This is a genomic window from Kribbella sp. NPDC004875, assembly GCF_042873375.1.
Lineage (GTDB): Bacteria > Actinomycetota > Actinomycetes > Propionibacteriales > Kribbellaceae > Kribbella.
In genome coordinates this window covers 148,219-263,561 of record NZ_JBIALI010000002.1, presented here as the reverse complement: position 1 = coordinate 263,561, position 115,343 = coordinate 148,219, and the positions used below count along the sequence as shown (strand labels likewise).

Genomic DNA, 115,343 nt, shown 5'->3' with positions numbered 1-115,343 from the left:
ACGCCGTAGGCGTAGATGCCGTAGTCGAACCACTCCGTCGCGTTACCGATCGCCGAGGCGGCGATCGCTTTCTTCAGCACTCCGGGCGGCGGCTCCGTGTCGACTGAGGTCGCGGGCGGCCGGTCCTGCTGCTGTCCACCTCCGGGTGGCTGATCGCTCACTGGCGGCTGGGTCTCGGCGTCCACATTTCCTCCTGTGTCGGATACGGCCTCACCCGTGTGCCCACCCTCCACGTATTCAACACGCCGCGCGGGTCCGGTCGTAGTTTTGTTGACAATCCGAAGGTTAGCCATGTGCATTCGTGAACGGCAAGCGATGACTACCGGTGGATCAAGGTTTCTCGGCGAGGGCCGCCAGACCGGCGGTGATCACAGCAAGACCGAATTCGAAGCGTTCGTCGCCGTCGGCTCCGGAGGTCAGCGGCCCCGCGAGCGCCACCGTGAGCGGGAACCGATCGGCCGGCAACGAGGCGAAATGGCCCCGCAGACCGTCGATGAACCGCTCGAGGTCCTCGGGCGTCCAGTCGGCCACCCGCTGCACGTCCTCCTCGAACGCGATCGCGGTCACGTACAGCGGGATCAGGTCCACCGCCCACGCGGCCGCCTGATCCGGGAGCCCACCCGCCTTCAAGATGCCGAGCAGACACTCCGACGTCCGCAGCGCGGCCTCCCCCAGCGGTACGGCGCCGATCGCGGCGCGCGCCACTCCGGGTGTCGACCGCATCGCCCGCAACATCTCGCGCATGGCGTCCTTGAGTTGCTCCTGCCAGCGCTCAGGATCCGGCGGCGACGGCAGATTCATCGACTGCGCGACCCGGTCGACCAGCAGCTGGTCGAGCTCCCGCTTGTTCGCGACGTGCGCGTACAGCGACGCCGGACCGGTGCGCAGCTCCTGCGCGACCTTCCGCATCGAGACCGCCTCGTACCCCTGGTCGACCACCAGCCGCAGCGCGGTGTCCACGATCCGCTCACGGTTCAACGGCTCCCGGGCCGGGCGGACGGGTTTGGCGGGGCTGATCGGCCGCCACGGAGGTTGGCTCATACGAACACTGTACTTGATGCGAACACTGTTCGAGCGTAGAACAGTGTTCGTCAACGAACACCGTTCTGAATCGTCTCCCAGGGGGCCGCCATGACCGCAGTCGCAGAGAACTCACCCGAAACCACGACGGCCGCCCGCGGGACGCCGTACCGCTGGCGCTGGATCGTGCTGGCGACGATCCTGATCGCCGAGATCATGGACCTGGTCGACGCGACAATCGTGAACATCGCCGCGCCGTCCATCCGCGCCGAGTTGGGCGGCTCCGAGTCCGCCATGCAGTGGATGCTGGCCGGCTACACGCTGGCCTTCGCGATCGGCCTGATCACCTTCGGCCGGCTCGGCGACCTGGTCGGCCGCCGGCGGCTGTTCGTGATCGGCGCGCTCGGCTTCACCGTCGCGTCCGCGGTCTGCGGGTTCGCGACCAGCCCGGAACTGCTGATCGGCAGCCGGTTCGCGCAGGGCCTGCTCGGCGCGGTGATGATCCCGCAGGGCTTCGCGATCGTGAAGTCGATCTTCCCGTCGGAGGAGCTCGGCAAGGCGTTCGCGATGTTCGGCCCGGTGATGGGCCTGTCCGCGGTGGCCGGCCCGATCCTGGCCGGTGTGCTGATCGACGCGAACTGGTTCGGCGCCGGCTGGCGGACCATCTTCTTCATCAACGTCCCGATCGGCATCGCCGCCCTGGTCGGCGCGCTCCGGTTCATGCCCGAGGTGAAGACCGCCGGCGCCAACCGGCTGGACGCCGTCGGCGTGCTCCTGGTCAGCCTCGCGTCCGGCCTGCTGATCTACCCGCTGGTCCAGGGCCGCGAGCTCGGCTGGCCGCTGTGGTCGATCCTGATGCTGGTCGCCTCGGTTCCCGTGTTCGCGCTGTTCGGCCGGCGCGAACGCCGCTCCGGCAACCCGGTCATCGACCCGTCCCTGTTCCGCAACCGCGGGTACGTCGCCGGGCTCGGCGTGATCACCACGTTCTTCCTCGCGATGAACGGCTTCACGCTGGTGTTCAACCTGTTCACCCAGCTCGGCCTGCACTACAGCCCGCTGAAGGCCGGCCTCGCGATGGTGCCGTTCTCACTCGGAATCGCCATCGGCGCACCGGTGTCGGCCGCCGTACTCGCCCCGAAACTCGGCCGCAAGGCGCTGCAACTCGGCGTCGCGGTGATGACCGTCGCGATGGCCGGCGTCTGGTTCACCCTGCACACCTACGGCGACGCGACGACGATCTGGAACCTGGTCCCGGCGACGCTGGCCACGGGCATCGGCGCCGGCATGGTCTTCGCGCCGCTGTTCGACATCATCCTGGCCTCGATCGACGACCAGGCCGCCGGCTCCGCATCCGGCGTGCTGACCGCCATGCAGCAGTACGGCGGCGCGATCGGCGTCGCCGTGATCGGCACGGTGTTCTTCCAGTCGCTGCCCGGCCACGCCTTCCTGGGCGCGACCAAGACGTCGGTCCTGGTCGCGACCGGGCTCTTCGTGGTCAGCCTCGCCGTGACCTTCCTACTCCCGCAGCGGGCCCGGGAGGAGAGCATCAGCCACGGCTGACGAACCCCTCCTTCACCAACCAGTCCATGGCGACGTCGGCGGGCTCACGTCCGTCGACGTCGACCTGCGCGTTCAGCTCGATCAGCACCGGGTCGGTGAGCTTGTCCGAGACCGGCTGCAGCAGGTCCCGCAACTGCGGGTACTTGTCCAGCACCTTCTTGCTGATCACCGGAGCCACGTTGTACGCCGGGAAATACTTTTTGTCATCCTGGAGCACCTGCAGGTCGAGCGACTTGATCCGCCCGTCGGTGGTGAAGATCTCACCGAACCGGCAATCCCCGTTGCTCGTCGCGGCGTACACCGCACCCGTGTCCAGGGTCCGGATGTTGTTCCGCGGTACGCCGGTCCCCAGCGGGATCCCGTAGTGCTTCAGCATCGGCTCGAAGCCGTCGTTGCGGTTCGCGAACTCGGACTCGACGCAGAACGTGCGTTCCTTCACCGGCAGCGACGCGATCTGCGACAGCTTGGTGATGTGCGTCTTCTCGGACTCCTTGCGGGTCATCGCGAAGCCGTAGCTGTTGTTCATCGGCGCCGGCTTCAGCCAGACCAGCCCGTACTTGTCCAGGTCCTCCTTGGCGACCGCGTCGTACTGCTTCTGCTTGTCCGGGATGCCGGTGTCGTGGCCGAGGTACGAGATCCACGCCGTCCCGGTGTACTCCCAGGCCATCTGGATCTGGCCGCCGAGCATCGCCTGCCGGGACGTGTCGCTACCCGGCATGTTGGTCAGGTCCTGGACGTCCGCGCCGGCCGACCGCATCAGGATCGCGGCGATCTTGCCGAGGATCAGCTGCTCCTGGAAGCTCTTCGAGCCGATCGCGATGGTCAGCCCGTCGAGGCTCTTCACCGACTTCAGGTCACCCTGCAGCGCACCGGTCGGCACGAACCCGCCGCTCGTCCCCAGGCCACAGCCCGAGAGCAGCAGCGTGAGCGCGGCCGTTGTCGCTGTCAGGCCTGCTACCAGCCGCTTCATCCGAGTCCTCTCGGTCGGGTCACTTCTTCGAGTACTCGGCCCGCCCAGTCGATCAGCAGCGCCAGCGCGGCGACCAGGATGGCGCCGCTGATCAGCACCGGGTAACGCAGCAGGCGGATGCCGGTGGTGATCAGGCTGCCCAGTCCCCCGGCGTCGATGAAGGTGGCCAGCGTCGCCGTACCGACGACCAGGACGAGCGCGGTGCGGATGCCGGCCATGATCACCGGCACGGCGAGCGGCAGCTCGATCCGGCCGAGGACGGCGAAGTTGGACATGCCCATGCCGCGACCGGCCTCGACCAGTGTCCGGTCGACGCCCTGCAGGCCGACGATGGTGTTTCGCAGCACCGGCAGGATCGCGTACAGGCAGAGTGCGAAGATCGCGGTCCAGAAGCCGAAGCCGAGCCAGATCGCGAGCAGCACGATCAGGCCGATTACCGGCGCCGCCTGGCCCGCGTTCGCGATCGCGACAACGACCGGGGCGGCCCGCCGGGCGCGCGGCCGGGTGAGCATGATGCCGAGCGGCACGGCGACGAGCAGCACGATGATCGTCGCGACGGCGGTGAGTTCGAGGTGTTCGACGGTCAGCCGGCCGATCAGCTTCCATTCGAGCTGGCGCTGCTCGATCGAGTCGAGGTCGGCCTGCGAACGCCAGATCGCCCAGACCACGATGACGAGCGCGACGAACAACGGCTGGCCGATCAGCAGGCCCCACGACGGGCGCCGGGCCCGACTCGTCGCGAGACCGGCCGCGGCCGCCTTCGCGTCGGCGAGATTCTCTTTCGGTGTGGTGTCCGGTGACGGATCGAGCGTGGTCACTGCGCGACCTCCGCCTCCGGGTCGGTGCCGTTCGAGCCCTCCTGGATCCGCGCGAGCACCGACTGGAAGTCGACGACCCCCAGGTACTCGTCGCGGCGACCGGTGACGACCGCGCTGCCGTGGCTCGACATCAGCATCGTGTCGAGCGCGTCGTTCAGCGTCGCCCGCCGGTCGATCGTGACCAGGTCGGTGTCCTCGTGCGGCGCCGGGACCTTGTCGACCTCCGACAGATCCGTGGTCCACATCCAGTCCACCGGCCGCTTCCGCCGGTCGAGTACGACGACCGAATCGTCGCCCGCCTCGTTCGCGGCCCGCAGTACGGCCGGTGCCGGGTCGCCGATCTCCGCGACCGTCGGCTGGTTCAGCTCGATCTCGCTGACCCGGCTCAGGGTCAGCTGTTTGAGCGCGGCGCCGGCGCCGACGAAGTCCGCGACGAACCGGTTCGCCGGGTTCGCCAGGATCGCCTCGGGGGTGTCGTACTGCGCGATCTTCGCGCCCTCGGTGAGGATCAGGATCCGGTCACCGAGTTTCACCGCCTCGTCGAAGTCGTGGGTGACGCAGACGATCGTCTTGCGCAGCTCCTCCTGGATGCTGAGCAGCTCGTCCTGCAGCCGCTGCCGGGTGATCGGGTCGACCGCGCCGAACGGCTCGTCCATCAGGATCACCGGCGGGTCGGCCGCGAGCCCCCGGGCGACACCGACGCGCTGCTGCTGACCGCCGGAGAGCTCCCGCGGGTAGCGGCCGCGGTACCGGTCGGGGTCGAGGCCGACGAGTTCCAGCAGTTCGTCGACGCGTTCCGCCGTACGGCGTTTGTCCCAGCCGAGCAGGCCCGGCACCAGGGCGATGTTCTGCGTGACGGTCATGTGTGGGAACAGGCTGCCGCCCTGGATCACGTACCCGATCCGGCGGCGCAGGTCGTCGTCGTCCTGCTTGCTGATGTCCTCGCCGCCGATCCGGATGTTGCCGGAGGTCGGCTCGATCAGCCGGTTGATCATCTTCAGCGACGTGGTCTTGCCGCAACCGGACGGGCCGACGAACATCACGATCTCACCGGCCGGGATGTGCAGCGAGAGCCCCTCGACGGCGGGCTTCTTCTGGCCCGGGTACCGCTTGACGACGTTCGTCAGCTCGATGTCGACGCCGCTGATCTCCTCGGCAGGGCTGTCGGTGCCGCTCTCGGTCATGATGGTTTCAGACACGGATACCCCTCGAGGTGGTCAGGCGGCCGACGAGCAGCAGCAGTGCGTCCAGGACAAGTGCGAGCAGTACGACGCCGATCGTGCCGACCAACGCGGAGTTCAGAGCGTTCTTGCCACCGATCTGGGTCAGGCCGGTGAAGATGAAGCTGCCCAGGCCGGGCCCGAGCACATAGGCGGCGATGGCCGCGATCCCCATCGACATCTGGGCCGAGACCCGGACGCCGGCCAGGATCACCGGCCAGGCCAACGGCAGCTCGATCCGGAGCAACGTCCGGATCGCCCCCATCCCCATGCCGCGCGCCGACTCGATCAGCGTCGCGTCGACGCCGGCCAGGCCGACGACGGCGTTGCGCAGGATCGGCAGGCACGCATAGAAGGTGACGGCCACCACCGACGTCGCCGTACCGATGCCCGCCAACGGGATCATCAGGCCGAGCAACGCGAACGACGGGATGGTCAGACCTACCGCGCTGACGGCCCCGGCCAGTGATGCGATCCGCGGATTGCGGTGCACGACGACTGCCAGGCCGACCGCGATCACGGTGGCCAGCAGCACGCACTGGATGACCAGGCTCAGGTGCTGATAACTCTGATAGAGCAGCTGCGAGTGACGTTCAGTGATGTAATCCCACACACGGCAACCGGTACCCAACAAGCGTTGGATTCACACATTGGGACGGTTCCTTCCGAAGTCTGGACATGACAAAACCCCTGGTCACGGGCGTGACCAGGGGTTTTGTTCTGTCTAGATCAGATCAGTTGAACGAGTCGCCGCACGCGCACGAGCCGGTCGCGTTCGGGTTGTCGATCGTGAAGCCCTGCTTCTCGATGGTGTCGACGAAGTCGATCGACGCACCCTTCAGGTACGGCGCGCTCATCCGGTCCGTGACGACGCTCACGCCACCGAAGTCGGCCACCACGTCGCCGTCGAGCTGACGCTCGTCGAAGAACAGCTGGTACCGCAGTCCGGAGCAACCACCGGGCTGTACGGCGACCCGCAGCGCGAGGTCGTCGCGGCCTTCCTGGTCGAGCAGCGCCTTCACCTTGGCGGCGGCTCCGTCGGTGAGGAGAACACCAGTGGCTGCCGTCTGCTCGGTCTGCGCTTCAGTCATCCCTGACTCCAGTCATCTCTCAAGTGCCGCCGTACAGCTTCCGGGCGGCACGGAAGTCTCATGTCAACACGGGTCAACAGCTGGCGTCCCGCGCTCATTCCCATGGTCGCACACCAATTTCACAGATCAACCATCCCGTCAGGTACCGGACCGGTGCCGGACCAGTGCCGGACCAGTGCCGGACCGGGCCCACTCAGCGCGCCCAGGTCTTCGCGACCCGCTCCGCGACCGTCGCGAGCGAACCGCTCGGGTCCGCGAACGCCTGCTCCTCGCCGACCGCGTCCACCAGCGCGTACGCCGACTCGACGCCCATCGACCGCATCTCGCGGGAGCCGATCAGCACCTTCCCGGCGAGCACCACACACGGCCGCATCGCGTCGTTCGCCACCTTCGCGACGCCGGCGATCACCTTGCCGTCGCGGGATTGGAAGTCGAACGCTCCCTCGCCGCTCAGCACCAGATCCACCTGTGCGGCCTTCTGCTTCAGCCCGGTGAGCTCGGCGACCAGGTCGATCCCGGAGACCCGCTCGGCGCCGAGCAGCAGCAGCGCGTACCCAAGACCGCCCGCGGCGCCGGCACCCTTCTGGTCCGCGGTCTTCCGGTCGGCGAGCTCGGCGAAGTGCGTCAGCCAGCCGTCGACCTCGGGCTTCCGCTCGTCGGCGATGCCCTTCTGGGTGCCGAAGACATTGGTCGCGCCGCGCAGGCCGAGCATCGGGTTCTCAACGTCACTGGCCGCGACGAACTCGACACCGGCCACGCGTTCCCGAGCTGCAGTCAGATCGACCGCGGTCAGTCCGGCGAGCCCAGCGGCACCGGCGTCCAGCTCGCCCGACTCCCCCGTCGCCCCGAGCGCCGCGAGCAGACCCGCTCCCGCGTCGTTGGTCCCCGAACCACCGAGGCCGAGGATGATCCGCCGCGCACCGGCGTCCACGGCCGCCACGATCAGCTGACCGACGCCGTACGTCGTCGCGTCCTCGGGCCGGCGCTGCTTCGGCTCCACCAGGTGCAGCCCGCACGCCTGCGCGGTCTCGACGTACGCCGTCTCGCCCGCGAGCAGGACCGTCGCGGGAGTCTCCTCACCGAGCGGACCACGGACGGTGACGGACAGCAGCTTCCCGTCGACGACGGCCGACAGCACGTCGATGAACCCCGGGCCGCCGTCCGCCATCGGCGCCACCAGCACCTCCGCGTTCGGGTCGCGGCGCCGCCAGCCCGCCTCGATGGCCGCGGCCGCTTCGACAGCCGTCAACGTCCCGGCGAACTTGTCCGGCGCAATCAGAATCCGCATGCCGACATCCTCTCCCACCCAGGTCTGTTGACGTCGCCGAGTGCCGCCAGTTGGATCGTTGGGCATGAAGTCGATCCTCTTCGCACTCCGCGTGACCGACCTCGAACGCTCGCTGACGTTCTACAAGTCCGTCGGGTACGTCGACCTCGGCACGGTCCCGTTCGACGACGGCTCGAGCCTGGTGTGGCTCCGGCTGCCCGGCGAGGAGTCGGTGTCGCTCGAACTCGTGCACCGGCCCGCCGACGGCCCGGTCGAGATCGGCGGCTTCCAGCACTTCGCGATCGAGGTCGACTCACTGGCCGGCACCATCGCGCGGCTGACCGAATCCGGCCTGCACCCCGCGGACGCGGAACTGCCCGGCGGCCCCGACGGTCCGAAGACGTCCTGGCTCACCGACCCCGACGGCTACCGCATCGAACTCGTCGAATGGCCCCCCGGCGGCCCACCGAGCCCCGAGGACTCTTGATGCAGCGGCCGGCGCCCGCCGAAGGGCGCTGAGCGATGGTTGACCAAACACCCCGAGTCCCGGGCTATGCCCACCAAGAACACGGCCCCCGAATCGGCACTACCGCCCGCCTCCGCCCAGGAGCAGTCGCAGCAGTCATGCACGGCGACCGTCTCCTCCTCACCAAGCGCACCGACAACGGCGAATGGTGCCTCCCCGGCGGCGCGATCGAGCCCGGCGAACGACCGGCCGAAGCGGCCGAGCGCGAAACCTTCGAGGAGACCGGGCTGACCGTGCGCGCCACCGGGCTGATCGGCGTCTACTCCAACCCGGACGTTGTCGTCGTCTACCCCGACGGCGATCGCGTTCAGCTCCTCGGCATCGTCTTCCGCGCCGAGGTGGTCGCCGGCGAGGCGGGCTGCTCCGCGGAGGTGAGTGAGGTCGGGTGGTTCACGGCGGACGAGGCCGCGGCGCTGCCGGTGGTCGCCAGCCACCGCCCGCTCCTGACCGCCGTCTTCGCAGGCGGGCTGTACTTCGACGAGCCCATTGGTTAGCCGATGGCGGGTTATGTGATCGGTGGCGTGTTGTAGCACGTCAGTGGTGAAACAAACCGCCAGCAGGCTGGGCTTTGACAGGGCGCGGGGATAACCGCTATCTATTAGCTAACCGTTAGGGGGTCGGGTGCAGGACGCAGTGCTGGCGATGCTGGCGAAGGAGCCGTCGCACGGGTACCACCTGCGGGCGCGGCTGCAGCGGAGTCTCGGGCCGCTCGGGGAGTCGATGAATCCCGGGCAGATCTACGTCACGCTCGCGCGGCTGGAGAAAGCCGGACTGATCGTCTGCGAGCCCGCCGAGCACGCCGATCGGAAGGTGTACTCCCTCACCCCGGACGGGCAGCAGCGGGTCGCAACCTGGCTGAGCGACGTCGGCGGCCCGAAGCTCGAGCTGGCCGAGTTCCATCTCAAGCTCGTCGTCGCCGCGGCTGCCCGGCTCGCGGACCCGGTCGAACTCGTCGCCGCCCAGCGCCGCGAGCTGCTGCGGAGCCTGCGGGAAGCGCAGCAGGCAGTGCTCGCCGAGCCGGCCGACTCCGCCGCAGTGGTCCTGCTCGAAGGCGTCGTACTGCGTCTGCAGGCCGACCTCCGCTGGCTCGACGTCTGCGAACGCACGTGGACCAAGCCACTCGACGAATCCGAGGACGCATGAACGACACTCCCCTGATTCAGGTCCGCGGCCTGACCAAAGAACACGGCGCGGGCGCGAGCTGGGTCCGCGCCGTCGACGACCTCGACGTCGACGTACCCGAGGGTCAGACGCTCGCCGTGATGGGGCCGAGCGGCTGCGGGAAGTCGACGCTGCTGCATCTGCTGGGTGGTCTGGAGCGCCCCACGGACGGAGAGGTCTGGATAGCGGGCCGCCGTACCGACATCCTCAGCGAGCGTGCATTGGCGCATCTCCGCCGGCGCTCGATCGGCTTCGTCTTCCAGGCGTTCCACCTGGTCGACGAGCTGACAGCCGCGGAGAACGTCGAGCTGCCCGCTCTCCTCGCCGGCCGCTCACCTCGGGCCGCCCGACGGCGCGCCGAATCGCTCCTCGATCGGGTCGGACTGGCGGACCGCGCCCGCCATCTCCCCTCCGAGTTGTCCGGTGATCAGCGCGCACGTTGAGCGCCGAGACCGCGTGATCGGAGTCAGCGACGGATCAGGCGTCTGATCAGGAGCGCCAGGACGGCACCGATCAGGTACGGCGCCGCGCGGCGGGCCAGGACTGGGAGGACGGTACTCCCGAGATCGAGGGCGAGTGGCTCGGGCGAATCCTCAGACGGAGCGTCGGCGGCCGACTCGGCGGCCTGCGTCGGGCCGGCGGCACGGCCATCCGGGGACGCCGCCTCGGCGGCGGCTGTGTCGAGTTTTGTGGTGAGACACGCTGTGAACTGGTCCAGGAGCTTGTTCGAGACGTCCTGGATCAGGCCGCGCCCGAACTGCGCCGGTCGCCCGGTGATCGTCAGGTCGGTGTCGACGGTGACCTCCGTCGTACCGTCCGCCGTGCCGGTGAGGCGGGTCGTCACGCGCGCGCTCGCCGTACCGTTGCCGCGGCGGTCCTTGCCCTTGGCCTCGATCACCGCGTGATGATCCGCCTCGTCGCGTTCGACGAAGGTGCCGTTGCCGTTGTACTGCAGCGACACCGGCCCGAGTTTCACCTTGCACGCACCGGTGAACTCGTCACCCTCGTACGACTCCAGGGTGGCGCCGGGGAAACACGGCACCACCCGTTCGAGGTCGTTGAACGCGGCCCAGGTCTGCTCGACGGGCGCCGGTACGACGAACCTGTGCTCGAGCTTCACGCCGTACCTGCCGCCGCGAGGACTGCCCGTCGGGTGAGGACCGTCGCGAGGTGCCGCCGGTAGTCCGCATCACCGTCGGCGTCGCTGACCGGCGACGTCCCGTCCGCGGCCCGCGCCGCCGCGGCGCGCACCGCATCGGCGGTGGCCGGCTGCCCGACCAGCGCCTGCTCGACAGCGGTCGCCCGGACCGGCGTCGCACCCATGTTCCCGAGCCCGACGCGCGCCTCCGCGATGGTGTCGCCGTCCAGCCGGACGGCCGCCGCGACGGACACGATCGACCAGCCCTGCGCTACCCGGTTGAACTTCTCGTAGTGCGCGCCCCACCCGGTGTACTTGGGCACCCGTACTTCGATCAGCAGCTCGTCCTCCGCGAGCGCCGTACTGAACACGCCCTGGAAGAAGTCCGCCGCGGGCACGGTACGGCGTCCGTCGGCGCCGGCGATCACGAACGACGCGTCGAGGGCGACCGCGACCGCGGGCAGGTCGGCGGCCGGGTCGGCGTGCGCCAACGACCCACCGAACGTTCCCCGATGCCGGATCTGCGGATCGCCGACCGTTGCGGTGGCCAACGAAATCAGCCGCGCGTGTTCGCGCACCAGCGGGTCGTGCTGCACCACGCTGTGCGGCGTCATCGCGCCGATCACCAGCGCGTCGCCGTCGTCGCGGACACCGCGCAGTTCGCCGATCTTCCCGAGGTCGACGATCGACTCCGGCGCCGCCAGCCGCAACCGCAGCGCCGGCATCAGGCTCTGCCCGCCGGCCAGCACCTTCGCGTCGGAGTGCTCCCGCAGCAACGCCAGCGCCTCGTCGACGGTCTCCGGTCCGTAGTACTCGAACGCCGCCGGAATCATGACTTCGCTCCGTCCTGGATCGCCTTCCACACCCGGTACGGCGTACACGGCATCGGTACGTCGGTCACGCCGAGCGGCCGCAGCGCGTCGACGATCGCATTCACCACAGCCGGCGTCGACGCGATCGTCCCGGCCTCGCCGACCCCCTTCACGCCGAGCTGGTTCGTCGTCGCCGGCGTCTCTGTCCGCGCGGTCTCGAACCTCGGCAGATCAGGGGCCCCAGGCAACGTGTACTGGTCGAACGAGCCGGTGACCAGCGTCCCGCTCTCGTCGTGCACCGCTTCCTCGAAGAGCGCCTGCGCGATGCCCTGCGCGAGCCCGCCGTGCACCTGCCCCTCGACGATCAGCGGGTTCACCACGACGCCGACGTCGTCGACGCTCACGTACGAACGGATCGTCGTCGCCCCGGTCTCGGTGTCGACCTCGACCGCGCACAGGTGCGTGCCGTGCGGGAACGAGAAGTCGTCCGGGTCCAGGGTCGCGTCGGCGTCCAGGTGGCCCTCGGCCGATCCGTCGAGCTTGTGCCCCTGGAACACCGCGAACGCCAGCTCGGCCATCGTCATCCCGGCCTCGGTCCCGCGGACGCCGTACCGGCCGGCGGAGAACTCCAGGTCGTCCACGTTCGCCTCGAGCAGCTGCGCCGCGATCGGCTTCGCCTTCTCGATCACCTTGTCCGCGGCGGCCAGCACGGCCATCCCGCCGACCGCGAGCGACCGCGAGCCGTAGGTGTCCAGGCCGCGAACGGCGACCTGCGTGTCACCGTGCAGTACTTCGACATCCTCGAACGCGACGCCCAACCGGTCAGCGACCAACTGACTCCACGCCGTCTCGTGGCCCTGCCCGTGCGGACTCGTCCCGGTGACGACCTCGACCTTCCCGGTCGGCAGCATCCGGACCGCGGCGTGCTCCCAGCCGCCACCGACGTACCCCATCGAGCCCAGCCAGCGCGACGGCGCCAGCCCGCACATCTCGGTGTACGTCGACACGCCGATCCCGAGCTGCACCGGGTCACCGGACTCGCGCCGCTTGCGTTGCTCGGCGCGCAACTCGTCGTACCGGAAGAGCTCGCGCGCCTTCGCGGTCGCGGCCTCGTAGTTGCCGGAGTCGTACTGCAGACCCGCAACCGTCGAGAACGGGAACTCCTCGTGCTTGATCCAGTTCCGCTCGCGGATCTCCAGCGGGTCGATCCCGACCCGGGCGGCGAGCTCGTCCATCGAACGCTCGATCGCGTACGTCGCCTCCGGCCGGCCGGCGCCGCGGTACGCGTCGGTCCAGGTCGTGTTCGTGAAGACGTTCGTGATCCCGAGGTGGTACGCCGGGAACTTGTAGATCCCGTTGTACATGAAGGCCCCGAGCAGCGGGATCGCCGACGTCACCAGGCCGAGGTACGCACCCATGTTGACGATCAGCTCCACCTTCAGCCCGGTGACCGTGCCGTCGGCGTTCGCGGCCAGCGTGACGTGCTGCCACTGGTCCCGGCCGTGGTGCGCGGCCATCAACGACTCGGAGCGGGACTCGTTGTACTTACAGGGTTTGCCGGTCCGCCGGGCCGCGATGACCGTGAGCACCTCTTCGGGCGTGAACTGGAGCTTGCCGCCGAAACCACCGCCGACGTCCGGCGCGATCACCCGGATCTTGCTCTCCGGGATGCCGAGCACCAGCGCGATGAAGATCTTCACGAAGTGCGGTACCTGCGTCGACGTCCACACGGTCATCTGTTCGGTGGTCGGATCGACGACGATCGCCCGCGGCTCCATGAACGCCGGGATCAGCCGCTGCTGGCGGAAGTCCTCCTCGATCACGATGCCGCCGTCCCGGGCGGCGGCGATCGCGGCCTCGACGTCGCCGCCGGTGCCGGACGCGGCCGAGTCGTACGACCAGACCGCGGACACGTTCGTGCCGAGATCCGGATGCGCGAGCACCTCGTCCCGGGCCGCGGCGCGCAGCTCGAGCGCCGGCGGAAGCTCCTCGTAGTCCACGTCGACCAGGTCCGCCGCGTCGTTGGCCTCGGCCGCGGTCCGGGCCACGACCATCGCGACGATCTCACCGGCGAAGGCGACGTGGTCGACGGCCATCGACGGGTGGTTCGGCGCCTGCTGGTCGGAGACGACGGCCCAGGCGTTCGGCAGCCCGCCCTGCTCGTCGGCGATGTCGGCACCGGTGATCACGGCAACGACCCCCGTCGAGGCCTTCGCCGCGGCGGTGTCGATCGCGGTGATCCGGGCGTGCGCGAACGGGCTGCGCACCATCGCGATGTGCTGCATGCCGGGCAGCACGATGTTGTCGGTCCAGCGGGTCCGGCCGGTGATCAGCCGGGCGTCCTCCTTGCGCTTGCGCGGGGTGCCGATCTCGGCGGTAGGACGCTGCTCGGTGGCGGTCATTGCGCACCCCCACCCGCCGCCGCGGCGCGAACCGCCTTGACGATGTTCTGGTAGCCGGTGCAGCGGCAGAGATTGCCCTCGATGCCGAGCCGCACGTCCTCCTCGCTCGGATCCGGGTTGTCGGCCAGCAGATCGATCGACTGCATGATCATGCCCGGCGTGCAGAAACCGCACTGCAGCGCGTGGTTCTCGTGGAACGCCTGCTGCATCGGGTGCAGCTGACCGTTGGTCGCGAGCCCTTCGATCGTGGTGATCTCGTGACCGTCGGCCTGGACCGCGAGCAGCGAGCAGGACTTCACGCTGCGCCCGTCGAGGTGGACCGTGCAGGCACCACAGTTCCCGGTGTCGCAACCGATCACAGTGCCCGTCTTTCCCAGCTGCTCGCGCAGGTAGTGCACCAGCAGCGTGCGCGGCTCCACTTCGTCAGTGAAGCTGCTTCCGTCGACCATCACCGTGATCCGGCTCATCGCCCCGCCTCCCGATGTCAGCTATCGCCGTACGTTCGATCCTGCGCTCGTGTGACACCGACCACAAGAGTCGGCCTGTGGTGGATCAGTGATGGATCGGTCCGGCGGCACCCGACAGTCGTTGACCGGCGCCACCCCAGCGTTGCGCGATGATCTCCGCCGCGATGCTGACCGCGGTCTCCTCCGGCGTCCGCGCGCCGAGGTCGAGACCGATCGGACTCGCCAGCCGCGCGACCTCGGCCTCGCTCAGACCCGCCTCCCGCAAGCGTTTCAGCCGATCCTCGTGCGTCCGCCGCGACCCCATCGCTCCGATGTACGCGACCTGTGGCAACCGCAACGCCACCTCCAGCAGCGGTACGTCGAACTTCGGGTCGTGCGTCAGGACGCAGATCACGGTCCGGTCGTCGATCCGCCCCGCCGCGGCCTCGCCGCCCAGATAGCGGTGCGGCCAATCGACCACGACCTCGTCCGCGGAAGGGAATCGGGACGCCGTCGCGAACACCGCCCGCGCATCGCACACCGTCACGCGATAGCCGAGGAACGAGCCGAGTCGCGCAACCGCAGCTGCGAAATCGATCGCCCCGAACACCAGCAAACGCGGCACAGGTGCGTACGACGAGACGAAAACGCGCATGCCCTCACCACGCCGCTGGCCGTCCGGTCCGTACTCCAACGTCTCCGTGCGCCCGTTCGCCAGCAGGCCGCGTGCGTCGTCGAGGACCGCGTCGTCCACGCGTTCCGAACCGAGACCACCCGCCGTCGGTTCGCCCTCCGGCCGGACCACCAGTCGCATCCCGATCCTGGCCGGTTCCGGATGTGCCACCACGGTCGCCACCGCGACCGGCCGGCCCGCCGCGATGTCCGCCGCCACGTCACCGAGTTCCGGGAACGACGTACGGTCGACCTTCTCGACGAACACGTCGATGATTCCGCCGCAGGTCAGTCCGACCGCGAACGCCGACTCGTCGCTGACGCCGTACCGCTGCAGGACCGGTTGACCGGACTCCAGGATCTCCTCGCCGAGCTGGTACACCGCGCCCTCGACGCAGCCGCCCGACACGCTGCCGACCGCCTCCAGGCCGGGGCCGACCAGCATCACCGCGCCCGGCGGCCGGGGCGCCGATTGGAACGTCGCCACGACGGTGCCGACGGCAACCGACTCCCCCGCCTGCCACCAGGTCAGCAACCGATCGAGCACGTCACGCATCGGCGACCACCTCCAGAAGCTCACCGAAGCTGGCCAGGCTGTGGCCGGCGACGAGGTCGTCGAGATGCGGGAGCACGGCGACGATCCCGGCCTGCACCGGCTCGTACCCCGGTTTCCCGCGATGCGGGTTCAACCAGACGACGCGGTGCGCGAGCGCGGCCAGCCGCCGCATCTGCGCGCCGAGCAATCCAGCGTCGCCCCGCTCCCATCCGTCGCTGCACACCACCACCACGGCCCGCCGCGCGGTTCCGCGCTGGCCCCATCGATCCAGGAACACCTTGAGCACCTCCCCCAACCGCGTCCCACCCGACCAATCCGGTACGACGTCCCCCGCCGCCCGCACCGCGAACTCGGGATCACGTCGCCGCAACGCCGGCGTCACCCGGGTCAGACGCGTACCGATCGTGAAGACCTCGACCGAGCGTGGCGCCCGCTGCACCAACGTGTGCGCGAGCCGCAGCAGACTGTCGGCGTACGGGCCCATCGAGCCGGACACGTCGATGAGTACGACGACCCGCCGCGGCCGCACGCCGCGTCGCCGGTAGTGCACGGGGCCCGGTTCGCCGACCTGGCGGAGTTGGGCGCGCAGCGTGCGGCGGGGGTCGATCTCGCCACGGTGCGACGGGCGCCGGCGGTTCGCGCGGCGTACCGGGATCTTCGGGCGGAGGGTCGCGAACAGGCGCGCCAGGTCGGCGCGGTCGGTCGCGGAGAGTTCGGCGACATCGCGGTGTCTGAGGACTTCCGTCGTACTCGCGGAGACGTTCAGTGTGCGGTCGCCGGTCTCGCCCTCGGCGCCGTCGCCGAGCGCGGCCTGCGCGGACGCTTGCGGAGTACGGCGTGGTACGACGCCACCCGCGCGGTCGCCGATGAACCAGGCGGCGAAGACGTCGTCGTACCTCGCGGTGTCGTCCGGGCCGGTGCAGAGCGCGGCGCGACCGGCCCAGTAGACGTCGGTCGTCAGGGTGGGATCGAGCGCCGCGACCGCCTGCAGGAACAGATGTACGCGGTCAGCGGTGACCGCGAGACCGGCGTGCCGGAGAGCGGTGGCGAAACCGGCCAGTGCGACGTCGGGATCCGCTGTCATGGTCAGCTCGCCAGCAATCGGTCGAGGGATTCGCGGACCCGATCGGTGTCCTCGCGATACTTGAGGACGGCGCCGAGAGTAGCGGCCGCGGTCTCGACGTCGAGGATCTCGGTGCCGAGCGCACCGAGCGCGCGAGCCCAGTCGAGGGTCTCCGCGACCCCCGGCGGCTTCAGCAGGTCGAGCTCCCGCATCCGCTGCACCGAGCGCGCGACCTGCTCCGCCAGGCGCGCCGAGACCTCGGGCAACCGGGTGCGCACGATCTCCACCTCACGCGCCAGCCCAGGGTGGTCGATCCAGTGGTACAAGCAGCGGCGCTTGAGCGCGTCGTGCACCTCGCGGGTCCGGTTCGAGGTCAGCACGACGATCGGCGGCACCTCGGCGGTGATCGTGCCGAGCTCCGGGATCGTCGCCTCGTACGTCGACAGCACCTCCAGCAGGAACGCCTCGAACTCGTCGTCGGCCCGATCGATCTCGTCCACCAGCAGTACGGCGGGACTCTCGCGCAGCGCCCGCAGGACCGGCCGGGAGAGCAGGAAGCGCTCGTCGAACAGGCTCTTCTCCACTTCTTCGACGGCCGCGTCGGACGTGGTCGCCTCGACGGTCCGCAGGTGCAGGATCTGGCGCGGGAAGTCCCAGTCGTAGAGCGCCTGGGAGGCGTCGATGCCCTCGTAGCACTGCAGCCGGATCAGCTCCAGGTCGAGGGCTTCGGCGAGGGCCGCGGCGAGCGAGGTCTTGCCGGTGCCCGGTTCACCCTCGAGCAGGAGCGGGCGGCGCAGTGCGAGCGCGAGATACCCGACCGTGGCCAGGCCTTCGCCGGCGAGGTACCCGGTCGTCCGTAGACACTCGGCGAGCTCCGCCGCCGAGCCGACGGCATTCACTCCTTCAGCATTCACCTACTGAGCCGCGCTGCCAACCCTCACCCGTGGCCGGGCGGCAGCTCCTCGACGGTATCCACGTCCAGCCCGTCCGCCAGATCCGCACACTCCACGGCCACGACGTCACGACCCCGCAGATACGGCCGAGCCCCCTCGTCCCCGTGCGCCACCGCGACCACGCCGTCCCAGTGTTCCCTCCCGATGAGCACCGGATGGCCGACGCGTCCGTCGTACATGGCCCGGGCCAGGACCGCGCTCCCGGCCCGCGCGTCAACCCGCCGTACGACCTCTGGCGTCAGGCCCGGGACATCCACCGTCACCACCGAGACGGCGTCCGCGGACGCCGTGCGCAGGTACGTGAGACCGGCTCGGAGCGAGGCGCTCATGCCCTCGGCCCAGTCGGTCGCTTCGACCACCGTGACCGGCTCTCCGGACAGCTCGGCGCGCACGTCATCGGCGGCGGCTCCGACGACCACCACGACCGGGGAGCAACCCGCTTCGCCCAGCACCCGCGCCGTACGGACCACCCAGGCAACGCCGTCCGCAGCGCGGATCAGCGCCTTCGGCCGGCCCATCCGGCGCCCGGCACCCGCGGCGAGAACCAGCCCCGCGATGCCCGCCTCCGAGCGCGCTGCGTTCTTCACATCAGGAGCGTACTGATTTCACACTCTGAGCAGTGAGGTGCGCCACGCGGCGCCGGGCCGGGGGCGTGGCACGATGTCTGACGTGACGACGATCGCAGACGGCTCGAAGTCCCTTCCGCTGCTCTTCCTCGGGCAGAACACCGACCCGCACTCGGAGCGCGGCGTCGAGTGCCCGGGCGCCCTTCCGCCCGCTTCCGACCCGGACCTGGTCGAGCGGGCGCTGAAGGCGAAGCAGGCGCTGGGCGACCAGGTGTTCGTGCTCGGGCACCATTACCAGCGCGACGAGGTGATCCAGTTCGCGGACGTCACCGGTGACTCGTTCAAACTCGCCCGCGACGCGGCCGCCCGGCCGGACGCGCCGTACATCGTGTTCTGCGGTGTGCACTTCATGGCCGAGTCGGCCGACATCCTCACCAACTCTCGCCAGACCGTGATCCTGCCGGACCTGGCGGCCGGGTGCTCGATGGCCGACATGGCCCGCATCCAGCAGGTCGAGGCCGCCTGGGACGCGCTCGCCGACGCCGGTGTCGCGGACGTGACGGTGCCGGTCACCTACATGAACTCGAGCGCGGACATCAAGGCGTTCTGCGGCCGCAACGGCGGCGTCGTCTGTACGTCGAGCAACGCCGAGACCGCCCTCGAATGGGCCTTCGAGCAGGGCGAGAAGGTGCTGTTCCTCCCCGACCAGCATCTCGGGCGGAACACCGCCGTACTGCAGATGGGCTTCTCGCTCGAGGACTGTGTCGTCTACGACCCGCACAAGCCGGGTGGCGGCCTGACCCGCGAGCAGCTCGCGGCGGCCAAGATGATCCTGTGGCGCGGGCACTGCTCGGTGCACGGCCGCTTCACCGCCGAGTCGGTCGACGACGTCCGCGCGCGAGTCCCCGGGGTGAACGTGATCGTGCACCCCGAGTGCCGCCACGAGGTCGTCACGAAGGCGGATCTGGTGGGCTCGACGGAGTACATCATCAAGACCCTCGAGACCGCCGAGCCCGGTACGTCGTGGGCCGTCGGCACCGAACTCAACCTGGTGCAGCGCCTCGCGAAGCAGCACACCGACAAGAACATCGTCTTCCTCGACAAGACGGTCTGCTACTGCGCGACGATGAACCGCATCGACCTCCCGCACTTCGTCTGGACCCTCGAAAACCTGGTCGCCGGCCACGTGGTCAACCCCATCCACGTAGACGCGGAAACCGAGCAGCACGCCAAACTCGCCCTCGACCGCATGCTCGCCCTCCCCGCCAAACCCACCCGCGACTAACACGCCCCGCCCATTCGCCCGCCCCGCTGCGACGGCCCGCTGCGACGGCCCGCGCCCGCTCGACGGCCCGGCCTCGTTTGAGGGGCCGGCCCCTCAAACGGTGGGTTGGCCCCCCGAAATATGGTCAGCACAGCCACCACTTCAGGGGCCGGCCCCTCAAACGTCGGCGGTGCCGGGGCCGGGTGCGCGGGCTGGCGGTGCGCGGGTTAGGCGGTGCGGCGGGAGCGGGCGAAGGCGGCGCGGATGGCGGCCGCCGTGCGGGACGGTTGGGCGAGGTGCGACCATCGCACCCTGACGACCTGCAGCCCCAGCGCCCGAAGGCGGTCCTCGCGGACCTTTTCGTCGAAGAGGACGTCCGGCGAGCCACTGGCGTACTTCGTCCTGCCGTCGAACTCCACGACGGTCTCGTACTCCGGGAAGGCGAAGTCCACCCTGGCGACGAAACCGTCCGCGTCTTCGTAGACAACCTGTAGTTCCGGTCGCGGGAGGCGGTGGTTGTGCATCAGGACTCGAAGGCGCGACTCGCCGACAGACTCCGACTTCGCGTCGCCGAAGCGGATCGCGGACCGAGCCGTCGGGCCTCCTGGCCAGAACTCGATCGCGTCCAGGAGCCGGAGCAGTTCCGCCTCGCCGATCGCGTGGTCGCGCAGCGCGGCGTCGACGATGACCACGGCAGCTTCGAAGGACGTCGTACAGGCTGTCTCCACGATGGCGCGGGCCACCGTCGTCACCGGCAGACCGTCGCGTTGGACGAGGTCGGCCGGCGAGATCCTGCCGCGGTGATGGCGAACACCGGCCACCCGGCCGCTGTGCCGTCGCTCGTCCAACCGGCTGAGATGGACCTCGGACAAGTCCAGGTCCCATTGTGGCAACTGATGCAGCACCAGCGCCGACTGATGGCTGACGGCAACGGCTCCTGTCCGCAGCGAGTTCATCGCCGCGAAGACCAGGCGGCGGTGCCGGACCAGCTCGCGATCCCAGATCGGTAATGCGCCCAGATCGACAGCCTCGGCGTACTGACCGTGGCGCAGGCGCTCCCACCGACCGGACCGGACGCGATCCCGGAGCTCCTGCGGGGTGTACCCGCACTCGAAAGCCTGGCTCCGGCTGAAGACGCCGCCCTGACCGGATGCGACGAGCTTCAGCATCGGATTCATCAGCCCATGATGACCCGAATCCCGCAGCCCCAGGGACCCTTTCACGTCACCTGTGGAAAACCCACCCAAGCGCCGTTTGAGGGGCCGGCCCCTCAAGGTGTGGGGTGCGTCAGCAAATTTCGGGGGGCCAACCCGCCCGGTTTGTGGGCCCGGCCCCAAAAAGCGGGGTGGGCCGGGGGGGGGGGCGGGGGGGGGGGGGGGGGGGGGGGGGGGGGGGGGGGGTGGGGGGGGGGGGGGTTGGGGGGGGGGTTACTGGTGGGGGACTCGGGCGGGGGTGTACCACTTGGCTAGGAGGTCGGGGAGGCGGTCGGGGCCCCAGCGGTCTACGGGGGTGATGCGGGTGTGGAGGGAGGCCAGGCCGCGGGCCAGGTTGCCTACTACGTCGCCCTTCCAGGGGACGGTGACGCCCTCGTCGGGGCCGACGATGACGGCGGGGCCGCCGCGGTCGACGCAGACGACCGGGCAGCCGGACGCGAGGGCCTCGGTGACGGCCCAGCCGGCGGCTTCGCGGAAGGCGGGGGCCAGGAGGGCGTCGGCGCGGAACATCGCGGCGAGTACTTCGTCACGCGGCAACGCGCCCATGAACTCGACCCGGTCGCGGACGCCCAGTTCCCACGCCAGCCGTTCGGCGCGGCCCCAGTCCGGCCCGTCGCCGATGATCCGGAGCTCCCAGCGGGCGGCCTCCGGGCGGGCCAGCGCACTGATCGCCAGCAGCACGCCCTTCCACGGGATCAGCCGGCCGACGAACAATGCCGTCTTGATGCCCGGAGCACCGAACGGCTCGTAGGGGCCGGAGGCGGTGAAGCGCCGGATCGCGACGTTCGGCTGGACGACGATCTCCCGCGCGTACGGGCGGAACGCCTCGGCGACGTCGTTGTTCTGCGCAACCATGAGGTCCGCGGTCCGGGCCATCCGGCGTCCGGTCACCCGCCGCCGCAGTCCGGTGTACGCGCGCCGTACCAACTCCCCCACGACGCCCCGCGGCCCCAGCCAGTGCGCCATCGCGAGCGGCGCGTTCGTGGAACCGCCGACCGGGCCCCAGATCACCTTGGCCGAGGACTCCTCCACCACCCCGGCGCCCATCCAGTCCACCGCGAAGGTCAGATGGTGGATCACGTCGAAGTCATGCTCGGCGTGCAGCCGCTGGGCGGTCCGCCGGGCCAGGCCCTGCCACAACGGGTAGTACCAGTACACGTCCGCCGGCCGCCGCCGCAGCCGCAGGATCCAGCGCGGCATCTCCAGCGGTACGACGGTCAGCCCGGGCACCGGCCGCGCCGCGAGTTCCTCGTGGATCTCGTGCACGAACTTGCCGCGGGTCAGCAACCAGACGTCGTGATCACGCGCCGCGGCCTTCGCCCACGCCCATCCGGCGCCGGGCTCCGACCCACCGGTCGGCCGGCAGGCGTACGCGCTGAGCAGTACCTTCGGCCGGCCAGGCATCAGTTCATCCCCTCCAGAAGCCTGCGCAGATCGGTGCTCGAGGTGGAGGCGGTGTACGGGAAGTAGTGCACCTGTGCGCCGACCTCACCCAGCAGCCTCTCCAGTCTGGTCCCCTTCTCGGTTCCCTTCCAGTCGTCGCCCTTGAAAAGCACGTCGTACCGGAGTTGTTCCCACATCTCGAACTTGTCGCTGGACCAGTCGCTGACCACCTCGTCGACGAGGTCGAGCGCCCGGATCACGTCCATCCGCTCCTGGTGCGGCACCACCGGCGGGCGGCCCTTGATCCGGGCCACCACGTCGTCCTCGACGACGCCGGCGATCAGGTGGTCGCAGTGCTCGCGGGCCCGGCGCAGGATGTTCAGGTGCCCGATGTGGAACATGTCGTACACCCCGGGCGCATACCCGACGACCGCCATCAGGCCTGCGCTCCCAGCGCCGCCATCTCCCGGTACCACTTCGCGACCGCGGCCGCCAGGAACAGCAGGTTGAGCGCGAGCAGGGCGCCGTACAGCACGACGAACACCGACGGGCTGCCGAACACGAGGAACACCAGGCAGAGTACGCCGTAGTCGGTCGGTGCGATCAGCAACGACTTGACCACGGAATCGCCACGTGTGTTGGGTTGCGCGGCCGCACCGTGCCGCCGGCGGAGCTGGTCGATCAGGATCAGCCCGAAGAACAGCACCGACGACATGCACACGTACGCCAGCGGCACGAGCAGCACCAGATCGTTGTCAAAGGCATCGAACCGGAAGAACGAGATCAGTACGGCGCTGTGCAGCAACACGATCTTGACCGCGTCGATCATGTGGTCCAGCCACTCGCCGAGCGGTGAGCCGCCGCCCCGCAACCGGGCCAGCTGCCCGTCCGCGGAGTCCAGCCCGTACCCGAGCACGAGCAGCGCGGTCACCGCCAGCGCGAGCCCGAACGACGGCCGGACCGTTGCCACCAGCACGATCCCGATCAGCGAACAGAACCCGCTGGCCAGGCTGACCTGGTTCGGCGTCCGGCCACCGAGGAACGCGGCCGCCGCGAACACCCGCCCGATCCGCCGGTTCACGAACCGCGAGTACGCCGGCGTACCGGCCGACGGCTTCTGCGCCTGGGAGAGCTGCGCGACCGTCTCCCGCAACGTCGTCATGCGACCGAACGGCGCGACTGCCGCTGATCGATCGCGGCCCGCAGGATCGGGCTCGTGGACTCGCGCCCCGCGGGCAGGACGGTGATCAGCTCCGCCGGGACCCCGTCCAGCTCGGTCACACTCAGCACGCCGTCCGCGGCACTGGCGGCGAACACGGTCCGCGCCCCCAGTACGCCGATCAGCCGCTCGGGCCGAACGTCGTCCACAGCAACAACCTCGTCGACGCAGCGCAGGTGCTCGATGATCTGCACGCGTTCGGGCAACGGCACGATCGGCCGCCCGCCCCAGGCGTTCAGTGCCCAGTCGTCGGACAGCACGGCCACCACCAGCCGGTCACAGTGCCGCCGGGCCCGCTCGAGCACGTCGACATGACCGACGTGGAACAGGTCGAAGACCCCGGCCACGCACCCGATCCGCAGCGAACCGCCATCCCCCACCGCGCTATCCCCCACACCGAACTCCTGGATTCCCTCCGGCGCGACGCCGCCCCCAGCGCCCGCGATGTCAATCCTGCCCACGACCCGCCCGGCGTCCCATGCGCGTCCGGCCGCTGCTGGCGTGCCGGGCGATCGCATCGGTGTAGATCCTTTCCGTGGCCTGCACGTCACGCTCCGGGCTGAAGCGCTTCAGGTAGACCTGGCGGGCTCGTTCGCCGAAGGCTATCGAAGTCTCGGGATCAGCCACCAACCCGATCGCCTTCCGCAATTCCTCCGGGTCGCCGGGCGCGGTCAATGCCCCGGTCTCGCCGTCGTCGACGAGCTCCGCGAGCGCGCCGAGCCGGGACGCGACCACCGGTACCCCGTGCGCGAAGGCCTCGACCACCACGAGTCCGAAGCTCTCATACGACCGGGCCGGTACGACGGCGACGCGCGCGGACCGCAGGACTTCCATCCCGTCTGCCCACGGCAGCTGACCGAGCACCTGGACCGAGGCGTCCGTCCGGGCCCGCTCCTCGGCCGCCGCCCGCAGTGCGCCGTCGCCGACCACGACCAGCCGGCCGAGCGAGGAGTCCCAGGCCTGCAGCAGATCGGCGAAGCCCTTGTCCTCCTCCAGCCGCCCGAGGAACACCACGCCGTCGCCCGCGCCGGCGCGGGTCTCACCGGAGTGCGGTACGGCGTGCGGCTTCACCACGAACCGCTCCGGGTCGAAGCCCGCCGCGACGTACCGGTCGCGCACGAACTCCGACGGTACGACGAACGTATCGACGGACCGCTGCCAGGTGTGCAGGGTGTTGTGGACGCCGATGCTCGTCGCCAGCGGCAACGTCTGGACGCGCGACTCGCGGTAGCAACCGTGCCGCACGGCCGCCAGCGGGAGCTTGCCGACACACGACTCGCACGGCCGCCCGTCGCGCTGCAGAACCGCGTTCGCACAGAGCAGCCGGAAGTTGTGCAAAGTCGCGACAACCGGAAGGTCCAGCCGGTACGCCGCCCGCAGGACCGAGGCGCTGAACAGCGGGAAAGTGTTGTGGACGTGCACGACATCGGGCCGCTGCGCTTGCAATAGCTGTGTTAAATCGCGTTCCGCCGAAAATGACCAGACGGAGCGGAACGGTAACAGTGCGCGATCTTTTCGGCTGAAGCCGGCGATATCGTCGCTGTTTCGCGCGTACAGGTCGATTTCATGTCCTGAGCTGCGCAATAAATCAACCGTTTGCGCGACGACGGTGTTCTCGCCGCTGGGTTGACCGGTCCGGTAACGGTTGTGCAGCATGGCGACCCGCATGGCACTACCTTAAGTCTCCCCCTCGTCACGCAACCGGATACACCCTGGTCTCCCCGCTCCCAGGAGAGTGCATTGAGGAAGTTGTGGTTCGCAGCGCTCGTCGCTGCGGGGCTGGCCGTCGTCGCGGTCGCGCTGCCCGTGATCGCCAACGAGAACAAGGCGACGACCGCGGCCAAGGCCCCGGACGCCGAGCAGGCCGCGGCTCGCACGCTGCCGTCGCACCGGGCCGGCAAGGGCGCGAGCACGACTGCGCCGCCCGGCAAGACTCAGCCGAAGACCACAGCTACTACCGCGGCGCCGAAGAAGCCCGGCGCGTCGACGCACCCCTCCAAGAAGCCGACGACGCCCGTCACCGCGGCCAAGCCGGTCGAGCCCACTGTCCCGAAGCCGCCGGCCGTCAGCTCCGACGAAGCCGGCCCGGCCGTCGCGGGATCGTGCAGTGGCGTGGTGATCAAGCCGGGTCAGGACGCGCAGTCGATCGTGAACTCCGAGCCGGCCGGTACGACGTTCTGTTTCGCAGCGGGACTGCACCGGGTCAGCAGCACGATCCGCCCGAAGGCCAACCAGGTGCTCGCGAGCGCGCAGCGCGCCGTACTCACCGGGTCGGTCCCGCTCACCGGGTGGACAGCCTCCGGGTCGCGGTGGGTTTTGCGCGGCGCGCTGCCGGCGGCGTACGGGAAGAGTGGTGAGTGCGAGGACAACAAGGCGGACATCTGCTACCTGCGTGAGCAGCTGTTTCTCGACGACGCGCACCTGACCCGGGTCGCGAGCGCCGCGGCGGTGCAGCCCGGCACGTTCTACGCCGACTATGCGGCCGACACGATCTACCTCGGCAGCAACCCGGCCGGGCACGACGTCGAGATGTCGAAGACGGCGACCGCGATCGAGTCCGGCGCCGCCGGCGTCGTCGTCCGCGGCCTGACCATCGAGCACTTCGCCAGCGCACCGCAGGCCGGCGCCGTGGTGTCCGGCCCGGGCTGGAAGGTGACCGCGAACGACGTCCGCTGGAACCACGCGGTCGGCGTGATGCTGGTGAACGCGAACAACACGAAGGTGGACAGGAACCTGATCCACCACAACGGCCAGCTCGGCCTCGGGCAGTACAGCTCGGCCGCGGCGGCCGTGACCCGGAACGTGATCAGCTCGAACAACACCGACGGCTTCTGGATCGCGGACTGGGAGTCCGGCGGCATCAAGTCCACCCGCTCCTCGGGCACGGTCAGCGGCAACGTGATCAAGTCCAACAAGGGCATCGGGATGTGGGCCGACGTCGCGGACGACGGCCGGGTGATCAGCGACAACCAGATCGTCGGCAACGCCGCGGACGGGATCCGGTACGAGATCAGCCGGAACGGCACCATCGAGGGCAACACGGTCACCGGCAACGGCTTCGGCACCGGCCGCGGCTCCGGTACGTCGCTGTGGGACGGCGGCGGGATCAACGTGAACACGTCTTCCGGTGTCACGATCAAGGGCAACAAAGTGTCCGGCAACGTGAACGGCGTGACGATCCAGTCCCGGACCCGCGGCAGCGGCCCGTGGGGCACATACCTGCTGCGCGACGTCCAGGTCAGCGGGAACGTCATCGAGATGACCGGCGGCACCCAGGCGACCGGCATGGTGCAGAACTCCGGCGCGGAGGTCCCGGCCGGCGAGGTGGTGTTCAGCGGCAACAAGTACGTCCTGGACGACCTCGGCACGCAGCGCTTCGCCCGCTTCGGCACCAAGCTGACGGCGGCCGGCTGGCGCTCGGCCGGACTCGACGAGGTCGGTAGCTTCCTCGCGAACTGACCGCTTGCTCTTCGCAACATAGTTGTGCGCTACGTATTGCCATGACTACGTGACGTAGGGGTAATGTGCGAAGCGAAGCCGCGCCATGGGGGGTGCGCTCAGGGCTACCTGTGCCACCGGAGGCTCCGCTATGAAGACCGCACTTCTGGTAGTTGCAAGCTTGATTGCCTACGGCACCGTGCCCGTCCACGCTGCCGCGGCACCACCCGCCGACGGGACGTTCCAGACCGGTCCCGCGCTCGCGACCGCCTGCAGCGGCGTCCCGATCCGGACCACCGACAACGCCGCTTCGGTCGTCGCCAAATGGCCCACCGGTACGACGTTCTGCTTCGCCTCCGGCGTGCACCGGATCAGCGAGGTCATCCACCCGAAGTCCGACCAGGTGCTCGCCGGCGACAAGGGCGCCGTACTGACCGGCTCGGTCCGGCTGACCCGGTGGAACGCGTCGAACGGTGCCTGGACGACCACGGGCGCGCTGCCGCCGGCGTACGAGCAGACGGGGCAGTGTGAGGACAACAAGGCGAACATCTGTCATCTCCGCGAGCAGGTGTTCCGCGACGGCAAGCACCTGACGCGGGTCGCTTCCCGCGACAAGGTTGCCCCCGGCACCTTCTATGCCGATTACGCGGCGAACGCGATCTACCTCGGCGACTCGCCCGTCGGCCATGCGATCGAGATGTCCAAGACGCCGACCGCGATCGAGCCCGGCGGCACCGGCGTGACCGTTCGCGGGCTCACCGTCGAGCATTTCGCCACCCCGCCACAAGGCGGCGCGGTCGTGCTCGGCCTGGGCTGGCACGTGCTCGCCAACGACATCCGCTGGAACCACGCGGTCGGCGCCATGCTGGTGAACGCGGACAGCGCAGTACTGGAGAAGAACCGGATCCACGACAACGGCCAGTTGGGCGTCGGCCAGTACAGCACGCTGAACGGCTCGATCACCGCCAACGAGATCAGCGGCAACAACACCGACGGGTTCTGGATCGCCGACTGGGAGTCCGGCGGCGTGAAAACCACCTGGTCGAGCGGCGGCCGGGTGAGCGGCAACCTGATCGAGAACAACCGCGGCGTCGGCCTGTGGAGCGACGCGTACGACGACAACCGGACGTTCAGCGACAACCAGATCGTCGGCAACGCCGCAGACGGGATCCGCTACGAGATCGGCCGCAACGGCGTGATCGCGGACAACACGGTCAGCGGCAACGGCTTCGGCACCGGCCGCGGCTCCGGTACGTCGCTGTGGGACGGCGGCGGGATCAACGTCAACACGTCCCGCGGCGTGCAGGTCCGCGACAACGTGGTGGCGAACAACGTGAACGGCATCGCGATCCAGTCCCGGACCCGCGGCTCCGGCCCGTGGGGTACCAACGTGCTCCGCGACATCGTTGTCTCCGGCAACCAGGTGACGATGCGCGGCGGGACCACCGCGACCGGTTTGGTGCAGAACTCCGGTGCGGCGATCCCGGCGGGCGAGGTCACGCTGAACCACAACGTCTACATCCTGGACAGCCTGTCCGCCGAGCGGTTCCAGAAGGCCGGCCAGTGGTACACCGCGCCACAGTGGCGCGCTACGGGTCAGGACACCGCGAGCGTGTTCTCCCTCGGCAAGGCGGTGCTGGACGAGGCGACCGGCGTACTCACGATCCTGCCGTTAGTGCGCTGACGTGCTCGACCAGCAGTTCGCGGAACACGGCTGAGTCGCGCAGGTCCGGCGTGAACACGGAGTCCACCCCGAGCAGGGCATCGACGACCTTGGCCGGCTCCGAGGCACCGGCGACCGCGGCCTTCAGCCGGTCCGCCTGCGGGTCGTCGAGGTCCGGCGTACGCAGGACGTAGACCATCCAGGCGGCGACCGCGAGCGAGATCATCCGCGGCTCGGCACCGGCCGTCAGGCGGTCGCTGACGGTGCCGAGCATCCGGACCGGAAGCTTGACCGAGCCGTCCATCGCGACCTGCCGGGTCTTGTGCTTGAGCGCCGGGTTCGCGAACCGCTCCAGCACGGTCGCGCCGTACGCCGCCAGGTCCAGCCCGTCGGGCGGCGTCAGCGTCGGTACGACGTCGTCAGTCATCAGCCGCCGCGCGAGCCCCCCAAGCTCCTCGTCCCGCACCGCCTCGGCGATCGTCTCGTATCCGCGCAGCGCACCGAGGTACGCGAGCATCGAGTGGGTCGCGTTGAGCATCCGCAGCTTGGCCTGCTCCCACGGCGCGACGTCCGCGGTGAGGACCGCGCCGCCGCGCTCCCACGCCGGCCGCTCACCGGCGAAGTCGTTCTCGATCACCCACTGCAGGAACGGCTCCGCGACCACCACGGCCTCGTCGCGGACACCGAGCAGACGAGCCGCCTCCTCGCGGTCCGCCTCGGTCGTGGCGGGCACGATCCGGTCGACCATGCTGGCGGGGAACCGGGTCGCCTCGAAGACCTCCGGCACCTTGCCGAGGGCATCGAAGTAGTCGGTCACCAGCTTGCGCAGGAACGGTCCGTTGGCGACCAGGTTGTCGCAGGACACGATGGTCAGCGGCTCCTCCCGGCGGGCGATCGCGGCCGCCAGCTGGCCGACGACCGTCCGCGGCGGGCGTCCGGTCAGGTCCGCCTGGATCTCCGGGTCGTCCAGGTTCAGACCGGTCCCGGTCGCGCGGTAGCCCTTCTCGGTCACGGTCAGCGTCACCACCGACACCGCCGGGTCCGCCATCCGGGCGACCACCGCTTCCGGGTCCTCGGGCACGGTCAGCACCTCGCGGACGCTGCCGATCACCTGGACCGTCGGATCGCCGAGCCCGCGCTCGAGGACGGAGTACAGACCGTCCTGCGGGGCCAGCTGGTCGCGGACCGTGGTGGAGCGCTGGCTCACCCCGGTGATCCCCCAGCGGGTCTCGCCGGTTTCGACCGCCGCCCGCTCGGTGACGACGGCCTGGTGGGCGCGGTGGAAGGCACCGATCCCGAGGTGCACGATGCCGACCGACACCGCGCGCGGATCCACCGCCGGGGCGACGGGGAGATTGGTGAGACTCAGCCTGCTCAAACCAGAACACCTCTCATTCGGATGGTTCTTCCTTCACACGGGCGACGAGTTGCGTCGGGTTGACGAACCGCAGCGCCACCACCAGCAGTACCAGCATCATCGCCGTGTACATGATCGCCATCGCGTCCACGGACTGCTGCGCCCGGATACCGGCCGCGGACATCGAGTAGTAGAGCGCGACGACGAGCGTCTGGGAATCCGGACCGGCGGTCAGGAAGGTCAGCTCGAACATGCCGACGGTCCGGACCAGCACCAGGATCCCCGACGCCAGCAGCCCAGGGACGAGCAGTGGCGCGAGGATCTTCAGGAACACCGCGCGGGTGCCGGCGCCGAGCATCCGGGCCGCGTCCTCGACCCGGGGGTCGACCTGTTCGATGAACGGCGTCATGGTCAGGATCACGAACGGCACCGACGGCACCAGGTTCGCCAGTACAACGCCGGACAGGTGACCCGCGAAGCCGAACTTGTACAGCACGGTCGCGAGCGGGATGCCGTACGTGATCGGCGGCATCAGGATCGGCAGCAGGAACGTCAGGTACACCAGCCGCTTGCCCGGGAAGTTCTTCCGGGCCAGCACGTACGCCGCCGGCGCGCCGACGAGGACCGACAGGACGACGACCAGCGCCGACACGAGCAGCGTCACGAGGATGACGTGGAACAACGTGAACTCGTGCCACGCCTCGCCGTACCACTGGGTGGTGAAGCCGCTCGGGAGCCAGGTGTCGAACCATTTGGTGCCGAACGAGCTGACCAGCACCGAGAACACCACGCCGGCCAGGTTGACGAAGAAGAACGCGACGACGGCCCAGATGACCCACCCCAGCGGGGTTGTCCGCAATCTCATCCCTTGCCTCCCGTCGATCCGGTGTAGAGCCGGGACCGCCAGATCAGCACGATCGCGACCACGATCAGCTCGACCGCGCCCATCACCATCGCGATGGCGGACGCGTACGCGTAGTCGTACTGCTCGTACGCCGCCTGGTAGGCCGCCAGCGAGATCACCCGCGTCGAGCCGGCCGGATTGCCGACCAGGACCGCGGAGGGGAAGACAGAGAACGCGAGGACGAACGTCAACAAGAAGGTTGTCGCCAATCCGGGCGCGAGCAGCGGCAGCGTGATCCGCCGGAACCGTTGCGCCCGCGACGCCCCGAGTGTCGCGGCAGCCCGCTCGAGCGTCGGGTCGATCCCGCTCAGGTACGACAGCACCAGCAGGAACGCGAACGGGAACCCGGTGATGACGAGCGAGAAGAACACGCCCCAGTAGTTGTTCGTCAGGCGGATCGGACCGTCGGCAAGGTGCAGGTTCAGCAGCAACCGGTTGAACCACCCGGTCGGCCCGAGGTAGTTCAGCAGGCCCTGCGCGGTGAGCACGGTCCCGAGTGTGATCGGTACGACGAGGATCGTGGTCAGCAGGCGCTTGCCGCGGAACCGCCCGCGCAGCCGGAACGCGATCGGTACGGCGGCCAGCACGTTCAGCAACGCCGCGGGCAGCGCGATCTTCAGCGTGGTAGCGATCGTGTCCCGCTGGTACGCGTCGCCGAAGAACTTGTGGTAGTTCGCCAGCACGCCGCCGCCGTCCATCGGCTGGAACGACAGGCTGAGCCCGTAGAGGAACGGGTAGACGAACAGCAGCAGGACGAAGATCGTGGCCGGGAGCAACAACCACAACCGCCGGTCGACGCCGCGTTCGGCCAGCCGATGCTGCCAGGTCGCGCTCATGACGGGTACACCAGGAGCCGCCCGGGCGTGACCGACAGGGCCACCTGCTCGCCCGGCTCGACCCGTCGTTCGGTCCGCAGGTGGATCCGGATATCGCCGTCGAGCACGACTTCGACCGCTCGCTCGCGCCCTTGGTACTCGACGACCTCGACGAGCCCCTTCACGCCTTCGTTCGCGAGCTTCACGTCCTCGGGCCGGACCGCCGCGATCACGTCGTCCCCCGGCGCGACCGCACCCTGTGCCGCGCCGCGGATCGCCGTACCGCCGAGGTCGACGGTGACCTGGTCGCCGTTCATCGTGGACGCCTTCAGCGGAATCAGGTTGCGGTAGCCCATGAAGTCGGCGACATGCGAGGTCGACGGGCGGGTGTGCACCTCTTCGGGCGTGCCGATCTGCTGGACCTTGCCCTGGCGCATGACGACCAGGCGGTCGGCCATACTGAGCGCCTCTTCCTGATCGTGCGTCACGTAAACGGTGGTGAGTCCGAGCGACTGGTGAAGTCTGCGGATCTCGGTCCGCATCTCCAGGCGGAGCTTGGCGTCCAGGTTGCTCAGAGGCTCGTCCATCAGCACCAGCGACGGCTCGAGCACGGTCGCCCGGGCGATCGCCACGCGCTGCTGCTGACCACCGGACAACTGGCCGGGCAGCTTGCTCGCGTGCTCGGCCAGCTGCACCATCTCGATCGCCTCGCCGGTCCGCCGCCGTACGTCGGACTTCGGGAGGTTGCGCATCCGCAGCCCGAAGGCGATGTTGTCGTGGACGGTCAGGTGCGGGAACAGCGCGTAGTTCTGGAACACCATCCCGAAGCCGCGCTTCTCCGGCGGCAACGTGTCGATCCGCCGGTCGTCCTGCCAGATCGCCCCAGCGGTCAGCGGGAGCAGGCCGGCCAGACAGTTCAGCGCGGTCGACTTGCCGCAACCGGACGGGCCGAGCAGGGCGATGAACTCGCCCCGCTCGATCGTCAGGTCGAGCCCCGACAACGCCGCCGGCGCGTCCGCCGTACCGAACCTGCGGGTGACACCGTCCAGCCTGAGCTGGTCGAATCCACTCATTGGCCCTTGACCTTGCTGCCGCCGACCTCACGGTCCCACTTGTCGAAGGCAGCCACCAGCGCCTTCGCGTCCAGCGGCACCTCGGTCGGGTTGCCGGCGATCAGCTTGTCGTACTCCGGCCGGCCGAACTCCTTGATCGCGTCCTGGCTGTCCTGCGGCGCCTGCGAAAGCTCGACACCCTTGATCGCCGGGCCCGGGTAGAAGTACCCCTTGTCGTACGCCTTCGCCTGCTGCTCGGGCGTCAGCATGAACTGCAGCAGTTGCAGGATCGCCGCCTGCTTGTCGGCCGACACACCCTTCGGTACGACGGCGTAGTGCGCGTCGGTCACCCAGTGGAACCCGGTGATCGGCGTGATCGCGGCCTCCTTCGGGACCGTGCCGAGGACGCGCGGGTTGATGTCCCAGCCCGTCGTACTCGCGATGATGGTGGCGGAGCCGTTGGCCAGCGCCTTCATCGTGTCGGCGGTGCCGGACGGGTAGAAGTCGACGTACTGGTTGAGTTCCTTGAGGTACGCCCAGGTCTTGTCCCAGCCGTTCACCGGGTCCTTCGGATCCTTGTCGCCGAGGATGTACGGCAGCCCCATCAGGAACGTGCGGCCGGGGCCCGAGTTGGCGGGCCGGGCGTACATGACCTTGCCCTTGTTGGCCTTCGCGTAGGCCAACAGGTCTTCGGCGGACTTCGGCGGCGCCGGGACCTTGGACGGCATGTACTCGAGCAACGGGCCGGACGGGTAGTACGTGACCGTCACACCTTCCTTGCCGGCCAGCTCCTGCATCTTCGCCGCGGGCGGCAGGTAGTCCTTCATCCCGGGCAGCCGCTCGGAGTACTTCGTCAGCAGGTCGGTCCAGAGTCCCTGCTCACGACCGGCCGCGAGACCGTCGGTACCGGTGAGCACCAGGTCGATGTCGACCCGGTTCGCGTTCTGCTGGGCCTTGATCTTTCCGGCCAGCTCGGGCGCCGGCCCCTTCGAGTACGTGACCTTCGAGATCACGTCCTTGTGCTGCTCGACGAAGGCGTCGATCATCGGTTGCGTCAGCTGCAGGTTGCCGGCCACGTCCAGGATGTTCAGCGTCACCGCCTTGGCCGGCTTGTCGGGTACGTCGCCACCGCTGTCGGTGGCGGGTTTGTTCGGCGTCGGCGCGCCGCAGGCGACCAGTAGGGCGCTGAGGCCCAGAGCCGCGAGCAGTTTCCGCTGCAGGTGCATCGGGTGTCTCTCCTTGGATCAAGGCGGGCCCGGCACTGGATGAAGCTGGCCGGGTTGATCACCGGTGGAGGTGTTCAGCTCTTTCAGTTGTGTGGTGCTGGTCCGGTCGATTCCCGGACGATCAGTTCCCCGTGGAGTTTCCCCTGCGCCCCGACCGCGGTGTCGGGCTCGTCGAGCATCGTCAGCAGCAGTTCGACCGCGATCCGGCCGGCCTCCTGCTTCGGCAGCCGGACCGTGGTCAGCGCCGGTCGTGCCATCCGCGACATCGCGATGTCGTCGACCCCGACCACACTCAGGTCGCCGGGCACCGAGATGCCGCGCCCGTGCAGCCGGGCCAGCAGCCCGATCGCGACCAGGTCGTTGTAGGAGACCACCGCGGTCGCACCCGTCGCGACCACCTGATCCGCGGCCGCCATCCCGCCCTCGTAGGTCGGCGCGAAGTTGCCGACCGGTGCGAGCTCGGCGCGCAGCTCCTCGACCGCGTTCCGCAGCCCGAGGCCGCGGTGCTGGGTCGACCAGGAGGTGGCCGGGCCGCCGACCCAGGCGATCCGGCGGTGGCCGAGGGCAACCAGATGGGCGACGGCCTGCCGCATGCCGTCCTCGTTGTCGTAGGTGACCCCGGGCATCCCGGCGGCCGCGCGGTTGACCAGCACGACCGTGGTGTCCTGCGCGATCGCGGCCAACTCTTCGTCGCTGGCGCGTGGCGAGCAGAGCACCACACCGTCGACCTGCTTGGAGAGCGCCCGGACCAGTCCGGCCTCGGCCGTCGGGTCCTCGTCGGTGTCCGCGACGAACACTGCGACGTCATGCCGGCGGGCACGGGCCTGCACGCCCTTGGTCAGGCTCGCGAAGAACGGGTTGGCGAGATCGGGGACGACCAGTCCGATGGTTCCGGTCCGGCCGGTGATCAGACCGCGGGCGGCCCGGTTCGGTTCGTACCCGAGCTGCTCGACCGCGGCGGCCACCCGGGCACGGGTCGCAGCGTTCACCATGCCGGGCAGCGACAGTGCGCGCGACACCGTGGACGGCGATACGCCGGCCAGCCGTGCCACGTCCCGGATCGTCGCCGCCACAGTCATCTCCTCGAGACAGTCAGCTTTGAGAGACAGTCAGCTCCCTCAGAGGGTCGCGACGAGTCTGCAATCGGTTGCAGTCTGTGTCAAGCGGTCGTCTCCTGGACGGTCCCTTGTGCTGACAAGCGCGGACTGCAATCCTTTGCAGCGTCGTTTCAGCCCATCCATCGGAGGATTCATGCCGAAGGCTCTGCAGCCTCATCCGGACCGCGCCCTGCCGGCCGGCGCAGCACGTGACGTCGCGCGCCGGATCCATGCCTCGACGAAGGACCTGCCGCTGCTCTGCCTGCACGGACACGTCGACATCGGGCTGTTCGCGACCGACGCCCCGTTCGGCGACCCGGCCGAGCTGCTGGTCGTCCCGGACCACTACGTGACCCGGATGCTGGTGTCCCAGGGCGTCTCCCCCGACAAGCTCGGCCTGCCCCGCAAGGACGGCAAGCAGACCGCCGAGCCACGGGAGATCTGGCGCGAGTTCTGCGCGAACTGGCACCTGTTCCTCGGCACCCCGAGCCGGTACTGGCTGGAGCACGAGTTCGCCGAGGTCCTCGGCCTGACCGTGCACCCGTCCGCGGAGACCGCCGACCAGCTGTACGACGAGATCATGGCGCGGATCGCGGAGCCAGAGTTCCGGCCGCGTGCGCTGCTCGACCGCTTCAACATCGAGCTGATCTCCACCACCGACGCGGCTACCGACGACCTCGCGCAGCATGCGACGCTCGACGCGGACCTGCCCGGCCGGGTGGTCCCGACATTCCGCCCGGATGCGGCCGTCCACGTCGACCGCCCCGGCTGGTCCGAGCTGATCGCGAAGCTGGCCGACGTCTCGGGTGTCGACACTTCTACCTACGACGGATACCTGAACGCACTCCGGCAGCGGAGGCAGGCGTTCGTCGCGGCAGGAGCGCGCGCCACCGACCACGGTCACCTGACCGCAGCCGCCGTACCGCTGTCGGACGCCGAAGCGGCGCGCATCTACGCGGGTGCTCTGAAGGGCGATGTCACCACCGAGGATGCGGCGGCGTTCGCGGGTCACATGCTCTACCAGTCCGCGGTGATGTCGGCCGAGGACGGGCTCGTGATGCAGTTGCACCCGGGCGTGCTGCGCGACCACGATCCGGCGATCTTCGCGACGTACGGTCCGGACCAGGGGCACGACATCCCGGTCGCGACCGAGTTCACCCGGTCGCTGCGGCCGCTGCTCGAGCGGTTCGGCCACGCCGAGGGTTTCCGGCTCGTGCTGTTCACCGTCGACGAGACCGTGTACTCGCGGGAGCTCGCGCCGCTGGCCGGTGTCTACCCGGCGGTGCGGCTCGGTGCGCCGTGGTGGTTCCTCGACAGCCCCGACGGCATGCGCCGGTTCCGTGAGCTCGTCACCGAGACGGCCGGCTTCTACAACATGTCGGGCTTCGTCGACGACACCCGTGCGTACCTGTCGATCCCGGCCAGGCACGACCTGGCCCGCCGCATCGACGCGGGGTACCTCGCGGATCTCGTCGTACAGCACCGCCTGGACGAGGACGACGCGGTACAGGTCGCGAAGGCGCTCGCGTACGACCTCGCGCGGGACACGTACCTCTGAACCGGTACCCTCGCGCAGATGAGGCGTGAGGCTCTCGCGACGATCGGTGTCGCACTGCTCCTGGTTTCGGGATGCTCGGGCACGAGCGGTGCCCCCGAACCGTCGAAACCCGCGGCTACTACCACGGTGACCGTCCCCACCGCGGCCCCGGCCGTCGCCGTACTCGGACCAACCGGCCCGGGTACGGCGAAGCCGTGCCAAGGGACCGCGATCCCGGTCGGTGTGGACCCGCAGGCGGTGATCGACGCAGCGCCCCAGGGCACCACGTTCTGCTTCGCGAGGGGCGTGCACCGGCTGACGCGCGCCGTACAGCCACGCAAAGGCGACACCCTCGCCGGTGAGCCCGGAGCGGTGCTGAGCGGAGCGATCCGGCTCACCGGGTGGAAACGGGCCGGGAGTGCCTGGACGGTGCAGGGTGTGTTGCCGAGCGCCTACCCGCTCAAAGGGCAGTGTGAGGACGACAAATCCAAGCCGTGCCAGCTCGGCGAGCAGCTGTTCGTCGACGGCAAGCACCTGACCCGCGTCATGAGTGCGACCCAGGTGAAGCCGGGGACCTTCTACGGCGACTACCGGACCGACACTCTTCACCTCGGTGACGATCCCACCGGCCACGTCGTCGAGATGTCGCGCACCCAGACCGCGATCGACAAGTCCGCGGACGACGTCACCGTGACTGGTCTGACCATCGAGCACTTCGCCAGCCGCCCACAGGCCGGTGCACTGCAAGCCGGCCGTGGCTGGAAGGTGACCGCCAACGAGGTGCGCTGGAACCACGCGGTCGGGATCATGGTGATCGAGGGCGACAACGCCGAGCTCAGCCGGAACACCGTCGCGAACAACGGGCAGCTCGGCATCGGCCAGTACAAGTCGGCCGGTGTCCGGATCACCGCGAACCTGGTGACCGGCAACAACACCGACGGCTTCTGGATCGCGGACTGGGAGTCCGGCGGGATCAAGTCCACCCGATCGTCCGGCGAGGTGAGCGGCAACGACATCGTCGCGAACCGCGGCGTCGGGATGTGGAGCGACATCGCGGAGTACGACCGCCGGATCACCGGGAACCGGATCCGGGACAACGCGGCGGACGGCATCCGGTACGAGATCAGCTTCGCCGGCGTCATCGACCAGAACGTCGTCGAGCACAACGGGTACGGCACCGGGCGCGGTTCCGGCGGCTCGCTCTGGGACGGCGGCGGCATCAACGTGAACACGTCGTCCGACGTGCAGGTCCGCGGCAATCTGATCAAGGACAACCGCAACGCGCTGTCCATCCAGTCGCGGACCCGCGGCGACGGTCCACGCGGTACGTACGTCCTGCGCAACGTGCTCGTCGAGGGCAACCTCGTGGTGATGAGCGACGCCACCTCGGCACTCGGTGTCGTCGAGAACAAGCGCTCCCCCGCGAAGGACGGCGCGATCACGTTCCGCCGCAACAGCTACCAGGGCGCCGATCACTTCGCCTACCGAGGCAAGACGATGACCTGGTCCGAATGGCAGCAGTCCGGCTTCGACCAGGATTCAGTGAGCAGTTAGCGCCCGCTCCTGGAGACGTCTTCGGTGCCGGATCCGGTCGGCGTCGCAGATCGCGGCGGCCACCAGCAGGTGCACGGTCATCGAGGACAGGTCGGACAGTCCGCTCTCGTTGAGCGACGCGGCCGTGACATACCCGAGCAACAGCGCCCCACAGGCCCGGATGTACGGCGTGGGCGCCCGGAGCACCGAGATCCACGCGAGGATCAGCGCGAACCCGACGATCGCGACGGCGAGCAGTCCGGTCTCCCAATACAGGCCGAGCCAGCTGTTGTCGATCGCCATCACGTCGATGTCGCCCTCGCCTCGGCGGAGCAGCACCCGCTTGTTGCCGAGACCGTGGCCGATGATCGCGGTCTGGACCGACACCTTCTCGTCCAGGACCGCCTGCCAACTCGTCGTACGGCCGCTCAGCGAGCTGATCTGCCGCGTGCCCTGGCCGCGGAGCAGCCAGGTGTGGAGAGACCCGATGGTCAGGAACGCGACGCCGAGCAGCCCGGGGACCGCGAGGCAGGCGATCCGTCCGAGCCACGTCTTGCGGGTGATGATCAGACCGATCACCAGGCCGAAGGCGACCGCGGCGGCCGAGGTGCGCGTCCGGCTGGCCGCGATCAGGACGCCGCCCAGCCCGATCAACGCGACCGCGGGCAGGGCGGACAGCTTCCGGCAGACCAGGCCGATCAGCGCCAGCCCGAGCAGGATCGCGCCGACCTCACCGACGCGCGGCGGCAGCATCGGGATGATCACGCCCTGCAGGCGGGACCCGGTCCCCAGCGAGCTCAACGGCCGCCACGCCTGGGACGGCGAGTAGGCCAGGCTCAGCACGACAGTTGCCCCGAGCAACAGGTGGGCCCACAGGTGGGCCCGGACCAGCCGCTCCGGCACCTGCACCAACGGCCGCCAGAGCAGGAAGACGAACACCAGCCCGATCAGGAACCGCGCCAGCCGGGTCAACGGCCCCATCGGTTCGGCGAGCAGGAACGCGGTCGCGCACGCGAACAGCACGTACATCACGTACAGCCAGCTGGCCGGATTCACCCGGGTGCGGAAGCCGGGCTTGGTCGCCGCCAGCGCGACCAGGAAAACCGCGCCGAGCAGCAGGCCCTTCGCCATGCTGTTGGTCGATCCGGTCGTCCCCTGCGGCGCCGCGACCCGCGACGACCACGGCTGGACGCCGAGCACGAACAGGCACCACAGCATCAGCCAGAACCACGCGGGCCGCTCGACCTCGCCGTCGACCGTCCCGGGCACCGGCGGAGCCAGCCGGGTCCGCGCGGACATCGCCGACATGCCGGACATCAGCGCATCGGTGAAGCCGCGTCCAGCGGCTTGTAGTTCAGCGGGATCCCGAGCGTCTCGTCCTGCGCCGAGGCCCCGATCAGGACGACGCCCAGCACCGGAGCACCGGCGAACTGCAGCGCCCCGGTCAGCCGCGCGACGTCCATCTCCTTGTCGAGACCGACCTGGACCACCAGCACCGACGCGTCGACGGCGGCTGCCAGCGGCGAGATCCCGTGCCGCCCGACCGAGGCGGGACCATGGATCACCACGGAGTACCCCGGGGGCAGGTCGGCGACGATGCCCGGGACCAGCGACGGGCCGACGGCCTCGGCGGTCTCCTCGTGGTTGAGTCCGGGCGGCAGCACGTACAGGTCGGCGACGGTGCCCGGGCGGAACAGCTTGCGGGCCCGGATCGCGCGGGTGGCCGCCGGCTCGTTGACCAGGTCGGTCAGCCCTTCGTGACCGGTGAGGTGCGGGAGGACCGGCGTACCTTCGATGTCGGCCAGGACCAGCAGCGTCTCGCGACCGTCCCGGGCGTTCGCCTCGGCCATCGCCAGCGCGATGCCGGCCGAGTTCGGCGTCGGGGACGCGGACACCACGAGCAGGGCGCCCGGACCGCCGCCGGCGAAGGCACGCGGGTTCAGCTCGCGGCGCGCCAGCGCACCGCTGGCCTCGGCCCCGAGCGCGGTGATCTCGTACGGCGGGAGCTCGGGCGCCGACCGCTGCCAGAACCGGCGACGGTGCCCCTCGGACGCCGCCATCACCGGCGCGCTCGCCGCGCGGGCCGCCTGGTCGCGGGTCAGGATGTACGGCGTCAGGTGCGACCGCAGCAGCGCCAGACCGAAGCCCAGCACCAGACCGAGGATCCCGCCGACCAGGATGTCGCGGGCAACGATCGGCGAGGAGCTGGCGGTGTCGGTGGTCGCCGGCGTCACGAGCTGGCTCCCGGCGCCGACGGTCGACAGCGCCTTCAGCATCGCGGCCGCGTCGTCGGCGGCCTGCCGGGCCTCGGTCGCCAGCCCGACCCGCTGGTCACGCAGCGCGGCGGCGGTCTGGTTGTCGCCGCGGCCGACCGCCTCGTCGATCTGGCTGACCAGGCTGCGGGACTGTGTCTGCGCCGTCTTCGAGCGGGCCTGCGCCTGCTCGGCCAGGTTGGTGAGCAGCGCCTTGGCCTCGGCGTTGCGCTGGTTGAGGTAGATGGTGGCGATCGCGTTCGCCCGGTCGACCGCCTTCTGCGCGGTCGGGCCGTCGGTGGTGACGAGGTACGCGTTGTCGGTGACGGCCTTCACCCGGGTGACCGCGGCCAGGTCCTGGATGGTCTGGTCGTTGTTCGGCATCCCGAGCGACTTCACCACGGCGGCGAGCAGCGTCGGGCTGGCCATCACGCGGGCCTGTGTCTCGGCCGGCAGGTCCATGCCGAGCGGGCCGGTCTTGTCCGCGCCGCTGCTGGACAGCTTCCCGACCAGCGCCGGCGGCACCGCCGGGCCGATCACCAGCTGGCTCGAGGCGGTCCAGCGGGTGGTCTGCGAGAGCGCGAACACCGAGGCGCCGAGCAGTCCGAGCAGGATGCAGCCCATGATCAGCCACTTCTGCCGCAGCAGGGACTGAGCGGTTTCCCGCCAGACCACGGTGCCCGGTTCCATGCGTACCTCACTACTCCGTCGGCGCCAGCGACTCAGGATATCCACAACCTGGTACCTGCCACTGCACAGGATCTCGCTCTGTGCCCTACTCTCTTCCCGGGGGAAATCTCGGGGCTTCGTGAGGATCGAGCTGTACGGCGCCTGTGCGCCGCCATGTCCAAGGGGGGACATCGCTACATGACGAAGACACGCCTGTCCGCACGGCTGTTCACGCGGCTGGGAATCGCGGGCACGCTGCTCGCCGGAGCACTGGTCGTGACGCTGGCGCCGGCGGCGCAGAGCGTCGAGGCTTCGCTCTCGGCGGCCACCAGCTCGAGCTGGCAGACCAACGCGAGCGTCCAGGGCATCGCTGTCGCCGACGGCAAGGCCTACGCCGGCGGCCGCTTCACCAGCGTCCGCCCACCGGGCGCCGCGGCCGGGACCGGTGAGGTCGGCCAGGCGTACCTGGCGGCCTTCGACGCGAGCACCGGCGCCCTGGTCACCGAGTTCAACCCAGTGCTGAACGGCCAGGTCTACGCGGTCGCCGCCTCGGCGGACGGCTCGCGAATCTTCGTCGGCGGCGACTTCACCACGGTCAACGGCCAGACTCGCAACCGGATCGCCGCCTTCGACACCGCCACCGGCACTCTGGTCGCGAACTGGAAGCCCTCGGTCTCCTACCGCGTCAAGAGCATCGCCGTCTCCGGTACGACGGTCTACTTCGGCGGCTCCTTCGGTCTGGTCAACAACCTGACCCGCGACCGGCTCGCCGCGGTCACCACCGACACCGGCACCCTGTTGCCCTGGGCTCCCTCCGTGAACGGCGACGTGTACGCCGTCGACGCGGCCGATGACGCCTCCAAGGTGTACGCCGGCGGCCAGTTCAGCACCGTCAACGGCACCAACCAGAACACCGTGACCAGCCTCGACCCGATCACCGGGGCGGTGCTGCCGTTCCCGGGCGCCTCCGCCGTACCGCCGCCGAACGGGTCCTGCACGACCCGGGTGAAGACCATCGACGCCAGCGGCGACACCGTGTACTTCGGCAACGGTGGTGACGGCGGCGGCTGCTTCGACGGCACCTGGGCGGTCGACATCGCGACCAACACGCTGAAGTGGAAGAACCAGTGCCTCGGCGCGACCGAGGCGGTCAAGGTCGTGAACGGCTGGCTCTACAAGGGCTCGCACGCCCACGACTGCGCGAACCAGGGCGCCGGCGGCTTCCCGCAGGGCTTCGGCTACCGCTTCCTGCTGTCCGAGAAGCTCACCGACGGCACGCTCGGCCCATGGTTCCCGAACACCGACGCCGACCCGAACAGCGTCACCAACGTCGGACCGCTGGCGTTCGCGACCGGCGGCAACGACCTGTGGGTCGGCGGCGACTTCCTGAACGTGAACGGCACCGGCCAGCAGGGCCTGACGCACTTCACCAACGCCGCTCCGGGTGCGGCGCCGGCCAAGCCCGCGAAGCTGCTGCCGTACAGCGTCCAGCCCGGCGTCGTCCAGATCCACTTCCCGACCGTGGTCGACAACGACGACAGCACGCTGACCTACCGGCTGCTCAAGGGCTTCAGCAACACCACCATCGCGACCTGGACCGCCAAGTCCACGCCATGGGACCGGCCCTGGCTGCACTACACCGACACCGACGTGACACCCGGCGAGGTGACGAACTACCGCGTCGAGGTCACTGATGGCAGTACGACGATCCGCGGCAACTACTCGGACCCGCTCACGGTCGCCTCGTCCGCGTCGACGGCGTACGACCAGATCGTGAACGCGGACGGTCCGCAGGCCTACTGGCGGCTCGGTGAGGCAGCCGGTACGACGACCTCGGTCGACTCGTCAGGACAGAGCAACAACGGGACCTTCACCGGTGTGACGCTGGGTGGGGCCGGTGCGATCGCCGGCAACACGTCGGCGACGATCAGCTCGTCCAGCGGCCGGATGGTCGGCGAGAAGGCGTACAGCATGCCGCAGCAGTTCACCGTCGAGGCGTGGGTCAAGCAGAGCGGCTTCAACCGCGGCGGCCGGATCATCGGCTTCGGCAACTCGAAGACCACCAACAGCGGTGGCGGCGGCGACCGGATGCTGTACATGCGCACCAACGGCTCGATCGTCTTCGGTGTCAACGACGGCTCGCAGCGCACCCTGACCAGCCCGTCGGGCAAGAACGACGGCCAGTGGCACCACGTAGCCGGCACCTACGACAACGGCACGATGAAGCTGTACGTCGACGGCGTCCTCTCGGGCAGCGCCCTGGTGGGTTCCGCGTCGGTGTACTACGGCTGGTGGCGCGTCGGCTACGACCTGACGAACTCGTGGCCCGGCGGTGGAGCGACCCAGACCGGCATGGGCATCGACGAGGCGGCGGTCTACCCGTACGCACTCACCCCGGCGCAGGTCCAGTCTCACTACTCGGCCAGGTGAAAAGGCTTCTCTCTGAGCTTGTCTCCGGGAGTTCTGGCACAAAGTCATAACGCGGTCCGGAGGCCCGCTTCCAGTGGGCCTCCGACAGCGGTATCGTCCGCCGCTGGTGCGTGATGAGGCACGCGCTGTTGGACCCCGCCTGTCGAAGGACACAAATGAAGAAGTTAGTGCTGGCCCTTGTCACCGGCGCGGCTGTCCTGGCCGCGGCGCTGATTCCGTCAGGACCGCCTGTCCAGGCGGCGACACCGGGCTTCGCCTCCGCCGTATCCGCCATCAAGCAGACGTCGTGGCAGACCAACAACAGCGTCAACGCGCTGGCCATCGCGGGGAACACCGTGTACGCCGGTGGTCTGTTCACCAGGCTCCGCCAGCCGGGCAAGTTGTCCGGCCAGGCTCCGGAGACGCTGCGCAGCTACGTCGCCGCCTTCGACCGGACGACCGGCGCACCGACCTCGTTCAACCCGACGGTGAACGGTCCCGTCTACGCGATCGCCACCAGCCCGGACGGCAAGTGGGTGGTGATCGGTGGCGACTTCACCATGGTGAACGGACTGCGGCGCAGCAAGATCGCGATGTTCAGCACCGCCACCGGCAAGCTCGTGCAGGCCTGGGACCCGGTGGTCGCGGCCCGCGTCAAGGCGCTGGCGATCTACGGCAACAGCGTGTTCATCGGCGGCGCCTTCGGCAAGATCGACGGCGCGGTCCGCAACCGGCTCGGCGCGGTCCGGCTGATCCAGGGCGACCTGCTGCCGTGGAACCCGAACGCGAACAACGACGTGTACGCGCTCGACGTGTCCGACAACGGCACCCGGGTGTTCGCGGGCGGCCCGTTCAGCACCATCGGCGGCAAGGACCACTACTCGCTGGCGATGCTGAACAACACCACCGGCGCGGCCTTCGACTTCCCGGCCGCCGCCGCGATCCCGAAGCCGACCGCGACCTGTACGACGCGGGTGAAGGACATCGACACGCTCGGCGACAAGGTGTTCGTGTCCAACGGCGGCGACGGCTCCGGCTGCTACGACGGTGTCCTGGCGGCGCAGGTGTCGACCGGGAAGCTGCTGTGGCAGAACAAGTGCCTGGGCGCGACCGAGGCGATCAAGGCGATCGGGAACTGGCTGTACAAGGGCTCGCACGCGCACAACTGCAGCTCGTCCCCGAACGGTTTCCCGGACGGCACCGGCACCCATTACCTGCTGGTGGAGAGCGCGATCAACGGCAACCTCGGGCCGTGGTTCCCGAACACCGACGCGAACCCGAAGAGCACCACGAAGGTCGGTCCGCTGGCGATGGCCGGTACCGACACCGACCTGTGGGTCGGCGGCGACTTCCTGAACGTCAACGGCAAGCCCCAGGTGGGCATCGCCCGGTTCACCAACGCGCCGGGTGGCGCGGCACCCGCCGTACCGAAGGCGCCGACGCTGACCGCGACCTCGTCCGGGCGGGTGTACGCGACGTACACCGACGTGTACGACCTGGACAACCTGTCGCTGACCTACAACGTGTTCCGTGGGTCGCTGAACATCGGTTCGGCCGTGAACGTGTCGTACTTCTGGCAGGCGCGTAAGACCTACCAGGTGATGGACCGCGGCCTGGCCCGCGGCTCGACGTACACGTACCACGTCGAGGTGCACGACGGCCGCAACATCATGAAGAGCGCCAACGTGAGCGTGAAGATCCCTTAAGTGGCAGCAGCGGCGCGGCGGTGGGCGGCGATCGCCCGGTGTGCCTCGTTCCACCACAGCAGCAAGGTGGCGAACGACGCACCGGCCAGCCCCCACGCCGCGCCTTTCGGGCCCCAGAGGTACGCGCCGCTGATCCCGCAGGTGATCAGGACGGCCGACGAGATCAGCCGGACGCGAAGACCGCGGGTCGCGGCGGTGAGGGCGCGCAGGATCGCGAACGCCCCCGCGTTCGAGGCGCCCAGGGCCTGCAACAGGATGACCGGGATCAGCACGCTGTGCGCCTGCGTCCAGACGCCCGGGCCGAGCAGTTCCCGGCCGACGATCGCGGGTAGCAGCAGGAAGATCGCGCCCCACGCCAGCGCGCCGGCTCCGACGCCGAACGAGATCGCGAGACCGACCAGCCACAGCCGCCGGTACGAGTGCTTCAGCGCCCGCGCGGCCTCGGGGACCGAGATCATCCGGATCCCCTGGTTCAGCACGTTCACCGGACCGAGCAGCACCTGGGCGCCGCGGATCCCCGCGGTCGCCACCAGGCCGGCGGCCGCGGTGATGCCGAGCATGTAGACCTGGATCGTGCCGGAGACCGCGAGCATCTCCCCCACGTACTTCGGGCTGAGGTCCCAGTTCCGGCGTACCCACTCGCGGATCAGCTGCCGGCGAGGCGCGACCCCGGCCTGGAACCGGCCCGCGATCGCCGCGATCACCGCGCCCAGTCCCCACCCGAAGGTGAGAGTGAACGCGGACGTCGTACCTGTGAGGTACAGCCCGCCGAAGACTGCCAGCATCGCGAGCAACCAGATCAGGTCGTTCACGAACGCCTTCTGGCCGTCACCCACGACGAAGAACGCCCAGCGCCAGGCGTCCTGCAGCAGCAGTCCCGGCATCGTCACCGCGAAGGCGATCAGCACCCCCCGGGACGGGACACCGGGGAAGGCAGCGATCGCCAGGCCGACCAGCATCGCGAGGAGGCCGCACAGCAAGGCGGTCGCCGTACTCGCCCGGACCGCACGTTGCCAGTCGGGCGTACGGTCACCCGAGTGCCGTACGGCGAGTGGCTCGGTGGAAACCGCCCGCGAGACGTTGAGGGCGATCGTGTAGCCGCCGAAGGCCAGCGCGTAGACACCGAAGTCGGCGACCGTACTGGACCGCGCGACGACGACACCGACCGCCAGGTTGCTCAGACTCGACAGCGCCTGATCGGCCAAACCCCAGCTCGCACGACCGGCCGGACCGGCCAGCCGACGTAGTTTCGGCCGCCGGAATCTCACCGGCTCACTCTAGAGTGGTCGCGGCGGGTGCCGGAGGACGCCCACCAGGAAACGCGGGATCCCGAGCAGGTAGCGCCGCCAGAGCCGCTTCGGCTCCTTGTACAACCGGTAGCTCCATTCCAGCCCGGAACGCTGCATCCACCGCGGCGCGCGGTCCAGCCGGCCGGTGTGGAAGTCGAACGCCGCGCCGACACCGATCAGGATCGTCGCGTTCAGCCGCTCGCGGTGGTCGGCCATCCAGCGCTCCTGCTTCGGCGCACCGAGCCCGACCCAGATGATGTCCGGCCGGGCCTCGTTCATCCGGGCCACCGTCTCGGCATCCTCGGCGTCCGTCAGCTCCCGGTACGGCGGGCACTCGACACCCACGACCTTCAACGCCGGGTGCCGTTCTTGGAACCGCTCGCGGAGCTCCTCGGCCACCCCTTCGGCGCCACCGTAGAAGTACTGCGTCCAGCCGTGCTTCGCCGACGCGGCCAGCACCCGCTCGAGCAGGTCGGGCCCGGCGACCCGGTCGATCTGGCCGAACCCGGCCTTCCGGCCGGCCCACACCAGCGGCATCCCGTCCGGCACGGTCAGCCCGGACGTGTTGTAGACCTCGGTCAGCCGGGCGTCGGCGCGAGCGTGCAGCAGCGCGTTCATGTCGGACACGCAGACCAGCTGCCGCTCGTCCTGCTCGATCCACCGGGCGAACGTCGCCACGGTCGCGTCCAGATTCGTCACGCTGACGTGAATACCGAGTACGTCGACTCGCTGATCCGTCGTCCAGGCAGTGGTCCGGGCCTGAGTGTCGGTCATCAATCCTCCGTTGCTGTGCTCAGCGCGGCGAGGTCGGCGTCGACCATGATCCGGACCAGTTCGGGCACGTGCACCTGGGCCTTCCAGCCGAGCTCGACGGCGGCCTTGGACGCGTCCCCGATCAACGAGTCCACCTCGGTCGGACGCTCGTACCGCCGGTCGTAGTCGACGTACTGCTCCCAGTCCAGCCCCACCTGCGCGAACGCCAGCGAGACGAAGTCGCGGACCGAGTACGACGTACCGGTCGCGATCACGTAGTCGGCCGGGGTGTGGTGCTGCAGCATCCGCCACATGCCCTCGACGTACTCCGGTGCGTAACCCCAGTCCCTGCAGGCGTCCAGGTTGCCCAGGTACAGGCGGTCCTGGCGACCGGTCTTGATCGCCGCGACCGCGCGGGTGATCTTCCGCGTCACGAACGTCTCGCCGCGCCGCGGGGACTCGTGGTTGAACAGGATGCCGTTCACCGCGAACATATCGTACGCCTCGCGGTAGTTCCGCGTCATCCAGTAGCCGTAGAGCTTCGCGGCGCCGTACGGCGAGCGCGGGTAGAACGGGGTGTCCTCGTTCTGCGGCGGTGGTGTCGCACCGAACATCTCCGAGCTCGACGCCTGGTAGAAGCGGCAGTCCAGCCCGATCATCCGGATCGCCTCGAGCAACCGCGTCGTACCCATCCCGGTGGTGTCACCGGTGTACTCCGGCTCGTCGAAGCTGACCCTGACATGGCTCTGCGCGGCCAGGTGGTAAACCTCGGCGGGCTGGATCGACGCCAGCAACGTGACGAGTCGCGAGCCGTCGGTCAGGTCGCCGTAGTGCAGGAACAGCCGCTTGTCCGGTGTGTGCGGATCCTCGTAGAGATGGTCGATCCGCTTGGTGTTGAACGTCGACGCACGCCGGATCAGGCCGTGCACCTCGTAGCCCTTGGACAGCAGCAGCTCGGCTAGGTACGACCCGTCCTGACCGGTGATACCGGTGATCAGTGCCCTTTTCATGGCCTTCTTCACGCGACGTGCTCCTGGTACCAGGCGTAGGTGGCGGCCACGCCGTCTTCGAGGGAGATCGACGGCTTCCAGCCCAGCGACTGCAGCCGGCTCACGTCGAGCAGCTTACGCGGGGTGCCGTCCGGCTTGGACAGGTCGTTGCTCAGCGCACCGGTATACCCGACGGTGCGGGCGACCAGCTCGGCGAGCTCCTGGATCGTCACGTCCGCGCCGACGCCGACGTTGATCGGCTCGGGAGCGTCGTAGTGCTCGAGCAGATGCAGGCAGGCGGCCGCGAGGTCGTCCACGTGCAGGAACTCGCGCCGCGGCGTGCCGCTCCCCCACAGGACGACTTCCGGGGCGCCGGCCAGCTTGGCCTCGTGGAAGCGGCGGATCATCGCCGGCAGCACGTGCGACGTGACCGGGTCGAAGTTGTCGTTGGGCCCGTAGAGGTTGGTCGGCATCGCCGAGATCCAGCGCAGCCCGTACTGCCGGCGGACCGCCTGGACCTGCATGATGCCGGCGATCTTCGCGATCGCGTACGCGTCGTTGGTCGGCTCCAGCTCACCGGTCAGCAGGCTCGACTCGCGGATCGGCTGCTCGGCGTACTTCGGGTAGATGCACGACGACCCGAGGAACAACAGCCGCGGCGTGCGCACCTCGAGGCATGCGTCCATCAGGTTCACCTGGATCCGCAGGTTGTCGCTGAGGAACTCGGTCGGGTGATCCCGGTTCGCCAGGATCCCGCCGACCCGCGCCGCGGCGTCGATGACCGCGACCGGACGGTGCTCGCGGAGGAACGCGAAGGTCGCGTCCCGGTCGCGCAGGTCCAGCTCGGCCGACGACGCGCCGATCAGGTGCGTGTACCCGGCGGTGTCCAGGCGACGCCAGATCGCCGAACCGACGAGGCCACGGTGGCCGGCGACGTACACCGGTGCATGCAGATCCATTCAATAAGCTCCCGCGCCGTAGAACACCGCGCGCACGGTCTTCCAGAGAATCAGCAGATCAAGGGTCATCGACCAGTTGTCGACGTACCGCAGGTCGAGCCGGACCGACTCGTCCCAGGACAGGTCGCTGCGGCCGCTGACCTGCCACAACCCGGTCATGCCGGGCTTCACGAGCATCCGCCGGGAGTCGTCGGCGGCGTACAGCGCGACCTCCTCGGCCAGCGGCGGACGCGGACCCACCAGTGACATGTCGCCGCGCAGCACGTTGAACAGCTGCGGCAGCTCGTCGAGTGAGAACCGCCGGATCCACCGGCCGAGCGGCGTCATCCGCGGGTCGTTGCGCATCTTGAAGATCACGCCGTTGCCGTCGCTCAACGCGTACAGGTCGCTGAGCCGCTGCTCGGCGTCGGTGTACATGCTGCGGAACTTCAGCATCGTGAACTCGACGCCCGCGCGGCCGACCCGCTGCTGCCGGAACAGCACCGGACCGGGGCTGGACACCTTCACCGCAACGGCGAGCCCGATCAGCAACGGGGCCAGGACGACAACGAAGCCGAGGGCAACGATCCGGTCGAAGACGGCCTTCATCAGGTGCGGCCCGCCGCTCACCGACGGCCGCTCCAGGTGCAGCAGCGACAGCCCGGCGACCGGGCGGACCGAGATCCGGGGGCCGGCCACCTCGATGATGCCCGGCGACACGATCAGCTCGATACCGCGCTGCTCGAGCGCCCAGGACAGCCGGCGCAGCGACTGGCCGGCCAGCTCCGGGTCGGTCGCGACCGCGACCACCTCGACCGCGTGCCGGTCGGCGGCCGCCAGGATGTCCGGCTCGGTGAGCTCCTCCGGCTGCAGCGGGCCGTTGCTGTCGTCGCGCGGACGGCAGGTCGCCACCACCCGGTACCCGTCGGTCGGGCGGCTCTCCAGGTGCTCACACAAAGTTGCGGCCGGACCGCTACGTCCGACCACGAGAACCCTGTGCATGCAACGGCCTCTGACCCGGTGCCGATGCAGGTCCTTCCGCAACGCGTACCGCAGCAGCAGCGCGGACACCACGAGCACGGGGATCGCCAGTACGACGAAGCCGCGGGCGATCTCGGTCCTGGTCACGTACGACGTCATCGCGACGAGGGCCGTCAGTCCGACACCGGAGCGCATCAACGAGCGGAACTCGTCCGGCCCCGCCCCGAAGTACCGCGAGTCGTAGCCCTTCGACAGCGCGACCACGGCCACCCAGGCCGGTGGCAGCAGACTGCTCACCACGAGATAGCTGGAGCCGACGTGGTACCCGAAGCGGGTCAGCAACGCGATCGAGACGCCGATCATCGCGGCCACCAGGTCGCCGCCGACGGCGGCCCACCGGTACACCCCGACCCAGCGCGGCTCGGTCGAGCGGGACGGCAACGGAACGATCGCCGGAACCTCGTGCGGCACGACCCACAGCGGCCGCCGGCTGTCCACAGCGTCCGGCGCTTCTGCTCCGCTCACAGCGGTTCTCGTTCCCTCCTGCGACCGGACAGCCACGGACCGTGCCCATCGGAACCTGCAGTATGACCTGTTCACCCGCGCTTCGGCGAGGAGTCACCGCAGATTACTACGCGGCGGGTGCCGGGGCCCGGCACCCTGGCACCCTTTAGCTAGAATTTGCGTGGGGTGGGGGGAATGAGCAGATCAGGCGATCTTCCTGTGTGGGCAGGGTTTCGGCCGGCCGTGGCAGTCACGGTCCGGCACTCGATGCTGCCACTGGTGGTGCTAGGACTCATTCTGGTTACGGTCCCCGCGGTCGTCTTCGCCGGAAGCACCCGACCGAGCCGGCTCGACGGCCGCCTGCAGTCGCTCGCGCATGACCGTTCCGCCGCCGCTCACCAGCTGGCCGTCGTCCTCGACTGGCTGGGTGAACCGCGCGGCCGGGGCCTGCTGATCCTGGCGGTCGCCGCGGTCTGCCTGCTCGCACGGCGGCGCGCGCTCGCCGTCACGGCAGTGGTCGCGTCGCTGCTGGTCGCTGTCTTGACGACTGGCCTGAAATACGTCGTGGACCGCCGGATCCACGACGGCTTCCTGTCCTACCCGAGCGGGCACGTGGCTGCCTTCGCCGCGCTCGGTCTGGTCCTCGGCCTGCTGCTCGCCGATCTGCTCCGGGCAGGTCCGGCCTTTGGTACGACGCTCGTACTGGCCGCCGCCCTCGCCGCCGGACTCCTGATGGCGTGGGCGCAGGTCGCCCTGACAGCGCACTACCCCACCGACACCGTCGGCGGGGTAGGTTGCGCGCTGATCGTCGTACCGGCGACCGCAGTACTGGTGGACCGCTTCGCGGCCCGCCGGCCTTGACTCAGGCGACCACCGCTGGGCTGTCGAACGCGGCGATCACCTCGTCCGGGACGTTCTTCAGGTCGCTGACCCGCAGGTAGTCGCCCATCGTCGTCCCGGTGCACTCCGAGTCGATGTTCGGAGCGGCCCGGCCGGCGAGCGCGTCCCCGAGGTGCACCGTCCGCAGGTCGATGCTGAAGCGGGTCCGGCCGGACACGTTCGGCACGCTGGAGTGCAGCTGCGCACCGGAGAACAGGATGACGCCACCCGGCTTGCAGATCGGGCGGATCTGCGGCACGAGCTCGACCTCCTCCTCCGGGACCGGCTGCACCCGGGTGTCGACGCCGATCTGGCTGGCCGCGATCTTCCGGCTGGTCGCGTTCCACTCCGCGTAGTTGTAGACCCGCGAGCTGTTCCGGACCGGGGTGTGCCAGTACTTCGGGTGGAAGGCCAGCCCGTTCTCGTCGCTGATCGCGAAGATCGGCAGCCACCAGTTGAGCTGCACGTACGGCGCGGAGTACCAGGTGTCGCGGTGCGGGTGGAACGCGAACGCGATCCCGGTCGTCAGGTAGTCGTTCGACGTCGAGCTGCGCATCCGCGGCACGTCGAAGTACACCTCGTTCGGGTCGCAACCGAAGTCGACCAGCATCTCCTGGATCAGCCGCTTCGACTCCGGGTGGTGGATGAACGCGGGCTTCAGCTCGGCGAGCAGCTTCGCGTAGTCCTCCACCGGCATCTCGAACTGCGCGGTCTCCGGGTCCAGCGGCGCGAACGCCTGCCGGGCCATCTCGGCGGCGAACTCGGTGAGTGCCACGGTCGACGGTCGCGGTGAGTAGACGAACAGGTCGCCCTCGTAGAGCTTCTGCCGCCGTTCGTCGTCGCCGAAGTCGGCATCGACATGGATGGAATGCATTCTGACCCCCCTCACAGAACCAGGGACGTCACGTCCCCGGTTCCCTTTGGATCCTTTCCGCCGCGGCCAGTGCCTCGACGGGCGCGGCCCCCCGGCCGCGACGTTCTCAGGTGTAGCGGCGGAACACCGGCTTGACGGGGCGGCCGCCGAGCCACGGTGCCGGGTCGCCCGCGTCCAGCGCCTTGCGGTACACCGCGCAGGCGCCGGCGACGATGGCGACGGTCTTGTCGATGTCCTCGTCGGTCAGGGCACTGCTGACCACGAAGGACGGGCCGATGACGCCGCCGAGAATCAGCTCGCGCAGGAACAGCGTCCGGTACGGCTGGGACGGCTGCAGCTCGTCGTCGAGCGTCGCGAAGACCAGGTTGCTCGCGCGGCCGCGGACCAGGACGTGGTCCTGAACGCCCGCCGCCACGGCCACCTCGCGCACGCCCTTGGTCAGCCGCTCGCCGCGCTCGTGCAGGCGCGCCGCGATGTCCTCCTCGGCGTAGACGTCGAGCACCGCGATCGCCGCCGCGAGCGCGTGCGTCTCGGCGCCGTGCGTCGTGGACAGCACGAACACCCGCTCGTTGCTGTCCCGCAGGCCGCCGCGCTCCATGTACTCGCGCCTGCCCGCCAGAGCCGACACCGAGAAGCCGTTGCCGAGCGCCTTGCCGAACGTCGAGAGGTCGGGCGTCACGCCGTACAGGCCCTGGGCGCCGGCGGCGGAGAAGCGGAAGCCGGTGATCATCTCGTCGAAGATCAGCAGCGCGCCGTACCGGTGGGCGAGGTCGCGGAGGCCTTCGAGGTACCCGGCCGGCGGGTCGTGCTGGGTCGCGGCCTCGAGGATCAGGCAGGCGATCTGGCCCTCGTTGCGGATCAGCAGTTCCTCGGTCGCGGCCAGGTCGCCGTACGGGAAGCCGACGGTGAGCCCGCCGATCTCGTCCGGGATGCCGGCGTTCATCGCGGTGCGGGTGATGAACCAGTCGTCGATCGAGAAGAACGCGTGGTCGGCGCAGAGCGCGACCAGCGGGCGGCCGGTGACGGCGCGGGCCAGCTTGACCGCCGCGGTGGTGGCGTCGGAGCCGTTCTTCGCGAACTTCACCATGTCGGCGGTCGGCACCGTGGCGAGGAACCGTTCGGCCGCCTCGAGTTCGACGATGCTCGGCCGGACGAAGTTGTTCCCCCGGTCGATCTCGCGCCGGACCGCCTCGACGACCTTCGGGTGCCGGTGGCCGAGACTCACCGCGCGCAGGCCGGAGCCGTACTCGATGTACTCGTTGCCGTCCACGTCCCAGACGTGGGCACCGTCACCGTGCGAGATCACCGGCGCCATCTCGTACGGGTACTGGTCCTCGCCCTTGGCGTAGGTGTGCGCGCCGCCCGGGATGAGGTCGTGCAGCCGCTTGTTGGCCTCCGTCGATTTCGTGAAGGATTTGGTCATGTCAGCCTCGCAGTCGCCAGCGCGAGTGAAGGAGCGGCCTTGTCCCGCTCGGACATCAGCGTGACCGGCAGCGGCCACGGGATGTCCAGGTCGGGGTCGTCGTACCGGATCGACACGTCCTCGGACGGGTCGTGGGCCCGGTCGATCCGGTAGGACACGTCCGCGGGTTCGGTGAGCGCCTGGAACCCGTGCGCGCAGCCGGCCGGTACGTAGACGGTCACCTGGTTGTCACCGGTCAGGTCGAAGACCTCACGGTTGCGGTACGTCGGTGACCCCGGCCGCAGGTCGATCACGACGTCGAACACCGCGCCGTACGAGCACCGCACCAACTTCGCCTCGCCCGCGCCGGAGCGGATGTGCATCCCGCGCACCACGCCCCGCCGGGAGCGGGAGATGCTGTCCTGGACGAACGCGTCCGGGTCCAGCCCGGCGGCCCGCACGATGTCGGTGTCGAACGTGCGCGAGAAGAACCCGCGCTCGTCGCGATGCGGCGCCGGACGGAACAGCAGCGCCCCCGCGATCGTCGGTACGTCGATGACGTCCATCTACTCCCCCCGTTCGGTACTCGCGACGCGCGGCGCCTGCCCGGCCCCGAACAACGCCGCAGAGAGTACGTCGTACTGCGCCTCGAGCGCCGCGACGTATTCGGCGTTCCGGGCCCGCATCGCCGGGACGACACTCGCCGCCCGCGACTCGAGCGCGCGGAACTGGTCGATCAGCCGGTCGACGTCGAGCCCCTGGATCGGCTGCCGGAACTCGGCGAGCCGCATGTCCTCCATCAACGAGTCGCTCTTCGTCCCGTAGCTGATCGAGATCGTCGGCTTCGACAGCATCAGCGCCGACACCACGTTGTGGTACCGCGACGCGACGACCAGGTCGACGCCGGCCAGTTGCTCCAGCAGCCCGCCGAGCGTCTCGGCCGGCTCGTTGAAGAACCGTTCGTCGACGAGGTCGGGCCGGCTCTTGCGCAGGTCGTCGTACACGGCGTCGACCACTGTCTGGTCGCTCGGGTCGCCGGTGACGAGGCGGATCCGGTACCCCTCGTCGACGAGCCAGCGCGCGAACTCGACGATCTTGGCGGTGTACGTCGCGTAGATGTCCTCGGAGCGGTCCCGATCGGCGTTGGTGCCGCGGTACGCCATCACGCCCAGACCCACAGTGCGCACCGTGCGCGGTGCCGATTCGTCAGCCTCCGGCACCGGCGGCTTCGGCAGTGCGAACGCGAGGTCCGGGTAGACCTTGTCCTGGCGGGGGTCGCGGCTGGTGTCGAGGCCCATCGCCCGCATCGCGTCCCGCGAGTACTCGTCCCGGTAGGAGCGGTACGACGCCAGTCGCGCCGTCCATGTGTAGAGCAGGCGCAGCGACCGCTCCCGCGCGGCGTTGGCGCCGACGTTGACGAGCGCGGTCCGCACCCCGGCCAGGCGGGCACACAGCACCATCAGGAACAACGCGTACGGCCAGCCCCACGGGCGGACCTCCATCGTGGTCTCGAGGACCCCCATACCGGGCACGATGATGATGTCGTACTTGCGGACCAGACGCGGCATCCGGCCCAGGTCGGCCACCTTGCCGAAGGTCTTCCTGATCACCGTCTCGATCCGCGACCGGCCGGGGCCGTGCTCCTGGAACCAGGTGATCGCGACCGACGGGATGCCGTACTGCCGCTCGATCTCCTCCGGACCGGCGCAGATGCAGCTGATCCCGGCTTCCGGGTGCCGGCTGCGGACGTAGGCCAGCATCGCGTCGAACGACCCGTGGTTGCCGAGGTTCCCGGAACCCAGCAGACCGAAGAACGCGATTCGTGGTGACGCACCCAAGGCGCTCATTCGTGCGAGACCTCCTGCTGACGAACCACACCTGAACTCTCGGGGATCCTGGTCGGCGGCGTGGCCGGCTTGCTGTCCTCGATCCGGCCCGTGGACCGGCGGACCGCGCGACTGGCCATCCAGCGCGCCAGGTGGCCGTAGCACTCCCGGCGGTCCGACGACGAGAGCGGAGCCCGGCGGATGCCGCCGACGAAACCGTTCACGTACTCGGTGACGAGGCGGACCGTCGGATGCCGCAGCCGGCTCGCCCGGCGCGGCTCCATGTTCGCCGACCGGGACCGGATCGTCGGCTTCGCCCGCTCGGCGCGGTCCGGGTGGTCGCGGCGGAAGAACAGCAGCTCCGGCACCTGGTGGAACCGCCCGTACAGCGCCAGCTCGGCCATGATCGTGCGGTCCGAGTGGTGGTAACTGCCGTTCAGCGGCGTCCGGCGCAGGATGTCCGACCGCATCACGCCGTAGAAGTCGTCACCGCCGACGTCGAACAACAGGCTGCGGAACCGGTCCGGTGCGTGCGGGTTCGCGGTGTCGAGCGGGTAGTCGACCTCGAGCACGATGTCGCCGTTGCCGTCGATGATCGCCTGGTAGGCGTGCGCGAGGACCAGGTACGGGTCGGCGTCGAGCGCCTCGATACAGCGCCCCAACAGCTCCTTGCCGTACAGGTCGTCGTACGACGCCCACTTGAACAGCTCGGTGCCGGAGTGCTCGAAACACCAGTTGTGGTTCGGGGTCGCGCCGATGTTCACCGGCTGGCGGAAGTACGAGATCCGCGGGTCGGTGCGCTGGTACTCCCGGCAGATCTCCTCGGTCGCGTCGGTCGAGGCGTTGTCGGAGATGATCAGCCGGTAGTCGCCGTAGCTCTGCCCGAGCAAGGCGTCCAGGGACTCCGTGAGGTACTTCTCGCCGTTGTACACCGGGAGTCCGACGGTCAGCCGCGGTACCGCGTTCATGTGCTCCTCATTTCCGGCATCTCCTGCACCGTGTCGAGCTCTGCTTCCAGGTGTTTGCGCTCGCGGATCCCGGCGCGCAACGTGAACCACCAGACGAACGAGGCCGAGAACGTCGCGCACGCGGCACCCCAGGCCGATCCGAGCGCGCCGCCGACGATGCCGCCGGTGACGCCGCCGACCAGGTAGAACGAGGACGCGCAGAGCTGGGCCTTCAGGCTGCGCCGCGCGACCCCGAGCGCCCGCAACCCGGCCGCCGCGCCGGTGTTGAACCCGGCCCAGGCCACCGACAACGTGGCCGGCAGCACCAGCGCGGACGCGGTCAGCCAGACCTCGCCGAGCAGCGCGTGCCCCCACTTGTCGGGCAGCGCGAACAACAGCAGCATGCCCCACGCCAGCGCGGCGACCGCCTGCGCGCCACCGAGCAGCAGGCAGAAGATCGGCAACGCCCGCACCGAACGCCGCAGTACCCGGGCGGCTTCCGGTACGGCGACCAGGCCGACGCCGGACAGCACGATGAAGAACGGGCCGAGCAGCATCTCGGCGCCGCGCACCGTACCGACGGAAGCGACACCGGCGAACGCGCCGAGGCCGTACATCCGGAGCTGGTACGCGCCGCTCAACGTCACGTTCTCGGTCAGGTACCGCAGGCCGAGATCGCGATGGTCGCGCAACCAGTGGATCGCCTGATTCACCCGCGGCAACACCCCTGCCTGGAAACCGCTGACCAGGGCGGCGAAGACGCCGGCGCCGCCCCAGGCCAGCACGAATCTCGTCACGCTCGCATCGTGCGAAGCGAGGTACAGCAACGGAACCAGTGCGAGTGCCCAGGTGATGTCACTGACGAACGCCTTGCCACCCTGGCCGGAGGCGAAGAACGCGAACCGCCAGCTGTCCTGCAACATCAGGCCCGGCAGCACGATGCCCAGGGCAACGAAAGCCGATCCGGTCCGGCCCCCGAGCGCCAGTCCGACGATCGCGCAGATCACCCCGGTCAGGACGCCCACCACGATCGCCATCCCGGACGACTTCGCGACCGCGGTCCGCCAGGTCGGGTGCTCGACACCGCTGAACCGCACCGCGAGCGGATCGGTCGCGAGGCCACGCGAGATGTTCACCACGACGCCGTACGTCACCCAGGCCAGGCTGAACGCGCCGAACTCCAGCGCGCCGAGCGACCGGGCGACGACGATGCCCACGACGAAGCTGACCAGGCTGGTCACCGCCTGGTCGGCCAGTCCCCAGGTGAGCCGTCGGAGGACACCATGCATGCTCAGGACCTCGATTCACGCACAGCGGGGAGTTCCTGCAGCTTCCAGAGGCCGAGCCGGCTCGGGTCGACGTCGCCGCCGTCGGCGAAGGACTCCACCGGCTCCGGGAAGTCGAAGGGTGGCAGCCGGAGGTTCAGCCGCCGCCAGTTCCGCCCGGTGAACTGGTTCCGGTTGTGCTGGATTTCCGGATAGGTGTTGACCAGCAGCCAGTTCGCACCGGTGGCGCGGAAGTTCTCCAGCATCCGCGCCGCGTCGTGGAACGAGACGTGCACGAGGCAGTCCCGGCACAGGATCACGTCGGCCCGCGGCAGCTCGGCACGGGTCAGGTCGGCGACCTGGAACTGCCGGTGCTCGTCGGCGAACTGCTTCTGGTTCTCCTCGATCACGCTCGGCACGATGTCCACGCCGTAGTACCTGCGGACCGGGAGATCGATCCGCCGCATCCAGTTCAGGTCGCCACACGGTGCGTCGAGCAACGAGTCGGCGCGCAGGCGCTTCAGCAGGTCGGGCAGCTTCTCGCGGATGTCGACGGTGGCGCGCAGCTCGGACCCGGTGCCGGAGCCCGATTCTTCGCTGGCCCACCCGGCCGACTCGTACACCTGCGTGAACAACGCCTCGCGCGAGGTGACCCGCCACCGCAGCCGGTGCGCCACCTGGACCTGCGCGACCGCGGTCCGCGCCTTGCCGGCCAGTGCGGCCAGACGATCCTTCATCGTGCCTCCCGCCTTTCCCTCTCGTGCGGCTCGGGGAGCGGGACCAGGTACGACGTACCCCAGCCGCCGTCGGACTCGAGTTGGGCGATCACCTCGTCGGCGATGTCCCAGGTCAGAACAAGGACGACGTCCGGTCGCGCGGCCTTCAGTTCAGCGATCGGACGGATCGGCACCAGGCAGCCACCGGGGATCCGGCGGCCGTGTTTTCCGGGAGCCATGTCCACGGTGAACGGCAGCAGGTCGGTCGTGACTCTGCTCAGGTCGAGGAGCACTGGCGCCTTCGACGGGGCGCCGTACCCGAGCACTGTCCGCCCGGCGGCCTTGTGACGGGCGAGCTCGTCGTGCAGCGCGCCGGCCGCGTGCCAGGCCGCTTCCTGCAGACTGCCGAGCTGTACTTCGTCGGCGATGCCGGCCGCGTCCTCGTCCTCCAGCAGTACGGCGATCGACGCATCCGGCTTCGCGTCCGCGGCGTGCCGGAGCATCACCATCAGACTGCCGCCGAACATGTCCACCTGCCTGACCGACTCGACTGCCAGGCCGTGCAGCGCGGCGACGTTCCGCAGCGCGCGCAGTGACACGTACGCCCAGTGGCCGTGCCGGATGGTGTCGAACTGGTTGCCCACGAACAGCGGCAGCAGGTGATGGAACTCCATCACCAGCAGCCCGCCCGGCGCGAGCCGCTCGGCCCGCAGCTGCAGACTGTCGCCGTACTGCGGCTCGTGCACGATGCCGTGGACGTCGACGACCAGGTTCGCGGTCTCGCCGTCACCCGCGAGCCTGCAGTCCGCGGCGTACAGGTGGTCGAGCCAGGACCCGCCGTGCGGACTGCCGAACTCGAAGACCGTCCCGCCACTCAGCTCCGGGTAGTCGCCGAGGATCTCCTTGACCGACGTCTCGGCGTGCGCGCGGCTGGTCGCCGACTCCACGGCCAGCGGCTCCTCCGCCACCTGCGCCTCGACCGGCCCCAGCTGCACCAGCGTGCAGTCCCGGCACAGCCACAGCTCCAGCGGCCAGCGCGGATCGGGACCGGGAGCGTCCGCGGCCGGAAAGTAGTCCGCACACGGCTGCGCCCCCAGATCCACCACGGGTACGACGTTCTCCCCCGCGCACCCACGACACCTGAAGGCCACGGCCTCCCCCTTCACCATGTGAGAGTTGCTTTGGCCGTGGTGAACGCTTCGGCGTACCGCGCCCGGCACTCCATCCCGCGGATCCGGGCCAGCCCGGCGAACACCTCTTCGTCGAACCAGTCGTGCGGGACCTGGGACGGGTACGCCTTGTGCAGCAGCGCGATCTTCTCCCGCAGCTGCTCCTCGGACAGTTCGACGTACAGCCACGGCCGGCTGACGTCGCCGTCCCACTTCGGGATCTCGTAGTGCAGCACCAGGTGGTCACGCCACACCGTCGGCGCCAGCTCGGCGATCAGGCGATGGTCCTGGTGCGCGTCGGTGCGGCTCGGCGCCAGGACCAGGTCCGGCCGCCGGCCGCCGTCGGACAGCGCGCCGCGAGCCGTTGCCTCGAGCAACTCCTTGGTCTCGTTCCAGAACGCCGGCAGCCGGCCGTCCGGCAGTTCGGCCGTGGTCACGGTCACCTCGCAGTCGGGCAGGAACAGCTCCGCCGCGCGGCGGGCCTCCTCGTGACGGTGCGGTGTACCGGTCGCGATCACGAACTCGGCGGACAGCTCCGGCACCGACTCGGCCAGCTTCAGCAGCGTGCCGCCGCAGCCGATCTCGATGTCGTCCGGATGGGCGCCCACGGCCACCAGATGGACCGGCCCGTCGATCAGGCCGAGCTCGAACGGGAGCATCAGATCGCCACCACGATCGGGTCACCGGTGCTGACGACGGGTGCTTTGTCCAGCACCCGGCTCTGCTGCTCGCGGGCCTCGTGACTCCACAGCGCCCACGGCTTCTTCCCGGACCGGTACAGCTCCTCGAGCTGGCTGCGCTCCTTCAGCGTGTCCATCGGCGCCCAGAACCCGTGGTGCGGGATCGCCTCCAGCTTGCTCATCGCGGCCAGCCGCGGGAACGCGTCCCCGACCAGGTCCTCGTCCTCGTGCAGGACGTCGAAGATGTCCTTCTTGATCACGAAGTACCCGCCGTTGATCCAGACGTTCAGGTCGGCCGCCGACCGCAGCCCGGTGATCCGCGAGTCGGTGCCGAACTCGACGACGTGGAACGACGCCTGCGGCGGGACCGCGAGCAGGCTGGCGGTGATGTCGCTGGTCATCACGTGGTCGACGATCTTGTCCATCGGCGCGTCGGTCAGGACGTCGCCGTAGTTCGCCAGGAACGCGTCGTCGTCCTCCAGGTACGGCCGGATCCGGCGCAGCCGCTCACCGATGCTGGTGTCGATCCCGGTGTCGACGAAGGTGATCTTCCACTCGCTGATGTCGGAGTCGAGCAGTTCGATCCGCTGCCCGCCCTTCGTCATCACGAAGTCGTTGGACACGGTCTCCTCGTAGCGCAGGAAGTACTCCTTGACCGCGGACCCGCCGAAGCCCAGACACAGAATGAACTCGGTGTGCCCGAAATGCGCGTAGTACCGCATCACGTGCCACAGGACCGGCCGGTCGCCGATCGTCATCATCGGTTTCGGCGCGGAGTCCACCCCGCTGCGCATCCGCAGCCCGAACCCCCCGCAGAAGATCACGACCTTCATCTGACTTCCTTCCCCCCAACGCGTTTCAGATCACTTCGAGGCGCGGGATGGGTACGACGAACCGCGCGCCCCACTCCCGTGCGTAGCCGAGCTGGTGGACGATCTCCGCGCGCAGGTTCCACGGCAGGATCACGATGTAGTCGGGGCGCGTCTCGGCCAGGCGCTCCGGCGCGAAGATCGGGATGTGCGTGCCGGGCAGGAACATCCCGTGCTTGTGCGGACTGCGGTCCACCGTGTACGGCAGCAGGTCCTCGCGGATGCCGCAGTGGTTCAGCAGCGTGTTGCCCTTGCCGGGGGCGCCGTACCCGGCGACCGACTTGCCGTCGCGGCGGGCCTGGACCAGGAACTCCAGCAGGTCCGACTTGATCGTGAAGACCTCGCCGGCGAACCCCAGATGGCCCTCGACGGTGTGCAGGCCGGCGTCCTTCTCGTCCTGCAGCACCTTGCCGACGAGCTCGGTCGGCTCACCAGCTGTCTCGACCGGAGTACTGAACAGGCGCAGCGATCCCCCGTGGCTGGCCAGCTCCTGGACGTCGACGACCTTCAGACCGGCCTTCTCCAACGCGAGCGCGGCGGTCTTCAGCGTCAGGTACTGGTAGTGCTCGTGGTAGATCGTGTCGTACTGGCGACGCTCGATCAGCCGCAGCAGGTGCGGGAACTCCAGCGACACCAGACCGTCGTCCTTCACCAGCGCCCGCAGGCCCTTCGCGAAGTCGACGATGTCCGGCACGTGCGCGAACACGTTGTTGCCGACGACAAGGTCCGCCTGCCCGTGCCGGCGCGCCGCGTCCTTGCCGGTCTCCTCGCCGAGGAAGTAGCTCTCGGTCCGGATGCCCTTCTCGTTCGCGATCGCGGCGATGTTCGCGGCCGGCTCGATGCCGAGCACCGGGATGCCGAGCGCGGTCGCGTGCTGGAGCAGGTAGCCGTCGTTGCTCGCGGCCTCGACGATGAGGCTCTCCGCGCCGAGATCGAGACGCTCCTGCATGTCGACGACGAAGCGGCGGGCGTGTTCCACCCAGCTGGTCGAGTACGACGAGAAGTACAGGTAGTCGCTGAACACGTCATCCGCGGCGACGTACGCCGGGAGCTGGACCAGCAGGCAGTTGTCGCAGATCCGCACGTGCAGCGGGTAGAACGTCTCACCGCTGTCGAGCTGGTCCGCGCGCAGGTAGCTCTCGCACGGCGGCGACATGCCGAGGTCGACGAACGTGGTGGTCAGGGCGTGGCCGCAGATGCGGCAGGCAGGTGAGTCCGCCATCAGTTCATCTCCTTCGGGCCCGGGAACTGCGCGTCGGTCTGGCGGCGCAACTGGTCGTCGACCAGGCCCGCACCGAGCAGCTGCTGGATCCGGCGCAACCGCACGAACTGCGCGGAGTTGAAGTCGTCGAGCGTGAGGCCGTGCCGCTGGTAGGCGCCGTACAACTCGTCGACGCCCTTGCGGACCGTCCACTGCAGCTTCAGGTCCGGGAACGTGTCGTTGAGCTTGCCGAAGTCGACCTTGTAGTTGCGCAGGTCCGGGCCGGCGCCGTCGGCGATCGACAGCGTCGAACCGGGCACCGCCTCGCGGACCATCTCGGCGATGTCGCGGACCTGGACCACGTCCTCGGAGCGGCCGACGTTGAAGGCCTCGTCGTGGATCACCTCGCGTGGCGATTCGAGCACGGTCAGGAACGCGCGGCTGATGTCCTCGATGTGCACCAGCGGGCGCCACGGGGTACCGTCGCTCTCCAGCCGGACCTGGCCGGACGTCATCGCGATCGCGGTCAGGTTGTTGACGACGATGTCGAGCCGCAGCCGGGTCGAGGCGCCGTACGCGGTCGCGTTCCGCAGGTACGTCGGACTGAACGTGTCGTCGGCGAGCTTCGACAGCTCCTGCTCGGCGAGCGCCTTCGTCTCGCCGTACGGCGTCACCGGGAACATCTCGGCGTCCTCGGCGACCGCCTCCGACCCCGCCGCGCCGTACAGGCTGCAGGAGGACGCGAACAGGAACCGCTGCACGCCGGCGTCCTTCGCGGCCCGGGCGACGTTCAGGGTGCCGTCGAGGTTGACGGAGTACGTCGCCTGCTTGTCGAGGTTGCCGAGTGGGTCGTTGGACAGCGCGGCGAGACACACCACCGCGTCGTACCCGGACAGTTCCGCCGCGGTCACGTCCCGCATGTCCCGCGGCACCCGCGGCCCGATCGGCTCCGGTCCCCCCAGGAGGTCGCACCCTTCGTACAGCCCCGTGTCCAGCCCGTCCACCTGATGCCCGGCGGCCCGCAGGAACGGAACCATGACGGCCCCGATATATCCCCGATCCCCAGTGACCAGAACCCTCATCCGACATCCCCTCACCCCGGCACAGCCCCTGTCGACCAATACAGATCACCGGGACCGACCCCTGATACAGCGAATCAAAATTCAATCGCCGGGGAATCGGGACACCCCTCAGCGTTCCGTGGCCCGCGAGGCCCCGGCCCCGCGGGCGGGCTCTGCACGCGCCGTCCCGGCGCCGTTTGGGTGGTTCACCTCAGAAATGGTCCGTTCCCACGCGGCATACCAACTGCTCAGGGACAACATCAGGGGTGAACGCCTGGCCGGGTGCCTGGCTGGTGGTCACCGCTTGTCCGGGTCAGCCGGCGGCTCGTGCGGCGGGACGTCGAGGTCCCAGCCGCCCTCGGGCGCCGCGTCCTCGAACGGCACCCAGTCCTCCGGGCAGGCGTCGCCGAAGAGACCGGTTCGGTTTCGCCGGTGCGGAAGAGATGAGCCGGACACGTTCCGTGCTCCAGGCTACTTTCTCGCCCGGACGCTCAGCGTTCCTTCGACCGGGTGGCGCCGGGGCCGGAGGGCCGGTTCACGTTCGCCTGCGGCGCGGCGGCCGGGGGTGGCGCCGTACCGGCGGGCGGGCTGTCGCGGAGGATCTGTTGGAGAACGTCCTGGGGCATCGGCTGGCGGTGTGGGGTCGTCTGAACGCCCGGGCGCTGCGGTCCGACGCTCGGGCGACCGCCGCCGCTCAGGCCGTGGAGACTGGGCTCCTGCATGCCCCGTCGCCGCCCGAGACGCTCACCCGCGATTGCCGCCGGGTCCATGCTGCGATGGTTGTACGCCACAATCTGCCGGACGGGTTGTGCGTTCGGGTCCCGCACCACGCGACCGTCCTCGATCTTCGGCAGCGGATCGAACTCCCGATAGACCATCCGGTGCGACGGGCGCGGGCGCGCCGCCGTACCCCCTTCGTCGAAGACGTCGACCTTGATCTCGGCCGCGTCCCGCAGGTCGTGCGACGACGGGCCGTAGCTCAACTGCTTGCCGATGTAATCGCCCTCGCGACCGTCACGGAGCGCCTCCATCCCTTCCCGGAAGGCTGCGAACTCCCTGCCGGCGGCACTGTTCGGATCCTGCTTCCAGGCCGCGTAGAGCTTGTTGACCTCCTGCCGCAACTCCGGGTGAACGGTCAGGCGGTAATTCACCGCTTGTCACCGCCACCGTCGGACTCGTCCAGGCCCCACTCCTTCAGCATGTCGTCGTACGGCACGTAGTCCTCCGGGCGGGCGTTCGCGAGGCGTTCGCGGGTGAGGTCTTCCAGCTTGCGGTCGGACTCGGCGTCTTCCTTCAGGCGCTCGTACTCGGCCCACTGGTCAAAGGAAATGACCACGCCCTCGGGGCGGGGGTCGTCGCCGAAGAAGACCGGTTCGGTTTCGCCGGTGCGGAAGAGTTGCAGGATTCTGCTCAGGCTCTGACCGACGGTGGCGGTGTCGATGACGTGCAGGGTGTCACCGTTCGGCAGCTTGAACTGGGCTTCCATGATCACTCCGATGTCCGCGGGCGCGTTCACGTTCCGTGACTCAGGATACTTTCTGGGCAGATTTTCTGCGGGGAGATTTGCACAGGCTTGTATCAGCGTGGGCGGGACCTTGCTCTCAATGGCGCTGCGGTACGTGGGAGAGCCACGTCATGAGCCTGTGGGGGGCGTTATGAAGGTTGCCGTATTCGGCTTGGGGTATGTGGGGTCGGTGACGGCTGCTTGTCTGGCCGCGGCTGGGCATGACGTGTGGGGGGTCGATGTCGACACGGCGAAGGTCGAGCCGATCACCCAGGGACACAGCCCGGTCGTCGAACCAGGCCTGGACGAGCTGGTGGCGGCGGGGGCGACCGCGGGGCTGCTGCACGCGACCACCGATCCGCGGCTCGCGCTCGAGGGCGCCGATGTCTCGCTGATCTGCGTCGGTACGCCGTCCACGCCGGCGGGCAGCACCGACCTGACGTACATCAGACGCGCCGTCCGCGACATCGCCGAGGCCGCGCAGGTGGTGGTCCGGCCGGAGTCCGGGTTCCACAGCATCGTGGTCCGGAGCACCGTCCCGCCGGGCACCGTCGACGAGGTCGTCGAGCAGGTGCTCGCCGAGGTCCCGGCACCCGACGGCCTCACCTTCGGTACGGCGATGACGCCCGAGTTCCTGCGGGAGGGATCCGGGCTCGCGGACTTCTACGAGCCGCCGTTCGTGGTCGTCGGCACGCGCGACCCGAAGGTCGGCAAGGCGCTGACCGAACTGTTCGGCTTCATCGGCAAAGAGGTCCAGGTCGTCGACGTACGGACGGCGGAGGCACTCAAGTACGCCTGCAACGCGTTCCACGCCACCAAGGTCTCGTTCGCCAACGAGATGGGCCGGATCTTCCGGCACTTCGCGGTGGACTCGCGCGAGGTGATGAAGATCTTCGTCCAGGACACCAGCCTGAACATCTCGCCGTACTACCTGAAACCCGGATTCGCGTTCGGCGGCTCCTGCCTGCCGAAGGACCTGCGGTCGGTGCTGCACCTGGCCCGGATGCACGACACCGAGCTGCCGTTGCTGGCCGGCACGCTGGCCACCAACGAGCGCTCGGTCCGCGACGTCGTGGACCGCGTGATCGCCGGCCCCGGCCGCGAGATCGCGCTGCTCGGCCTGAGCTTCAAGCACGCCACCGACGACCTCCGCGAGAGCCCGAACGTCGAGCTCGCCGAACGCCTGATCGGCAAGGGCTACAACCTGCGGATCTATGACGCCATCGTGAATCCCGACCGCCTGGTCGGCGCGAACCTGCGGCACGTGCAGTCCAAGCTGCCGCACCTGCAGAAGCTGCTGACCGCCGACCCGGCCGCGGCCCTGGACGGCGCCGACCTGGCGATCGTCTCCGCGACCGACAACGCCGCGATCGACGCGCTCCTGACGACGCCGCCGGCGCGCACCATCGACCTCACCGGCAGGCTCGGTGGCGAGGTCGAGGCGCTGCCCGGATACGAAGGAGTGGGCTGGTGACCGGCCCACGCGTGCTGATCATCATCCAGAACCTCTGGGTGCCGTTCGACCGCAGGGTCTGGCTGGAGTGCCAGGCCCTGGTGGCGTCCGGGTACGACGTGACCGTCGTCTGCCCGAAGGGCCCGGGCGACCCGTCGTACCAGGTGATCGACGGCGTGACCGTGCACAAGTACAAGGCGTACGCGCCGGGTGGCAGCAAGCTCAGCTTCGTCTGGGAGTACGCGTACTCGTTCCTGATGACGCTCCGGCTGGTCTTCCGGGCCCGCAGAGCCGGCAAGTTCCAGGTGCTGCAGGCCTGCAACCCGCCGGACATCTTCTGGCCGATCGCGATGCTGCTGCGCCGCCTCGACGGGACGAAGTTCGTGTTCGACCACCACGACCTGTGCCCCGAGCTGTTCCAGTCCCGCTTCGGCGCTACGACAAGCCTTCCGTACAAGGGATTGCGGTTTCTCGAGCGGATGACGCACCGCACCGCCGACCACGTGACCTCGACCAACGACTCGTACCGCCGGATCGCGATCACCCGCAGCGGCAAGGCGGACCACGACGTGACCGTCGTCCGCACCGGACCGGACCCGGACAAGCTGCGCCGCGGCGCACCGGACGAGTCGCTCCGCCGCGGCCACCGGTACCTGGTCACCTACATCGGCGTGATGGGTCCGCAGGACGGTGTCGACATCGTGGTCCGCGCGGCCGACCACATCGTCCGCAAGCTCGGCCGCACCGACATCGCGTTCACCCTGATGGGTGGCGGCGACTCGTTCGACGACGTGGTCGCGCTGCGGGACGAGCTGCTGCTCGGCGAGTACGTCGAGTTCACCGGCCGCGTCCCGGACGAGACCGTCCGGGCGGTGATGTCGACCGCGGACCTCGGTCTCTCGCCCGACCCGAAGAATCCGCTGAACGACGTCTCGACGATGAACAAGACGATGGAGTACATGGCGTTCGAGCTCCCGGTCGTCGCCTTCGACCTGATCGAGACCAAGGTGTCCGCCGCGGACGCCGCCGTGTACGTCGAGCCGAACGACGTCGCGAAGTACGGCGAGGCGATCGTCGAACTGCTCGACGACGAGGTCCGCCGGCGCCGGATGGCCAGGCTCGGCCGTGAGCGGGTCGAGCAGGTGCTGGCCTGGAAGCACCAGCAAAAGGCGTACGTCGGGGTGTTCGACCAGCTCACCGGATATGTCAGCCGCGTCAGCGACGCCGGTCGCGTGACGAACGCGACGGGGTCCTGACGTGTGCGGCATCGCCGGCTGCTACCAGCAGCGTGACGGCTTCGCGCTCGCGGAGGTGATGAGCCGGCGGATCGCCCACCGCGGGCCGGACGCCGCCCGGGTGTACGCATTCGAGGAGGCCGACGTCCGCGCTGTCCTGGCGCATCGCCGGTTGTCGATCATCGACCTGTCGGCCGCGGCTGACCAGCCGTTCAGCAAGCAGGGTCTGACGATCTGCTACAACGGCGAGCTCTACAACTACAAGGAACTGCGCACCGAGCTGTCCCGGACCGGAGTGCACTTCCGGACCAGCTCCGACACCGAAGTGGTGCTCGAGGCCTGGCGCCGCTGGGGTCCGGACGCGCTGAAGCGTTTCCGCGGCATGTTCGCGTTCGCGATGCTCGACGAGGACAGCGGCAGCATGTACCTCGCCCGCGATCCGCTCGGCATCAAGCCGCTGTACTTCCTGCGCCGTCAGGGCGGTGTGGTCTTCGCGTCCGAGCTGAAGGCCATCGTGTCCGCGGTCGGCTCCGAACTGCGCACCGAGCCCGGTGCGCTGATCGCGTCGATGCTCTACTACTGGCTGCCCGAGCAGCGGTGTGCGATCGACGGCGTCGAGAAGCTGCCGCCGGGTTCGTGGTCGGAGTTCCGGCCGGACGGTTCCAGCCGGCACGAGACGTACTGGCGGGTGACGGACGTCGCCACAGAGGCCGCGGCCGGTCCGCGGGCCGATCTGCGGCAGGTGATCGAGGAGTCCGTCGCGGCACACCTCGTGGCCGACGTACCGGTGTCGACGTTCCTGAGTGGTGGGCTGGATTCCAGTCTGGTCACGGTGCTGGCGAAGCGGATGGATCCGGGGATCGACTCGTACACGATCACGTTCCGGGCGCAGGACCAGAAGCTCGAGGCGATGCCGGACGACGCGATCTACGCGCGCAAGCTGGCGCAGCAGTTCGGGATCGACCTGCACGAGATCGAGATCGCGCCCGATGTCGTCGAGCTGCTGCCGCGGATCGTCGACATCCTGGACGAGCCGATCGGCGACCCGGCCGCGATCAACACCCTGCTGATGTGCGACACCGCGCGGGACGCCGGCGTGAAGGTCCTGCTCTCCGGGATGGGCGCGGACGAGCTCTTCGGTGGCTACCGCAAGCACCTGGCCTGCGTGATGGGAGCGCAGTACCAGCGGCTTCCCGGCGTACTGCGGAACGGTCTGATCGGACCCGCCGTACGACGGCTCCCGGTGACCGTCAACGGCCGCGGACTGCGCTATGCGCGCTGGGCCAAGCGGTTCGAGACGTTCGCGAACCTGCCGGAGGAGACCGCGTTCCGGCGCAGCTACACGATGTACGACGCCGACCAGCTGGCCGGCTTGATCAGTCCGGATCTGGACCCGTACGTCGGCAAGCTGCTCGCCGAGCACAGCGACATCTACCACGACACCACGCTCGAAGACCACGTGAACCGGATGTGCCTGGCGGACTCCCGGATGTTCCTCCCGGGACTCAACCTCGCCTACACCGACCGCTCCAGCATGGCGGCCTCGACAGAGGTACGGACGCCGTTCGTGGACCCGGTCGTCGCGCGCGCGGCGTTCTCGGTCCCGGGCAGCGAGAAGATCCACCGCCGGGTGAGCAAGCTGGCGTTGAAGAAGGCCGCCGAGGCGTGGCTGCCGAAGGAGATCATCTACCGGCCGAAGGCATCGTTCAGCGCGCCGCTGCGGGCGTGGGTGCGGAACGACCTGCGGGAGCTCGTCGACGACGTGCTGCTGCGCGGCGAGCTGGTCGGGAGCGGGTTCTTGCGGCAGAGCGCCGTACAGCAGCTGGTCGACGACGAGCGGGCCGGGCGCGAGGACTACTCGAAACAGATCTGGCAGTTGCTGACGCTCGAAACCTGGACTCGCCACATGCGCTCGCTGGGCGTAACGGTGACCTCTCTCTGAAGGACTGACATGAAGCAGGTTGCGCAGAACTACAAGTCCGGCGAGCTGGCGGTACTCGACGTACCGCCGCCCGGGTGTGCGCCGGGTGGCGTGCTGGTCCGCTCGCTGTACTCGCTGATCTCCACCGGGACCGAGCTGATGAAGGTCGGCGAGGCCAAGCTGTCGCTGGTCGGCAAGGCCAAGGCGCGGCCGGACCAGGTGAAGAAGGTGCTGGACACGGTCTCCCAGCAGGGCTTGATGAACACCTACAAGAAGGTGATGAACAAGCTCGACTCGTACACGCCGCTGGGCTACTCGCTGTGTGGCGTGGTGGTCGAGGTCGGGGCCGGCGCCGAGGAGTTCGGTGTCGGGCAGCTGGTTGCTGCCGCGGGCAACGAGTTCGCGCTGCATGCGGAGTACAACTGGGTGCCGCTGAACCTGTGCGTTCCGGTGCCGGACGGGGTGCCGGCCGAGCAGGCAGCGTTCTCCACGGTGGGCGCGATCGCGATGCAGGGGGTGCGGCAGGCCGAGGTGCAGCTGGGTGACACCGCCGTGGTGATCGGGCTGGGGCTGGTCGGGCAGCTGGTGGTGCGGTTGCTGGTGGCCGCTGGGGTGCGGGTGTTCGGCATCGACACCGTCGAGGATCGGTGCCGGATGGCGGAGAAGGCGGGAGCGCTGCATTGCTCGTCTCCTGACGAGGCGGGCGTCGCATCGCTCGAGCGGGCGCTGCTGGAGGCATCCAACGGGCTCGGTGCCGACCACATCCTGCTGGCCGCCGGCGGTCACTCGAACGGACCGGTGGAAACCGCGGCGCGACTGGCGCGTGACCGGGCCCGCGTCGTCGACATCGGCAAGACGAAGCTCGACCTGCCGTGGAACGCGTACTACGACAAGGAGCTGGACGTCCGGTTCTCGCGTTCGTACGGGCCAGGCCGGTACGACGACCGCTACGAGCTGCAGGGCATCGACTACCCCGCCGGCTACGTCCGCTGGACCGAACGCCGCAACCTCGAGTGCTTCATCGACCTGATCGCCCGCGAACAGATCGACGTCGGCTCCCTGATCGCCGGCCAGTTCCCGATCACCGACGCCACCAACGTCTACCAGCAACTCAGCACCGGCGCCCTCCCCGGTGTCGGCTTCCTCTTCGAGTACCCGAAACCGGAGGAAGCAGCCGAGACCGGACAGGGCGCGGGCGTCGCGGACAGCGCACCCACTGGCAGCGGCGCTCTGGAGACCTCCCACCGGCGGGAGCCGGCCGGGCGACCGGCTCCCGCCGGTGCACCACGGATGGGGTTCATCGGCGCAGGCAACTACGCCTCGAGCATGCTCCTGCCGCACCTGCAGCGGGACGAGAACGCCGTGCTCGGCCGCGTCGCCACCAACAAATCGTTGTCGGCCGCGAACGCCCAACGCCGCTTCGGCTTCCAGACCGTCTCCACCAACGCCGACGAGGTGCTGAACGACGACACCTTGGACGCGATCTTCGTCGTCACCCGGCACAGCTCACACGCCGATCTCACCTGCCGCGCTCTGGAAACCGGCAAGGCCGTCTTCGTCGAGAAGCCACTCGCCCTGACCGACGACGAGCTCGACCGGATCGTCGAAACAGTGGATGCCACCGGCAACGACCGCCTGATGGTCGGCTTCAACCGCCGGTTCGCCCCGCTGCTCACCGACCTGAAGACCCGCTTCGGCGACCCCGGCGGCAACTTCTCCCTCCGGTACCTCGTGAACGCGGGCAAGCTGGACTCGACCAGCTGGTACCTCGACGCCGGCAAGGAAGGCAGCCGGTTCGCCGGTGAAGGCGGGCATTTCATCGACACCCTCGGCTGGTGGCTCGACAGCCTTCCCACCGAGGTGTACGCCGTACCCGGGCCCGAGGCCGGCGACGTCGTCATCACGCTGCGGTTCGCCAACGGTTCGGTCGGCACGATCAGCTACGTCGGCGGTGGCAGCAGCCGGTTCCCGAAGGAGACGATCGACATCACCGGCGGCGGCCGGAACGCGCGGTTCGACAACTTCCAGAGCGCCTCGGTGTGGTCCGGCCGCAAACCGTCCACGCGGAAGTCCCGCAGTACCGACAAGGGGCAGCGGGCCGAGCTGGCGGCGTTCGTGGCCGCGGTGAAATCCGGTGGGCCGATGCCGATCTCCTTCGACTCGCTGGTCGCCACCACCCGGGCCACCATCGCGGTGGACCGAAGCCTGGCAAGCGGTAGGGCCGAGTCGATTCTGTCCCCACCCCACCGCCCCGGTCTGGGGACGGTGTGAGCCGCCAGCCTCTGGGCTGGTACGTCCGGCGCCTCCGCCGGATGTCTCCCACCGAACTCATCTGGCGCGGTCGCGACACCGCGCGGCGTACTGTCTGGGCCTACCAACAGGTGCGGCCCGGGGAGGACCTGAAGAACGGTCTGCCGGTCCGGCGGGATCGCACGTTCGCTGTGACGCTCGACGCGCGCACGGCGTGCGCCGTACCCGAGGAAGCCCGCAAGGCGGTCATCGAGACCGCCGACGCGATCATGGACGGCAACCTGGAGGTACTAGGTGTCGAGCGCACCGACCTGCGCGCACCGGACTGGTTCCGCGACCCGACGACGGGCCGGCGTTCCGACCCGGCGCAGTACGTTTTCAAGCTGAACCACCGCAACGAGGAGGTGGTCGGCAACATCAAGCAGGTGTGGGAGTTGTCCCGCCACCACCACCTCACCCAGCTGGCCGCGGCGTGGTTCCTGACGCACGACGACAGGTACGCCGAACGCGTCGCCGACCACCTGACGGACTGGTGGCGGTCGAACCCGTTCCTGTCCGGTGTCCATTGGGCCAGCGGCATCGAGATCGGCCTCCGCCTGATCAGCTGGACCTGGATCCGCCGCCTGCTGAACGACTGGCCGGATATCACCGAACTGTTCGAGCACAACGTCCTGGCCCTCCAGCAGATCTACTGGCACCAGCGGTACCTCGCCGCGTTCCGGAGTCACGGCTCGTCGGCGAACAACCACGTGATCGCCGAGGCTGCCGGCCAACTGGTCGGCGCTTGTGCGTTCCCCTGGTTCGCCAAGAGTGCCCGCTGGCGGCAGGACGCCGCAGCCCTGCTGGAGACGCAGCTCGACGCCAACACGTTCCCGTCCGGGGTGAACCGTGAGCTGGCCACCGACTACCACCATTTCGTCTCCGAGCTTGGCCTGTACGCCGCTCTGGAGGCGGACACCGCCGGTCATCCACTCAGCCGCCACACCTGGGATCTGCTGACTCGCAGCGTCGACGTCGCCGCAGCGATCGTCGACACCACCCTGCGCCCGCCACGCCAGGGAGACGACGACGAAGGCATGGTGCTGGTGCTGGACCCGCCAGACATCAGCACGTGGTCGGCGTACCTCTCCCTGGGAGCCGCTGTAGTCGGCAGCGCACCTTGGTGGCCAGCCAGCCCACCTACCGCTACCTCGGTCATAGTTGGCGCATTGGTCAACGGCAAACGACCGGACCGTCCCAACAAACGTCCGAATCACTTCCAGGACGCCGGTCTGACGATTCTGCGTAGCCAAGACACCGGTCCGGAGATCTGGTGCCGTGCGGACGCCGGTCCGCACGGTTTCCTCTCCATTGCCGCCCACGCGCACTCAGATGCGCTCTCGCTCGAGGTCCGCGTCGACGGCGTCGACATCCTCGCCGACCCGGGTACGTACTGCTACCACGGTGAGGAGGAGTGGCGTAACTACTTCCGCTCCACCATCGCCCACAACACCGTCGAAGTAGCCGGCAGCGAGCAGTCCACCTGGGGTGGCCCGTTCCTCTGGCTCCGCGGAGCGACAGGCAAGGTACTGCGCTACTCCACGGGCTCCTGGGACGCCGAACACGACGGCTACAAGGTCGGGGACCTTCCCGTCACCCACCGGCGTACGGCGGTACTCGACGACGGTGTGCTGCGCGTCGAAGACCGGCTCGATGCCAGCTCCGACGTCCGGATCGCCTGGCATCTGGGGCCTGAGGTGTCCGTGGCGCTCGACGGCTCGACCGGACTGCTGGACTGGCCGACCGGCTCGGCCGTGGTCGAGTTGCCCGCCGGGCTGGAGTGGACGACGTACCGCGGCAGCAACAGTCCGCTGCTGGGCTGGTACTCCCCGCGTTTCGGTCACAAGGTCCCGGCCACCACGCTGGTGGGATCCGGTCGATTGGCCGCCAATGCGCCTGCGACCAGCACGTTCTCGTTCCGACACTGACGCCGGAACGGTGTATCACCGCTGACTCCGGACCCCTCTATTACCTCGAACCGAACCACGTTCGCCTGGAGGGGGCCTTGTGAGTGGTCAGCAGCTCGACGTCAAGAAGTCTTGGCGGGCAATCCGCAGACATCGCCTGATCGTGGCGGCGGTGGCTGCCGTCGGGCTGCTCGGTGGACTCGCCTACGGGTTCGTCGTCCCCGCGATGCACACCGCCACCTCGCTCGTCGTACTGCCACCCCCTCCGGCGACCGACACGCAGACGTCCACCGGCGCCGGTACCCAGAGCATCGACACGCAGGTCTTCATCGCGGACAGCGAACCGGTGCTGAAGAGCGCCGGCCAGAACCTGACGCCGGCGCTGTCCACGGAGCAGGTCCGCGCGCTGGTGAAGGTCACCGCTGTCACCGACGAGGTGATCAAGATCGATGCGAAGGGAACCACGCCACAACAGGCGATGCGACTGGCGAACGCCGTCGCCGAGGTCTACCTGGTCTTCGTCACCACCGACCAGAAGCTGCCCGGCGACCTGGGGAAGAAAACGGGGGCACGTGTGTTGGAGCAAGCGACCACAGCACGAGGCGGCAACATCATGGTCCACCTCGGCATCCTGGGCCTGCTCGGCGCGTTGATCGGCGCCGCCGCCGGCTCGATCGGCGTGCTGGCCAAGGTCCGCGGTGACCGGCGGCTGCGACTGCGGGACGAGATCTCGGACTCCGTCGGGCTGCCGGTGCTCGCGTCGGTCTCGTCGTACCAGGCGAACGACGTGTCGGACTGGACCTATCTGCTCGAGCACTACTCGCCGACCGCGGTCGAGGCATGGAGTCTGCGCAAGACCCTGCACCACCTCGGTCTCGACGTCCGCGGTGGCGATCCGGTCTCGCTGACCGTGCTCTCCTTCGCCGGCGACGACAAGGCCCGGTCGCTCGGCCCGCAGCTGGCGGCGCTGGCCAACTCGATCGGCCTCACCGCCTCGATCGTGGTCGACGCGCACCAGGAGCCCGCGGGCGACTCCGCACTGACCATCCACCTGGTCGTCGTCGACCGCGACGCGCCGGACCTGGACGGCTCCGAGCGCACCACGAACACGATCATCGCGCTGTCGTCCGGCGTCGTGACGGCCGAGGAACTCGCCCGGCTCGCGGTCGCCGCGGCCGCGAACGACCGCACCATCGACGGCCTGGTCGTCACCGACCCGGACCCGACGGACCGCACGATCGGCCGGGTCTCGCAGTCGACGCGCCGCTCCAGCTCACGGCTGCCAACCCTCCTGTCCGGCACGGCTAGGAGGACCAAGTGAGCAACCAGCCGTACGACGACGAAGCGGTCGTCCGCGAGCCGGTCTGGGCGGACGACGACGGTCTGTTCGACAACGAGCGGTCCACCTCGTTCCCGCCGGACGCACTGGTCACCTTCCGGTTCGTCCGGGACGCGCTGCGCCGGCACCTGCGGATCTGGCTGGCGTTCGCACTCGTCGGCCTTGCGCTCGGTCTGGCATCGACCGTCGCGGTACCCGCGGCCAGTACGTCGCAGACTCGCTTGCTGCTCACCCATCGCGACGGTGAGGACCCGGCGAAGGCGATGGCCACCGACGTCAGCCTGGCCACCACGCATACGGTGGCCCAGCGGGTGATCGACCTGCTGAAGCTGCAGGTGACCCCGGACGACCTGCTCAAGGAATACAACGCGTCCGCCTCGACGGACCGCGTCATGCAGATCAACGCCAAGGGCAAGACCGACGCAGAGTCGAGCAAGCTGGCCACGGCCATCGCCCAGGTGTTCCTCGTCTACCGCAAGCAGCAGATCGCCTTGCAGGACGCGCCCGTGCAGCAGGATCTGACGGCCGCGAACGACGACGTCGCCGCGGCCGAGCGCGCGGTCAAGGCCGCCGGTGACGACCCGGACAACATGCAGCGCCCGAACAGCGTGGCCGGCACCCGGCTCGCGGCCGCTCGTGAGCGCCAGCAGTACGTGCGCCAGCAGTTGCTCGACGAGCAGGTCCAGACGTCGCGGATGAACAGCAGCCGGATCCTCGACGTGGCCGCGCCGGTCCCGGTGTCGGAGAAGCGGACGATCGTGATCAACGCCGGCACCGGCCTGATCGCCGGACTGTTCCTCGGCATCGGTTTCGTGATCGTCCGCGCGCTGATCTCCGACCGGCTGTGGAAGCGCCAGGACATCGCCCACGCGCTCGGAGCGCGGGTCCGGCTCAGCATCGCCCGGCCGCGGCGCCGGCTGCGGCGGAACAAGCTCGGCGCCGACCAGCACGGGCCCGAGAACCAGCTGATCGTCCAGCACCTCGACCACCGGATCTTCTGGGGTGAGCGGCCGACGCCCGCGCTGACCGTGGTCGGCGTGGACGACCTGCACACGTGTGCGCTGGCAGTGGCCTCGCTCGCGGTGTCGCTCGCCGAGGACGGCAAGCGGATCCTGGTGGCCGACCTCACCGAGTCGGGCAAGGTCGCCCGGATGCTCGGTGTCAAGACGCCCGGCACCCACGAGTCACGGTTCAGCGAGGCCGGGCGCCGCATTGACGTCCATCGCGCCGATCCGGCCGGTGGTCCCGCCGAGGGCGCATACCTGCGGCTCAGCGACAGCAACCGTCCGGCACAGTCCGACAACGTCGCGCTGGACGCGTCCTGGGAGGTCGCCGACCTGGTCCTCAGCCTCGCCACGCTGACCCCGGAGCTCGGTGCGGACCACCTCGCGACCTGGGCGTCGCACGCCGCCGTGGTGGTGACTGCGGGCGAGTGCACCGCAACCAGGATCCAGGCGACCGGCGAGATGCTCCGCCTGGCCGGGCTCGAGATCAGCACCGCGATCGTCCTGCGCCCGGACCGGACCGACGAGAGCGTCGGCGTGGCCGAGGCCGAGTCCGGCCGTAGCCGGGCCGTCGACGTGGGCATGTTCAGCCGATGACGACACTCGCCGATCGGCTCGGCAACCACCTGCAGCTGGTCACGCGGCTCGGCCCCCGGACGACGCGGCGGGTCGTCGCCCCGGAGGTGCGTCGGCGCCGCCGGGTGCAGCTGACCTGGGCGCTGCTGGTGCTGAACGTGATGACGTTCTTCCCGGGCGCCCCGCACCTGCTGCCGATCCCGGGCTCGGTGGGCAAGCTGATCGCCCAGGGAGCCCTGGTCGGTGCGCTCGTAATGGTGCTGTCGGTGAACCGCCCGGTCCGGATCCGCCGCAGCGTGTACGTCGCTCTGCTGCTCACGCTGGCCGTCGAAGGACTACTGGCCAGCATCCGGGCGGAGTTCCTCCTGGGCGCACTGTTCCGCGCCGGACGGCTCTGCGGATTCGCACTGGTGCTCTGGCTGCTGACCCCGTGGTGGACCCGCCGCGACCTCCTGCTGGTGCGCACGCATCTCCTGGTGCTGTGGACGATCGTCGGCTCGGTCGTGATCGGCCTGATGGTGTCGCCCGGGCTGGCGATGACCGAGAACCGGCTCGGCGGCACGCTCTGGCCGATCCCGCCGACGCAGGTCGGTCACTACTCCGCGGTCGCCATCGGCATCACGATCGTGCTCTGGATGTCAGGCCTGCTCCGGCGCGGTGTCGCGTTGACCAGCGTCCTGGTGTGTACCGGCGTACTGCTGCTGACCCATACCCGGACCGCCCTGGTCGCGCTGCTCGCCGGCGTCACGATCGCCGGGCTGAGCCTGTTCACCGCACGCTCACGGGTCCGCAAGGCCTTCGCGATCGGCCTGGTGGTGTTCACCCTCGGCGCGCTCAGCCTCGGCTCGGTGGTGACGACCTGGCTGGCGCGCGGGCAGGACACCAAGGAGCTCGGTGCGCTGACCGGGCGCAAGGCGGTCTGGGACTCGATACTGGCCCAGCCGCGAACCACCTTCGAGACCCTGTTCGGCTTCGGCCTGTCGAACAAGTCGTTCAACGGCCTGCCGATCGACAGCAACTGGCTCGGTACGTACTACGACGTCGGACTGGTCGGCTGTGCGCTCACGATCACGCTGGTGCTGTTCGTGCTGACCGCCGCCTGGTTCCGGCCGCAGGGCCCGCAGCGGGCGCTCGCACTCTTCCTGGTCGCCTACTGCGTCGTCGCCTCGTTCACCGAGAGCGGGCTCAGCGAGGCGTCGCCGTACCTGCTGGAACTGACGCTGGCCGCCTCGCTGGTGTACTCCTCCTCGACCCGTGAAGGACCGCGATGAAGATCCTGATGGTGCACAACCGGTACCGCTCGACCGCGCCGAGCGGCGAGAACCGGGTCGTCGACCAGGAGAGCGCGGCGCTCGCCGCGGCGGGTCACAGCGTCCGGCACTTCGAACGGCACAGCGACGACATCGAGGACTGGCCGGCCCTCAAGAAGGCGACACTGCCGGCCCGGGTCGTCTGGAGCCGGGCGGCCCGGCACGACCTCGCCCGTGACCTGTTCCGGCACCGGCCCGACGTGGTGCACATCCACAACACGTTCCCGCTGCTCAGTCCGTCGGTGCTGTACGCGTGCCGCCTGGCGGGCGTACCGGCCGTGGTGACACTGCACAACTACAAGCTGCTCTGCGCGAGCGGCGACTTCTTCCGGGACGGCAACGTCTGCCACAGCTGCGCGGGCGGCAACCCGGCCAGCGGCGTACTGCACCGTTGCTACCGGGGATCCGCGCTCGCGACCGGGACCACGGTGCTCAACACCCGCGGTCACCGCGGCAGCTGGCGCGACCTGGTGTCGGCGTACATCTTCATCTCCGACTCGCAGCGCCGCCTGATGGCCGGGATGGACTTCGACCCCGAGCGCACCTTCGTCAAGTACAACCTCGTCCCGTACGACGGCCCGGTCGGCGGACCGCGGCAGCGCCAGGTCACGTACGTCGGCCGGCTCGACGCGGCCAAGGGCGCACCGCTGCTGATGAAGGGCTGGGACGCGTACCGCGCGGCCGCCGGCGACGACGCCCTGCGCCTGGTGATCGCCGGTGGTGGACCGATGCTCGAGCAGGTGAAGGCCTGGGCGGCCGCGCGTCCGTCGGTCGAGCTGCGCGGCCTGATGAGCAAGCCCGAGGTGTTCCAGCTGATCGCCGGCTCTCGCGCGGTGGTGCTGCCGTCGGAGTGGGAGGAGACGTTCGGACTGGTGGTCGTCGAGGCGATGGCCGTCGGCGTGCCGCCACTGGCGTCCGGCCACGGATCGTTCCCCGAACTGATCACCGACGGCGTCGACGGCGCCCTGTTCGAGCCGGGCGACCCGGACAACATGGCCAAGCTGCTGCTCGACGTCGACGCCTCCCCCGAGCGGTACGCCGAACTCGGCCGGCAGGCGCGCACGACGTACGAGAACCACCACCGGACCGATCAGAACGTGGAGCGGCTGCTCGACATCTATCGCTTCGCGATCGCCAACCCAGCCGCCCGCCACTGAGTCCGAGCCCCCGACTCCCCCGAAGGACACACCATGGAACCAGACGGTTCGGCCCCGAGGTCCACCGGAACGGGCAGGGCCTGGTACCGGCGTCCGCCGGCGCTCGGTGGCATCGCGCTGGTCGTCGCCGTCGCGCTGGTGTCGGTGGGGATCGCAGTGTTCCGCGACGAACCGGGCAGCGGGCAGTCCGCACCGCAGCCGGCCTCGTCCAACGACATCATGAACACCGTCGTCACTGCTCCGGCCACCCCACCGGCGAAGATCTGCGGGAACGCGAAGGCACTGTCCGGTCCGGCCACCGCTCCGGCCGGTGCGGTCGTGGTCGGCACGCACGCGAACCTCTACCAGCTCACCGCGTCGAACCCGCCCGGCACCACCTTCTGGCTGACGCCGGGGACGCACCGGCTCGGCAGCGGGGCGTTCTCCCAGGTGGTCCCGAAGGACGGCAACACCTACATCGGCGCGCCGGGCGCGATCCTGGACGGCGGCCGGGTGAACCGGTACGCCTTCACCGGCTACGCCACCAAGGTCACGGTGAAGAACCTGACCGTCCAGAACTTCGGCCCGCTCCGGTCGAACAACGACGAGGGCGTGGTGAACCACGACGCGGCCGGACGCTGGTCCGTGGTCGGCAACACCATCCAGAACAACGCCGGCGCCGGGGTGATGGTCGGTGACCATAACGTTGTCCGCAGCAACTGTCTGCGCAACAACGGCCAGTACGGCTTCAACGCCTACAACCCCGGCAAGGTGGCCTCGATCACGATCGAGGGCAACGAGATCTCCGGGAACAACACCGACGACTGGGAGCGGCTCAAGGAAGGCTGCGGCTGCACCGGCGGCGGCAAGTTCTGGGAGGTCACCGGCGCGGTGGTGCGCGGCAACTGGGTGCACGACAACCACAGCGTCGGTCTCTGGGCCGACACCAACAACACCGGGTTCGTGATCGAGGAGAACTACATCTCCGGCAACCTGGCCGAGGGTCTGCTGTACGAGACCAGCTACAACGCCGGCATCCGCGGGAACACCTTCGTGCGCAACGGTCTGGCAAAGGGACCGGCCAACCACGGCTTCCCGACGCCTGCGCTGTACATCTCCGAGTCCGGCAGCGACGCACGGGTCACCGGGGTCTTCAGCCAGACCTTCGAGATCAGCCGGAACGTCTTCACCGACAACTGGTCCGGCGTCATCCTCTGGGAGAACGCGGACCGGTTCGCCGGTTCCGCGGCCAACACCAGCACCGGGTCCGGGACGCTGGTCAACCCGTCGGTGGTGAACGCGAAGACGTGCAACCAGTCCACGATCAGCAAACAGCCGTACCTGAGCGACTGCCGGTGGAAGACCCAGAACGTGCGGGTGCACGACAACGTGTTCAACCTCGACCCGGACCGGATCGGCGCGTCCTGCGGGTTCAGTACCGGGTGCGGGTACAACGGCCTGTTCTCCAACTGGGGCACGTTCCCGAGCTGGTCGCCGTACCAGAAGGCCACGGTCCAGGACGCGATCACGTTCCACCAGGGCAACCGGTTCTTCAACAACACCTACGCCGGGCCGTGGAACTTCATCGTGCACGAGCAGGGCAACCGGGCGAACTGGGCGTCCTGGCAGGGAGCGCCGTACGGACAGGACCAGAACAGCGTGATCAAGCTCGCCGGGGAGCGCTGAGCGATGATCGGGCCTCCGGAGCGCGTCGTGGGTGAGCAGGTGGCGCTGGTCCGCTCCATCGGCTACGCGGCGTTCGGGCGGCACGAGCGGGATCTGGACGTGCTCGACGTGGTGTTCGACAGCCTCGTGGACGCGCCGGGAGTGGACGACGTACGCCGGCTGCGGTTCGCCGGACACGGAGTGACGCTGGACGTCGCCGTGCACGGGCGCGAGGACCTGACCGTCGAGCTGCGGATCTCCCCGTCCGGCCCGGTCGTGGTCGAGTCCCGTGGGGACGGCACCAATACCTCGGACGGCGCGCGACTGGTCAGCTTCCTGCTGCACTGGCCGGGCAGCACACATCGACCGGTCCGGACCGCGTGGATCGTGCTCTGAGTCCACTCAAAAACACACTCTGCTTCCACGCGGTCCCCGACCGGTCTGCTGCTTCAGGAGGCAAGCAGCAGTCTGAGTTTCTCCAGGCAGCGGCCGCGGATCGGGCCGATGCTGCCGATCGGGATCCCGATCGTCGCGGAGATCTCCGCGTACGGCGCCGGCGGGTCGGCCATCAGCATGCCGAGCAGCTGCTGCCACCGGTCCGGCAGGCTCTCCAGGGCCCGCCGGACGTCGTCCGCCCGCTCGCCGGCGAGCAGGTCGGCGTCCAGCTCGGGCTGGTCACCGGGCACCTCCTCGAACGCGGTCGCCTCATAGGTCAGCAGCACCCGCTTGCGGAACGCCAGCACCCGCAGGCACTCCCGGCGCGTGGTGACGACCAGCCAGGCGCCGACCCGCTCGGGGTCGACGCGGTTGATGTGTTCGAGCAACCGCAGCCAGACCATCTGCGAGACGTCAGCGGCGTCGCTGTCGCTCAACCGGAAGCTGCGGGTGACGGCCCAGACGAGCCGCGCATAGTGGTCGACGAGCCGGCTCCAGGCACCCTGGTCCCCGGCTCCCGCCTGGACCACCAGGGTCGCCGCTTCGGACCGGGCGACGTCAGACCTCTCCAGTACAACAGTCACGAATTCCCCCCTCGGGAATGCACAGCCATGACACCAGCACCGCTCAGTACGCGCCGTCGCTCCCCAGCACCGCGCGTGCGGTTTTCCACAGGATCAGAAGGTCCAGTGCGATCGACCAGTTGTCGGCGTACCGCAGGTCGAGCCGCATCGACTCCTCCCAGGTCAGGTCGCTGCGACCACTGACCTGCCACAGGCCGGTCAGGCCCGGCTTCACGAGCATCCGCCGCGCATCGTCGATCTGGTACTGCGCCACCTCGGCGGGCAGCGGCGGTCGCGGACCGACCAGTGACATGTCCCCCCGGAGCACGTTCACGAGTTGCGGAAGCTCGTCGATCGAGAACCGGCGCAGATACCGGCCGACCTTGGTCACCCGCGGGTCGTCGCGGATCTTGAACAGCACCCCGTTGCCGTCGCTCAGCGCGTGCAGCTCGGCCTTGCGGGCCTCGGCGTCGGCCACCATCGTGCGGAACTTCAGCATCTGGAACTGCTCGCCGCCGCGCCCCACCCGGGTCTGCTTGAACAACACCGGCCCGCGGCTGGTGAACTTCACCAGCACCGCCGTCACCAGCAGGATCGGCGCCACCGCGAACAGCAGCAGGCAGCCGACCACCCGGTCGAAGATGCTCTTCATCAGGTGCGGACCACCGCTGACCGACGGCCGCTCCAGGTGCAGCAGCGACAGGCCGGCGACCGGGCGGATCGAGATCCGCGGGCCGGCCACTTCGACGATGCCGGGCGAGACGATCAGCTCCACCCCGCGCTGCTCGAGTGCCCAGGACAGCTTGCGCAGCGAGTGCCCGGCCAGCTCCGGGTCGGCGGCCACCGCGACCACCTCGACGTCGTACTGGTCGACAGCTGCCAGGATGTCCATCTCGGCCCGGCCCAGCTGCTCCAGACCGGCCTCCTCCAGCGCGTCACCGCGCGGCAGGCAGCCGGCCACCACGACGTACCCGTCGGTGGGCCGTTCCTCCAGATGCCGCCGCAGCGTGGTCACCTGCTCGTTGCGTCCGACAACGAGCACCCTCCGCATACACCGCCCGGCAACACGTCGCCAGGAGATCTGCCGATGCAGCACCCAGCGCCCGAACATCGCCGCCACGCAGGTCATCGGCACAGCCAGCACGACGAACCCACGAGCGACCTCACTCTTGGTCGCGTACGACGTGATCGCCACCAGGGCGGTCAGCGCCACCGCGGCCCGGATGATCGACCGGAACTCCTCCGGCCCGGTCCCGAAGTACCGCGCCTCGTAGCCCCGTTGCAGGGCCACGCAGGCCAGCCAGGCGATCGGTAGCAGTGCGCCCAGTACGACGTACCCGAGGTTGATCTGGGCACCGAAGCGGGCCACCAGTGCCAGCGAGGCCCCGATCGCCCCCGCGCCCAGGTCGGACGCCAGCGACGCCCAGCGGTACTTCGCCACCCAGCGCGCCTCGGTGTACCGCGCCGAGCGCGGCACCACTGCCGGTACTTCGTCCGGTACCACCCAGACCGGCCGGCGGCGCTCCCCCGACGGCGCCGGCCGAAGGTCAGCCGGCTCGGCCATCCCCTCCGGCATGACAAATTCAGTCACGCAAAGTCACCCCCCACAGGTGAAACCGAAACCCGTGACCAACCCACACCCCGTCACGGACCTCGCCCGAACGCCGCCCCCACAACGACGTGATCCAGAGAGTACTACGGGGACCCGGCGGACAACAGCACTGATGACGAGTGTTTACGCGGCCGCCACCGGACGCAGGAAAAAGACCCCCGGGGCCCGTATTTCGCGGGTCCCGGGGGTCCGGATTCGACTACTCGAGGTGATCAGCCGCCGGGTCGGGGACGGACGATCGGAGTGGCCTGGGTGGTACGGCGGCCTGGGTGGTGCGGCGCTCAGCCCGCGATCAGGCCGTCGCCGCTGATCAGCTCGCGCATCTCCGCGAGCGAGCTGTCCGACGGGGGCAGGATGGCGTCGGAGTCGTGCAGCTCGTCGTCGGGCACCTTCTCACCGGACCGGACGAAGTCCAGCAGCGCGGCGAACGCGGCCTGGTACGCCGCCTCCTCGCCGGAGGACACCGCCTTCTCCAGGTCGCCGTCGACCGCGTTGAGCGCCTCCAGCTTCTCGTCGGCCAGTCGCCACTGACCTTCACCCATGATGCGAACGATCACCGAACATCTCCGTCCTGAGGTCGCACCGGCTCCGTCACCGGCTGCTGCACTGGCTGGGCGGGCTGCTGAGCGGGTTGCTGCGTGGACTGCTGGGCCTCACCGGAGAGCTCCTTCGGCGCGCCGCCGCCGGAGAGCTGGGCCTTCATCGCGGCCAGCTCGTTCTCCACGTCGGAGCCGGACGACATCCGGTCCAGCTCCAGGGTGATGTTGTCCTTGACCGTGCCGCTGGCGTCGTCGAGCGCGCCGGAGGCGAGCAGCTCGTCGATCGCGCCGGCCCGGGCCTGCATCTGCTGGGTCTTGTCCTCGGCGCGCTGGACCGCGAGGCCGACGTCGCTCATCTCCTCGGAGATGCCGGAGAAGGCCTCGTTGATCCGGGTCTGCGCCTCGGCCGCGGTGTAGGTGGCCTTGATGGTCTCCTTGCGGGTCCGGAAGGACTCGACCTTGGCCTGCAGCCGCTGGGAGGCGAGCGTCAGCTTCTCCTCCTCGCCCTGCAGCTGGGCGTGCTGCGTCTGCAGGTCGTCGATCTGGCCCTGCAGCCCGGACTTGCGGGTCAGGGCCTCGCGGGCCAGGTCCTCGCGGCCCATCGAGAGCGCCTTCTGCGCCTGCTCCTGCAGCTTGGCCGACTGGGACTGCAGCTGGGAGGCCTGCAGCTCCACCCGCTTGCGGCTGGTGGCCACGTCGGCCACACCCCGCCGCACCTTCTGCAGCAGCTCCAGCTGCTTCTGATACGAGTAGTCAAGGGTTTCGCGAGGATCCTCGGCCTTGTCCAGGGCGGAGTTCGCCTTGGCCTTGAAGATCGTCGACATCCGCTTGAAGATGCTCATCGATATCCGTACCCCTTCTGTGCCGGAGTGACGACCCGGCGTGCGTGCCATCCACCCTATGTCCCACCGGGTCACCACACCATCAGGACAGGCCCCGATAAAGTGGTGCCCAGGTCCGGGGACCACCCCGACTCGCGACCTGCCCTTGCGAATGAGGTTCTGACCCCGTGTTCCGTCGTACCAAGTCTGAGACAGCTACCACCGTACCCGCCGAGCCCCAGGGCAAGCCGGGCGGCAAGGGACGGCCGACGCCGAGCCGCAAGGAGGCGGAGGCGGCCCGCAAGGCGGCCTTCAAGAAGCCGGCCAACCGCCGGGAGGCCTCGGCCATCCGCCGGGAGAAGATGCGGACCGAGCGGGCCAAGATGCAGTCGGCGATGCAGACCGGTGACGACCGGTACCTGCCGGCCGCCGACAAGGGCCCGGTCAAGCGGTTCGCCCGGGACTACGTCGACGCCCGCTACTCGGTGATGGAGTTCGCGCTGCCGATCCTGCTGGTGGTGTCGCTGCTCGGCGTGGTGTTCTCGCCGCGGTTCCCGTGGCTGGCCGGGATCGTGAACCTGCTGTTCCTGGCGATGATCCTGCTGATCGCGGCGGACTGGTTCCTGCTGACGGCCGGACTGAAGAAGCAGGTCGCGATCAAGTACCCGAAGGAGTCCACCAAGGGAATCGGGTTCTACGCGGTCCGGCGGACCATGCAGATGCGCCGCTGGCGGCTGCCCAAGCCAATGGTGAAGCGCGGCGAACGGCCTCACTAGTAATGGCGTCCTGAGCCGCGCCGGGCGGGTCCGGCCAGTAGGGTCAGGGGTATGGACTTCCGCTATCTGGGCAACAGTGGTCTCAAGGTCAGCGAGATCTCGTACGGCAACTGGCTGACGCACGGCTCCCAGGTGGAGAACGAGCAGGCCAAGGCCTGCGTGCGGGCGGCCCTGGAGGCCGGCATCACGACGTTCGACACCGCCGACACCTACGCGAACACCAAGGCCGAGTCGGTGCTCGGCGAGGCGCTGGCCGGTGAGCGCCGCGAGTCGCTGGAGATCTTCACGAAGGTCTACTGGCCGACCGGTCCCGGCGGACCGAACGACACCGGCCTGTCCCGCAAGCACATCCACGAGTCGATCAACGCTTCCCTGAAGCGGCTGCAGACCGAGTACGTCGACCTGTACCAGGCGCACCGGTTCGACACCGAGACGCCGCTCGAGGAGACGATGGAGGCCTTCGCCGACGTCGTCCGGCAGGGCAAGGCGCTGTACATCGGCGTCTCGGAGTGGACCGCGGAGCAGCTGCAGGAGGGCCACCGGCTGGCCCGCGAGCTGCGTATCCCGTTCGTCTCGAACCAGCCGCAGTACTCGATGCTGTGGCGGGTCATCGAGGGCGAGGTCGTGCCGGCGTCCGAGGAGCTCGGCATCGGCCAGGTGGTCTTCTCGCCGATCGCGCAGGGCGTGCTCACCGGTAAGTACCTGCCCGGTCAGCAGCCGCCGGAGGGCTCCCGGGCCACCGACGCCAACGGCGCGAACATGATCAAACGGTTCCTGAACGACGACGTCCTGACCCGGGTGCAGGAGCTGAAGCCGCTCGCCGACGAGGCCGGCCTCTCGCTGTCCCAGCTGGCGATCGCCTGGGTACTGCAGAACCCGAACGTCTCCTCCGCCATCATCGGCGCCTCCCGGCCCGAGCAGGTGACGGAGAACGTGAAGGCCTCCGGCGTGAAGCTCGAGGAGGGTCTGCTGAAGCGGATCGACGAGGTGCTCGGCCACATCGTCGAGCGCGATCCGGCGAAGACCGCGCAGAACGCCCCGCAGAAGCGGCCGAACTCGTGAGCTGGAGCTGGCGGTTCGAGACCGCGACCGGCGCGCTGGTCGACCCGGGTGAGGTCGGCGGCGCGGACTTCTCGGCCCAGGGTGACGCGGAGAGCTGGCTGGGTGAGGTCTGGCGCGACCTGGCCGACCGCGGCGTCGGCCAGGTGTACCTGCTCGAGGACGGCCGTGAGGTCTACGGACCCATGAGCCTGTCGTCGGCAGAGTAGAGTTCGGTCGAACCACACGCCTGCGTCACAGGGAAGCCGGTCCGAGTCCGGCGCTGACCCGCAACCGTAGGCCACCCCGACCCGCACGGGCCGGGGCGGCGAGCCGGAACACTGTGACGCAGGCAGTCAGGCTCAACTACCCGCCGTGGCCCGCGGGTGGAGCCCCACCCTGCCGGTGCAGGCGGGTCCTCCTCCACCGGGCTGCGGCCCGACCGAGGACTCATCATGACTGCAGCTCTGCCGGCGCACCGCCGGACCGTACGACTGGTCCTCAGCCTGCTGGCGGGTTTCCTGCTGGCGGGGACCGTCGCGACCACCGCCGGCGCTGCCACCGCCGAGGACGGCTACCGCTTCTGGGGTTACTACCAGTGGACCAACGGCCAGTGGGCGTTCGCCCAGAAGGGCGCCGACGCCTACGTCCCCGCGGACGGCGGTGTCGAGGGCTGGCGGTTCGCCGTCGGCGGCGCCAAGCCGCGGGTACCGCGGGCCGCGGGCGACTTCGACGCGATCTGCGGCAAGACTCCGGCCGAGACCGGCAAGAAGCGGGTCGCGGTGGTCGTCGACCCCGGAACGCCGGAGGACGCGGTCTCGGGTGACACGCCGTCCCCGGCAACCGGCACCTGTGTGGTGACGGACCCGAAGGCGAACGGCGCTAAGGTCCTCGCCGCGGTCGCACCGGTCCGGATCGAGAAGGGCCTGACCTGCGGAGTCGGTGGCTACCCGTCGAAGGGCTGCGGCGACCAGGTGAAGAACATCAAGGTGCCGGCCACCGACACCCCGGTGACGCTGCAGATCGGTGCGGCAGTGGGCTCGACCGTGGCCCCGGCCCCGGCCGCCGGCACCAAGGACAACGGCAGTGGGACCGCCGGGATCATCATCGCGGCGATCTTCGTCGTACTTCTCCTTGGTGGCGGGTTCCTGCTCAACCGCCGTCGTACCGCGGCGAAGTAGCGCAGTAATGCGTGCCGTTCACAGCCTCACGCTCCCCCGGGCCCTGCACCCGGGGGCCTGGTGGTTGTGGGCGCTGTGCATGGCCGTAGCGGCCAGCAGGACCAGGAACCCGGTCCTGCTGGCTCTCATCCTGGCTGTCACCGGATTCGTCGTGTCGGCGCGCCGCAGCGACGCTCCGTGGGCACACAGCTTCACCGCGTTCCTGAAGCTCGGTCTGCTCGTGATCGCCATTCGGGTAGTACTGCAGGCGCTGTTGTCGACGCGCTCACAGGGCAACACGATCCTGTTCACGCTGCCGCAGATCCCGTTGCCCGCGTGGGCCGCCGGGGTGAAGCTGGGCGGCGAGGTGTCCGCCGAGGCACTCCTGACCGCCCTGTACGACGGTGCGCAGCTCGCTGTCATGCTCTGCTGCGTCGGCGCCGCCAACGCACTCGCCAGCCCACGGCGGCTACTGAAGTCGTTGCCCGGGGCCCTCTACGAGATGGGCGTCGCCTGCGTGGTCGCACTGACGTTCGCACCGCAATTGGTGACAGACGGCCGCCGCGTCCGCGCCGCCCGCCGTCTCCGCGGCCGCACCCGCGCCTCCTTCCGCACCACCGCGATGCCAGTACTGGAAGGCGCACTGGACCGCTCCGTAGAACTGGCCGCCGCGATGGACTCCCGAGGCTACGGCCGTACGGCGCATGCTCCGCGAGCGCAGCGTCGACTCACAGCGCTCTGCGTGCTCCTAGGACTGCTGGGCATCCTGCTCGGTGTTTACGCCTTGCTGACCGACTCCATGGCCTTCCCGCTCGCAGGCGGCGCGTTGACTGTCGGCGTGCTGCTGGCAATAGGTGCCATGGCGATCGGACGCCAGCGGGTGGCGCGGACGCGGTACCGGCCCGATCCGTGGGCGCTGCCCGAGTGGCTTGTCGTGGCGGCCGGTGCGGTGGCTGCGGGTGTGATGGTCGCCGCTGCGGTTCGCGGTGTGCACGGTCTGCTCCTTCCCGGGCCGTTGGTGGTCCCACCGGTGCCAGTGCTACCGGTTGTCGGCGTACTGATCGGACTGGTGCCCGCACTGGCCGCACCGCCCTTGAAGAAGGCGGTCGCATGATCGAGTTCGACCGAGTGACGGTGACGTACGACGGCGCTCGTGCGCCGGCGCTGCGGGATGTGAACCTCACCGTGCCGGAAGGTGAGCTGGCGCTGGTGATCGGGCGCACAGGATCCGGCAAGTCCACGTTGCTCCGGGCAATCAACGGACTGGTGCCGCACTTCACCGGCGGCACTCTGACCGGCCGGGTGCTGGTCGACGGAAGGGACACCCGGGAGCACCGCCCGCGGGACCTCGCCGACGTGGTCGGGATGGTCGGGCAGGACCCGATGGCCGGCTTCGTCACCGACACGGTCGAGGACGAACTGGCGTACAGCATGGAATCGCTCGGTGTGGCTCCGGATGTGATGCGGCGGCGGGTCGAGGAGACGCTGGACCTGTTGGGCCTGGCCGACGTGCGGGACCGCGCGCTGAGCTCGCTGTCGGGCGGACAGCGGCAACGGACCGCTATCGGGGCAGCGTTGACCTCTCACCCCGCAGTGCTCGTGCTGGACGAGCCGACGTCGGCGCTGGACCCACAGGCGGCCGAGGAGGTGCTGGCCGCGCTGCAGCGCCTGGTGCACGATCTGGGCGTCACGGTAGTCATGGCGGAGCACCGGCTCGAGCGAGTGGTCCAGTACGCCGACCGCGTGATCGAAGTACCGGGTCATGGTGGCGCGGTGTCGACCGGTCTGCCGGCCGACCGAATGGTCACCGCCCCGGTCGCGCCTCCCGTAGTGGAGTTGGGCCGCCTGGCCGGCTGGTCACCTCTCCCCCTTTCAGTTCGCGATGCCCGGCGAGCTGCGGTGAGCATGCGCGGTCAGCTGGACTCGACTGCGCCTGCACGGTCCAGATCGGACCTGGGTGCGGAGCTAGCGCGGTGCACCGACCTGGTCGTCGGCTACGGCGACGTGACGGCCCTGCGTGGAGTTTCCCTAACCGTCAACGCCGGTGAGGTCGTCGCGCTGATGGGCCGCAACGGTGCAGGCAAGTCGACGCTGCTCAACGCACTGGTGGGGATCGTGCCGGTCCGGTCCGGTACGGCGACTGCGGCCGGCGTGGACCCACGACGTACCAAACCGGATCGGTTGGTGAAGGCGGTCGGACTGGTGCCGCAGGAGCCGGCTGACCTCCTCTACTCCGCCACGGTGGCCGACGAGTGCGCCAACGCGGACGCCGACTTCAGAGTGCCTGCGGGACGTTGCCGAGGGTTGCTCGAGCGGCTGGCGCCGGATGTCTCACTGGAGTTGCACCCGCGGGATCTGTCCGAGGGACAGCGGCTGTGTCTGGCGTTGGCCGTCGTACTGTGCGGTGCTCCGCCGTTGCTGTTGCTGGACGAGCCGACGCGCGGGCTGGACTACGGCGCCAAGCGACGACTGGTGTCGATCCTGCGTGAGCTCGCGGCGGCCGGTCATGCGGTCGTGTTGTCGACGCATGACGTGGAGATGGTGGCCGAGGTCGCCACACGGGTGATGGTGCTCGCGGAAGGCGAGCTGGTGAGCGACGGCGAGACGGCCGAGGTGATCGCCGGCTCGCCCGCCTTCGCCCCGCAGGTCGCGAAGATCCTGGCCCCGTTGCCGTTCCTGACAGTCGGCGAAGTCGCCGAAGCCCTGGGGCGCGCATCGTGAACCTCATCCGCCTGAAGCCACGCAGCACGCTCGCCCTGCTGGTCGCGTCGCTCGTCGGGGTTCTCGCCTTCGCCTGGCCGTTGTTCTTCCGTCCGGCGCAGGAGGGCGCGTCCGCGATCGGCCACACGACGGACGCACCGTGGCTGTTCGTACTACTGCTCCCGTTGCTGGTGGCCGTCGTCCTCGCGGAGCTGTCCGAGTCAGGGATCGACGCAAAAGTGATATCCCTCGTCGGCATGCTCGCCGCGGTCGGCGCCGCATTGCGTGCCCTCGGCCCCGGTACGGCGGGCCTCGAGCCCGGCTTCTTCCTCTTGGTGCTCGCGGGTCGCGCTTTCGGCGCCGGTTTCGGTTTCGTCCTCGGGGCAGTGTCGTTGCTCGGCGGTGCTTTGATCAGCGGCGGAGTCGGGCCGTGGATGCCGTTCCAGATGTTCGCGTGCGCATGGGTGGGGTGCCTGGCCGGGCTGTTGCCACGGGCCGGCGGGCGCCTGGAGCTGGCCCTGCTCGCGGCGTACTCGCTGGTGTCGGGCGTGCTGTACGGCGTGATCATGAACCTCTGGTTCTGGCCGTACGCGACGTTCGGCGGCAACTTCTCGTTCGTCCCGGGTGACGACCTGACGGAGAACCTGCACCGGTACTTGCTGTTCGTGGTGGCGACGTCGCTCGGCTGGGACATCCCGCGCGGGATCCTGTCCGCGGTACTGGTACTGACGCTCGGGCGGCCGATCCTGAACGCGTTCCGGCGTACTGCCCGGAAGGCGGCCTTCGAGGCGCCGGTGGTCTTCACGACCAGGAGAGCTGATGACTGATCAACGCACGCTGGTTCTCGGTGGGGCGCGCTCCGGCAAGTCGATCGCCGCCGAGCGCCTGCTGTCCGCCGTACCCGATGTGGTGTACGTCGCGACCGGCGGCAACGACTCCGGCAACACCGAATGGGCGGCCCGCGTTGCCGCGCACCAGTCCCGCCGGCCTGGCTCGTGGGGACTCGCCGAGACGATCGATCTGGTCCCGCTGCTCGAGTCCGACGGCCCTCCCCTGCTGATCGACTGCCTGACGCTCTGGCTCTCGCGGACCATGGACGCGGTCGACGTCTGGTCCGACCTGTCCCGCGCCGGCCTCGTCGAGGAGCGCATCGCCGGACTTGCCGACGCCTGGTCGGCCACGCCCCGCCGCGTGGTTGCCGTCAGCAATGATGTCGGTTCCGGCATCGTCCCCGCCGACCCCGGCACCCGGCTGTTCCGCGACCTGATGGGCCGGTTGAACACCACCATCTCGCTCGCGTCCGACCAAGTTCTCTGGACGGTGGCCGGCCGAACGCTCCCACTGACATGACACTCGACGCGCTCCGATTGGCCTTCGGCACCCTGACGGTGCTCCCCGCCGGTATGCCGTCCCGGGTCGACCGCGAGGTCGGTGGACGGGCGATGACACTCGGCCCGCTCGTCGGCTTGGTGATCGGCGCGATCGCCGCCGGCGTGGTCGCCCTCGCGCACCTCATCCGGCCCGACGCCGATCTGCTGGCCGCCGTGCTCGGGGTGCTGGTCGTCGCCGGGGTGTCGGGCGGGCTCCACCTCGACGGGCTGGCCGACTTCGCGGACGCCCTCGGGAGCCGCCGGGATCGCGAGACGATGCTCCGGATCATGAAGCAGAGCGACATCGGGCCGTTCGGTGTGGTCGCGATCGTCGGCGTACTGCTGCTCGACGTCGCCGCGCTGACCGCGTGTCTCCAGGCCGGTTTCGGCTGGCAAGCAGTCCTGATCGCCACCACCGCGAGCCGTCTGACCCTCCCCTGGTCCTGCCGCACGTCGGTCCCCGCCGCCCGGCCCGACGGTCTCGGAACCATCGTCGCCGGCACCGTCGGCCCCGGTACGGCGACTCTCGCGACGGTCGTCGTACTGGGTGCCGCACTCGTCCTGACCTGGCCCGAGCCGGCCCGTATCGCGGGCGCCGCGGCGGCTGTCCTGTTGGCCGTCGTCACGAGCGTCCTCAGCACCCGTCGGGCCCGATCGGCGCTGGGTGGCAGCACCGGCGACGTCCTCGGCGCGACCGTCGAGCTGGCCCTTCCGGTAGCGCTGCTGACACTCGCCCTGAGCATGTGAGCGCTCACCTCCAGCACCGTCCGAGGCGAGTGGTCTACTGTCGCCGTTGAACGTTCCAGTGGGGTACTGACGGCGAGGTTGCGGATGATGTTCGTGGTTCACCAGCGGTGGGCGGCCGCGTACGCCGCGCGATCCGTTATCTTTATGTAATGAACGCAACCCGCCCGGCGCCGGGCTCGCAGGCTTCGCTGCGCGAAGCCAACCGTGCGCGCGTTCTCGGCGTGGTCCGCGAGCACGGCCCACTGACCCAGGTCGAGATCGCCGCCGCGTCCGGTCTCTCCGCCGCCACCGTGTCGAACATGGTCCGGGAGCTCGACCAGGCCGGCATGGTGGGCCTGTCCCGAAGCATCCGCAACGGCCGCCGCGCCGTCCTGGTCTCGCTGGCCTCGGGCGGCGGACTGCTGGCCGGCATCACCTTCGGCGAGCGCGACGTCCGGGTCGCGATCGCAAGAGAGTCCGGCGAGATCCTCACCCGGCAGCTGATGCCGCTGCAGGCCGACCATGTCGCCGACGACGGCATGGAACGCGCCGCGCGCCTGCTCGCCGACCTGGCCGAGACCGTCAGCTCCGGCGTCGAGGACGTCTCCGGGATCGGGTTCGGGCTGCCGATGCCGGTCGACTCGATCAGTGGCGAGGCCGGCTCCGACGCGGTACTCCCGGGCTGGCGCGGCGTCAACGTCGCCGAGGCGATGTCCGGCTACCTGCGCGCCCCGGTCGCGCTCGACAACACCGCGAACCTCGCCGCCCTGGGCGAACTGCGGGCCGGCGCGCTCCGCGGCGTACGCAACGGCTGCTACCTGAAGTTCTCGTACAGCGTCGGCGCCGGCCTGGTGATCGATGGCGAGGTGTTCCGCGGTTCGGCCGGTACGGCGGGCGAGATCGGGCACGTCACGATCGACGAGAACGGCCCGATCTGCCGGTGCGGGAACCGCGGCTGCCTGGACACGTTCGTCGGTTCGCGGGCGCTGATCAACAGCCTCGCCGCGTCCCACGGACCGCTGCGGCTGAAGGACATCGTGACCCGCGCGCAGGGCGGCGACCTCGGTTGCCGCCGGGTGATCGAGGACGCGGGCCGCCGCGTCGGCGTCGCGGTCGCGGGCGTGGTGAACCTGCTCAACCCCGAGGTCGTGGTGGTCGGCGGCCTGATGGCCGAAGCCGGTGACCTCATCCTCGCGCCGCTGCGCGAGGCGCTCGACCGGTGCGCGATCCCGAGCGCCGCGGCGACCGTCGAACTGCGGTCCGCCGAGCTCGGCGACGAGGCCGACATCGTGGGTGCGATCCAGCGTGCGTCGATGGTGAGTCACACCAATATCTCTATTTCTTGAATTCAAGTCTTGACGCCAAGACGCCGGCGGGTTTGACTTCGGGACAGGCCAATCGGGGCCGTCTCGTCAAGGAGCCGCCATATGTCCGTCTCTGCAACCCGTCTCGTCGGCCTCGGCATCGCCGTCTCGGCCCTCGCTGTCTCCCTGGTGGCCTGCGGCTCGGACGACTCCGGCAGCGGCGGCAGCGCGAAGAAGATCGCGCTGCTCCTCCCCGAGTCGAAGACCACTCGGTACGAGGCCCTCGACCGCCCCCTGTTCACCGAGGCCCTGAAGGCGGCCTGCGGCAACTGCGAACTGATCTACAGCAACGCCGACCAGGACGCCGCCAAGCAGCAACAGCAGGCCGAGGCCGCGCTCACCCAGGGCGCGAACGTGCTGGTCCTCGACCCGGTCGACGGCAAGGCCGCCGCCGCGGTCGCCAGCTCCGCCAAGGGCCAGAACGTGCCGGTGGTCGCCTACGACCGGTTCATCGAGAACGCCGACTACTACGTGTCGTTCGAGAACGAGGCGGTCGGCAAGCTGCAGGCACAGACCCTCGTCGACACCCTGAAGGCAGCCGGCAAGACCTCGGGCAACCTCGCGATGATCAACGGCTCGCCGACCGACCCCAACGCGGCCGACTTCAAGAAGGGCGCGCACAGCGTACTCGACTCGAGCGGCTTCAAGATCGCCGCCGAGTTCGACACCCCGGACTGGAGCCCGGACAAGGCGCAGGCCTGGATGGAGGGCCAGCTCAGCGCGATCAAGAACGGCCTGGTCGGCGTGTACGCCGCCAACGACGGCACCGCCGGCGGCGCGATCGCGGCCCTCAAGGGCGGTGGTGTGAAGCCGCTCCCGCCGGTCACCGGGCAGGACGCCGAGCTCGCCGCGATCCAGCGGATCGTCGCCGGCGACCAGGCGATGACGATCTACAAGGCCGTCAAGCCGCAGGCCGAGGCCGCCGCGAAGGGCGCGGTCGCGCTGGCACGAGGCGACAAGCCGGAATCCACCACCGAGAAGAGCGGCGTACCGTCGACGATCCTCGACCCGGTCGCGGTCACCACGGCCAACATCAAGGACACGGTTGTCAAGGACAACATCTACAAGACCTCCGACATCTGCACCGCGTCCTTCGCCGCGGCGTGTGCGGCCGCGGGTCTGTCCACCAACTGACTTCGCCGGGATCATGGCCTGAACACAAGCCAGGAGGCTGATCGTGTGACTGTTACCCCGGCTGCTCTCGATGTCGGCGCCGGTACGGTGCTGAACCTGCAGGGGATCTCCAAGCGTTTCGGCGCCGTACAGGCTCTGAAGAACATCGAGCTGGACGTCCGGGCCGGTGAGGTGCTGGCGCTGGTCGGCGACAACGGCGCCGGCAAGTCCACGCTGGTGAAGACCATCGCCGGCGTCTACACCGCCGACGACGGCACGATGGTGTTCGACGGCCAGGCGGTCCGCGTCGGCAGCCCGGCCGAGGCGCAACAGCTCGGCATCGCCACCGTCTTCCAGGATCTGGCCCTGTGCGACAACCTCGACGTGGTCGCGAACCTCTACCTCGGTCGCGAGTTGCGCAAAGGGCGCGTGCTCGACGAGATCGAGATGGAACGCCAGTCCTGGGAGTTGCTGCGGCAGCTGTCCGCGAAGATCCCGTCGGTCCGGATCCCGGTCGCCAGCCTGTCCGGCGGCCAGCGGCAGACCGTCGCGATCGCCCGCAGCCTGCTCGGCCGGCCCAAGGTCGTGATGCTGGACGAGCCCACCGCGGCGCTCGGCGTCGCGCAGACCGCCGAGGTCCTCAACCTGGTCGAACGGCTCCGCGAACGCGGTCTCGCCGTGATCCTGATCAGTCACAACATGGCCGACGTGATGGCGGTCGCCGACCGGGTCGCCGTACTGCGCCTCGGCCGCAACAACGGCGTCTTCGTGGTCAGCGAGACCAGGACGCAGGACATCATCGCCGCCATCACCGGCGCGACCGACAACGCGGTCTCCGAGCGCGCCGCTCGCCGGAACCGGGAGGAGGGCCCCGCGTCATGACGCTGCGTGCCGAAACGAACGGAAGCACCCAGCTGCCGGCCGACCTGCAGGACGAGCGGCTGATCGCGAGCAACGGCTTCAGTGGTGCCGTCTCCGCGTTCACCGCCCGGCTGCGCTCCGGCGACCTCGGCTCGGTCCCGGTGGTGGTCGGCCTGATCATCATCTGGGCGGTCTTCCAGATCGCGAACAACTCGTTCCTGTCCAGCCGCAACCTGGTGAACCTGACGCTGCAGACCACGTCGGTCGGAGTGATTGCCCTCGGCATCGTCCTGGTGCTGCTGCTCGGCGAGATCGACCTCTCGGTCGGCTCGGTCAGCGGCCTGGCCGCCGCGGTCCTCGGCGTCACGTTCGTCAACAAGGGCTGGCCGCTGGTCCTGTCCCTCGTCGTCGGCGTCGCGGTCGGCCTGGTGATCGGCCTGTTCTACGGAATGCTCTACACGCGCTTCGGCGTACCGAGCTTCGTGATCACGCTGGCCGGTCTGCTCGGGTTCCTCGGGTTGCAGCTGCTGGTGCTCGGCAAGGAGGGTTCGCTGAACCTCCCGTACGACTCGGCGCTCGTCGGGTTCGCCACCCGCAGCTTCCTCTCCCCCGCCCTTGCGTACGCCGTCGTCGCGATCGTGGTCGCGGCCTACGCGTTGTCCCGCCTGCGCGCCCGCTCGGCCCGTGCCACCGCCGGACTGTCGACGGCGCCGACCTCGATGATCGCGATCAAGACCGCCGCGCTCGCCGTCGTACTGCTGGTTCCGGTGATCGCGCTGAACGGTGACCGTGGCGTGTCGGCGATGTTCCTGCTGTTCCTGGTCCTTGTCGCCGGCACCGACCTGACCGTACGCCGTACCCGCTGGGGCCGCTCGGTCATCGCGGTGGGCGGGAACGTCGAGGCCGCTCGGCGGGCCGGTATCAACGTCCGCGGCATCTACCTGTCCGTCTTCGCGGCCTGCTCCACCTTCGCCGCCGTCGGCGGTCTGCTCGCCGCGGCCCGCCTGGTCGCGGTGAACCAGAGCAGCGGTGGCGCCGACACCAACCTGAACGCGATCGCCGCCGCCGTCATCGGTGGCACCAGCCTGTTCGGCGGCCGCGGCTCGGCGTACTCCGCGCTGCTCGGCGCGCTGGTGATCATCTCGATCTCCAACGGCCTCGCACTCCTGAGCCTGAACTCCAACGTCCGCTACATGGTCACCGCCGGCGTCCTGCTGATCGCCGTCACCATCGACTCCCTCAGCCGCCGCAGCCGCCAGGCCCACGGCCGCGCCTAGCCGGCCGAGAACGCAAGAAAGCCCCCGTCGCCGTTGACGGGGGCTAACTTGTGCTCGTTACGCGGTGGCGGCGGTCAGGTCGACCTTCGGCTCCGCGAAGTGGCAGGCGGCCGTGTGGCCCTCGGTGGACTGCGGCTTGATCTCCAGCAGCGGTTCCTGGGTCGCGCAGATGTCCTCCGCCTTCCAGCACCGGGTCCGGAACCGGCAGCCGCTCGGCGGGTCGATCGGCGAGGGTACGTCGCCGACCAGCCGGATCCGCTCCTTCGGCGGGACGCCGCGGATGGTGCCGAGATCGGGCGCCGCGGACAGCAGCGCCTGGGTGTACGGGTGCTGCGGCGCGTTGTAGATCTGCTCCCGGCTGCCCTGCTCGACGATCTTGCCGAGGTACATCACCGCGACCTCGTCACAGAAGTGCCGGACCACGCCGAGGTCGTGCGCGATGAACACGAACGCGATCCCGAGGTCCTTGCGCAGGTCCTCGAGCAGGTTCATCACCTGGGCCTGGATCGACACGTCCAGCGCGGACACCGGCTCGTCGGCGATGATCACCTCGGGCTCCACCGCGAGCGCCCGGGCGATCCCGATGCGCTGCCGCTGACCACCGGAGAACTCGTTCGGGTACCGGTTGTGGTGCTCCGGGTTGAGACCGACCCGCTCCAGCAGTTCCTGGACGCGCGCGAGCTCCCCGCCCTTCTTCACCAGGTTGTGGACGCGCAGCGGCGTACTGATGATGTTGCTGACCGTCTGCCGCGGGTTCAGTGAGCTGTACGGGTCCTGGAAGACGATCTGCAGCTGGCGGCGGAACGGGCGCAGGTCCCGCTCCTTCAGCTGCGCGATGTCGGTGCCCTTGAACAGGATCTGCCCCGACGTCGGCGTCAGCAGCCGGGTGATCATCCGGCCGGTGGTGGACTTGCCACAGCCGGACTCGCCGACCAGGCCGAGGCTGGCGCCCGCCTTCAGGTCGAAGCTGACGCCGTCGACCGCCTGGACGACCTTCTTCGTCCGGCCGAGGCCGGCGGCCTCCTTGATCGGGAAGTGCATCTTCAGGTCGCGGACCTGCAACAACGATTCGCTCATGGCTCCTCAGTCCCCTCGTCAGCCCAGTCTCGGCGCGACCTCGGCCTCGTACACCGAGGCCTTGTCGTGCAGGTGACAGCGGGACGTGTGCGCACCGGCGCCGTCCACCGGTAGCAGTTCCGGCAGTTGGGTGGTGCAGAGCTCGCCCTTGACCCGGTCCTTGTACGGGCAGCGCGGGTTGAAGGCGCAGCCGTCCGGCAGGTTCAGCAGGCTCGGCGGCAGGCCCTTGATCGGGCGCAGCCGCTCGTTCGCCGCGGACACCGTCGGGATCGACTCCAGCAGGCCCCAGGTGTAGGGCATCCGCGGGTTCGCCAGCACGTCTTCCGCGGTGCCGTACTCGACGCAGCGCCCGGCGTACATCACCAGGACGTCGTCGGCCATCTCGGCCACTACACCCAGGTCGTGGGTGATCAGCACGATCGCGGAGCCGAACTCCTTCTGCAGGTTGTTCAGCAGGTCCAGGATCTGCGCCTGCACGGTGACGTCGAGCGCGGTGGTCGGCTCGTCGGCGATCACCAGCTTCGGGTCGTTGATCAGGCTCATCGCGATCATCGCGCGCTGCCGCATACCGCCCGAGAACTCGTGCGGGTACTGCGAGAACCGGCGCGGTGGGTTCGGGATGCCGACCAGGTCGAGCATCTCCAGCGCCCGCTTCTTCGCGACGTCCTTCGACACCTTGTGGTGCACGCGGTACGCCTCGACCAACTGGTTGCCGATCGTGTACAGCGGATGCAGCGAGGACTGCGGGTCCTGGAAGACCATCGACACCGCGTCGCCGCGGATCTTCATCAGGTCGTTCTCGCTGAGGCCGATGATCTCGTCACCGCCGAGCCGGATCGAGCCGGTGATCCGGGTGCGCTTGCGGTCGTGCAGGCCCATCACGGCCATGCTCGACACGGACTTGCCCGAGCCGGACTCACCGACGATCGCCAGCGTGCGGCCGAGCGGGACCGAGTAGCTCAGCCCGTTCACCGCGCTGACCAGGCCGTCCGCGGTCGGGAACTTGACCGCGAGGTCCTCGACCACCAGGTACGGCGTCTCGCCACTGGGGTTGATCGAACCCTGACGACGCTCGCGGGTGGCGACCGACGGGCCACGCTTGGCAGCGCCGCCGGCGTCCGCGGCGTCGGCCGGAATGGCTGCACCCTCGGCGCTCTCGGCCATGCTGTCCTTCTTGTCTTCGGGGGCGGGAGTGGTCACGAAAGCCTCACTCGCGGGTCGATCAGGCTGTAGCCGATATCCACCAGGAGGTTCATCACGACGATGAGCACGGAGGCGACCAGCACGGTGCCCATGATCACCGGCAGGTCGTAGCTGTTCAAGCTGTCCAGCACCAGGACACCGAGTCCGGGGAGGTCGAAGATCCGCTCGGTGAAGATCGCGCCGCCGAGGCTGCCGGCGACGTCCAGACCGAAGATCGTCACGACCGGGATCAAGCCGGACCGGAGCGCGTGCTTGTAGGTGACCACCCGGTCCGACAGGCCCTTGGCCCGCGCGGTCCGGATGAAGTCCTCGCTCAGGGTCTCGACCATGGAGCCACGGGAGTATCTGGCGTAGGACGTGCAGTTGTAGATGCCGAGCACCAGCCAGGGTGTCAGCAGACCGGCGATCCACTTCCCTGGATTCTCCGAGGGTGGTGTCCATTCCCCTCGAGGCAGGATCGGATAGAGCACGGTCAGATAGAGAGCGACCATCAGCGCCACGATGTAGTACGGCACCGAACTGATCACCAGGGTGCTGCTCATCAGGGCCCGGTCGCCCAGGGTCCCGCGTCTCTTCGCCGCCATCGATCCGACGAACACACCGATCGTCAGCACCAGGACGGCGTACCCGAACACCAGTGACAACGTCACCGGGAACCGGGATTTGATCATGTCGGTGACGGGCCGGTCGTTCTTGAACGAGAAGCCCAGGCACGGCGCCGCGCAGTGCTGCTTGACGCCCGACGTGGTGAAGTCGCGACCGGTGAAGATCCCCGCGGTGTACTCGGCGAACTGCTGCACCTTCGGCCGGTCGAGATGCAGGTTGGTCCTGATCTCGTTGTAGCGCTGGGTGGTGCAGTTGCGCTCGCCGCAGATCGCGCCGGCCGGGTCGGTGGGCGCGATGAAGAACAGCGCGAAGGTCGCGATCAGGGTTGCCAACACGACACTGAGCGCGCTGACCAGGCGGCGCGCCACGAAGTAGAGCACGGGATTGTCTCCTCACCGATCGGCATGGTGCCCGGACTGTGGTCCGGGCACCATGCCACTTTCAGTGGATCAGTACTGCATCATCAGAACGGACTTCGATCAGGGCTGCTTCAGGAACATCGAGGTGAACTCGAAGAGGCCCTGTGTCGGGTCGTTGATCGCGTGCCCGATGTTCTTGCCGGTCGGCATGTTGCTCGCGCTGTAGTAGAGCGGCAGGACGGGGAGGTACTTCTCCATGATGTCCTTGTCGACCTTCGTCCACTCCTTCAGCTGCTCGTTCGGCTCCTTGGCCGAGACCGCGTCGATCTCCGCGTCCAGGGCCTTGTCCTGCAGCTGACCAACGCTGTTGCCCAGGGCGATCGCGTCGGACTTGAACAGCACCGGCATCCAGCTGGTGGCGCTCGGCCAGTCGGAGCACCAACCGGTCGGGGTCTTGCCGATGTTCACCGGAGCGTTCTGGTCACCGGTGAAGGTACGGATCTTCGCCTTCGGGACACCGATGGCGCGAACCTTGAAGCCGGCCTTCTCGAACATCTGCTTGCGGAACTGCGTGGTACGGGTCGAGATCGGGTCGTCGATCGAGTAGTACCAGCTGAGCTCGAAGTTCGACTTGCCCAGCTTGGCCAGCTCGTCCTTGACCTCCTTGGCGACCGCGTCGTCCTCGGCGCCCTTACCGGTTCCGTTCAGGCCCGGCAGCTCGTACTTCTCGTAGCCCGGCACGGCCGGCGGCAGGATCGTGGACGCCGGCGGGTCGTCGGTCGGGTTCAGACCGGCCACCTTGCGCCAACCGTCGTACGGGTGCGCCTTGGCGATCAGCTTGCGGACCTCCAACGGAATCTTCCGGGTGTCCATCGTGTACATGATCGTGCACGGCGACGGGCCCTTGGTCAGCTGCGACGGGTCCTTGACCTCGGGGAGCAGCGAGACGTCCAGGTTGGAGTAGTTCACCGCGTTGCCGTCCGGACCCGCGCTGGCCAGCACCTGACGCTGGACCTTCAGGGTGTCCTGAGCGAACTTGAAGTCCCAGCCGTCGACGTACTGGTGCCGCACCGGGTCGGTGTTCGGGTCCCAGTTCGGGTTCTTCGTCAGCTTGAGCTCGGCACCCGGCTGGTACGACGTGACCTGGTACGGGCCGGTCGTCATCGGGCGCTGCTCGTAGTTCTTCTGGGTGTCCTTCGCCTTCGGGATCGGCGTGAACATCGGGAACGCGACGTAGTACGGCAGGTCGTCGAACTTCTTCGCCAGGTGGATGACCAGGGTCGAGTCGTCCGGCGTCTCGACACCCGCGTAGGTGTCACCGTTCGGGCCGTACGGGCCCTTGTACTTCTCGCCGTCCTTGAAGAACTGGATCTGGTAGCTGGGTCCGGCGTCGTACAGGTCGTGGGCGAAGGACCGCTTGATCGCGTACGCGTAGTCCTCGGCCTTGACCGGCGTGCCGTCCTGGTACTTGATGCCCTTCTTCAGCTTGAAGGTCCAGGTGAGCCCGTCGGCGGACTTGGTGCCGAGGTCCTCGGCGAGGTCCGGAACCAGGACCGGCTTGTGGTCCGGGCCGTCCAGGCGGTACTGGGTCAGCGTGCGGAAGAACAGCTTCTCGATCTGGTTGCCGTCGGTGTAGTAGGTGTTCGACGGGTCGAACGTGTCCGGGGTCACGTCCGACAGCACGGTGATCGTGCCGCCCTTCTGGGCACCTTCTACGTCAGCGGCCGGACCTTTGGCAGTGGGGTCCGTCGCCTTCTCCTGGGCGCCCCCTACGCTGTTGTTGTCGCCTTTGTTGCCGCTGTTCGAGGACGGGCTGCCGCAAGCCACGGCGGCCAGCATGACCGTCGCCGCGATTGCGGTGATCCGTTTCCACTGCATGGTCGGGTTTCTCCTTTTCTGCCGCTGGGGCAATCGCCGAACTACCGGCGAGTCTTGGGGTCGAAGGCGTCCCGGATGGCGTCTCCGAGCAGCGCCAGCGCGAGCACCAGAGCGGTGATCCCGATGACGGGCAGCCAGAGGTACATCGGGTCGGCCTTGAACCAGTTGGTGGCGACCGCGATCGTCTGCCCCCACGAGGGCTTCGGTTCGACGAGTCCGACACCGAGGAAGGACAGACCGGCCTCCGCGGTCACGTACGCCGGCAGTGACAGCGAGGCCGAGATGACGATCGGGGCCACCAGGTTCGGCAGCAGCTCCTTGAAGAGCACCTGCCGGGTGGGTACGCCGATCGCTTTGGCGGCGAGCACGAACTCGCGTTCCCGCAGCGAGAGCACCTCGCCGCGGATGATCCGGGCCAGGCCGGCCCAGCCGAAGAACGAGAGGACGAAGATCAGTACGTAGAACCGGATGTCCGCCTGCTGCTCGGGCCCCAGGTTGAACGAACCGCCGCGCATCGACTCGACGATCGGCACCAGCGCGATCGCGAACAGCAGGTACGGCAGGCTCAGCACGAAGTCGATCAGCCAGGAGATCACCCGGTCGGTCCAGCCGCCGAGGAAGCCGGCCAGCAGGCCCATCACGACGCCGACCACGGTCCCGACGACGGTGGCCAGGAACGCGATGATCAGCGACGGGCGGGCGCCGTACACCCAGCGGGCGAAGTTGTCCCGGCCGGTCTTCGGCTCGACCCCGAACCAGTGCTGCGCGTTCGCGCCGATCGTCGGGTAGCCGTACTCGTCCACGAGGTCGGTGTGGAAGGTGCCGATGTCCTGGCCCTCGAGCTTGGCCAGCAGCGGCGCGAACACCGCGATCAGGATGAAGAACAGCACGATCGTCGCGCAGATCACCGCGACCCGGTCCTTGCGGAGCCGGTCGAAGGCGATCCGGCTCGGGGACTTCCCGTGCGGAGTGGCCGCGGTACGGGCCGGCTCTGCCGACGCCGGGTGTTCTTCGACCCCTACGGTCGAGTCGGGCGACCCAATACTCATTCGCACTCCGTCAGCTCAGTCGGCCGGATTTCGGTCCGTTGATCCGGCACCCATCGGTGGATAGCGTGCCGGATCTTTGTTCTCTGGTTGGGCTTGCGTCAAATCCCCTTGACAGGGCGCTTCCCCCTAACCGCGCGCTAGCCTGCCTGACACTGTGACACCAAACCAGCGGTGCTCGGCAGCAGTGCACAAATCGTTACCGGAACGGGTACTGGAACGGAACATTTGCCCCGTTTCGTCACCGTTCGCAGTCAATCCTTCGCGAAGCGCGTCGGCACAGGCTCGTCAGTGGCCAATTTGTGCCAGTATGTGACGAATAGTGACGAATGGTGCCACTGGCGTGATCGTGACGCTTCGTAGCATTCGCCCACCGGCGCGGACATGAGTACGCGGTTCGTCTGCCGGCCGCAGAAGCCGGAAAACGAACCGCGAAGGGGTACGGCGTCAATTGCCGGGAGCACCGATGTGATCCCGATTGCATTAGTTGCGGCTTCTAGCGGACGTGCACGGTGACGAAGGGCGGCTTGACGACGTTGAAGCTTTCCTGACGGCCGCGGATGTCGACCGTTACCTCGTCGCCCTCCTTTACCGCCGCGTCCAGCAGCGCCAGTGCTATGCCCTTCTTCAGCGTCGGGGAGAACGTCCCGGACGTGACCTCGCCCAGCGCCGTGCCGGCCTGGTCCAGCACCGACATGTGCGGCCGCGGGATACCCCGCCCGGCTGCGAGCAGGCCGCGGAGGATCCGGGCCGGTCCGCGCTCCTTCTCGGCACGCAGCGCCTCGTCACCCCAGAAGTGCTCCTTCTTCCACCCGACGGCCCACCCGGACCGCGCCTGCACCGGAGTGATGTCCGCAGAGATGTCCTGGCCGTGCAGCGGGTACCCCATCTCGGTCCGCAGCGTGTCCCGAGCACCCAGACCGGCGGGAGCGATGTCGTACCGCGCACCGGCGTCCAGCAGCGCGTCGAACACGGCCACCGCGGCAGCGTTCGGTACGACGAGCTCGTACCCGCGCTCGCCCGTGTAACCGGTCCGGCACACCACAACCGGCGTACCGCGGAAGTCGGCGACGTCGAAGGACATGTAGTCGTGGCCGGTCGGCAGACCGATCGCCGCCACCACCTCGTCGCTCTTGGCGCCCTGCACCGCGAGGATCGCGTAGTCGTCGTGGACGTTGGTGACCTCGACGCCCTCCGGCGCACTCGCCTGCAGCAGCCGGACCACCTCGGCGGTGTTGGCCGCGTTCGGGATGAGGAACACGTCGTCGTCGGCGTGCAGGTACGCGATCAGGTCGTCGACCACTCCCCCGCGCTCGTTGCAGCACAGCGTGTACTGCGCCTGCCCGGGGGTGATCTTGCCGAGATCGTTGGTCAGGCAAGCGTTCACGTACGCCGCGGCGCCCGGGCCCTTGACCGTCGCCTTGCCGAGGTGGCTCACGTCGAAGACGCCGACCGAGGTCCGGACCGCGGTGTGCTCCGCCACGACCCCGGCGTACTCCAGGGGCATCTGCCAGCCGCCGAACTCGGCGAACTTGGCACCGAGCGCGACATGGCGCTCGTGCAACGGGGACTTCTTCAACTCGTTCGACGCGGTCATGGAGGGGAAACTACCTGACGCGTAGCATGCGGGAGCAGCTTGCACGTACCGTGACGACCGGCCGCCTGCCTCGCCGGTCAAGGAGGACTGAGGATTTCGTGACCACCATCACCCTGAGCAAGTCAGATGCCGCCGGCGTCAAGACCGACGCCGTGGTCATCGGCGTGGTCAAACTCGGCGGCGGCGTCGCTCTGCCGGCCGGCACCGAGTCGCTGAACGCCGCGTACGGCGGGAAGCTGGTGGAGGTGCTGTCCGGCCTCGGCGCCACCGGCAAGGCCGGAGAGGTGACGAAGGTGCCCGGGCCGACTTTGAGCAAGCCGGGCAAGTCGGCGACGCTGATCGCGGTCGGCCTCGGAGCGGCCCCCGACGGTGAACTGAAGACCGAGGACCTGCGGATCGCGGCCGGAACCGGCGCGCGGGCGGTCAAGATCGGCCAGTCCGTCGCGTTCGCCCTGCCGACGCCCGACGCCGAGTGCGTCCGCGCGATCGCCGAAGGCGCGCTGCTCGGGCGGTACGCGTTCACGGCGTACAAGTCCGGTGACGCCGCCGACGCGCCCGGCAACGTGACGGTGCTGACCGACCTGGCCCGGAACAAGGACGCCAAGGCCGCGCTCGAGCGCGCCCAGGTGACCGCCGAGTCCATCGCCCAGGTGCGCGACTGGGTGAACACCCCGCCGTCGGACCTGCACCCGGCCGAGTTCGCGGCCGACGCGGTCAAGCTCGGCAAGGAGTACGGCGTCAAGGTCGAGGTGCTCGACGAGAAGGCGCTCGCCAAGGGTGGGTACGGCGGCATTCTCGGCGTCGGCCAGGGCTCGACGAACCCGCCGCGGCTGGTCCGGCTGACCTACACGCCGAAGAAGCCGGTGACGCACCTGGCGTTCGTCGGCAAGGGCATCACGTTCGACTCCGGCGGCCTTTCGCTGAAGACGTCGACCGGCATGGTCAGCATGAAGTCCGACATGGCCGGCGCCGCCGCGGTGATCGGCGCGACGCTCGCCATCGCGCGGCTCGGTCTCCCGGTCCAGGTGACGACGTACGCGGCGATGGCCGAGAACATGCCGTCCGGTTCGGCGGCCCGCCCGTCCGACGTCCTGACCATGTACGGCGGCAAGACCGTCGAGGTGCTGAACACCGACGCCGAGGGCCGGCTGGTGCTCGGCGACGCGCTGGTCCGGGCGTCCGAGGACCAGCCCGACCTGATCGTCGACGTGGCCACGCTGACCGGCGCCTGCGTCGTTGCCCTGGGCACCAAGGTGGCCGGCGCGTTCGGCAACACCGACACCGCGCGCGACCGGGTCGTGGACGCGGCGATCGCGGCCGGCGAGTCGATGTGGCCGCTGCCGATCCCGTCCGAGATGCTCGACAAGCTGAAGTCGCACTCCAAGGTCGCGGACCTCGCGAACATCACCGGCGAGGCCTGGGGCGGCGCGCTGGCCGCGGCCGCGTTCCTCGGCGACTTCGTTGCTGACGGCATCGAGTGGGTGCACCTGGACGTGGCCGGCCCGGCCTTCAACGACGGCGGCGCCGCCGGCTACACCCCGACCGGCGGCACCGGGTACGCCGTTCGCACCCTCGTGGAACTCGCTGCCTCAGCGAGCTGACGGTCCCAGGGGAGGGTGAGCCCGGGCCGGGCTCACCCTTTCCTCTTCATGCGGGCGTTGTACTCGCGCATCCGTGGCGGGTACCCGACCACGGCGGCGTCGTACGACGGGATGCCGAGCCGGTTCGCGAAGTCGTGCGCCCACTTCACCGATGGGACGCGGCGGCGGGTCCACTCACCGTCGATCGCGACCAGCAGCAAGGTGTAGTCGGTGACCGCCGTCCGCGGCTCGACGAAACCCTCCACGCCCTGCCGCGTCTGGGCGAAGTCCCGCAGGTGCGCCTGGTCCGGGGTGTCCGCCCGGCGCATCGTTCCGGCCTTCTGCCGGCGACCGAACCACTTCATGACGTAAGTGTCCTCTATGTGTGCAAGTCGGGTCCCGGAATCCTGGATAACGGTTGCGGTGGGTTCCGGTGGGCGCGTTGCGACCGGCCCGACGGTGGTTCTGGGTGCGATCGGTGAAAGGATGACGCCGGGCCGGCCCCGCGATCCGGGACCGTCAGCCTCGGACCAGACCCACGGAGGAACCTGTGACTGACAGTGGTACGACGTACGACCTGGTGATCCTCGGCGGCGGCAGCGGCGGATACGCCGCCGGACTACGCGCCGCCACGCTCGGACTGTCCGTCGCGCTGGTCGAGAAGGACAAGGTCGGCGGGACCTGTCTGCACCGTGGGTGCATCCCGACCAAGGCGCTGCTGCACGCGGCCGAGGTCGCGGACTCCGCCCGTGAGGGTGAGCAGTTCGGTGTCCGGACGACGCTCGAGGGCGTCGACATGGGCGGGGTGAACAAGTACAAGGACGGCGTCGTCGACCGGCTGTTCAAGGGTCTCCAGGGCCAACTCAAGGCCCGCGGCATCACCGTCGTCGAGGGCGAGGGGCGGCTGACCTCCCCGAACACCGTGCAGGTGGGCGACACGACGTACACCGGCCGGAACGTCATTCTTGCCTCCGGCTCCTACTCGCGTTCGCTCCCCGGTCTCGAGCTCGACGGGCACCGGGTGATCGCGAGCGAGCACGCGCTGACGCTGGACCGGGTCCCCGAGTCCGCGGTGATCCTCGGCGGCGGCGTGATCGGGGTCGAGTTCGCCTCCGCGTGGACCTCGTTCGGCACCCGCGTCACGATCGTCGAGGCCTTGCCGCGACTGGTCCCGGCCGAGGACGCGGATTGTTCGAAGACGCTCGAGCGGGCGTTCCGGAAGCGGAAGATCGCCTTCAAGACGGGTACGCCGTTCGAATCGGTGGAGGTCGTCGACAACGGCGTCCGCGTGCACGTCGCGGGCGGTGAGGTGATCGAGGCCGAAGTACTGCTGGTCGCCGTCGGCCGCGGACCGAACACCACGGGCCTCGGGTACGAAGAGGTCGGCGTCGCGCTCGACCGCGGGTTCGTGACCGTCGACGCGACGCTGCAGACCAGCGTGCCGGGCGTCTACGCGGTCGGCGACATCGTGCCGGGGCTGCAGCTCGCGCACCGCGGGTTCCAGCAGGGCATCTTCGTCGCCGAGCACCTCGCGGGGCTGTCGCCGGCACCGATCGACGAGGCCGGGATCCCGCGCGTCACGTACTCCGAGCCGGAGGTCGCGTCGGTCGGACTGACCGAGGACCAGGCCCGCGACAAGTACGGCGACGTCGAGATCCTCAACTACAACCTCGGCGGGAACGGCAAGTCGCAGATCCTGAAGACGTCCGGCTTCGTGAAGCTGGTCCGAGCCCGCGACGGCGCCGTGGTGGGTCTGCACATGGTCGGCTCGCGTGTCGGCGAGCTGATCGGCGAGGCCCAGCTGATCTACAACTGGGAGGCGTACCCGGCCGACGTCGCGCCGCTCGTGCACGCGCACCCGACCCAGAACGAAGCCCTCGGCGAGGCTCATCTGGCACTCGCCGGGAAACCTTTGCACTTCCATGACTGAGCCTGCTGGAACCTTTGAGTAGGTTTGAGCTGCTGGGAGCGTGCGGGCCGTCCGTGACCCGGATCCCGCTCGCTCCGGCGGCACCGTAGGCTGACACTCGACCGATCAGACGAAGGAGCAACGACCGTCATGCCGACCTCTGTATCCCTGCCGGCCCTCGGGGAGAGCGTCACCGAAGGAACCGTCACCCGCTGGCTCAAGCAGGTCGGCGACACGGTTGCCGTCGACGAGCCCCTGCTGGAGGTCTCGACCGACAAGGTCGACACCGAGATCCCCTCACCGGTGGCCGGAACCCTGCTCGAGATCAAGGCCGCCGAGGACGAGACCGTCGAGGTCGGCGCCGAACTGGCCGTCATCGGCGACGCCGGCGAGGGTTCGGCCCCCGCCGCACCGGCCGAGCCCGCCGCCGAGCCGGCGCCTGCTGAGGCTCCCGCCGAGTCCGCTCCGGCCCCTGCCGCTGAGCCTGCCGCTGCCCCGGCGGCGCAGGCCGCTCCTGAGCCTGCCGCTGCTGAGCCGGCTCCTGCTGCTGAGCCTGCCGCTGCTCCGGCTGCTGCTTCCGCCGCGTCTGGTACGTCGGTCACGCTGCCCGCGCTCGGTGAGAGCGTTACCGAGGGCACCGTCACCCGCTGGCTGAAGCAGGTCGGCGACGACGTAGCGGTCGACGAGCCGCTCCTCGAGGTCTCCACCGACAAGGTCGACACCGAGATCCCGTCGCCGGTCGCCGGCAAGCTGCTGGAGATCAAGGTCGCGGAGGACGAAACCGTAGAGGTCGGCGCCGAGCTGGCCGTCGTAGGCTCCGGCGATGCTGCTCCGGCTGGGGCATCCGCTCCGGCCGCCCCGGCTGAATCGGCCCCGGCTCCTGCTGCGGCCCCGGCTGCTGAGGCTCCTGCTCCGGCGGCTGCCCCTGCTCCCGCAACTGCTCCTGCTCCCGCGGCTGCTCCGGCCCCGCAGGCCGCTCCCGCTCCGGCCCCGGCCGCTGCTCCTGCTCCTGCTCCTGCCCCGGCCGCTGCTCCTGCCCCGGCTGCTGCCCCCGCCGCCGCACCTGCCCCGCAGGCCGCTCCGGCGCCGGCCGCCGCACCCGCAGCCTCCCCGAACGGCGCCGCGACCGACGGCCCGAGCTACGTGACGCCGCTGGTCCGCAAGCTCGCCGCCGAGCACCAGGTTGACCTGAACTCGGTCGAGGGCACCGGTGTCGGCGGCCGCATCCGCAAGCAGGACGTGATCGCCGCCGCCGAGGCCAAGAAGGCCGCCGCCGCAGCCCCGGCCGCCGCGGCTCCGGCCGCTGCCGCCGCTCCGGCCGCGAAGGCCCCGGCGATCAGCCCGCTGCGCGGTACCACCGAGAAGATGAGCCGGATCCGCAAGGCGATCGCGGCCCACATGGTCAACTCGCTCAAGGTGTCGGCCCAGCTGACCACCGTGGTCGAGGTCGACGTCACCGAGATCGCGAAGCTGCGGAACAAGAAGAAGGCCGAGTTCGAGGCCCGCGAGGGCGTCAAGCTGTCCTTCCTGCCGTTCTTCGCGCTCGCCGCGGTGGACGCGCTGAAGCAGTACCCGAAGCTCAACGCCTCGATCGACGAGGAGAAGGGCGAGATCACGTACCATGCCGCCGAGCACCTCGGCATCGCGGTGGACGTGGAGCGCGGCCTGATGGTTCCGGTCGTGCACAACGCCGGCGACCTGAACATCGCCGGCCTGGCGAAGAAGATCGCCGACCTCGCCGAGCGCACCCGCAACAACAAGGTGCTGCCGGACGAGATGGCGGGCGGCACGTTCACCATCACCAACACCGGCAGCCGGGGCGCGCTGTTCGACACCCCGATCCTGAACCAGCCGCAGGTCGGCATGCTCGGGACCGGTGCCGTGGTGAAGCGCCCGGTCGTGATCACCCACCCGGAACTCGGCGAGACGATCGCCATCCGGCAGATGGTGTACCTGGCACTGACCTACGACCACCGCCTGGTCGACGGCGCCGACGCGGCTCGCTACCTGACCGCGGTCAAGCAGCGCCTCGAAGAGGCCCAGTTCGACGTCTGACAGTTCCACGACTGATCCGTTCGAACGCAGGCGCCGGTGCCCGTCTCCCCGGAGACAGGCACCGGCGCTTTTGTTTTCGCCACCACCCGACGCCGCCCGCGTCACGCAGTACCACGAACCCGACAAGGAGCAGAGCGGGATGAAATACGTGCTGGCCGGCGCCTCCGGCCTCCTCGGGAAGGCCCTCGCTCGCGACTTGGTTGCCAATGGCCACCAAGTCCTCCGGTTGGTACGGCGGGCTCCCGGTACGCCGGAGGAGCTGCGCTGGGACCCGTCGCGCGGTGAACTCGACGCCGGCGCGCTCGGCGATCCCGACGTCCTCGTGAACCTGGCCGGCGCGAACATCGGGCGCCCGTGGACACCGACGTACCGCCTGACGATCCGGGAGAGCCGCGTCGCCACCACCGCGACGCTCGCCGAGGTGGTCAAGCAACTCGACCGGCGGCCGGTGCTGATCACGCAGAGCGGCGTCGGCGGGTACGGGACGGATCTGGGCGATCGCATCCTGACCGAGGATTCCGAACTCGGAGACGGTTTCCTCGCGGACGTGGTCCGCCTGTGGGAGGGCGCGCTCGAACCCGCCCAGGCGGCCGGCAGCCGAGTGGCCGCGCTGCGCACCGGCGTCGTACTCGACAACAAGGCTCCGGCGTTCCAACTGCTCTCCCTCCCCTTCCGTATGGGTCTTGGTGGGCGTCTCGGTTCGGGTCGTCAGTACTTCCCGGTGGTGTCGCTGACGGACTGGATCCGGTCCGTTCGTTTCGTGGCCGAGAACGATGGGGTCAGCGGCCCGGTCAATGTCGCGCTGCCGACGCCCGCGACGAACCTCGAGTTCACCGAGGCGCTGTCGATGGCGTTGCACCGGCCCGCGTTCGTGCCGGTGCCGGCGTCCCTGATGAAGGCCGCACTCGGTGAGTTCGCATGGGAGCTCCTCGGCAGCAAGCGCGCGCTGCCAACCCGTCTGCAGTCCAATGGCTTCACCTTCCACCACCCCACGGTCACCGCAGCCATCTCCGCCGCCTTGTCCTAGATCCTGGTCGACCCCCGATTTGGGTCGATCGAACACGTGTTCTAATATTAGTTCATGACGGCAGTCGCGACCAACCCAGGACCTCTCACCGGGCACGCTCCGCCCTGGGGCGCGGCCGTTCCCCCGGAGGACCTGTACTGGCCCGACGACCCAACCCCTCCGCGCTACCTCGCCGAGGAGGACTTGTACGACGACCTGCCGCCCATGTCGCGCGTCGACGAGCTCGACTGGGAGATGTGGGCCGCCGTGGACCAGGACGAGGCCGAGCGCGAGATGCTCCGCCGTACGGCACCACCGTGGGTATCCCTCCCACCAGGCGCCGACCTAGCCGCCGCGTTGGAACCGGTGCGCCCCCAATGCGAGTCCCCGGTCGCCCTGATCGAACTCATGAAAGCCGCCACGCGCATGGAAGCCTGGGCGGCCTCGATCAAAACTGCCGCGATGGCCTCCTTCTGGCGTCAGCGCAAGGCCCAGGCCCGCGATCTACCGCGCCCGAACGGCCTCGACGCCTCCGGCCGCCCACTCGACCCAGAACGCTCCTGGACCGCCGAGATCGCCGCCGCCCTCAAACTGTCGCATCAAACTGCCGCCCGCCACATCGACACCGCCCTGCACCTCACAGGCACCCTCTCCGCCACCCACACCGCCCTGCGCTGCGGCGCCCTGACCTGGTCAAAGGCGCTCGCAATCTCCGAGGCGACGCTCCCCCTCCCGGCCACCGCCGCCCAAGCCGTCGAGTCCCACGTCCTCCGCCGCGCCCCCGGACAAACCCACCGGAACCTCCGCGAATCCTTACGCCGCCAGGTCGCCAAACACACCGCCCACAACGCCGCAGACCGCCACCGCGCCGCCGTCACCGAACGCACCTGCAAGATCGTCCCCCTCCCCGACGGCATGGCCGGCCTCTGGGTAGTCCACACCGCCGACAAGATCCAGCAAATGTGGGTCGTCATCCAAGCCATCTCCGCCCTAGCCAAACGCAGCGCCAACTCCGGAGCCCCCACACCCACTTCAGCACCTACACCCACTTCCGCCTCGGCCCGCCCCACTCCTTCCACCGACCGCACCACCACCACTCCGTCTGCGGACCGCCCAACCGCCGGCCCACCCAACGCCCCGTCCCCGAGCGAGCACCCCGCCACCACCGACCACCACGCCACCACCGACCACCACGCCGCTTTCGACGACCAGCCCGGCACGGGATCAGGTCACCCCGACCGCGACCGGCATCGCGACCGACGCACCGCAGAACAACGACGCGCGGACGTCATCACCGACCTGTTCGCCCACATGCTGCACAACGGACTCGACTGGCTCGGCCGTCGACTCCCCGACCGCCACCGCCGACGCCCACACATCGAGGTCCTCACCCCCATCACCACCCTGCTCGGCATGGACGACAACCCCTGCGAGCTAACCGGCTACGGCCCCATCCCGGCCGAAATGGCCCGCCGAATCGCCACCGACGGCACCTGGCGCCGACTCCTCACGGACCCCACCAACGGCACCGTCCTCGAAGCCGCCACGACCCGCCACGACCCCGGCACCCTCGTCACCGAAACCCTCCTCGCCCGCCACCCCGTCTGCGCCTGGCCCGGCTGCAATCGCACCTCCCGCGAATGCGACCGCGACCACGCCACCCCCTTCGCCCAATCCGGCCAAACAACCCTCGCCGGCCTGGTCCCCTACTGCGAATACCACCACGTCATCAAAGACAACCCGGCCTGGAAGTGGACCACCACAACCACCCCCGACGGCTCCGTAACCCTCACCTCCCCCACCGGCCACCGCTACACCACAGTCCCACCCGCCCAAGGCCCCACAACCCCAACCCACATGCCCACCGCTGGTGCCCACCCACCGAATCCACGGTCCGAACACCAGCACGCCATGAGTCCGACGCAGCCGTCGCCCATTCCGCCGAACCCACGTGGCCAAGCAGCAGCCGATCCACCACCGTTCTGAGCCCCCCGTTCCAAGCCCCCCCGTTCTGAGCCAGCCATTCTGAGCCACCCGTTCCAAGCCACCCGGTCTGAGCTCACAGCCACCGCCGAGCCGTCGCCGAGACTCGGCAGCGTGGTGTGGATCGGCGGCGCGGGTGGGTGGGGGTTCAGGCGCGGGTGATGGTGCTGATGCGCCAGGTCTGGCTTGTTGGGCTTGTGGTCAAGGTGATGAACCGTGCGGTTGGCGTGCCTGGTGGGAGCGGGGTCTCCGCGCCGGTGCGGTCGACTGCTTGGCCGGCAGTGAGGTGGTCGATGGTCTTCAGGGTGATGCTGGTTGGGGTGCGGCGAGCGATGGTCGTGCTGTCGATCTTCATCTGAAGACCTCGGACTCGGACGTGTTGCCGGCGGTATGCGGCGAGCAGATCCCGGTCGGCGCGCCAGGGTGAGCTGCCGGGGAGGTAGACGCGGTCAAGGACAGCGAGGTCGAGGGTCCAGAACGCCTGCGCTCGTTGGGCGTCTAGGGCTTGCAAGGTTTGGGCCCAGATGACCGGATCGGCCGTTGCAACTGTGGGCTGAATCCGCTGACGGGATGTAGATGACCGAGGCTGTGACCGCGACGGCCTGGGTTGCGATGTGGTCGGTTGTGCCGAGGTGCTCGGCGGCCCAGGCGTGGTCAGTCGCCCGCCGGTTGGCTGCGCGGAGGTCGTCGGCTGCGTCGAAGTCGTTGGTTGCGCGGGCGCCGTCGGTTGCGCGGGCGCCGTTGACTGCGCGGGCGCCGTTGACTGCGCGGGCGTCGTTGTTTGAGGGCTGGTTGGTTGGGCGCTCGTCGAGTCACGGGACGTCGGTTCAGCTTGGGCTGAGATTGGGGCCTGGGCGTCGAGGGTTCGGACGAGGGCTGCGCCGAGGGTGAGCACGATGACTGCGCCCAGGGCGGCGGCCACGAGGGGGCCGGAGTTGGGGCGTGGGAGGGGGCGAAGGAAGCGGATTACGCGGGCTCGGCGGGTCTGGCTGCGGCGCCAGGGGCGGGTGCGCTTCGAACCCCCCTTGGCGATTGGGGCGGAGGCATGGGGTCGCGCCAGCTGAGTGGGCGTTGAACTGGGTGGCTTTGGTGGTGGCGACGCGAGTGGCGACCGCGCCAGTGCAATCGGGTCCTCGTCATCCGAGTCGTCTGTCCAAGGCGACGAAGCGGCTATCGGGGGGACATACGGCGTCGCGAACGGGGTTTCGGGTACGACGTGAGATGCCGCTGCTGGCGCTCGGGGCGCGCCGTGAGGTGTCGCGGCCGGCTCGTCGGACCCGACCTGCGACGTCGCCGATCGACAACTGGAGCCCGGATGGGTGCCGTTGGCCTCGTAGGTGCCGTTGGCCTCGTAGGTGCCGTTGGCCTCGTGGGTGATGGGGGCCGCGTGACTTCCGAGGGTCGGGTGAGTGCTGGGGGCCGGTTCAGTGCCGGAGGCCGAGTGAGCGTTCGGGGATGATTCAGTGCGGGCCGCCGGGTGGGTGCCCGGGTCGGCGCCATCTGCGCCGGGTGGGCGAGATGTACCTGGGTCCGCGGCACGGGAGAGACGAGGGACTGGCGGGGCCGAAGCGTTGCTGGACGGCGTCGCGTGCGTCGTGGGGGCCGTCGAGCGCGCGGCGGATCCGACGGACCCGTTTCCGGGAGCCACAGGACCGTCTGTGGACACGACAGAAGAGTCTGCGGGGGTCGCCGGGCTGTCCGCAGGCGGTGTGACACGCGCGATGGGAGGCCCGGGGGTGGCCTGGGACGGCCGAGCCGTGACGGGAGAGAACGCGGTGCTGGACGAGGGTGCAGTGCGGTCTGCGGCCGCGCCGGCGTTGAACGGCCGCCACGCCGGGTGAGTGTCGGATGGGCTGGGGTTCGGCTGGGACGGCCGAGCGGTGACCGCAGAAGACTCAGTGGTGGACGACGACGGCGCGGTGCGGTCTGCGACCGCGCCGGCGTTGAACGGCCGCCACGCCGGGTGAGTGTCGGATGGGCTGGGGTTCGGCTGGGACGGCCGAGCGGTGACCGCAGAAGACTCAGTGG

At 69.3% G+C, this 115,343-nt stretch carries 104 protein-coding genes and 1 riboswitch (1 of these 105 running past the window's edge); of the genes, 42 read left to right on the top strand and 62 right to left on the bottom strand.

Annotated features, from left to right (window positions below):
• Positions 1-185: the start of an MFS transporter gene (locus ACFYRH_RS12385; RefSeq protein WP_387772475.1), read on the bottom strand. 1,249 nt of this gene lie to the left of the window's left edge; the window shows 185 of its 1,434 coding nt (coding positions 1-185); the start codon lies at positions 183-185; its stop codon lies off the left edge, out of view.
• Between the two features lie 145 nt (positions 186-330).
• Entirely contained in the window at positions 331-1,041 is a 711-nt protein-coding gene (locus tag ACFYRH_RS12380; protein ID WP_387772472.1) for a TetR/AcrR family transcriptional regulator, read from the bottom strand.
• Positions 1,042-1,131: 90 nt separating this feature from the next.
• Between ACFYRH_RS12380 and ACFYRH_RS12375 the strand changes: the two genes are divergently transcribed.
• Positions 1,132-2,580, top strand: a complete 1,449-nt coding sequence (locus ACFYRH_RS12375) for a DHA2 family efflux MFS transporter permease subunit (protein WP_387772469.1) — start codon at positions 1,132-1,134, stop codon at positions 2,578-2,580.
• Here the strand turns inward: ACFYRH_RS12375 and ACFYRH_RS12370 are convergent.
• From ACFYRH_RS12370 to ACFYRH_RS12345, 6 genes are all read right to left on the bottom strand, one after another.
• Positions 2,567-3,550: a glycine betaine ABC transporter substrate-binding protein gene (locus ACFYRH_RS12370; protein WP_387772466.1), complete on the bottom strand. Its 984-nt coding sequence runs from the start codon at positions 3,548-3,550 to the stop codon at positions 2,567-2,569. The genes ACFYRH_RS12375 and ACFYRH_RS12370 overlap by 14 nt on opposite strands.
• The gene (locus ACFYRH_RS12365) at positions 3,547-4,368 is read right to left on the bottom strand and encodes an ABC transporter permease (RefSeq protein ID WP_387772463.1); all 822 of its coding nucleotides are present in this window, start codon (positions 4,366-4,368) and stop codon (positions 3,547-3,549) included. The genes ACFYRH_RS12370 and ACFYRH_RS12365 overlap by 4 nt, the downstream gene beginning before the upstream one ends.
• Positions 4,365-5,567 carry an ABC transporter ATP-binding protein gene (locus ACFYRH_RS12360; RefSeq protein ID WP_387772460.1) on the bottom strand — a complete coding sequence of 401 codons (1,203 nt, stop codon included), beginning with the start codon at positions 5,565-5,567 and terminating at the stop codon, positions 4,365-4,367. Before ACFYRH_RS12360 ends, ACFYRH_RS12365 begins: the two co-directional genes overlap by 4 nt.
• On the bottom strand, positions 5,560-6,201 hold the full coding sequence (locus ACFYRH_RS12355) for an ABC transporter permease (RefSeq protein WP_387772457.1): 642 nt from the start codon (positions 6,199-6,201) through the stop codon (positions 5,560-5,562). Before ACFYRH_RS12355 ends, ACFYRH_RS12360 begins: the two co-directional genes overlap by 8 nt.
• 121 nt (positions 6,202-6,322) lie before the next feature.
• On the bottom strand, positions 6,323-6,679 hold the full coding sequence (locus tag ACFYRH_RS12350) for a HesB/IscA family protein (protein WP_387772454.1): 357 nt from the start codon (positions 6,677-6,679) through the stop codon (positions 6,323-6,325).
• 193 nt (positions 6,680-6,872) lie between these two features.
• Positions 6,873-7,967 carry a glycerate kinase gene (locus ACFYRH_RS12345; protein WP_387772451.1) on the bottom strand — a complete coding sequence of 365 codons (1,095 nt, stop codon included), beginning with the start codon at positions 7,965-7,967 and terminating at the stop codon, positions 6,873-6,875.
• A 64-nt stretch (positions 7,968-8,031) separates the two neighbouring features.
• Between ACFYRH_RS12345 and ACFYRH_RS12340 the strand changes: the two genes are divergently transcribed.
• The 4 genes from ACFYRH_RS12340 to ACFYRH_RS12325 all read left to right on the top strand — a co-directional run bounded on the left by ACFYRH_RS12340 (position 8,032) and on the right by ACFYRH_RS12325 (position 10,076).
• The gene (locus ACFYRH_RS12340) at positions 8,032-8,433 is read left to right on the top strand and encodes a VOC family protein (protein ID WP_387772448.1); all 402 of its coding nucleotides are present in this window, start codon (positions 8,032-8,034) and stop codon (positions 8,431-8,433) included.
• Positions 8,434-8,468: 35 nt separating this feature from the next.
• The gene (locus ACFYRH_RS12335) at positions 8,469-8,966 is read left to right on the top strand and encodes an NUDIX domain-containing protein (protein ID WP_387772445.1); all 498 of its coding nucleotides are present in this window, start codon (positions 8,469-8,471) and stop codon (positions 8,964-8,966) included.
• 127 nt (positions 8,967-9,093) lie between these two features.
• Positions 9,094-9,615: a PadR family transcriptional regulator gene (locus ACFYRH_RS12330; protein WP_387772442.1), complete on the top strand. Its 522-nt coding sequence runs from the start codon at positions 9,094-9,096 to the stop codon at positions 9,613-9,615.
• Complete coding sequence (locus tag ACFYRH_RS12325; protein WP_387772439.1) at positions 9,612-10,076, top strand: ABC transporter ATP-binding protein; 465 nt, start codon at positions 9,612-9,614, stop codon at positions 10,074-10,076. Before ACFYRH_RS12330 ends, ACFYRH_RS12325 begins: the two co-directional genes overlap by 4 nt.
• A gap of 23 nt (positions 10,077-10,099) precedes the next feature.
• Here ACFYRH_RS12325 and ACFYRH_RS12320 read toward each other — a convergent pair whose 3' ends face one another.
• The 8 genes from ACFYRH_RS12320 to ACFYRH_RS12285 form a co-directional block, all read right to left on the bottom strand.
• Entirely contained in the window at positions 10,100-10,753 is a 654-nt protein-coding gene (locus ACFYRH_RS12320) for an SRPBCC family protein (protein ID WP_387772436.1), read from the bottom strand.
• Positions 10,750-11,604 (bottom strand): FAD binding domain-containing protein, encoded by an 855-nt coding sequence (locus tag ACFYRH_RS12315; protein WP_387772433.1) that lies wholly within the window; start codon positions 11,602-11,604, stop codon positions 10,750-10,752. The genes ACFYRH_RS12320 and ACFYRH_RS12315 overlap by 4 nt, the downstream gene beginning before the upstream one ends.
• The gene (locus ACFYRH_RS12310; RefSeq protein ID WP_387772430.1) at positions 11,601-13,985 is read right to left on the bottom strand and encodes a xanthine dehydrogenase family protein molybdopterin-binding subunit; all 2,385 of its coding nucleotides are present in this window, start codon (positions 13,983-13,985) and stop codon (positions 11,601-11,603) included. Before ACFYRH_RS12310 ends, ACFYRH_RS12315 begins: the two co-directional genes overlap by 4 nt.
• Positions 13,982-14,452: a (2Fe-2S)-binding protein gene (locus ACFYRH_RS12305; protein WP_387772427.1), complete on the bottom strand. Its 471-nt coding sequence runs from the start codon at positions 14,450-14,452 to the stop codon at positions 13,982-13,984. Before ACFYRH_RS12305 ends, ACFYRH_RS12310 begins: the two co-directional genes overlap by 4 nt.
• An 85-nt stretch (positions 14,453-14,537) precedes the next feature.
• On the bottom strand, positions 14,538-15,659 hold the full coding sequence (locus tag ACFYRH_RS12300; protein WP_387772424.1) for an XdhC family protein: 1,122 nt from the start codon (positions 15,657-15,659) through the stop codon (positions 14,538-14,540).
• Positions 15,652-16,743 (bottom strand): VWA domain-containing protein, encoded by a 1,092-nt coding sequence (locus ACFYRH_RS12295; protein ID WP_387772421.1) that lies wholly within the window; start codon positions 16,741-16,743, stop codon positions 15,652-15,654. Before ACFYRH_RS12295 ends, ACFYRH_RS12300 begins: the two co-directional genes overlap by 8 nt.
• Before the next feature lie 2 nt (positions 16,744-16,745).
• Complete coding sequence (locus ACFYRH_RS12290; protein ID WP_387772418.1) at positions 16,746-17,621, bottom strand: AAA family ATPase; 876 nt, start codon at positions 17,619-17,621, stop codon at positions 16,746-16,748.
• A gap of 38 nt (positions 17,622-17,659) precedes the next feature.
• On the bottom strand, positions 17,660-18,262 hold the full coding sequence (locus tag ACFYRH_RS12285; protein WP_387772415.1) for an NTP transferase domain-containing protein: 603 nt from the start codon (positions 18,260-18,262) through the stop codon (positions 17,660-17,662).
• An 82-nt stretch (positions 18,263-18,344) separates the two neighbouring features.
• Here ACFYRH_RS12285 and nadA point away from each other — a divergent pair, with 82 nt between their 5' ends.
• Positions 18,345-19,526, top strand: coding sequence for a quinolinate synthase NadA (nadA, locus tag ACFYRH_RS12280; RefSeq protein ID WP_387772412.1), 1,182 nt, complete (start codon positions 18,345-18,347; stop codon positions 19,524-19,526).
• Positions 19,527-19,732: 206 nt separating this feature from the next.
• On the opposite strand, the gene ACFYRH_RS12275 is transcribed toward nadA, so the two are convergent.
• The 6 genes from ACFYRH_RS12275 to ACFYRH_RS12250 form a co-directional block, all read right to left on the bottom strand.
• On the bottom strand, positions 19,733-20,683 hold the full coding sequence (locus tag ACFYRH_RS12275; protein ID WP_387772409.1) for a type IV toxin-antitoxin system AbiEi family antitoxin domain-containing protein: 951 nt from the start codon (positions 20,681-20,683) through the stop codon (positions 19,733-19,735).
• Positions 20,684-20,932: 249 nt separating this feature from the next.
• Entirely contained in the window at positions 20,933-22,123 is a 1,191-nt protein-coding gene (locus ACFYRH_RS12270; RefSeq protein WP_387772406.1) for a glycosyltransferase family 4 protein, read from the bottom strand.
• Positions 22,123-22,539 (bottom strand): adenylyltransferase/cytidyltransferase family protein, encoded by a 417-nt coding sequence (locus ACFYRH_RS12265; protein WP_387772403.1) that lies wholly within the window; start codon positions 22,537-22,539, stop codon positions 22,123-22,125. Before ACFYRH_RS12265 ends, ACFYRH_RS12270 begins: the two co-directional genes overlap by 1 nt.
• Positions 22,539-23,264, bottom strand: a complete 726-nt coding sequence (locus ACFYRH_RS12260; protein WP_387772400.1) for a CDP-alcohol phosphatidyltransferase family protein — start codon at positions 23,262-23,264, stop codon at positions 22,539-22,541. The genes ACFYRH_RS12265 and ACFYRH_RS12260 overlap by 1 nt, the downstream gene beginning before the upstream one ends.
• Positions 23,261-23,716, bottom strand: a complete 456-nt coding sequence (locus tag ACFYRH_RS12255; RefSeq protein ID WP_387772397.1) for an adenylyltransferase/cytidyltransferase family protein — start codon at positions 23,714-23,716, stop codon at positions 23,261-23,263. The genes ACFYRH_RS12260 and ACFYRH_RS12255 overlap by 4 nt, the downstream gene beginning before the upstream one ends.
• Positions 23,717-23,768: 52 nt before the next feature.
• Complete coding sequence (locus ACFYRH_RS12250) at positions 23,769-24,977, bottom strand: glycosyltransferase (protein WP_387775245.1); 1,209 nt, start codon at positions 24,975-24,977, stop codon at positions 23,769-23,771.
• 84 nt (positions 24,978-25,061) lie between these two features.
• On the opposite strand from ACFYRH_RS12250, the gene ACFYRH_RS12245 reads away from it, so the two are divergent.
• A complete protein-coding gene (locus ACFYRH_RS12245) occupies positions 25,062-26,780 on the top strand; it encodes a right-handed parallel beta-helix repeat-containing protein (RefSeq protein ID WP_387772394.1) in 1,719 nt (572 codons plus the stop codon).
• 130 nt (positions 26,781-26,910) lie between these two features.
• Positions 26,911-28,443: a right-handed parallel beta-helix repeat-containing protein gene (locus ACFYRH_RS12240; protein ID WP_387772391.1), complete on the top strand. Its 1,533-nt coding sequence runs from the start codon at positions 26,911-26,913 to the stop codon at positions 28,441-28,443.
• Here ACFYRH_RS12240 and ACFYRH_RS12235 read toward each other — a convergent pair.
• The 6 genes from ACFYRH_RS12235 to ACFYRH_RS12210 all read right to left on the bottom strand — a co-directional run bounded on the left by ACFYRH_RS12235 (position 28,418) and on the right by ACFYRH_RS12210 (position 34,849).
• Positions 28,418-29,800 carry a mannitol dehydrogenase family protein gene (locus tag ACFYRH_RS12235; protein ID WP_387772388.1) on the bottom strand — a complete coding sequence of 461 codons (1,383 nt, stop codon included), beginning with the start codon at positions 29,798-29,800 and terminating at the stop codon, positions 28,418-28,420. The genes ACFYRH_RS12240 and ACFYRH_RS12235 overlap by 26 nt on opposite strands.
• Positions 29,801-29,813: 13 nt before the next feature.
• On the bottom strand, positions 29,814-30,644 hold the full coding sequence (locus tag ACFYRH_RS12230; RefSeq protein WP_387772385.1) for an ABC transporter permease: 831 nt from the start codon (positions 30,642-30,644) through the stop codon (positions 29,814-29,816).
• The gene (locus ACFYRH_RS12225) at positions 30,641-31,519 is read right to left on the bottom strand and encodes an ABC transporter permease (RefSeq protein ID WP_387772382.1); all 879 of its coding nucleotides are present in this window, start codon (positions 31,517-31,519) and stop codon (positions 30,641-30,643) included. Before ACFYRH_RS12225 ends, ACFYRH_RS12230 begins: the two co-directional genes overlap by 4 nt.
• Positions 31,516-32,571, bottom strand: a complete 1,056-nt coding sequence (locus tag ACFYRH_RS12220) for an ABC transporter ATP-binding protein (protein WP_387772379.1) — start codon at positions 32,569-32,571, stop codon at positions 31,516-31,518. The genes ACFYRH_RS12225 and ACFYRH_RS12220 overlap by 4 nt, the downstream gene beginning before the upstream one ends.
• Entirely contained in the window at positions 32,568-33,776 is a 1,209-nt protein-coding gene (locus ACFYRH_RS12215; RefSeq protein ID WP_387772376.1) for an ABC transporter substrate-binding protein, read from the bottom strand. Before ACFYRH_RS12215 ends, ACFYRH_RS12220 begins: the two co-directional genes overlap by 4 nt.
• An 83-nt stretch (positions 33,777-33,859) precedes the next feature.
• Positions 33,860-34,849, bottom strand: coding sequence for a LacI family DNA-binding transcriptional regulator (locus ACFYRH_RS12210; protein ID WP_387772374.1), 990 nt, complete (start codon positions 34,847-34,849; stop codon positions 33,860-33,862).
• A gap of 178 nt (positions 34,850-35,027) precedes the next feature.
• On the opposite strand from ACFYRH_RS12210, the gene uxaC reads away from it, so the two are divergent.
• Positions 35,028-36,431, top strand: coding sequence for a glucuronate isomerase (gene uxaC / locus ACFYRH_RS12205; RefSeq protein WP_387772371.1), 1,404 nt, complete (start codon positions 35,028-35,030; stop codon positions 36,429-36,431).
• An 18-nt stretch (positions 36,432-36,449) separates the two neighbouring features.
• The gene (locus tag ACFYRH_RS12200) at positions 36,450-37,964 is read left to right on the top strand and encodes a right-handed parallel beta-helix repeat-containing protein (protein WP_387772368.1); all 1,515 of its coding nucleotides are present in this window, start codon (positions 36,450-36,452) and stop codon (positions 37,962-37,964) included.
• Here the strand turns inward: ACFYRH_RS12200 and ACFYRH_RS12195 are convergent.
• Both ACFYRH_RS12195 and ACFYRH_RS12190 read right to left on the bottom strand, forming a co-directional pair.
• The gene (locus ACFYRH_RS12195; RefSeq protein WP_387772365.1) at positions 37,950-39,260 is read right to left on the bottom strand and encodes an O-antigen ligase family protein; all 1,311 of its coding nucleotides are present in this window, start codon (positions 39,258-39,260) and stop codon (positions 37,950-37,952) included. The genes ACFYRH_RS12200 and ACFYRH_RS12195 overlap by 15 nt on opposite strands.
• Entirely contained in the window at positions 39,260-40,885 is a 1,626-nt protein-coding gene (locus ACFYRH_RS12190; protein ID WP_387772362.1) for a Wzz/FepE/Etk N-terminal domain-containing protein, read from the bottom strand. Before ACFYRH_RS12190 ends, ACFYRH_RS12195 begins: the two co-directional genes overlap by 1 nt.
• A 177-nt stretch (positions 40,886-41,062) precedes the next feature.
• Between ACFYRH_RS12190 and ACFYRH_RS12185 the strand changes: the two genes are divergently transcribed.
• Positions 41,063-43,294 carry a LamG-like jellyroll fold domain-containing protein gene (locus tag ACFYRH_RS12185; RefSeq protein ID WP_387772359.1) on the top strand — a complete coding sequence of 744 codons (2,232 nt, stop codon included), beginning with the start codon at positions 41,063-41,065 and terminating at the stop codon, positions 43,292-43,294.
• A 155-nt stretch (positions 43,295-43,449) separates the two neighbouring features.
• On the top strand, positions 43,450-44,979 hold the full coding sequence (locus tag ACFYRH_RS12180; protein WP_387772356.1) for a fibronectin type III domain-containing protein: 1,530 nt from the start codon (positions 43,450-43,452) through the stop codon (positions 44,977-44,979).
• On the opposite strand, the gene ACFYRH_RS12175 is transcribed toward ACFYRH_RS12180, so the two are convergent.
• From ACFYRH_RS12175 to ACFYRH_RS12155, 5 genes are read right to left on the bottom strand one after another with little or no spacing between them, the layout of a single operon-like run.
• Positions 44,976-46,247, bottom strand: a complete 1,272-nt coding sequence (locus ACFYRH_RS12175) for a hypothetical protein (protein WP_387772353.1) — start codon at positions 46,245-46,247, stop codon at positions 44,976-44,978. The genes ACFYRH_RS12180 and ACFYRH_RS12175 overlap by 4 nt on opposite strands.
• A 9-nt stretch (positions 46,248-46,256) precedes the next feature.
• On the bottom strand, positions 46,257-47,042 hold the full coding sequence (locus ACFYRH_RS12170) for a WecB/TagA/CpsF family glycosyltransferase (RefSeq protein WP_387772350.1): 786 nt from the start codon (positions 47,040-47,042) through the stop codon (positions 46,257-46,259).
• Entirely contained in the window at positions 47,042-48,031 is a 990-nt protein-coding gene (gene gmd / locus ACFYRH_RS12165) for a GDP-mannose 4,6-dehydratase (protein WP_387772347.1), read from the bottom strand. The genes ACFYRH_RS12170 and gmd overlap by 1 nt, the downstream gene beginning before the upstream one ends.
• An 8-nt stretch (positions 48,032-48,039) precedes the next feature.
• The gene (locus ACFYRH_RS12160) at positions 48,040-48,969 is read right to left on the bottom strand and encodes a GDP-L-fucose synthase family protein (RefSeq protein WP_387772344.1); all 930 of its coding nucleotides are present in this window, start codon (positions 48,967-48,969) and stop codon (positions 48,040-48,042) included.
• Complete coding sequence (locus ACFYRH_RS12155) at positions 48,970-50,454, bottom strand: sugar transferase (RefSeq protein WP_387772341.1); 1,485 nt, start codon at positions 50,452-50,454, stop codon at positions 48,970-48,972.
• Positions 50,455-50,676: 222 nt separating this feature from the next.
• Here ACFYRH_RS12155 and ACFYRH_RS12150 point away from each other — a divergent pair, with 222 nt between their 5' ends.
• The gene (locus ACFYRH_RS12150) at positions 50,677-51,294 is read left to right on the top strand and encodes a phosphatase PAP2 family protein (protein WP_387772338.1); all 618 of its coding nucleotides are present in this window, start codon (positions 50,677-50,679) and stop codon (positions 51,292-51,294) included.
• Position 51,295: 1 nt separating this feature from the next.
• Here ACFYRH_RS12150 and ACFYRH_RS12145 read toward each other — a convergent pair whose 3' ends face one another.
• From ACFYRH_RS12145 to ACFYRH_RS12075, 15 genes are all read right to left on the bottom strand, one after another.
• Positions 51,296-52,186, bottom strand: coding sequence for a phytanoyl-CoA dioxygenase family protein (locus ACFYRH_RS12145; protein ID WP_387772335.1), 891 nt, complete (start codon positions 52,184-52,186; stop codon positions 51,296-51,298).
• A 106-nt stretch (positions 52,187-52,292) separates the two neighbouring features.
• Positions 52,293-53,609, bottom strand: coding sequence for a glutamate-1-semialdehyde 2,1-aminomutase (locus ACFYRH_RS12140; RefSeq protein WP_387772332.1), 1,317 nt, complete (start codon positions 53,607-53,609; stop codon positions 52,293-52,295).
• Positions 53,606-54,154 (bottom strand): dTDP-4-dehydrorhamnose 3,5-epimerase family protein, encoded by a 549-nt coding sequence (locus ACFYRH_RS12135; protein WP_387772329.1) that lies wholly within the window; start codon positions 54,152-54,154, stop codon positions 53,606-53,608. Before ACFYRH_RS12135 ends, ACFYRH_RS12140 begins: the two co-directional genes overlap by 4 nt.
• Positions 54,155-55,435: a polysaccharide pyruvyl transferase family protein gene (locus ACFYRH_RS12130; protein WP_387772326.1), complete on the bottom strand. Its 1,281-nt coding sequence runs from the start codon at positions 55,433-55,435 to the stop codon at positions 54,155-54,157.
• Positions 55,432-56,382: a glycosyltransferase family 2 protein gene (locus ACFYRH_RS12125; protein ID WP_387772323.1), complete on the bottom strand. Its 951-nt coding sequence runs from the start codon at positions 56,380-56,382 to the stop codon at positions 55,432-55,434. The genes ACFYRH_RS12130 and ACFYRH_RS12125 overlap by 4 nt, the downstream gene beginning before the upstream one ends.
• Positions 56,379-57,650: a hypothetical protein gene (locus tag ACFYRH_RS12120; protein WP_387772320.1), complete on the bottom strand. Its 1,272-nt coding sequence runs from the start codon at positions 57,648-57,650 to the stop codon at positions 56,379-56,381. Before ACFYRH_RS12120 ends, ACFYRH_RS12125 begins: the two co-directional genes overlap by 4 nt.
• A 2-nt stretch (positions 57,651-57,652) precedes the next feature.
• Positions 57,653-58,363 carry a class I SAM-dependent methyltransferase gene (locus ACFYRH_RS12115; protein ID WP_387772317.1) on the bottom strand — a complete coding sequence of 237 codons (711 nt, stop codon included), beginning with the start codon at positions 58,361-58,363 and terminating at the stop codon, positions 57,653-57,655.
• The gene (locus ACFYRH_RS12110) at positions 58,360-59,511 is read right to left on the bottom strand and encodes a methyltransferase C-terminal domain-containing protein (protein ID WP_387772314.1); all 1,152 of its coding nucleotides are present in this window, start codon (positions 59,509-59,511) and stop codon (positions 58,360-58,362) included. The genes ACFYRH_RS12115 and ACFYRH_RS12110 overlap by 4 nt, the downstream gene beginning before the upstream one ends.
• On the bottom strand, positions 59,505-60,170 hold the full coding sequence (locus ACFYRH_RS12105) for a PIG-L deacetylase family protein (RefSeq protein WP_387772310.1): 666 nt from the start codon (positions 60,168-60,170) through the stop codon (positions 59,505-59,507). The genes ACFYRH_RS12110 and ACFYRH_RS12105 overlap by 7 nt, the downstream gene beginning before the upstream one ends.
• Entirely contained in the window at positions 60,170-61,024 is an 855-nt protein-coding gene (locus ACFYRH_RS12100) for a glucose-1-phosphate cytidylyltransferase (protein WP_387772307.1), read from the bottom strand. The genes ACFYRH_RS12105 and ACFYRH_RS12100 overlap by 1 nt, the downstream gene beginning before the upstream one ends.
• 25 nt (positions 61,025-61,049) lie before the next feature.
• On the bottom strand, positions 61,050-62,282 hold the full coding sequence (locus tag ACFYRH_RS12095; RefSeq protein ID WP_387772305.1) for a class I SAM-dependent methyltransferase: 1,233 nt from the start codon (positions 62,280-62,282) through the stop codon (positions 61,050-61,052).
• Positions 62,282-63,343 carry an NAD-dependent epimerase/dehydratase family protein gene (locus ACFYRH_RS12090; RefSeq protein WP_387772302.1) on the bottom strand — a complete coding sequence of 354 codons (1,062 nt, stop codon included), beginning with the start codon at positions 63,341-63,343 and terminating at the stop codon, positions 62,282-62,284. Before ACFYRH_RS12090 ends, ACFYRH_RS12095 begins: the two co-directional genes overlap by 1 nt.
• Positions 63,344-63,619: 276 nt before the next feature.
• Entirely contained in the window at positions 63,620-63,778 is a 159-nt protein-coding gene (locus ACFYRH_RS12085; RefSeq protein WP_387772299.1) for a hypothetical protein, read from the bottom strand.
• A gap of 35 nt (positions 63,779-63,813) precedes the next feature.
• A complete protein-coding gene (locus tag ACFYRH_RS12080) occupies positions 63,814-64,473 on the bottom strand; it encodes a hypothetical protein (protein ID WP_387772297.1) in 660 nt (219 codons plus the stop codon).
• Positions 64,470-64,808 carry a hypothetical protein gene (locus tag ACFYRH_RS12075; RefSeq protein WP_387772295.1) on the bottom strand — a complete coding sequence of 113 codons (339 nt, stop codon included), beginning with the start codon at positions 64,806-64,808 and terminating at the stop codon, positions 64,470-64,472. The genes ACFYRH_RS12080 and ACFYRH_RS12075 overlap by 4 nt, the downstream gene beginning before the upstream one ends.
• A 169-nt stretch (positions 64,809-64,977) precedes the next feature.
• Here ACFYRH_RS12075 and ACFYRH_RS12070 point away from each other — a divergent pair, with 169 nt between their 5' ends.
• The 11 genes from ACFYRH_RS12070 to ACFYRH_RS12020 all read left to right on the top strand — a co-directional run bounded on the left by ACFYRH_RS12070 (position 64,978) and on the right by ACFYRH_RS12020 (position 81,057).
• Positions 64,978-66,300, top strand: coding sequence for a UDP-glucose dehydrogenase family protein (locus ACFYRH_RS12070; protein ID WP_387772292.1), 1,323 nt, complete (start codon positions 64,978-64,980; stop codon positions 66,298-66,300).
• Positions 66,297-67,535, top strand: coding sequence for a glycosyltransferase family 4 protein (locus tag ACFYRH_RS12065; RefSeq protein ID WP_387772289.1), 1,239 nt, complete (start codon positions 66,297-66,299; stop codon positions 67,533-67,535). Before ACFYRH_RS12070 ends, ACFYRH_RS12065 begins: the two co-directional genes overlap by 4 nt.
• A 1-nt stretch (position 67,536) precedes the next feature.
• Positions 67,537-69,456 (top strand): asparagine synthase (glutamine-hydrolyzing), encoded by a 1,920-nt coding sequence (gene asnB / locus ACFYRH_RS12060; RefSeq protein WP_387772286.1) that lies wholly within the window; start codon positions 67,537-67,539, stop codon positions 69,454-69,456.
• 9 nt (positions 69,457-69,465) lie between these two features.
• Positions 69,466-71,706: a bi-domain-containing oxidoreductase gene (locus ACFYRH_RS12055; RefSeq protein WP_387772283.1), complete on the top strand. Its 2,241-nt coding sequence runs from the start codon at positions 69,466-69,468 to the stop codon at positions 71,704-71,706.
• Positions 71,703-73,652 (top strand): alginate lyase family protein, encoded by a 1,950-nt coding sequence (locus ACFYRH_RS12050; protein WP_387772280.1) that lies wholly within the window; start codon positions 71,703-71,705, stop codon positions 73,650-73,652. Before ACFYRH_RS12055 ends, ACFYRH_RS12050 begins: the two co-directional genes overlap by 4 nt.
• A gap of 79 nt (positions 73,653-73,731) precedes the next feature.
• Entirely contained in the window at positions 73,732-74,952 is a 1,221-nt protein-coding gene (locus ACFYRH_RS12045; RefSeq protein ID WP_387772277.1) for a Wzz/FepE/Etk N-terminal domain-containing protein, read from the top strand.
• Entirely contained in the window at positions 74,949-76,571 is a 1,623-nt protein-coding gene (locus tag ACFYRH_RS12040; RefSeq protein WP_387772274.1) for a YveK family protein, read from the top strand. The genes ACFYRH_RS12045 and ACFYRH_RS12040 overlap by 4 nt, the downstream gene beginning before the upstream one ends.
• The gene (locus ACFYRH_RS12035) at positions 76,568-77,821 is read left to right on the top strand and encodes an O-antigen ligase family protein (RefSeq protein WP_387772271.1); all 1,254 of its coding nucleotides are present in this window, start codon (positions 76,568-76,570) and stop codon (positions 77,819-77,821) included. The genes ACFYRH_RS12040 and ACFYRH_RS12035 overlap by 4 nt, the downstream gene beginning before the upstream one ends.
• On the top strand, positions 77,818-79,017 hold the full coding sequence (locus tag ACFYRH_RS12030; RefSeq protein WP_387772268.1) for a glycosyltransferase: 1,200 nt from the start codon (positions 77,818-77,820) through the stop codon (positions 79,015-79,017). The genes ACFYRH_RS12035 and ACFYRH_RS12030 overlap by 4 nt, the downstream gene beginning before the upstream one ends.
• A gap of 33 nt (positions 79,018-79,050) precedes the next feature.
• A complete protein-coding gene (locus tag ACFYRH_RS12025) occupies positions 79,051-80,682 on the top strand; it encodes a right-handed parallel beta-helix repeat-containing protein (protein ID WP_387772265.1) in 1,632 nt (543 codons plus the stop codon).
• 3 nt (positions 80,683-80,685) lie between these two features.
• A complete protein-coding gene (locus ACFYRH_RS12020) occupies positions 80,686-81,057 on the top strand; it encodes a hypothetical protein (protein WP_387772262.1) in 372 nt (123 codons plus the stop codon).
• 53 nt (positions 81,058-81,110) lie between these two features.
• On the opposite strand, the gene ACFYRH_RS12015 is transcribed toward ACFYRH_RS12020, so the two are convergent.
• The 4 genes from ACFYRH_RS12015 to ACFYRH_RS12000 all read right to left on the bottom strand — a co-directional run bounded on the left by ACFYRH_RS12015 (position 81,111) and on the right by ACFYRH_RS12000 (position 84,652).
• Positions 81,111-81,680: an RNA polymerase sigma factor gene (locus tag ACFYRH_RS12015; protein ID WP_387772259.1), complete on the bottom strand. Its 570-nt coding sequence runs from the start codon at positions 81,678-81,680 to the stop codon at positions 81,111-81,113.
• A gap of 43 nt (positions 81,681-81,723) precedes the next feature.
• On the bottom strand, positions 81,724-83,250 hold the full coding sequence (locus tag ACFYRH_RS12010) for a sugar transferase (protein ID WP_387772256.1): 1,527 nt from the start codon (positions 83,248-83,250) through the stop codon (positions 81,724-81,726).
• A gap of 302 nt (positions 83,251-83,552) precedes the next feature.
• Complete coding sequence (locus tag ACFYRH_RS12005; RefSeq protein ID WP_387772253.1) at positions 83,553-83,828, bottom strand: hypothetical protein; 276 nt, start codon at positions 83,826-83,828, stop codon at positions 83,553-83,555.
• Positions 83,825-84,652: a PspA/IM30 family protein gene (locus ACFYRH_RS12000; RefSeq protein ID WP_387772250.1), complete on the bottom strand. Its 828-nt coding sequence runs from the start codon at positions 84,650-84,652 to the stop codon at positions 83,825-83,827. Before ACFYRH_RS12000 ends, ACFYRH_RS12005 begins: the two co-directional genes overlap by 4 nt.
• Before the next feature lie 167 nt (positions 84,653-84,819).
• On the opposite strand from ACFYRH_RS12000, the gene ACFYRH_RS11995 reads away from it, so the two are divergent.
• From ACFYRH_RS11995 to ACFYRH_RS11935, 13 genes are all read left to right on the top strand, one after another.
• Positions 84,820-85,407: a DUF3043 domain-containing protein gene (locus tag ACFYRH_RS11995; RefSeq protein WP_387772247.1), complete on the top strand. Its 588-nt coding sequence runs from the start codon at positions 84,820-84,822 to the stop codon at positions 85,405-85,407.
• 51 nt (positions 85,408-85,458) lie between these two features.
• Entirely contained in the window at positions 85,459-86,469 is a 1,011-nt protein-coding gene (locus ACFYRH_RS11990; RefSeq protein ID WP_387772244.1) for an aldo/keto reductase family protein, read from the top strand.
• Complete coding sequence (locus ACFYRH_RS11985; RefSeq protein WP_133999242.1) at positions 86,466-86,675, top strand: hypothetical protein; 210 nt, start codon at positions 86,466-86,468, stop codon at positions 86,673-86,675. The genes ACFYRH_RS11990 and ACFYRH_RS11985 overlap by 4 nt, the downstream gene beginning before the upstream one ends.
• A gap of 31 nt (positions 86,676-86,706) precedes the next feature.
• A riboswitch (cobalamin riboswitch) is annotated at positions 86,707-86,787 on the top strand.
• A 113-nt stretch (positions 86,788-86,900) separates the two neighbouring features.
• Positions 86,901-87,626 (top strand): SCO2322 family protein, encoded by a 726-nt coding sequence (locus ACFYRH_RS11980; RefSeq protein ID WP_387772241.1) that lies wholly within the window; start codon positions 86,901-86,903, stop codon positions 87,624-87,626.
• A 7-nt stretch (positions 87,627-87,633) separates the two neighbouring features.
• Complete coding sequence (locus tag ACFYRH_RS11975) at positions 87,634-88,719, top strand: energy-coupling factor transporter transmembrane component T (protein WP_387772239.1); 1,086 nt, start codon at positions 87,634-87,636, stop codon at positions 88,717-88,719.
• A complete protein-coding gene (locus tag ACFYRH_RS11970; protein WP_387772236.1) occupies positions 88,716-90,326 on the top strand; it encodes an ABC transporter ATP-binding protein in 1,611 nt (536 codons plus the stop codon). Before ACFYRH_RS11975 ends, ACFYRH_RS11970 begins: the two co-directional genes overlap by 4 nt.
• Positions 90,323-91,132, top strand: a complete 810-nt coding sequence (locus tag ACFYRH_RS11965; RefSeq protein WP_387772233.1) for an ECF transporter S component — start codon at positions 90,323-90,325, stop codon at positions 91,130-91,132. Before ACFYRH_RS11970 ends, ACFYRH_RS11965 begins: the two co-directional genes overlap by 4 nt.
• Complete coding sequence (locus ACFYRH_RS11960) at positions 91,125-91,655, top strand: bifunctional adenosylcobinamide kinase/adenosylcobinamide-phosphate guanylyltransferase (protein WP_387772230.1); 531 nt, start codon at positions 91,125-91,127, stop codon at positions 91,653-91,655. The genes ACFYRH_RS11965 and ACFYRH_RS11960 overlap by 8 nt, the downstream gene beginning before the upstream one ends.
• Positions 91,652-92,422, top strand: a complete 771-nt coding sequence (gene cobS / locus ACFYRH_RS11955; RefSeq protein WP_387772227.1) for an adenosylcobinamide-GDP ribazoletransferase — start codon at positions 91,652-91,654, stop codon at positions 92,420-92,422. Before ACFYRH_RS11960 ends, cobS begins: the two co-directional genes overlap by 4 nt.
• A gap of 149 nt (positions 92,423-92,571) precedes the next feature.
• Complete coding sequence (locus ACFYRH_RS11950; protein ID WP_387772224.1) at positions 92,572-93,747, top strand: ROK family protein; 1,176 nt, start codon at positions 92,572-92,574, stop codon at positions 93,745-93,747.
• An 81-nt stretch (positions 93,748-93,828) separates the two neighbouring features.
• Positions 93,829-94,899, top strand: coding sequence for a substrate-binding domain-containing protein (locus ACFYRH_RS11945; RefSeq protein ID WP_387772222.1), 1,071 nt, complete (start codon positions 93,829-93,831; stop codon positions 94,897-94,899).
• Positions 94,900-94,944: 45 nt separating this feature from the next.
• A complete protein-coding gene (locus ACFYRH_RS11940) occupies positions 94,945-95,760 on the top strand; it encodes an ATP-binding cassette domain-containing protein (RefSeq protein WP_387772219.1) in 816 nt (271 codons plus the stop codon).
• Positions 95,757-97,016, top strand: a complete 1,260-nt coding sequence (locus ACFYRH_RS11935) for a sugar ABC transporter permease (RefSeq protein WP_387772217.1) — start codon at positions 95,757-95,759, stop codon at positions 97,014-97,016. Before ACFYRH_RS11940 ends, ACFYRH_RS11935 begins: the two co-directional genes overlap by 4 nt.
• Positions 97,017-97,073: 57 nt before the next feature.
• On the opposite strand, the gene ACFYRH_RS11930 is transcribed toward ACFYRH_RS11935, so the two are convergent.
• The 6 genes from ACFYRH_RS11930 to gcvT all read right to left on the bottom strand — a co-directional run bounded on the left by ACFYRH_RS11930 (position 97,074) and on the right by gcvT (position 104,782).
• Positions 97,074-98,093: an ABC transporter ATP-binding protein gene (locus tag ACFYRH_RS11930; protein ID WP_387772214.1), complete on the bottom strand. Its 1,020-nt coding sequence runs from the start codon at positions 98,091-98,093 to the stop codon at positions 97,074-97,076.
• Between the two features lie 18 nt (positions 98,094-98,111).
• Positions 98,112-99,293, bottom strand: coding sequence for an ABC transporter ATP-binding protein (locus tag ACFYRH_RS11925; RefSeq protein WP_387772211.1), 1,182 nt, complete (start codon positions 99,291-99,293; stop codon positions 98,112-98,114).
• On the bottom strand, positions 99,290-100,282 hold the full coding sequence (locus tag ACFYRH_RS11920) for an ABC transporter permease (RefSeq protein ID WP_387772208.1): 993 nt from the start codon (positions 100,280-100,282) through the stop codon (positions 99,290-99,292). Before ACFYRH_RS11920 ends, ACFYRH_RS11925 begins: the two co-directional genes overlap by 4 nt.
• A gap of 99 nt (positions 100,283-100,381) precedes the next feature.
• On the bottom strand, positions 100,382-102,139 hold the full coding sequence (locus tag ACFYRH_RS11915) for an ABC transporter substrate-binding protein (RefSeq protein WP_387772205.1): 1,758 nt from the start codon (positions 102,137-102,139) through the stop codon (positions 100,382-100,384).
• Between the two features lie 41 nt (positions 102,140-102,180).
• A complete protein-coding gene (locus tag ACFYRH_RS11910; protein WP_387772202.1) occupies positions 102,181-103,188 on the bottom strand; it encodes an ABC transporter permease in 1,008 nt (335 codons plus the stop codon).
• Between the two features lie 493 nt (positions 103,189-103,681).
• Positions 103,682-104,782 carry a glycine cleavage system aminomethyltransferase GcvT gene (gene gcvT / locus ACFYRH_RS11905; RefSeq protein WP_387772199.1) on the bottom strand — a complete coding sequence of 367 codons (1,101 nt, stop codon included), beginning with the start codon at positions 104,780-104,782 and terminating at the stop codon, positions 103,682-103,684.
• A 98-nt stretch (positions 104,783-104,880) separates the two neighbouring features.
• Here gcvT and ACFYRH_RS11900 point away from each other — a divergent pair, with 98 nt between their 5' ends.
• Positions 104,881-106,383 carry a leucyl aminopeptidase gene (locus ACFYRH_RS11900; RefSeq protein ID WP_387772196.1) on the top strand — a complete coding sequence of 501 codons (1,503 nt, stop codon included), beginning with the start codon at positions 104,881-104,883 and terminating at the stop codon, positions 106,381-106,383.
• Between the two features lie 32 nt (positions 106,384-106,415).
• Here ACFYRH_RS11900 and ACFYRH_RS11895 read toward each other — a convergent pair whose 3' ends face one another.
• Entirely contained in the window at positions 106,416-106,727 is a 312-nt protein-coding gene (locus tag ACFYRH_RS11895; protein WP_387772193.1) for a hypothetical protein, read from the bottom strand.
• Between the two features lie 185 nt (positions 106,728-106,912).
• Between ACFYRH_RS11895 and lpdA the strand changes: the two genes are divergently transcribed.
• The 4 genes from lpdA to ACFYRH_RS11875 all read left to right on the top strand — a co-directional run bounded on the left by lpdA (position 106,913) and on the right by ACFYRH_RS11875 (position 113,318).
• Positions 106,913-108,292, top strand: coding sequence for a dihydrolipoyl dehydrogenase (gene lpdA / locus ACFYRH_RS11890; protein WP_387772190.1), 1,380 nt, complete (start codon positions 106,913-106,915; stop codon positions 108,290-108,292).
• Between the two features lie 129 nt (positions 108,293-108,421).
• On the top strand, positions 108,422-110,326 hold the full coding sequence (gene sucB, locus ACFYRH_RS11885; protein ID WP_387772186.1) for a 2-oxoglutarate dehydrogenase, E2 component, dihydrolipoamide succinyltransferase: 1,905 nt from the start codon (positions 108,422-108,424) through the stop codon (positions 110,324-110,326).
• A 139-nt stretch (positions 110,327-110,465) separates the two neighbouring features.
• A complete protein-coding gene (locus ACFYRH_RS11880) occupies positions 110,466-111,353 on the top strand; it encodes a TIGR01777 family oxidoreductase (RefSeq protein ID WP_387772183.1) in 888 nt (295 codons plus the stop codon).
• A gap of 54 nt (positions 111,354-111,407) precedes the next feature.
• Complete coding sequence (locus ACFYRH_RS11875) at positions 111,408-113,318, top strand: DUF222 domain-containing protein (RefSeq protein ID WP_387772180.1); 1,911 nt, start codon at positions 111,408-111,410, stop codon at positions 113,316-113,318.
• A gap of 145 nt (positions 113,319-113,463) precedes the next feature.
• On the opposite strand, the gene ACFYRH_RS11870 is transcribed toward ACFYRH_RS11875, so the two are convergent.
• Positions 113,464-113,670: a hypothetical protein gene (locus ACFYRH_RS11870; RefSeq protein ID WP_387772178.1), complete on the bottom strand. Its 207-nt coding sequence runs from the start codon at positions 113,668-113,670 to the stop codon at positions 113,464-113,466.
• Positions 113,671-115,343: the final 1,673 nt, after the last annotated feature.

Coding starts and splice junctions, on each gene's coding strand:
- sucB (WP_387772186.1), top strand. CDS start 108,422: ATGCCGACCTCTGTATCCCTGCCGGCCCTCGGGGAGAGCGTCACCGAA.
- ACFYRH_RS12190 (WP_387772362.1), bottom strand. CDS start 40,885: ATGGAACCGGGCACCGTGGTCTGGCGGGAAACCGCTCAGTCCCTGCTG.
- ACFYRH_RS12100 (WP_387772307.1), bottom strand. CDS start 61,024: ATGAAGGTCGTGATCTTCTGCGGGGGGTTCGGGCTGCGGATGCGCAGC.
- ACFYRH_RS12020 (WP_387772262.1), top strand. CDS start 80,686: ATGATCGGGCCTCCGGAGCGCGTCGTGGGTGAGCAGGTGGCGCTGGTC.
- ACFYRH_RS11880 (WP_387772183.1), top strand. CDS start 110,466: ATGAAATACGTGCTGGCCGGCGCCTCCGGCCTCCTCGGGAAGGCCCTC.
- ACFYRH_RS11990 (WP_387772244.1), top strand. CDS start 85,459: ATGGACTTCCGCTATCTGGGCAACAGTGGTCTCAAGGTCAGCGAGATC.
- ACFYRH_RS12000 (WP_387772250.1), bottom strand. CDS start 84,652: ATGAGCATCTTCAAGCGGATGTCGACGATCTTCAAGGCCAAGGCGAAC.
- cobS (WP_387772227.1), top strand. CDS start 91,652: ATGACACTCGACGCGCTCCGATTGGCCTTCGGCACCCTGACGGTGCTC.
- ACFYRH_RS12375 (WP_387772469.1), top strand. CDS start 1,132: ATGACCGCAGTCGCAGAGAACTCACCCGAAACCACGACGGCCGCCCGC.
- ACFYRH_RS12125 (WP_387772323.1), bottom strand. CDS start 56,382: ATGAACGCGGTACCGCGGCTGACCGTCGGACTCCCGGTGTACAACGGC.
- ACFYRH_RS11980 (WP_387772241.1), top strand. CDS start 86,901: ATGACTGCAGCTCTGCCGGCGCACCGCCGGACCGTACGACTGGTCCTC.
- ACFYRH_RS12215 (WP_387772376.1), bottom strand. CDS start 33,776: ATGCACCTGCAGCGGAAACTGCTCGCGGCTCTGGGCCTCAGCGCCCTA.
- ACFYRH_RS12240 (WP_387772391.1), top strand. CDS start 26,911: ATGAAGACCGCACTTCTGGTAGTTGCAAGCTTGATTGCCTACGGCACC.
- ACFYRH_RS12170 (WP_387772350.1), bottom strand. CDS start 47,042: ATGACCGACACTCAGGCCCGGACCACTGCCTGGACGACGGATCAGCGA.
- ACFYRH_RS12335 (WP_387772445.1), top strand. CDS start 8,469: ATGGTTGACCAAACACCCCGAGTCCCGGGCTATGCCCACCAAGAACAC.
- ACFYRH_RS12325 (WP_387772439.1), top strand. CDS start 9,612: ATGAACGACACTCCCCTGATTCAGGTCCGCGGCCTGACCAAAGAACAC.
- ACFYRH_RS12340 (WP_387772448.1), top strand. CDS start 8,032: ATGAAGTCGATCCTCTTCGCACTCCGCGTGACCGACCTCGAACGCTCG.
- ACFYRH_RS12220 (WP_387772379.1), bottom strand. CDS start 32,571: ATGAGTGGATTCGACCAGCTCAGGCTGGACGGTGTCACCCGCAGGTTC.
- ACFYRH_RS11930 (WP_387772214.1), bottom strand. CDS start 98,093: ATGAGCGAATCGTTGTTGCAGGTCCGCGACCTGAAGATGCACTTCCCG.
- ACFYRH_RS12160 (WP_387772344.1), bottom strand. CDS start 48,969: ATGGATCTGCATGCACCGGTGTACGTCGCCGGCCACCGTGGCCTCGTC.
- ACFYRH_RS11875 (WP_387772180.1), top strand. CDS start 111,408: ATGACGGCAGTCGCGACCAACCCAGGACCTCTCACCGGGCACGCTCCG.
- ACFYRH_RS12070 (WP_387772292.1), top strand. CDS start 64,978: ATGAAGGTTGCCGTATTCGGCTTGGGGTATGTGGGGTCGGTGACGGCT.
- ACFYRH_RS12090 (WP_387772302.1), bottom strand. CDS start 63,343: ATGAGGGTTCTGGTCACTGGGGATCGGGGATATATCGGGGCCGTCATG.
- ACFYRH_RS11870 (WP_387772178.1), bottom strand. CDS start 113,670: ATGAAGATCGACAGCACGACCATCGCTCGCCGCACCCCAACCAGCATC.
- ACFYRH_RS12310 (WP_387772430.1), bottom strand. CDS start 13,985: ATGACCGCCACCGAGCAGCGTCCTACCGCCGAGATCGGCACCCCGCGC.
- ACFYRH_RS11945 (WP_387772222.1), top strand. CDS start 93,829: ATGTCCGTCTCTGCAACCCGTCTCGTCGGCCTCGGCATCGCCGTCTCG.
- ACFYRH_RS12260 (WP_387772400.1), bottom strand. CDS start 23,264: ATGACGACGTTGCGGGAGACGGTCGCGCAGCTCTCCCAGGCGCAGAAG.
- ACFYRH_RS11935 (WP_387772217.1), top strand. CDS start 95,757: ATGACGCTGCGTGCCGAAACGAACGGAAGCACCCAGCTGCCGGCCGAC.
- ACFYRH_RS12140 (WP_387772332.1), bottom strand. CDS start 53,609: ATGACCAAATCCTTCACGAAATCGACGGAGGCCAACAAGCGGCTGCAC.
- ACFYRH_RS12300 (WP_387772424.1), bottom strand. CDS start 15,659: ATGCGTGACGTGCTCGATCGGTTGCTGACCTGGTGGCAGGCGGGGGAG.
- ACFYRH_RS12115 (WP_387772317.1), bottom strand. CDS start 58,363: ATGAAGGATCGTCTGGCCGCACTGGCCGGCAAGGCGCGGACCGCGGTC.
- gmd (WP_387772347.1), bottom strand. CDS start 48,031: ATGAAAAGGGCACTGATCACCGGTATCACCGGTCAGGACGGGTCGTAC.
- ACFYRH_RS12145 (WP_387772335.1), bottom strand. CDS start 52,186: ATGCATTCCATCCATGTCGATGCCGACTTCGGCGACGACGAACGGCGG.
- ACFYRH_RS12270 (WP_387772406.1), bottom strand. CDS start 22,123: ATGCCTGGCCGGCCGAAGGTACTGCTCAGCGCGTACGCCTGCCGGCCG.
- ACFYRH_RS12305 (WP_387772427.1), bottom strand. CDS start 14,452: ATGAGCCGGATCACGGTGATGGTCGACGGAAGCAGCTTCACTGACGAA.
- ACFYRH_RS12130 (WP_387772326.1), bottom strand. CDS start 55,435: ATGAGCGCCTTGGGTGCGTCACCACGAATCGCGTTCTTCGGTCTGCTG.
- uxaC (WP_387772371.1), top strand. CDS start 35,028: ATGCCGAAGGCTCTGCAGCCTCATCCGGACCGCGCCCTGCCGGCCGGC.
- ACFYRH_RS11960 (WP_387772230.1), top strand. CDS start 91,125: ATGACTGATCAACGCACGCTGGTTCTCGGTGGGGCGCGCTCCGGCAAG.
- ACFYRH_RS11895 (WP_387772193.1), bottom strand. CDS start 106,727: ATGAAGTGGTTCGGTCGCCGGCAGAAGGCCGGAACGATGCGCCGGGCG.
- ACFYRH_RS12185 (WP_387772359.1), top strand. CDS start 41,063: ATGACGAAGACACGCCTGTCCGCACGGCTGTTCACGCGGCTGGGAATC.
- ACFYRH_RS12225 (WP_387772382.1), bottom strand. CDS start 31,519: ATGAGCGCGACCTGGCAGCATCGGCTGGCCGAACGCGGCGTCGACCGG.
- ACFYRH_RS12030 (WP_387772268.1), top strand. CDS start 77,818: ATGAAGATCCTGATGGTGCACAACCGGTACCGCTCGACCGCGCCGAGC.
- ACFYRH_RS11950 (WP_387772224.1), top strand. CDS start 92,572: ATGAACGCAACCCGCCCGGCGCCGGGCTCGCAGGCTTCGCTGCGCGAA.
- ACFYRH_RS11975 (WP_387772239.1), top strand. CDS start 87,634: ATGCGTGCCGTTCACAGCCTCACGCTCCCCCGGGCCCTGCACCCGGGG.
- ACFYRH_RS11910 (WP_387772202.1), bottom strand. CDS start 103,188: ATGAGTATTGGGTCGCCCGACTCGACCGTAGGGGTCGAAGAACACCCG.
- ACFYRH_RS12250 (WP_387775245.1), bottom strand. CDS start 24,977: ATGCTGCACAACCGTTACCGGACCGGTCAACCCAGCGGCGAGAACACC.
- ACFYRH_RS12200 (WP_387772368.1), top strand. CDS start 36,450: ATGAGGCGTGAGGCTCTCGCGACGATCGGTGTCGCACTGCTCCTGGTT.
- ACFYRH_RS12120 (WP_387772320.1), bottom strand. CDS start 57,650: ATGCATGGTGTCCTCCGACGGCTCACCTGGGGACTGGCCGACCAGGCG.
- ACFYRH_RS12380 (WP_387772472.1), bottom strand. CDS start 1,041: ATGAGCCAACCTCCGTGGCGGCCGATCAGCCCCGCCAAACCCGTCCGC.
- ACFYRH_RS12025 (WP_387772265.1), top strand. CDS start 79,051: ATGGAACCAGACGGTTCGGCCCCGAGGTCCACCGGAACGGGCAGGGCC.
- ACFYRH_RS12345 (WP_387772451.1), bottom strand. CDS start 7,967: ATGCGGATTCTGATTGCGCCGGACAAGTTCGCCGGGACGTTGACGGCT.
- ACFYRH_RS12265 (WP_387772403.1), bottom strand. CDS start 22,539: ATGGCGGTCGTCGGGTATGCGCCCGGGGTGTACGACATGTTCCACATC.
- ACFYRH_RS12230 (WP_387772385.1), bottom strand. CDS start 30,644: ATGAGATTGCGGACAACCCCGCTGGGGTGGGTCATCTGGGCCGTCGTC.
- ACFYRH_RS12370 (WP_387772466.1), bottom strand. CDS start 3,550: ATGAAGCGGCTGGTAGCAGGCCTGACAGCGACAACGGCCGCGCTCACG.
- ACFYRH_RS12295 (WP_387772421.1), bottom strand. CDS start 16,743: ATGACAGCGGATCCCGACGTCGCACTGGCCGGTTTCGCCACCGCTCTC.
- ACFYRH_RS12075 (WP_387772295.1), bottom strand. CDS start 64,808: ATGGAAGCCCAGTTCAAGCTGCCGAACGGTGACACCCTGCACGTCATC.
- ACFYRH_RS12035 (WP_387772271.1), top strand. CDS start 76,568: ATGACGACACTCGCCGATCGGCTCGGCAACCACCTGCAGCTGGTCACG.
- ACFYRH_RS12275 (WP_387772409.1), bottom strand. CDS start 20,683: ATGAATCCGATGCTGAAGCTCGTCGCATCCGGTCAGGGCGGCGTCTTC.
- ACFYRH_RS11915 (WP_387772205.1), bottom strand. CDS start 102,139: ATGCAGTGGAAACGGATCACCGCAATCGCGGCGACGGTCATGCTGGCC.
- ACFYRH_RS11970 (WP_387772236.1), top strand. CDS start 88,716: ATGATCGAGTTCGACCGAGTGACGGTGACGTACGACGGCGCTCGTGCG.
- ACFYRH_RS12055 (WP_387772283.1), top strand. CDS start 69,466: ATGAAGCAGGTTGCGCAGAACTACAAGTCCGGCGAGCTGGCGGTACTC.
- ACFYRH_RS12180 (WP_387772356.1), top strand. CDS start 43,450: ATGAAGAAGTTAGTGCTGGCCCTTGTCACCGGCGCGGCTGTCCTGGCC.
- ACFYRH_RS12350 (WP_387772454.1), bottom strand. CDS start 6,679: ATGACTGAAGCGCAGACCGAGCAGACGGCAGCCACTGGTGTTCTCCTC.
- ACFYRH_RS12135 (WP_387772329.1), bottom strand. CDS start 54,154: ATGGACGTCATCGACGTACCGACGATCGCGGGGGCGCTGCTGTTCCGT.
- ACFYRH_RS12315 (WP_387772433.1), bottom strand. CDS start 11,604: ATGATTCCGGCGGCGTTCGAGTACTACGGACCGGAGACCGTCGACGAG.
- ACFYRH_RS12110 (WP_387772314.1), bottom strand. CDS start 59,511: ATGGTGAAGGGGGAGGCCGTGGCCTTCAGGTGTCGTGGGTGCGCGGGG.
- ACFYRH_RS12195 (WP_387772365.1), bottom strand. CDS start 39,260: ATGTCCGGCATGTCGGCGATGTCCGCGCGGACCCGGCTGGCTCCGCCG.
- gcvT (WP_387772199.1), bottom strand. CDS start 104,782: ATGACCGCGTCGAACGAGTTGAAGAAGTCCCCGTTGCACGAGCGCCAT.
- ACFYRH_RS12105 (WP_387772310.1), bottom strand. CDS start 60,170: ATGCTCCCGTTCGAGCTCGGCCTGATCGACGGGCCGGTCCATCTGGTG.
- ACFYRH_RS12095 (WP_387772305.1), bottom strand. CDS start 62,282: ATGGCGGACTCACCTGCCTGCCGCATCTGCGGCCACGCCCTGACCACC.